The organism is Microcoleus sp. AT9b-C3, from assembly GCF_036705485.1.
Classification (GTDB): Bacteria; Cyanobacteriota; Cyanobacteriia; order Cyanobacteriales; family Microcoleaceae; genus Microcoleus.
Genome location: NZ_JAUBUR010000030.1, coordinates 1,344 through 89,711 on the forward strand (window position 1 = coordinate 1,344; position 88,368 = coordinate 89,711).

71 protein-coding genes and 3 pseudogenes are annotated in these 88,368 nt (G+C 44.4%); 39 read left to right on the forward strand and 35 right to left on the reverse strand.

Annotation, left to right across the window (positions count from 1 at the left end; all coding sequences use genetic code 11):
- Both QUB77_RS23295 and QUB77_RS23300 read right to left on the reverse strand, forming a co-directional pair.
- Positions 1-651: DUF4347 domain-containing protein (locus tag QUB77_RS23295; protein ID WP_333323548.1), on the reverse strand; the 651-nt coding region annotated here is incomplete at its 3' end.
- A gap of 909 nt (positions 652-1,560) precedes the next feature.
- Positions 1,561-2,358, reverse strand: coding sequence for a cation diffusion facilitator family transporter (locus tag QUB77_RS23300; RefSeq protein WP_333178486.1), 798 nt, complete (start codon positions 2,356-2,358; stop codon positions 1,561-1,563).
- 55 nt (positions 2,359-2,413) lie between these two features.
- Between QUB77_RS23300 and hpsU the strand changes: the two genes are divergently transcribed.
- Entirely contained in the window at positions 2,414-3,091 is a 678-nt protein-coding gene (gene hpsU, locus QUB77_RS23305; RefSeq protein ID WP_333178489.1) for a hormogonium polysaccharide biosynthesis acetyltransferase HpsU, read from the forward strand.
- A 19-nt stretch (positions 3,092-3,110) separates the two neighbouring features.
- On the opposite strand, the gene QUB77_RS23310 is transcribed toward hpsU, so the two are convergent.
- The 4 genes from QUB77_RS23310 to QUB77_RS23325 form a co-directional block, all read right to left on the reverse strand.
- Positions 3,111-4,439, reverse strand: coding sequence for a response regulator (locus QUB77_RS23310; RefSeq protein WP_333178492.1), 1,329 nt, complete (start codon positions 4,437-4,439; stop codon positions 3,111-3,113).
- A 5-nt stretch (positions 4,440-4,444) separates the two neighbouring features.
- A complete protein-coding gene (locus tag QUB77_RS23315) occupies positions 4,445-9,298 on the reverse strand; it encodes a PAS domain S-box protein (protein ID WP_333178497.1) in 4,854 nt (1,617 codons plus the stop codon).
- A gap of 368 nt (positions 9,299-9,666) precedes the next feature.
- A complete protein-coding gene (locus QUB77_RS23320) occupies positions 9,667-10,731 on the reverse strand; it encodes an RNA-guided endonuclease TnpB family protein (protein ID WP_333178500.1) in 1,065 nt (354 codons plus the stop codon).
- Positions 10,731-11,372, reverse strand: coding sequence for an IS607 family transposase (locus QUB77_RS23325; protein WP_445251771.1), 642 nt, complete (start codon positions 11,370-11,372; stop codon positions 10,731-10,733). Before QUB77_RS23325 ends, QUB77_RS23320 begins: the two co-directional genes overlap by 1 nt.
- 196 nt (positions 11,373-11,568) lie before the next feature.
- Between QUB77_RS23325 and QUB77_RS23330 the strand changes: the two genes are divergently transcribed.
- From QUB77_RS23330 to QUB77_RS23340, 3 genes are all read left to right on the forward strand, one after another.
- A complete protein-coding gene (locus QUB77_RS23330; protein WP_333178506.1) occupies positions 11,569-11,748 on the forward strand; it encodes a hypothetical protein in 180 nt (59 codons plus the stop codon).
- A 541-nt stretch (positions 11,749-12,289) separates the two neighbouring features.
- Positions 12,290-13,801 carry a cyclic nucleotide-binding domain-containing protein gene (locus tag QUB77_RS23335; protein WP_333178508.1) on the forward strand — a complete coding sequence of 504 codons (1,512 nt, stop codon included), beginning with the start codon at positions 12,290-12,292 and terminating at the stop codon, positions 13,799-13,801.
- Between the two features lie 179 nt (positions 13,802-13,980).
- Positions 13,981-14,784 carry a hypothetical protein gene (locus QUB77_RS23340; protein ID WP_333178510.1) on the forward strand — a complete coding sequence of 268 codons (804 nt, stop codon included), beginning with the start codon at positions 13,981-13,983 and terminating at the stop codon, positions 14,782-14,784.
- Between the two features lie 87 nt (positions 14,785-14,871).
- Here QUB77_RS23340 and QUB77_RS23345 read toward each other — a convergent pair whose 3' ends face one another.
- The gene (locus tag QUB77_RS23345; RefSeq protein WP_333178513.1) at positions 14,872-15,480 is read right to left on the reverse strand and encodes a TetR/AcrR family transcriptional regulator; all 609 of its coding nucleotides are present in this window, start codon (positions 15,478-15,480) and stop codon (positions 14,872-14,874) included.
- 117 nt (positions 15,481-15,597) lie between these two features.
- Here QUB77_RS23345 and QUB77_RS23350 point away from each other — a divergent pair, with 117 nt between their 5' ends.
- From QUB77_RS23350 to QUB77_RS23360, 3 genes are all read left to right on the forward strand, one after another.
- Positions 15,598-17,025, forward strand: a complete 1,428-nt coding sequence (locus tag QUB77_RS23350; protein WP_333178514.1) for an HlyD family efflux transporter periplasmic adaptor subunit — start codon at positions 15,598-15,600, stop codon at positions 17,023-17,025.
- Between the two features lie 64 nt (positions 17,026-17,089).
- Positions 17,090-18,274 (forward strand): ABC transporter permease DevC, encoded by a 1,185-nt coding sequence (gene devC, locus QUB77_RS23355; RefSeq protein WP_333178516.1) that lies wholly within the window; start codon positions 17,090-17,092, stop codon positions 18,272-18,274.
- A 246-nt stretch (positions 18,275-18,520) separates the two neighbouring features.
- Entirely contained in the window at positions 18,521-19,237 is a 717-nt protein-coding gene (locus tag QUB77_RS23360) for a DevA family ABC transporter ATP-binding protein (RefSeq protein WP_333178519.1), read from the forward strand.
- A gap of 116 nt (positions 19,238-19,353) precedes the next feature.
- On the opposite strand, the gene QUB77_RS23365 is transcribed toward QUB77_RS23360, so the two are convergent.
- From QUB77_RS23365 to QUB77_RS23375, 3 genes are all read right to left on the reverse strand, one after another.
- Positions 19,354-20,370: a glycoside hydrolase family 104 protein gene (locus tag QUB77_RS23365; protein ID WP_333178523.1), complete on the reverse strand. Its 1,017-nt coding sequence runs from the start codon at positions 20,368-20,370 to the stop codon at positions 19,354-19,356.
- A 141-nt stretch (positions 20,371-20,511) separates the two neighbouring features.
- The gene (locus QUB77_RS23370; protein ID WP_333178525.1) at positions 20,512-21,777 is read right to left on the reverse strand and encodes a glycosyltransferase family 1 protein; all 1,266 of its coding nucleotides are present in this window, start codon (positions 21,775-21,777) and stop codon (positions 20,512-20,514) included.
- Between the two features lie 565 nt (positions 21,778-22,342).
- The gene (locus tag QUB77_RS23375) at positions 22,343-23,260 is read right to left on the reverse strand and encodes a YihY/virulence factor BrkB family protein (RefSeq protein WP_333178527.1); all 918 of its coding nucleotides are present in this window, start codon (positions 23,258-23,260) and stop codon (positions 22,343-22,345) included.
- A 111-nt stretch (positions 23,261-23,371) separates the two neighbouring features.
- Between QUB77_RS23375 and QUB77_RS23380 the strand changes: the two genes are divergently transcribed.
- From QUB77_RS23380 to QUB77_RS23395, 4 genes are all read left to right on the forward strand, one after another.
- A complete protein-coding gene (locus tag QUB77_RS23380) occupies positions 23,372-24,457 on the forward strand; it encodes a hypothetical protein (protein WP_333178530.1) in 1,086 nt (361 codons plus the stop codon).
- A 277-nt stretch (positions 24,458-24,734) separates the two neighbouring features.
- Positions 24,735-25,628: a CNNM domain-containing protein gene (locus QUB77_RS23385; protein ID WP_333178533.1), complete on the forward strand. Its 894-nt coding sequence runs from the start codon at positions 24,735-24,737 to the stop codon at positions 25,626-25,628.
- Between the two features lie 118 nt (positions 25,629-25,746).
- The gene (locus tag QUB77_RS23390) at positions 25,747-25,944 is read left to right on the forward strand and encodes a hypothetical protein (protein WP_333178536.1); all 198 of its coding nucleotides are present in this window, start codon (positions 25,747-25,749) and stop codon (positions 25,942-25,944) included.
- Positions 25,928-26,257: a type II toxin-antitoxin system PemK/MazF family toxin gene (locus tag QUB77_RS23395; RefSeq protein ID WP_333178539.1), complete on the forward strand. Its 330-nt coding sequence runs from the start codon at positions 25,928-25,930 to the stop codon at positions 26,255-26,257. The genes QUB77_RS23390 and QUB77_RS23395 overlap by 17 nt, the downstream gene beginning before the upstream one ends.
- Before the next feature lie 50 nt (positions 26,258-26,307).
- Here the strand turns inward: QUB77_RS23395 and QUB77_RS23400 are convergent, their stop codons facing one another.
- Positions 26,308-33,288, reverse strand: coding sequence for an FkbM family methyltransferase (locus tag QUB77_RS23400; RefSeq protein ID WP_333178542.1), 6,981 nt, complete (start codon positions 33,286-33,288; stop codon positions 26,308-26,310).
- A gap of 376 nt (positions 33,289-33,664) precedes the next feature.
- Here QUB77_RS23400 and ftsH3 point away from each other — a divergent pair, with 376 nt between their 5' ends.
- The 3 genes from ftsH3 (at position 33,665) to QUB77_RS23415 (ending at position 37,338) form a co-directional block, all read left to right on the forward strand.
- Positions 33,665-35,503, forward strand: coding sequence for an ATP-dependent zinc metalloprotease FtsH3 (gene ftsH3, locus QUB77_RS23405; protein WP_333178545.1), 1,839 nt, complete (start codon positions 33,665-33,667; stop codon positions 35,501-35,503).
- A gap of 573 nt (positions 35,504-36,076) precedes the next feature.
- Positions 36,077-36,715 (forward strand): bifunctional 4-hydroxy-2-oxoglutarate aldolase/2-dehydro-3-deoxy-phosphogluconate aldolase, encoded by a 639-nt coding sequence (locus tag QUB77_RS23410; RefSeq protein WP_333178548.1) that lies wholly within the window; start codon positions 36,077-36,079, stop codon positions 36,713-36,715.
- Between the two features lie 101 nt (positions 36,716-36,816).
- A complete protein-coding gene (locus QUB77_RS23415; protein WP_333178550.1) occupies positions 36,817-37,338 on the forward strand; it encodes a L,D-transpeptidase in 522 nt (173 codons plus the stop codon).
- Positions 37,339-37,469: 131 nt separating this feature from the next.
- On the opposite strand, the gene QUB77_RS23420 is transcribed toward QUB77_RS23415, so the two are convergent.
- A complete protein-coding gene (locus tag QUB77_RS23420) occupies positions 37,470-38,297 on the reverse strand; it encodes a YwqG family protein (protein WP_333178553.1) in 828 nt (275 codons plus the stop codon).
- 73 nt (positions 38,298-38,370) lie between these two features.
- Entirely contained in the window at positions 38,371-39,960 is a 1,590-nt protein-coding gene (locus QUB77_RS23425) for an Hsp70 family protein (protein WP_333178556.1), read from the reverse strand.
- A 372-nt stretch (positions 39,961-40,332) separates the two neighbouring features.
- On the opposite strand from QUB77_RS23425, the gene QUB77_RS23430 reads away from it, so the two are divergent.
- The 6 genes from QUB77_RS23430 to QUB77_RS23455 all read left to right on the forward strand — a co-directional run bounded on the left by QUB77_RS23430 (position 40,333) and on the right by QUB77_RS23455 (position 48,722).
- A complete protein-coding gene (locus QUB77_RS23430; protein ID WP_333178558.1) occupies positions 40,333-41,013 on the forward strand; it encodes a CPBP family intramembrane glutamic endopeptidase in 681 nt (226 codons plus the stop codon).
- A gap of 1,521 nt (positions 41,014-42,534) precedes the next feature.
- Positions 42,535-43,686, forward strand: a complete 1,152-nt coding sequence (locus QUB77_RS23435; protein WP_333178561.1) for a glycosyltransferase family 4 protein — start codon at positions 42,535-42,537, stop codon at positions 43,684-43,686.
- A gap of 443 nt (positions 43,687-44,129) precedes the next feature.
- Entirely contained in the window at positions 44,130-45,254 is a 1,125-nt protein-coding gene (locus QUB77_RS23440) for a glycosyltransferase family 4 protein (protein WP_333178564.1), read from the forward strand.
- Positions 45,255-45,358: 104 nt separating this feature from the next.
- A complete protein-coding gene (locus QUB77_RS23445; RefSeq protein WP_333178567.1) occupies positions 45,359-46,729 on the forward strand; it encodes an O-antigen ligase domain-containing protein in 1,371 nt (456 codons plus the stop codon).
- A 441-nt stretch (positions 46,730-47,170) separates the two neighbouring features.
- On the forward strand, positions 47,171-47,965 hold the full coding sequence (locus QUB77_RS23450; protein ID WP_333178569.1) for a WecB/TagA/CpsF family glycosyltransferase: 795 nt from the start codon (positions 47,171-47,173) through the stop codon (positions 47,963-47,965).
- Between the two features lie 313 nt (positions 47,966-48,278).
- On the forward strand, positions 48,279-48,722 hold the full coding sequence (locus QUB77_RS23455) for a DUF4079 domain-containing protein (protein WP_333178571.1): 444 nt from the start codon (positions 48,279-48,281) through the stop codon (positions 48,720-48,722).
- Positions 48,723-48,811: 89 nt separating this feature from the next.
- On the opposite strand, the gene QUB77_RS23460 is transcribed toward QUB77_RS23455, so the two are convergent.
- Positions 48,812-49,720, reverse strand: coding sequence for an alpha/beta hydrolase (locus QUB77_RS23460; protein ID WP_333178574.1), 909 nt, complete (start codon positions 49,718-49,720; stop codon positions 48,812-48,814).
- A gap of 494 nt (positions 49,721-50,214) precedes the next feature.
- Here QUB77_RS23460 and QUB77_RS23465 point away from each other — a divergent pair, with 494 nt between their 5' ends.
- The 4 genes from QUB77_RS23465 (at position 50,215) to QUB77_RS23480 (ending at position 53,663) form a co-directional block, all read left to right on the forward strand.
- Complete coding sequence (locus QUB77_RS23465) at positions 50,215-50,592, forward strand: FeoA family protein (protein WP_333178577.1); 378 nt, start codon at positions 50,215-50,217, stop codon at positions 50,590-50,592.
- Between the two features lie 157 nt (positions 50,593-50,749).
- Positions 50,750-50,992, forward strand: a complete 243-nt coding sequence (locus QUB77_RS23470) for a FeoA family protein (RefSeq protein ID WP_333178580.1) — start codon at positions 50,750-50,752, stop codon at positions 50,990-50,992.
- A complete protein-coding gene (feoB, locus tag QUB77_RS23475) occupies positions 50,992-53,331 on the forward strand; it encodes a Fe(2+) transporter permease subunit FeoB (protein WP_333178583.1) in 2,340 nt (779 codons plus the stop codon). The genes QUB77_RS23470 and feoB overlap by 1 nt, the downstream gene beginning before the upstream one ends.
- Positions 53,332-53,396: 65 nt before the next feature.
- The gene (locus QUB77_RS23480; protein WP_333178585.1) at positions 53,397-53,663 is read left to right on the forward strand and encodes a FeoC-like transcriptional regulator; all 267 of its coding nucleotides are present in this window, start codon (positions 53,397-53,399) and stop codon (positions 53,661-53,663) included.
- Between the two features lie 221 nt (positions 53,664-53,884).
- On the opposite strand, the gene QUB77_RS23485 is transcribed toward QUB77_RS23480, so the two are convergent.
- The 5 genes from QUB77_RS23485 to ubiG all read right to left on the reverse strand — a co-directional run bounded on the left by QUB77_RS23485 (position 53,885) and on the right by ubiG (position 59,270).
- On the reverse strand, positions 53,885-55,858 hold the full coding sequence (locus QUB77_RS23485) for an ATP-binding protein (RefSeq protein ID WP_333178589.1): 1,974 nt from the start codon (positions 55,856-55,858) through the stop codon (positions 53,885-53,887).
- Positions 55,859-56,055: 197 nt separating this feature from the next.
- Positions 56,056-56,793: an alpha/beta hydrolase gene (locus QUB77_RS23490; RefSeq protein WP_333178592.1), complete on the reverse strand. Its 738-nt coding sequence runs from the start codon at positions 56,791-56,793 to the stop codon at positions 56,056-56,058.
- 150 nt (positions 56,794-56,943) lie between these two features.
- Positions 56,944-57,456 carry a flavodoxin FldA gene (gene fldA, locus QUB77_RS23495; protein WP_333178594.1) on the reverse strand — a complete coding sequence of 171 codons (513 nt, stop codon included), beginning with the start codon at positions 57,454-57,456 and terminating at the stop codon, positions 56,944-56,946.
- A 162-nt stretch (positions 57,457-57,618) separates the two neighbouring features.
- Complete coding sequence (locus tag QUB77_RS23500; protein ID WP_333178597.1) at positions 57,619-57,945, reverse strand: cupin domain-containing protein; 327 nt, start codon at positions 57,943-57,945, stop codon at positions 57,619-57,621.
- Between the two features lie 479 nt (positions 57,946-58,424).
- The gene (ubiG, locus tag QUB77_RS23505) at positions 58,425-59,270 is read right to left on the reverse strand and encodes a bifunctional 2-polyprenyl-6-hydroxyphenol methylase/3-demethylubiquinol 3-O-methyltransferase UbiG (RefSeq protein ID WP_333178599.1); all 846 of its coding nucleotides are present in this window, start codon (positions 59,268-59,270) and stop codon (positions 58,425-58,427) included.
- Positions 59,271-59,499: 229 nt separating this feature from the next.
- Here ubiG and QUB77_RS23510 point away from each other — a divergent pair, with 229 nt between their 5' ends.
- Positions 59,500-60,231, forward strand: a complete 732-nt coding sequence (locus tag QUB77_RS23510; protein WP_333178602.1) for a TIGR04283 family arsenosugar biosynthesis glycosyltransferase — start codon at positions 59,500-59,502, stop codon at positions 60,229-60,231.
- Positions 60,232-60,245: 14 nt separating this feature from the next.
- Here QUB77_RS23510 and QUB77_RS23515 read toward each other — a convergent pair whose 3' ends face one another.
- From QUB77_RS23515 to QUB77_RS23535, 5 genes and pseudogenes are all read right to left on the reverse strand, one after another.
- Positions 60,246-61,298, reverse strand: coding sequence for an acyltransferase (locus QUB77_RS23515; RefSeq protein WP_333178605.1), 1,053 nt, complete (start codon positions 61,296-61,298; stop codon positions 60,246-60,248).
- Between the two features lie 300 nt (positions 61,299-61,598).
- Positions 61,599-62,443 (reverse strand): annotated as a pseudogene (locus QUB77_RS23520) (IS630 transposase-related protein).
- Positions 62,444-62,602: 159 nt separating this feature from the next.
- The gene (locus QUB77_RS23525; RefSeq protein WP_333180621.1) at positions 62,603-63,289 is read right to left on the reverse strand and encodes a DivIVA domain-containing protein; all 687 of its coding nucleotides are present in this window, start codon (positions 63,287-63,289) and stop codon (positions 62,603-62,605) included.
- Positions 63,172-63,750, reverse strand: coding sequence for a pantetheine-phosphate adenylyltransferase (coaD, locus tag QUB77_RS23530; RefSeq protein WP_333180620.1), 579 nt, complete (start codon positions 63,748-63,750; stop codon positions 63,172-63,174). Before coaD ends, QUB77_RS23525 begins: the two co-directional genes overlap by 118 nt.
- A gap of 167 nt (positions 63,751-63,917) precedes the next feature.
- On the reverse strand, positions 63,918-64,745 hold the full coding sequence (locus QUB77_RS23535) for a M15 family metallopeptidase (protein WP_333180619.1): 828 nt from the start codon (positions 64,743-64,745) through the stop codon (positions 63,918-63,920).
- Between the two features lie 55 nt (positions 64,746-64,800).
- Between QUB77_RS23535 and QUB77_RS23540 the strand changes: the two genes are divergently transcribed.
- Positions 64,801-64,944: a hypothetical protein gene (locus QUB77_RS23540; RefSeq protein WP_333180618.1), complete on the forward strand. Its 144-nt coding sequence runs from the start codon at positions 64,801-64,803 to the stop codon at positions 64,942-64,944.
- A 26-nt stretch (positions 64,945-64,970) separates the two neighbouring features.
- Here the strand turns inward: QUB77_RS23540 and QUB77_RS23545 are convergent, their stop codons facing one another.
- The 4 genes from QUB77_RS23545 to QUB77_RS23560 form a co-directional block, all read right to left on the reverse strand.
- The gene (locus tag QUB77_RS23545; protein ID WP_333180617.1) at positions 64,971-65,192 is read right to left on the reverse strand and encodes a helix-turn-helix transcriptional regulator; all 222 of its coding nucleotides are present in this window, start codon (positions 65,190-65,192) and stop codon (positions 64,971-64,973) included.
- A gap of 173 nt (positions 65,193-65,365) precedes the next feature.
- Positions 65,366-67,486 carry a pentapeptide repeat-containing protein gene (locus tag QUB77_RS23550; RefSeq protein ID WP_333180616.1) on the reverse strand — a complete coding sequence of 707 codons (2,121 nt, stop codon included), beginning with the start codon at positions 67,484-67,486 and terminating at the stop codon, positions 65,366-65,368.
- A 58-nt stretch (positions 67,487-67,544) separates the two neighbouring features.
- A complete protein-coding gene (locus QUB77_RS23555; protein WP_333180615.1) occupies positions 67,545-67,904 on the reverse strand; it encodes a transcriptional regulator in 360 nt (119 codons plus the stop codon).
- Positions 67,897-68,235: a type II toxin-antitoxin system RelE/ParE family toxin gene (locus QUB77_RS23560; protein ID WP_333180614.1), complete on the reverse strand. Its 339-nt coding sequence runs from the start codon at positions 68,233-68,235 to the stop codon at positions 67,897-67,899. Before QUB77_RS23560 ends, QUB77_RS23555 begins: the two co-directional genes overlap by 8 nt.
- 121 nt (positions 68,236-68,356) lie before the next feature.
- Between QUB77_RS23560 and typA the strand changes: the two genes are divergently transcribed.
- From typA to QUB77_RS23575, 3 genes and pseudogenes are all read left to right on the forward strand, one after another.
- Positions 68,357-70,147, forward strand: coding sequence for a translational GTPase TypA (gene typA / locus QUB77_RS23565; RefSeq protein ID WP_333180613.1), 1,791 nt, complete (start codon positions 68,357-68,359; stop codon positions 70,145-70,147).
- Positions 70,148-70,254: 107 nt separating this feature from the next.
- Entirely contained in the window at positions 70,255-70,476 is a 222-nt protein-coding gene (locus QUB77_RS23570) for a hypothetical protein (RefSeq protein WP_333094472.1), read from the forward strand.
- A pseudogene (locus tag QUB77_RS23575) lies at positions 70,476-70,741 on the forward strand (Txe/YoeB family addiction module toxin). The gene QUB77_RS23570 and the pseudogene QUB77_RS23575 overlap by 1 nt, the downstream one beginning before the upstream one ends.
- Positions 70,742-70,797: 56 nt before the next feature.
- Here the strand turns inward: QUB77_RS23575 and QUB77_RS23580 are convergent.
- Positions 70,798-71,961, reverse strand: a complete 1,164-nt coding sequence (locus QUB77_RS23580; protein ID WP_333180612.1) for a tetratricopeptide repeat protein — start codon at positions 71,959-71,961, stop codon at positions 70,798-70,800.
- Positions 71,962-72,122: 161 nt separating this feature from the next.
- On the opposite strand from QUB77_RS23580, the gene QUB77_RS23585 reads away from it, so the two are divergent.
- From QUB77_RS23585 to QUB77_RS23600, 4 genes are all read left to right on the forward strand, one after another.
- Positions 72,123-72,668 carry a hypothetical protein gene (locus QUB77_RS23585; RefSeq protein WP_333180611.1) on the forward strand — a complete coding sequence of 182 codons (546 nt, stop codon included), beginning with the start codon at positions 72,123-72,125 and terminating at the stop codon, positions 72,666-72,668.
- Positions 72,669-72,805: 137 nt separating this feature from the next.
- Positions 72,806-73,678 carry a ParA family protein gene (locus tag QUB77_RS23590; protein WP_333180610.1) on the forward strand — a complete coding sequence of 291 codons (873 nt, stop codon included), beginning with the start codon at positions 72,806-72,808 and terminating at the stop codon, positions 73,676-73,678.
- Positions 73,675-74,121 (forward strand): hypothetical protein, encoded by a 447-nt coding sequence (locus QUB77_RS23595; RefSeq protein WP_333180609.1) that lies wholly within the window; start codon positions 73,675-73,677, stop codon positions 74,119-74,121. Before QUB77_RS23590 ends, QUB77_RS23595 begins: the two co-directional genes overlap by 4 nt.
- A gap of 166 nt (positions 74,122-74,287) precedes the next feature.
- Positions 74,288-75,556, forward strand: a complete 1,269-nt coding sequence (locus QUB77_RS23600; RefSeq protein WP_333180608.1) for a DPP IV N-terminal domain-containing protein — start codon at positions 74,288-74,290, stop codon at positions 75,554-75,556.
- A gap of 141 nt (positions 75,557-75,697) precedes the next feature.
- Here QUB77_RS23600 and hpsL read toward each other — a convergent pair whose 3' ends face one another.
- Positions 75,698-77,362, reverse strand: a complete 1,665-nt coding sequence (gene hpsL, locus QUB77_RS23605; protein ID WP_333180607.1) for a hormogonium polysaccharide biosynthesis protein HpsL — start codon at positions 77,360-77,362, stop codon at positions 75,698-75,700.
- A gap of 942 nt (positions 77,363-78,304) precedes the next feature.
- On the opposite strand from hpsL, the gene QUB77_RS23610 reads away from it, so the two are divergent.
- Both QUB77_RS23610 and QUB77_RS23615 read left to right on the forward strand, forming a co-directional pair.
- Positions 78,305-78,397, forward strand: coding sequence for an ISAzo13-like element transposase-related protein (locus QUB77_RS23610; protein ID WP_333180606.1), 93 nt, complete (start codon positions 78,305-78,307; stop codon positions 78,395-78,397).
- A 61-nt stretch (positions 78,398-78,458) separates the two neighbouring features.
- Positions 78,459-78,659, forward strand: a complete 201-nt coding sequence (locus QUB77_RS23615) for an ISAzo13-like element transposase-related protein (RefSeq protein WP_333180605.1) — start codon at positions 78,459-78,461, stop codon at positions 78,657-78,659.
- 199 nt (positions 78,660-78,858) lie between these two features.
- On the opposite strand, the pseudogene QUB77_RS23620 reads toward QUB77_RS23615, so the two are convergent.
- Positions 78,859-78,989, reverse strand: a pseudogene (locus QUB77_RS23620) (IS701-like element ISPlag1 family transposase); the annotation flags it as partial.
- A gap of 397 nt (positions 78,990-79,386) precedes the next feature.
- Here QUB77_RS23620 and scpB point away from each other — a divergent pair.
- Both scpB and QUB77_RS23630 read left to right on the forward strand, forming a co-directional pair.
- Positions 79,387-79,902, forward strand: coding sequence for an SMC-Scp complex subunit ScpB (gene scpB / locus QUB77_RS23625; RefSeq protein ID WP_333180604.1), 516 nt, complete (start codon positions 79,387-79,389; stop codon positions 79,900-79,902).
- Positions 79,903-79,944: 42 nt separating this feature from the next.
- Complete coding sequence (locus QUB77_RS23630) at positions 79,945-80,292, forward strand: DUF760 domain-containing protein (protein WP_333180603.1); 348 nt, start codon at positions 79,945-79,947, stop codon at positions 80,290-80,292.
- Between the two features lie 318 nt (positions 80,293-80,610).
- On the opposite strand, the gene QUB77_RS23635 is transcribed toward QUB77_RS23630, so the two are convergent.
- Positions 80,611-81,834, reverse strand: a complete 1,224-nt coding sequence (locus QUB77_RS23635) for an HhoA/HhoB/HtrA family serine endopeptidase (protein WP_333180602.1) — start codon at positions 81,832-81,834, stop codon at positions 80,611-80,613.
- 316 nt (positions 81,835-82,150) lie between these two features.
- On the opposite strand from QUB77_RS23635, the gene QUB77_RS23640 reads away from it, so the two are divergent.
- Positions 82,151-83,065 (forward strand): M23 family metallopeptidase, encoded by a 915-nt coding sequence (locus QUB77_RS23640; protein ID WP_333180601.1) that lies wholly within the window; start codon positions 82,151-82,153, stop codon positions 83,063-83,065.
- A gap of 445 nt (positions 83,066-83,510) precedes the next feature.
- Here QUB77_RS23640 and QUB77_RS23645 read toward each other — a convergent pair whose 3' ends face one another.
- Complete coding sequence (locus tag QUB77_RS23645; RefSeq protein WP_333180600.1) at positions 83,511-85,655, reverse strand: calcium-binding protein; 2,145 nt, start codon at positions 85,653-85,655, stop codon at positions 83,511-83,513.
- Positions 85,656-85,785: 130 nt separating this feature from the next.
- On the opposite strand from QUB77_RS23645, the gene QUB77_RS23650 reads away from it, so the two are divergent.
- Positions 85,786-86,352 carry a hypothetical protein gene (locus tag QUB77_RS23650; RefSeq protein WP_333180599.1) on the forward strand — a complete coding sequence of 189 codons (567 nt, stop codon included), beginning with the start codon at positions 85,786-85,788 and terminating at the stop codon, positions 86,350-86,352.
- Between the two features lie 101 nt (positions 86,353-86,453).
- On the opposite strand, the gene QUB77_RS23655 is transcribed toward QUB77_RS23650, so the two are convergent.
- Together QUB77_RS23655 and purQ are read right to left on the reverse strand one after the other, a co-directional pair.
- Positions 86,454-87,257, reverse strand: coding sequence for a DUF4058 family protein (locus QUB77_RS23655; protein WP_333180598.1), 804 nt, complete (start codon positions 87,255-87,257; stop codon positions 86,454-86,456).
- 327 nt (positions 87,258-87,584) lie between these two features.
- Complete coding sequence (gene purQ, locus QUB77_RS23660; protein ID WP_333067849.1) at positions 87,585-88,286, reverse strand: phosphoribosylformylglycinamidine synthase subunit PurQ; 702 nt, start codon at positions 88,284-88,286, stop codon at positions 87,585-87,587.
- Positions 88,287-88,368 lie beyond the last annotated feature (82 nt).

The window sequence follows — 88,368 nt, forward strand, 5'->3', positions numbered from 1 at the left end:
GTTAGTGTCCCCTGTCACCAGGTTGGAGGCCTCAGACCCAAACACCACATAACGCCCATCGGCTGAGATACTGGGCTCATAGGAGTCGCTATCTCCCTCAGCAGCAGCGGAGTCAACGGAGAGGCGGGTGGTAATACCAAGGGTGTGGGCATAGCAAGCCAGAACCTTTGCTGTCAAAGGGATTTGTGGTGCTTCTGGGGAGGGGGGAATTTGGTGAGAGAGTTCCCAGGTCCCCCCCTTGGTGGCGCTTCCGGTGGGGTTGGGGTTGGCCGCGATGTTTGCGCCTGTGAGTTGGTGTAATTTTTCGATAAATTCTGCCCCCGCGTCTCCCGCCGCAACGGAGCACCCATAGAGGAGAATCTGGCTTGCTGTCCTTCCCCACTGTTGTAATTGGTGGGCGTATAGGCTCAGAGTATCGAGACTCAGTTGGGTATTGCCTAGATAGAGGATTCCCGGAGCCCCGTGTGAAAGGATATGTATCGCTTCAATCTCTTTTTGATTGGCTAAGGCGTTAGTAATTTGTGTGATGCCGCTCGAATTTTCATTTAAAATCACAATTTGAGCGCTATCTATACCTTGGATTAAGCTTTGATAGTCTTGTATAGAAGAATCAACGAAAATTATTTGATTGTTCATGGTTGGTACGTTCATAATTGCTGAAATTCTTTATATTGATCGTTTAAATCCAAGTCCGGCAGCGGTTGAAACCGCCGCGATTAAGTCCTCGCTATGAGGACTGAAGAATTTATTAGTCCTATTGCTCAAATCAATCGGGCGGTACAATTGTTAGCCCGTTCCCCTAGAGCATTAAATAAATAATCTGGAAACATCAAAGGCGTGGCGCCGAATTAGTAGCTCGATGCTGTCCATAATCCAAGCGAGGTTTCTGACACAGCAGATAACTTTGGCTTCGGGAAATAGTTCCCGAATTAATGGCAATTTGCTGCTTCACAGGCGATTGGTGTCGGAGATCACTTCTCGATCAGTTGGCGGGTGGTAATAAGCTGTGCCTGTTTTTGTTCAGGGGAAATAAACACGGAAAGCTCATTGTCTTCGCTCACGGTTTCCAGCAGTCGATCGACTTGCACCCCCAACAGGGGAAGTCATAGCGCTGTAAAACCGGGGATTTTGTCGTAGTAGTGCAGCCAGTAAACTAGAGCCTGAGCGGGGTAGTCCTGATATGAAGTAGGCTTTCACTGGCCTCGCGTGGGAATGCCCATAGCTTAGATGCAACTTTAATGTATCATACTAAAGACATATCTTTTATAGCAGATCTTTATTTAACATTTCGCAACACAACATCCAGGTTTACGATATCTTTACAATCTAGACATCGTGGGTTGGCTTTCCCTATCTCTAATCATTGCTTCGGGCCCCTGCCTCTGTAAAGTCGGAAAAGTCGGATCGTAAAGTCGGAAAAGTCGGATCTTTGTCTTTGTGATGAGTAGATAATAAGGTTTACGATATCTTTACAATCTAGATATCGCCATTGTTAATTACTTAGGTATTTTAACCGCAGATGTCAGGGGATATACGCGGATATACGCAGATGAAGAGATGTTATTTAATAAGTTCTTCGAGGGATGGAAAAAGCAATTTTTCTGCGCTCACTTTTTCGCAATCACAAGGCTGTTGACTGGCAGATATTGCTGATACTTTTCCTCGCAGCAATTGGATGCTTTCTATTAGCAATGGTAGAGTTAATAAAATAATTGATGCTGATACTAGCAAGCTAATTAAGCCGTCCGCCCAATTCCAGTGTAGCCACGCTACGGCGATCGCCGCTAAAATTACTCCAAGCGATGAAAATATGTCGGCGACTGCGTGCAGAAAGGCACTTTTGAGATTCAAGTCGCCGTGACAGCAGGAATGCAAACAACAAGCATTAATCGAGTTGATGCTTAAACCGACTATGGCGGTAATTAACATCGGCAGCCCTTCTACTTCGGGAGTTGGGGACTGCAAACGGGCGATCGACTCTGCAGCAATCCACAGGGCGATCGCCACTAAACTGATACTATTAATTAAAGCAGCAATGATTTCTCCTCGTTCAGGGATTGACGATTGTGCGATCGTACAATCTACGGATTTACTTTTGCGTTTGACTGAGGAGTACCAAGTCGCTGTCAAAGTTATTGCTAAAGCTGCTACATCTGAAAAAACGTGGCCCGCATCTGCTAATAGGGACAAACTATGAGAATTAAGTGCGGCGATTAACTCTGCTACAAAAAAGCTGCTAAGCAGTACCAATGCTGTTTGTAAAAGTCGCACTTTGCCAATTCTGGGATTTATATTCTCGCATTGTGCGATATCCTTGGCGTTTTCCGAGTCAAAATTGTCCCTAACTAGAAAAGTCATGCAGCAGCCCTTAAGGTTAAACTCGATTTTAAATTAAACATTAAATTAACTATCAATGACCGATTATATACCAAATCCGAACCAATATCCGGAAAATCCGATTGCAAATTCCCCAAATTCTGGAATAAACGATCGTCCAATTAGCGACAATCAGGCAAATATTTTGACAGGCGAATCTTTAGTTGATTTGCGGAAGTACGATCAATCAAAGTTCGATCGAGGAAAGCCCGGTTGGCTAATTTTGCTGTGGTGGTTCGTGCAGGCGATCGCATTTCCCCTCACTCCACACCCTTTTAATCGCATCAGAAGGGGGTTGCTGCGGTTATTTGGAGCGAAAATAGGTCGGGGTGCGATCATTCGCCCCACGGCTCGTTTTACCTATCCTTGGAAAATTGCCATCGGAGACTACAGTTGGATCGGAGATGATGTTGTATTGTACAGTCTCGATCGAATTGCGATCGGCAAACACTGCGTCATTTCTCAAAAAAGCTACCTCTGCACCGGCACTCATGACCTTCAAGACCCAGCCTTTAGCTTAATCACAGCACCTGTAATCATTAATAACGGCGTTTGGATTGCCGCCGACTGCTTCATTGGCCCAGGTGTCGAAATCGGTGCAAATGCGTTAATTGGAGCTCGCAGCAGCGTCTTTAAAAATATGCCTGCAGGCTTTATTTGCACAGGAACACCTTGTCGTCCCCGCTGTCAGCGAGAAATTAACCAAAGTTCGTAAGAGACATTGCACCGGGAAACTAAGCAGCTTTACAAGCTTGCTGGCGAATAGGAATTTCAATAACGAATTCTATTCCCTTTCCTAATCCAGGCTGGCAGTATAATCTGCCCCCATGCTTTTCAACGATAATTTGGTAACTGATAGATAACCCCAACCCAGTTCCTTTACCGATGGGTTTGGTGGTAAAAAAAGGGTCAAATATTTTCGGTTGTAAACTTTCGCAAACTCCCCGACCGTTGTCACTAATATGAATCGCCACCCAATTGTCGTCAATTACTTTTGTAGAAATTTGAATGCGGTTCGGGTGTTGTTTGATTTCTGCAAAGGAACGCTGCTGATTCGATTCATCTAAAGCATCAATGGCATTGGAAAGAATATTCATGAACACTTGATTTAATTGTCCCGCATGGCATTCTACTGGTGGAAGATGACCGTACTTTTTTATTAGTTCAATCTCAGGATGCTCTGGTTTGGCTTTTAAACGATGATGCAGAATGGTGAGTGTACTATCAATTCCTTCATGAATATTTACAGCTTTCACCTCTGCCTCATCTAGGCGAGAAAAGATTCGCATAGACTTGACAATTTCCTGGATGCGCTGCGTTCCTAAGTTGATAGAGTTAAGAACTTTGATAAAATCTTCCTCCACAAATTCCAGTTCTATTTCATCCATTGCTGCTTGAATCCGAGGGGTGGGATTTACATAATCTTCTTGATAGAGGTGTATAATTTTTAGTAAGTTATGAGCATACTCTTGGGCATAACCCAGATTGCCAGAAATGAAATTTATAGGGTTATTTATTTCATGAGCAATCCCGGCGGCCATTTGCCCTAACCCGGACATTTTCTCGCTTTGGATTAACTTAAGTTGCATTTGTTTTAAATCATCATAGGCTTGGCTGACTTCTAAAACTTTTTGCTCCAATAAGGTATTTTTTTCTTCTAATTTATCAGCTAGAACATGAAGCTTTAAATGCAGCTTGACGCGAGCTAATACTTCCTCCTGTTGGAAGGGTTTGGTAATATAATCTACAGCGCCAAGCTTAAACCCCTCAACTTTATTAGCCGTATCCGAGAGAGCAGTCATAAATATAATGGGAATCTGTTTAGTTTCTGGATTAGCCTGTAATCGACGACAGGTTTCAAATCCATCAATTTCTGGCATCATGACATCTAGCAAGATTAGATCCGGTAGAGCATATTTGACTCGCTCTAGTGCCATCTTTCCAGATTTCGCAACCCGAACTTCAAATCCTGCTTGGCTTAAGGCATCAGATAAGACACCCAAGTTAGCTGAATTGTCATCAACTATAAGAATCGTACCATTTGCTTGAATTTCTGAATTCATAAACCTTACTTGTAGGACTGAATAAACGTTAACAGCTCTTCGTCTTGAAAGTCCTTTGCCATCTGATGCAATTTTTTAGCAAAGGGAATGTATTTTGGGTCTATTTCTTCAAGTAATACCGCCTGCTTAACTATTTCTAGGAAATTTCCTTTCATAGCCAGCTCGTATAGCATTTCCATTTCTGTAGCAGGCGGGGCAATTAGCTCATCGGTGTTTGAGGATATCGCCAGTGGATCTTCATTAGCTTCATAAACCCATTCTAAATCAAGATACTGTTGTAATTTTTGCAGGAGTTCAGTGGCCTGAATAGGTTTTGGAATAAAGGCGTTGCCTCCTGCCTCTAAACTTCTGTATTGATCGGTTTCAAATACGCTGGCAGAAGAGACAATAATAACGGTGTCTTTGAAATTTTCTGATTCTCGAACCCGCTTAATCACCTCGAAGCCATCTAGCTCTGGCATTAGTAAGTCGGTAACAATTAAATCTGGCTGCACCTCTATAATTTTTTCCCAGCCTTCAAGCCCATCGTTCGCTTCAAACACCTCAAAGCCGATCGGACTGAGCAAATTGTTAATTACCGAACGGTTAGCCCATTTGTCATCAATAACCACAATCTTAGGTTGGCGGTGTTTGATGCCGATTATCTGCCCGTGATGGTCGATTTGAGACGTTTTCACCCATTCATCGGCTTGAGGCAGACTAACATCAAACCAGAAAATACTGCCAACATTCATCTCACTTTGAACCTGAATGGTACTGCCCATTAGTTCTACAATCCTTTGGCTAATTGCCAATCCTAGCCCGGTGCCCTCCGTCTGCCGTTTGCGATCTCCAACCTGCTCGAAGGGCTGAAAGATAGCTTGGAGTTGCTCTTGGGCAATGCCGGTACCTGTATCGCGTACTTCAAAGCGAATTTTTCCTTCTGTTGCAAAACTGACTATAAAAGTAACACTGCCCTGATCTGTAAATTTAATAGCGTTGCTCAAAAGATTAAATAACACTTGTCGCAAGCGTTTTTCATCCGCACGAATACCGATCGGGAGTTCGGGGCTGGATGGAAAATGAAAGTGAATTCCCTTAATTTCAGCTCGGATGCGACACATTTCTGCTACACCTTGCAGGAACGCCGGGAAATGAAAATCCGTGGGCATGAGTTCCACTTTCTGTGCTTCAATCTTCGACAAATCGAGAATATCATTGATTAACGTTAGTAAATGGGAACCGCACTGATAAATGACATCAATGCGCGATCGCTCTTCTTCATTCAAGATTTTGGAACGCTGAAGAATCTGCGCGTAGCCCATGATGCCATTTAGGGGAGTCCGCAACTCGTGGCTCATGTTGGCAAGGAATTCACTTTTGGCCCGACTAGCTGCTTCTGCGGCTTCTCTAGCTTTGGCCTGTACCAGTTCTGTTTGTTTGCGATCGTGGATATCGATACAAGTGCCAACCCACTCCCGGAGGCTGCCATCTTCATTCAGAATTGGCACCCCTCTAGCTTGGAAATAACGATAGTTTCCATCCGTTCCGCGCATTCGATATTCCATCTCAAACATGCTTCTCGTTTGCACTGCTTCCATCCACACCTGAACTGTTCGTTCGCGATCGTCCCGGTGGATTGTATCTAACCAGCCAAAACCAACCCCCTCAGCTTCCGTTTGTCCGGTGTAAGCTCTCATACTCGGTGAATCCTGGCATCTTCCTTCAGCATCCGTTGTCCAGACAATTTGGGAGATGGCAAGGATTAGGGAACGATAGCGTTCTTCGCTTTGTTTGAGAGCATCTTCCGCTTGTTTGCGATCGTGGATATCGCTACAAGTGCCAATCCACTCCAGGAGGCTGCCATCTTCATCCAGAATTGGTACCCCTCTAAGTTGAAAATAACGATAGTTCCCATCCGCTCCCCGGATTCGATATTGTACGTCATACAGGGTTTTCGTTTGCACTGCTTCCATCCACACCTGAGTCGTTCGTTCGCGATCGTCTGGGTGAATTGCATCTAACCAGCCAAAACCATCAGCCATCTGGGCTTCGGTTTGTCCGGTGTAAGCTCTCCAACCCGGTTGATCCACGCATCTTCCTTCCGCATCCGCTGTCCAGACAAGTTGGGACGTAGCAGCGATTAGCGAACGATAGCGTCCTTCGCTTTGTTTGATAGCATCTTCGGCTTGTTTGCGATCGCTAATGTCATTATTAATTTCGAGTTGGGCACAAGGATTGCCTTCCGCGTCGCGCTGTAATGTCCAGCGACTTGCCACAATAATATGCCGACGATCTCGGGTGGTGTGCTGCAATTCTCCTTCCCAACTTCCCTGCTCGAAAAACTCTGCCATTACGGTTTCTAACGGTGTAGGGAAGACGGTTTCCAAGAATGTGTGAATGTACTGCCCGACTACTTCCGCTTTTGTCCAACCATAGAGCTTTTCTGCACCTTGGTTCCAGTAGATGATCCGGTCATCCATATCCCTAATAATGATACTATCGCTGGCTAAGTCCAGTATTTCTAGGGTTTGACGGAGTGTTTGCTCGACTTGTTTGCGATCGCTAATATCTCGTGTGGTCGCGATGATGCCCAGAATATTGCCATTACCATCCCGCCAAGGAGCTTTTGTCGTGAAAAAAGTCGCGGTTTTTTCACCGTCAGAGACATCTTCCTCGTAAGTCTCACTGATGCCTGCTGCCATGACTTGACGATCTTTCGCCATAATTGCACGGGCACTCTCAGGCGGCAGTAATTCCAAATCATCTTTGCCGATGATTTCCTCAATTGGCTTGCCCATGAAGTTTGCCCAATTGGAGTTAAGGGCAACATGACGCCCTTCCCGATCTTTAACGACAATGAAGTCTGGTGTACTTTCCAAAATTGAGTTTAGCAGTGCATTACGATCGCGCATCTGGGCTTCAGCTTGTTTGCGATCGTTAATGTTTCGTGCTATGGCGATAATACCGAGAATATTGCCTTGACCGTCCCGCCAAGCGGCTTTTGTGGTTAAAAAATAATTGCTGCTCTCACCATTAAAAATTTCTTCTTCGTAGGTTTCAGTAGTGCCTGCTTCCATAATCTCGCGGTCTTTTGCCATTATTGGAACGGCGGCCTCCGGGGGCATCAGTTCCGAATCATCTTTACCCAGGATTTCCTCCATGGGTTTACCGTCAAAGAAGAAGTTTGCCACAAAGGAATTAAGGGCAACATATCGGCCTTCCCGGTCTTTAACAACAATGATGTCTGGCGTACTTTCCAAAATAGAGCTCAGCAAGACGTTGCGATCGCGCAACACAGTTTGCTGTTCGCGCAGAGCTTCTTCAGCTTGTTTGCGATCGGTAATATCTGTATTAGCCCCAACCCATTCCCGAATTGAACCATCCGCGTTCAGAATTGGTACACCACGACAACTCATGTAGCGATATTCCCCGTCATAGCGACGCATACGGAATTCCACTTCATATAGCGATCGATTAGCAAGCGCAGTTGACCAAGCAGTGACCATAGACGAGCGATCGTCTGGATGGATAGCGTTGATCCCACCCCCTGCCTTGTAATCATCAAATGTCTGTCCTGTAAATGCACTCCAAGTAGGTTGCTCGATCGCCATTTCGCCGTCGGCATTGCATATCCAAATAATTTGAGCGCTGGCTTCGATCAAAGAACGAAATCGTTCTTCACTTTGTTTGAGGACATCTTCTGCGGTTTTGCGCTCGCGAATATCCCGCGTAATAGTGGCAATCCCTACGGGTTCATTAGTCTCTGGATGGTTGACCAGAAATAGGGTGTAATCTACCGCGATGGGTTCACCTGTCACGAAATTTCTGAAGCGGAAATCACTCCGCCAACTTCCCTCTTGCATAAGAGTAGGCAGAACACGCTGGTGTACAAAGTCCAAATCTTCTGCCATAAAGAAGTCGGTCATGTGTTTGGTTCTAGCCTCGTCCAAACTACTGAGTCCCACCAAATCCAGACCAGCTTGATTCACGAGTATAGGGCGACCATCCATTGATGCAACGCCAATAAAGTCACGGCTATTCTCGATCGTGGTAGCGAGCAATTGCCTTTCTTCCTCTGCTTTTTGGCGATCGCTAATGTCCCGTGCAATAGTGGAAACAAACTCGACTTCGCCGGTTTCCGTTTTGTGGACGATTAAAACTTGGGAAACTGGAATTTCTTGCCCATCGCGTGACAAAAACACGGTTTCACCAGCCCAGCTACCCTCTCTTAAGGCGGTTGGAAAGACTTCATTGTGGAATTTTGTCGTTGCCGAGGGAGTTAATACAAAATCTAGACTAAACGGAGATCGTGCCTCCTCTGGGGGTATCCCCATCATTTTCTGTCCGGCTTGGTTGAGGTAGACGTTATGCCCTGTTGCATCCGCAATCCCTACGAAGTCGGAAGTTGCTTCCAAAATTGCCGTCAGTCGTGCTTGTTCTTTTTCTGCCCGCTTGCGATCGGTAATTTCAATCACAATCCCACCAAGACCAAAAACGATGCCATTTTCATCCCGCAAAGGATAGTAAGATGCTTGCCAGTAGCGCAGGATGCCCGGTTCTTTCGGCGTTTCACCTACTAATTCATAGTCGAGAATGGGCTTGCCCGTATCCAGAATGCCTTGCAGCATTGGTTCCACAGTCGGAGCCAATTCTGGCAGCACTTCACGCACTGACCTACCAATATGGTCTGCCACACAAACGCCATTGGTCTGGGCTAAAACTTCGTTAACTTGGACGTACCGGAGTTGGCGGTCAAAAATCAGCATTCCGGCGTTAGCACCTGCAAAAAAAGCGTCGAAGTGAGCCTGTCGCAATGCCTGTGCTGTTGTGCTCTCTTGCTGTGGCGGTTGGGTTTTCTCTGGTGGGAATTTGCTCATGTTGGCTCGTGCATTTCAGCTATTATTCTAAAACTTCTTTCCAATGGGGCGATCGCAAGGTTTTCCTTGCCACCAATTTGGGTACTGAATAAAACGTTCAGTAGCGCGACCATTAGGTTTTCAATCGGCTATATATGTATCCCTTGCGACACTATTTCCGCTCTATAAAACTTACCCAAAGCTACCCATCACTTGAAAGATTTGGACTTTGGTGTTTATTTCCTGTTTCACAGTAGTCTCAGAATGACTTCTGAGAGGTTTGTCTACTCCACAGGCAATCTCGGTAGAGCTTACCGTTTGACTCACTCAGTCTGAACGAATCGGAATGTAAATTCCTTCAAACCATCGTTCAATGTTTTTAGCTGCGTTTAAGTCCTGTCTTCAGTGTGTCCGCACTCAGGACAGTGATATACGCGGTTTTTCAATGGCATTTTATGCCGATGGTTCTTGCAATTTGAGCATATTTGGGAACTAGGAAAGAAACAATCGACTAGCACTAACTTACTGGAAAACTTTTCGGTCTTGTATTCCAGTTGTCGTTTAAACTCATACATTCCACAATCTGCAATTGCACCAGCTAATTTGTGGTTTTTCAAAAATGCTTTGACATTTAAATCCTCAATTTTTATCATGCTGTGGTTTTTGGCTAGATAGTTAGTGAGTTTGTGAATAGCATCCTTGCGAATAAAAACAATTTTATAATGTAGTTTTGCCAGCTTTCTAACGGATTTGTTTCTGTTTTTTGACCCTTTGACTTTGCGACTGACAGAACGTTGCAATCGTTTAAGTTTTTTGCTCATCCTGCGATAGGCTTTAGGATTGGCGAATACTTTTCCGTCACTGGTGACAGCCAATTCTTTGATACCAATGTCAACACCAATTGAGGCACGTTCCAGAGGCACTGTAGGCTGTTCTATTTCGTACTTAATAGCAATAAACCACTTGTCCGCAGTGCGACTAATTACACAGTTATGTGTAGCCGTAACTGGTAAAGGTTCGTGCAGTCGCACCCAGCCAATTTTGGGGAGTTTAACTCGTTTTCCATCATTGCTGATACCAGGCTTTGCTTTTGTTCCTTGTTCAAGATAGAAACTATCCTTAGACTTACCTTTTTTCTTGAACCTAGGCTGCTTAGAAACTTTTTTAAAGCATCTATCCCATGCCGTTCTTACCTCTGCTAATGCCTGTTGCGGGCTTGCTTTTGAGCTGTGATAATACCAAGGATTAACGGGTTTAATCTCAGCTACTAGACGTTTGTGCAAGTCAATAGCAGAAGGTATTTTAACGGTTTTATCTGTTTCTTTAAGCTGTAGGGCTTCTTGAATAGCAGCATTACCAAAATTATAAGCGTGTCTAGCTACTCCACAATGTTGACGGAATAAAGTTACCTGTTTGTTGTTAGGCTTTAATTCCGTTTTAAAACAGAGTAACATTACTTGACATCCTCCACAGCTTTAGCTATACCATCAATCAACTTCTTGTTTTTGTGACTCCTTGCACCATACAGTCTTGCACTAAAAACTTGAATTAACTCAATCATATCTTGCACTAATTCTTGCTCTAAACTCAATTCGTCTGGTGACTTATTAACAATTACTACCTCACATTCAAATTCTTCACACATTGCAAAAACTAATTCAGAACCAAATCTAAGAAGTCTATCTTTGTGAGTAATGACAAGTCTACCAACTTCGCCAGACATAATCCTTTTAAGTAGTTTTTTTAGTCCTTTTTTCTGGTAATTTAATCCAGAACCCAAGTCTTGAATTGTCTCGAATTGCCAACCGTTAGATGCACTAAACGATTCCAGTACAGCAGCTTGACGTTTTAAATCTTCTTTTTGATCGTGACTTGACACTCTGGCATAGTTGATAGTAATTCGCTCATCTGTCTGATTTAACTCTCTGGGAGTGATTCGCTTAATGTCGGCAAGATAAAAACGTCTTTGACCTGTTGGAGAGCGCTCAAACTTAATCTTGCCCGCATCCGTCCAACGTCTTAGTGTTTTAGTTGAGATACCAAGTTCTTTGGCAGCTTCTCCGATTGAAAGTGTCACGTCTGATTGAATCTCCAAGGTTGCTTACCTCTCATAATACAGCTCAATAGTTACCCAATCCTGGAAGAATGTCAAGACCTGTCTAATAAATTTATTTCAGCGTCACACCCTTAATTCTTCGGATGGATCGCCAAGAAGTTCTATTGCTCATCAATTCTATTGCTAATCAATCCTATTGGTAGAACATTGCTCACAACTTAACCTAGGGAAGCCTTTGTCAATCAGCAATTATGCTCAGCATTTACTCAGGTTTTGGGTGGAGAACTTAGATTTGGGCGATCGAGCAATCATGTCTCGCGCCATATTTATTTCCACCCAACCCCAAACCGCCCATTTTCCACTCCTGAACAAGCAAGTATTTTCAGTAATTTTACTGATTGACAAATGTGATTAACTTATAGTTAGTCCTCCATCTCGGTAGAATGTCAAGTATTCTTGGAACGTTATCAATTTTAGCTAAATCCCTTACATTTTCACTTAGATATACACAAGACGGACGCAACTGGCAGAGTAATAGCAATATCTCTCCCACCAGTTCAAGTCATTGTAATACTTGGATATTTGACTTGTCCACTTAAAGAGTCATTGAATAATCCCTCCTTAAGTTGATAACGGGACTTCAAAAAAAATTAGTGTAGAGTATGATAAACTCGAATCGACTTAATGTTGACAAAAGTTAGTAGAGTGAACACTTTAACAATAGATGAGTCGGCTCTCGTATCGCGAAAAAGTGGCACACTAACCGCAGGTCTGCGAAGACCAGGTATCCTAAAAATTGGCAATAGGGAGAACTGCGTAGTATGAGTAAGCACATATCTATGTAACGAATTAACTTTTTTTACCCTAAAAATAGGTTAAAATTTATGATAACGAGTTCAGTATTTTCTTTTTACATTTGGTACTGAAGACTTTCTTTTTTACTACTCCCTTAAAAAATGACAACACAAAAAACCTTATCACCTGAATTTAAATTCAATACAATACCAGAAGAAGTATTGACACAGATATCGCAAATATTTACAGCTACCCTATTTAAAATAGGTGAAAATCCTGTATCCCTGCAGTCACTGGTGGAACTGATTGTATTGTTTATCGCTATCCTTGTGATAGCACGATTTTTTACAAACTTTCTTAAGGAAAGCTTGCTTGTCAGACTGGGAATTGACGAGGGAAATCGGGAAGCGATCGCAGTAATTATTGGGTATTTAATAGTAGCTTTGGGGGTGATAGTCGCCATCCAAAGCATCGGCTTCAACCTCGCTTCTTTTGCAGTAGTGGCGGGGGGATTGGGAGTCGGCATTGGCTTCGGAATCCAAGATTTAACAACTAATTTTGTCAGCGGCTTAACCCTGCTTTTAGACAGACCCGTGAAAGTCGGAGACTTTGTGGAATTAGAAGGATTAATGGGAATCGTCAAAAAAATCTCGATTCGATCGACCATCCTCCAAACCACTGAGGACTCTAGCGTCATAGTTCCCAACAGCAAAATGATTAGCAACAAAATTGTTAACTGGAGTTACGAAAACTCGCTACTCTGTCTGCGAGTTCCCGTAGAAGTAGCCGAGAATAGTAACCCGCTGTTAGTGACAGAAACTCTGTTAAATATTGCTTACGCGGAAGCGGGAGTTTTGTACGAACCGCATCCGAAAGTATTGTTTGTCGAGTTTGGTGATGATAGTTTTAAGTTTGAACTTTTAGTTTGGACAGACAGACCGACTGAAAGAGAAGTAATTAAAAGTTCTTTGAATTTTGCGATTGAATACAATTTCAGACAGCAAAAAATCGAATTTCCGTTCAATGACAGAGAAATTTATTTGCAAAACCCCGAAGTTCTGTTGTCAATCTTCAACAAAAAAGAAACTGCACTTGAAATCCCCAACAGTTACTCGGAAAATTCCCAAAAACAGCCAATTTGTGTAGATAAACAGAAAAAGCCATCGTCCCTTAGCTGTTTGCTACGAGAGGTAGAATACTTTGAAAACCTGACCGATCTTGAATTGCGGCAATTGATAGAAGTTGGATACCGCAAACGGCTGCGAGCGCAAGAATATTTGTTTCACGAAAACGACCCCGGAGATGCTTTTTACATGATCCTTTCAGGTTCAGTAGAAGTTTTTGTGGAAGCTATTAACAAACATCTGAATAACCTCGGCCCTGGTCAGTTTTTCGGGGAACTTTCTTTGATGTTGGGAATCCCCAGAACTGCTTCGGTGAGAGCTTTGGAAGAAACAATTTTGTTTGCGATTAATAAAGAAGGTTTCCAGAAAGTTTTAAGTGAACAACCTGATTTATATGAACAGATTATTAAAGAAATAGTCAAGCATAAAGAAGAACTCAGCGAGAGACAGCAATTATTGCGAGAAATGGAATTAGTAGATGCAGCAGAAGAGGATGAAAATCCTGTAGAATGGGTGAGAAAACGGTTAAAAAATCTATTTAGTGTTTGAAATAATTTCTAGGACGCGATTTATTCACGATCTCTTTGCCAAAGAATACCTGGAGGAATTGCTGTCGCCGCTCGGAACGGTTAATATCGGCCGCGATGTGACTTCCGAAGTCCGATAAATCGATGTTTACTTCACTTTATTCAATCTAAAATCTAAAATCTAAAATCTAAAATCGATTGATGCCCACAGCCTCGAAAGCATTGGTAGATAGCTTTAATGCGATACCAGACACAGAGAATTGGATGCAGGGAATTTATTTTTTGGGGGAATCTTTGCGATCGGCAATTGTGGCGATTCACCAGTTGCCAGAAACTCCAGAAACCCTGTGGTTGAGGATTTTGGGCAAAGGGGGAGTGCAGCAAAGGGCTATTTCCCAATTGAGCGCTTTAGCAACAGACGATCCGTTGCGGATTATCGCGCTAGAATTGCTGTATCGGTTACAATCAAATTTAGTAACCGATGCGCCACAAGGATTAGAGCCAGAAGAGCGGGAGTTAATTATGGCCATTGCACCACTTTTTCAACAACAAATACAAGCAGCACAGCAACAAGCTAGAGAAGAAGGACTAGAACGAGGGCTAGAACAAGGGCTAGAACAAGGACTAGAACAAGGACTAGAACGAGGCAGACAAGAACAACAGCGCTTAATTTTAGAAAACTTTTTGCAAGTTAGATTTGGAGAATTAAGTCCAAAAATGACAGTTTTTCTATCTCCAATATCCAAGTTGGCGGCGGCAGAATTTACAGTGCTGTTGCTGGCAATATCGATGCTGACAGTCGATGGAACAGGGCGCGAACAAGCGGTGAAGTTGTTAGCTGAAAGTGCGTTGCAAATGCGATCGCCTGAATTGGGCGATATTCTGCCTACAGCCGTTACTAATTTATTGGCATTGCCTGTGGCCGAGTTGACATTGTTTGTAGAACAACTGCCACAGTTATCGGCGGAGGAATTGAGAGACAGGTTAGGAAAAACACCTGACTAAAACCTGCGATCGCAGCCATAAAGGGATCTCGCTCTTTATGGCTGCGATCGTTCTAAAATAAAATTCCTAAATTCTGTCGATCGCACTTTAGGAATTGGACTGCGGGGATAAAATCAAGTGCAGCAGACCGTCGATCAATCGATCGCGCTCCATTGGGATAATATCGTTGCCGTGCATCATGTGCTGCGTTAACTGGAAATATACCAAAGATCCAATAAAAATCCGCGCCGTTGCCTCCGGATCGGGCAATTTTAACTCTGGATGCGATGCGAAATATTCCGTAAGCCGCTCAATACCCGGTTTAGCTAAGTTTTTCACAAAAGTCTGCGCTAGCTGGGGAAAACGCCCCGACTCCGCAATCACTAGCCTCACAAAATTGAGGAATTCAGGTTCCTGCGTCACCTGCTCTAATAGAGTTGTGGCAACGAATCGCAGCGCTACGGCGGGTTCTTCATCCAGAACTGTAAAATGGACTTTTTCTCGCGCCAGCCGCTGTACCAAAGCCACGAATAATCCTTCTTTATCTGCAAAATAGCTGTAAACCGTGGCTTTGGAAACTCCTCCCGTCTTCGCTACCTTGTCCATACTCGTGCCCGCGTAGCCGTGGGCTAAAAATTCTTGCATCGCACCTTGCAGGATTTGCTCGGTTTTGTCACCTCCTGCTGCGTCTGGTTCGATCGATTTTGTCCTTGCCATACCTTGCTTCTGTAATTTTTATTTAGGATCTTGACATTATTATACTGAACGGTTTAGTATTAAGACATATCAGAACTAAACGGTTTAGTTTTATTTTTCCCAAAAAAGAGGTATGTCATGGTACATCAACCAACAGCAGACGGCTTATCCTCAAATCCATCCCTAGTTAAACAACTCCTAGTTGTGGCAGCAGTAGCAACCCTGGCTGCAGGGGGAACCACAGGCTACACGATCTGGCGATCGCGCATACCCGATCCCAACGCAGTAGCCGCAGCAGCATCCGTGGCGGCATCCAAATTAACGACAGTTACAGCCTTGGGGCGACTCGAACCTAGAGGAGAAGTAATTAAAGTCTCCGCCTCCGGTGCCACGGAAGGAAACCGGATCGATCGACTGTTGGTAAAAGAGGGAGACAGGGTGAAAACAGGTCAGACGATCGCAATTTTGGACAGCCGCGATCGCCTGCAAGCGGCCCTCGAACAAGCTCAAGAACAAGTGCGCGTCGCTGAGGCAAACCTAGCAAAAGTCAAAGCCGGAGCCAAAAACGGCGAAATCCAAGCCCAGAAAGCCACCATTGCCCGCATCAGGGCCGATCGCAGCAACGAAATCGCAGCGCAACAGGCGATCGTTGCCCGTCTAGAAATCGATCGCAGCACCGAAATTGCAGCGCAACAAGCCACAATTGCCCGCATCAGGGCCGAACAACAAGGTGAAATTCAAACCCAACAAGCCACAATTGCCCGTCTACAAGCCGAACTCCGCAACGCCATAAGCGAGGATCAGCGCTACTCCCAACTGTATGAACAGGGAGCAATTTCCGCCTCAACTAGCGACAGCAAAAGCCTCGCCGCCGAAACCGCCCAACAGCAAATCAACGAAGCAAAGGCAAAACTGAATCAAATTCAGCAATCGCGCCAACAACAAATTAACGAAGCCCAAGCCAAACTAAATCAAATTCAACAATCGCGCCAACAACAGATTAACGAAGCGCAAGCCAAACTCAGCCAAGTTGAGCAATCTCGACAACAGCAAATCGACGAAGCCAAAGCAAATCTCGATCGCATCGCCGAAGTGCGTCCCGTTGACATAGCAGCAGCCGCCGCCGAAGTCAGTTCCGCCGCTTCAGCAGCCAAACAAGCCAAAGCCAATCTGGATCTAGCTTACATCCGTGCTCCCAGAGACGCCCAAGTCTTGAAAATTCACACGCATCCGGGGGAAAGGGTAGGAAACGACGGCATTGTCGAACTCGGACAAACTCGCGAGATGCTGGCTGTTGCGGAAATCTACGAAAGCGACGTGGACAAAGTACGCCTCGGACAAACCGCCAAAATTACTAGCGATGCTTTGACCGGCGAATTGCGGGGAACAGTCGAACATATTGGTTTGCAAGTGCAGCGGCAAAACATTGTTAACACCGATCCTTCTGCGAATATTGATAGTCGCATTGTGGAAGTAAAAGTGCGTTTGGATGCAGCTTCCAGCCAGAAAGTAGCGGGATTAACCAATTTGCAAGTCAAAGTGGCGATCGGGGAAATTAAAGATTAAGAAGACTTAAACCGCAGGGTCGCTTTCTTCAATCCAAAATCCAAAATCTAAAATCTAAAATCCTATGATTGGACTCATAAAACCCTTACAACAATTAAGACGCAGAACTTCCCTTGGATGGCTGCAACTGAGCCACGACAAAGGGCGAATGGCCGTTGCAGTAGCAGGAATTGCCTTTGCTGACGTTTTGATGTTCATGCAGCTAGGCTTTCAAAATGCGCTTTACACCAGCAATACGCGGCTGCACCAAGCCTTGGAAACAGACTTAGTTTTGATTCACCCCCAAGCGCGAAATTTGATTAATTTGTCTTCCTTTCCCAGGCGCCGATTGTATCAAGCAATGAACGTACCGGGTGTGAAATCAGCCGAGCCGCTTTACGTGAAAATTGCTAACTGGAAAAATCCCCAAACTCGGCGCGAAACGTCGCTGATGGTGGTCGGTTTCAATCCGAATCACCCCGCCTTTGCGCTTCCAGAAGTTAACCAAAATTTGAGCGCGATTAAATTGCCGGATACCGTGTTGTTCGATCGCGCTTCTAGGGGAGATTACCAAGAAACGATCGCACAAATCGATCGAGGAAAAGCCGTTAAAGCTGAGGTAGAGCGGCGCACGATTAACGTCAGCGGTTTATTCACAGTTGGAGCATCTTTTGCCGCCGACGGTATTTTGATGACTAGCGATCAAAATTACCTGCGCCTGTTTCCCAGACAAAACGCCGCGAGTGTTAATGCCGGATTAATTCAACTGCAACCGGGTGCTGACCCCGTGGAAGTTCAACAAGTTTTAAAAGCATATTTACCGCCGGATGTCAAGGTACTAACCAAACAAGAATTTATCGATTTTGAGAAAAACTATTGGGCTAAGAATACTGCGATCGGCTTTGTGTTTAATTTAGGCGTAGCGATGGGTTTTGTAGTTGGTGTGATTATTGTTTATCAAGTTCTCTCAACCGATGTCAGCGACCACATGGGAGAATACGCTACTTTCAAAGCGATGGGCTACCGCAATGTTTATTTACTCGGCATCGTTTTTGAAGAAGCTCTAATTCTTTCCGTTCTCGGTTTTTTGCCGGGAGTAGGAGTCTCTCTCGGACTCTACTCTTTAACTCGCAAAGCTACAAATTTGCCCCTGTACATGACGCTGCTTAGAGCATTTATAGTATTACTTTTGAACGTGATTATGTGCACCATTTCGGGAGCAATTGCCACTCGCAAACTGCAAGCAGCCGATCCAGCAGATATGTTTTAAGGGAAAATGAATCAGAGATTATGAAAGACTAAAGCCCTGACTAAAAACATATTTTTGTAATCCTTCTCTTCTTTTTCCTATGCCTTGTTGGCGACAAAAGCGGTTTATTAGACTTGAATTGCTAAAATTGCCAACAATCTTGAAATCCATCTGCGTTCATCTGCGTTCATCTGCGGTTTCCCTCTCAATCACAAATTTAGGCAACCTTGTCTCTTAATTAAATCTCCAACCTCAAACCAATAACTTATGAATTCTACTACTCTCTACCCAACAACCAACGCAATACAGATTCCTTCACCTGTAATTTCCGCGCACCACCTAGACCACTACTTCGGTCAAGGTCAACTGCGAAAACAGGTACTTTTTGACATTAATCTCGAAATTAAAGCAGGTGAAATCGTGCTGATGACGGGGCCTTCCGGTTCGGGAAAAACTACGCTTTTAACTTTGATTGGCGGATTGAGATCCGGTCAATCGGGAAGTCTCAAAATTCTCGGTCAAGAAATGTGCAAAGCGAGTGCAGACCAATTAGTAAAGGCGCGACGCAAAATTGGCTATATTTTTCAGGCGCACAACTTGCACCGTAGTTTGACGGCGCTGCAAAACGTGCAAATGGGTTTGGAAGTTCACGGGAATTTGTCGCGTTCCCAAATGCGCGATCGCTCTGCAAAAATGCTAGAGTTAGTAGGACTGGAACAGCGGATTAACTATTATCCAGATGATTTGTCGGGAGGACAGAAACAAAGAGTTGCGATCGCCCGCGCTTTGGTCAGTCAACCGCAAATTGTTTTAGCTGACGAACCAACAGCCGCCCTGGACAGCAAATCCGGTCGCGAAGTGGTGAATTTGATGCAGCAACTTGCCAAAGAACAGGGTTGTACTATTTTGTTAGTAACCCACGATAACCGAATTTTGGATATTGCCGATCGCATCCTTCACATGGAAGATGGAAAATTAGCCTAATTTTTAAATTTCTGAAGAATAGACATCACCCATAACTCCCTCATTTTCAATTTTGGATGTCAAAATTTAATCCAAAATTGCCCAACCCCAATCTAAACTCGTCCTGCGACTGTTGACTAATTTCTAACAACCAATCCTGGCCGGTAAATCCCCAAATTTTGCAGGTACATTGCTTCGAGTTTGGGCATCGACGATTCTACAGAACCGCCATAACGCCGAAAAGAAGGCCAGATGTAAGCGAGTTTTCTGACTGCTGACTCCAATCGCCCCGCTTCTATATCTTCTAAGGCACCTTTTTCTCGGATTAACTCTATAGCCATCAAATCTTGATTTTGGGGGCTGAAATCGCGGACGCCAAATTTTTTAGCAAATCTGTCCCAAGTTGTGCTGAGAAACTGATATCGCCCCGCTGCGTCGGAACAGAGTTTTTTGCCATAGCGGCGGCCGCATCTCATTTCCCTAGGATGATCTTGAAAGCTGACAAATTTCGTGCCGGTGTACTGGGTGCGGTAGCCGTCGGCGCTAGCGGTTCCTTCGGCGGCGGCTATGGTGTCGAGAAAGGCTTTTACTCGACGTTCCGGGCCGATGCTATCGAGTCTGTTATCCTGTAGGGGATCTGGTGAATTCAGGGTTGCAGTTTCGGGCGATCGATCGCGCTCGATGTTATCCTCTCCTTTGTCTGGTGAATCGAGGGCCGCAACTTCCGGCTGGCGTTTCGGGGTGGGCGAACTTTCTGCCGAGACCGATTGTCCCCACAGCAGCCTCGGCGTCATTCGACCTAAGAAAAAGCACAAACAGATTAAGAAACCCCAAGAGAGTTGAAAACGAAGGCGTTTGGAGCGATTCCGGCCCAGAACCGGCCACCGATGAAGGGGGAGTGTTGCGGGCAAAACTTTGGTTTGCTGGCCGAAGGCGAACAGCGATTTGAGCACTACCAAGGTTTGCTTGTAAAAACGCGGTGGAAGTTTCTGAGCTCTCATCGCTGCGGCGAAAGTCTCCACATCTGTCAGAGTAACTTGTGCCAGCGGTTTTGCGACAAACACTCGAAAATGGTTAGCCGCCTGCCAGCTAAAGCGCCGGTTGCGGGGGGATTTGCGGTTTACCCACAGGCGAATTAGCTCCCTGTCTGACATAGGGAGCAGGTGGCGTCCCAGATGTTTTGATGCGTACAAAAGTACCTCCTGATATCACTTCTAGTTGAAGGTTCCCAGTGAGAACGGATGAGTGAAACAGGGATCAATGGAAACTGGCTTCAACCATACTAAGTGATACTACTAAGCGCTCACCGGGTCAAGCTCAAGGGCCGATTGTTCGAGCAGTTGAGTGTAAAGTTGACCCAGTTGGGAGGCGATACCGTCCCAACTGAAATAGGTTTCGACGCGCTGGCGGCCTGTGTGTCCGAGTTGCTGGCACCATACTGAGTCCATTAACAAGCGATCGATCGCATCGGCAAAGGCTGCTTCCTTTTTCGGCGGCGCGAGCAAACCTGTTTCTTGCGGCACTACAGTATATTTGAGCCCTCCCACGTCGGAGGCGACTACGGGCGTGCCGCAGGCCATCGCTTCAATGGCGACTAAACCGAAGGGTTCGTAGTGGCTGGGAACGACGCACACATCGGCGGCGGCGTAGTAGCCGGGGAGAATGTCTCTGCTCAAGGCGCCGGGAAAACTGGTAATGTCGCTCAGCCCGAGTTCTTCAACGATGCTGCCGATACGATCGCGCTCTTTACCGTCGCTTTCCCCCTCACGCCACCCGCCGCCAATTATCAGTTTTAAATCGGCTTTGGGTACCGCCGACAGACTGACGGCGCGGACTAAGGTTTCTATGCCCTTGCGGCGGTCGAAACGGCCGACGTACAACACGACTTTGGTTTCGGGGGCTATGCCCAAGTGGCGGCGGGCGGTCGATCGGGCGATCGAGCCGAACCGTTCAGTGTCGGTACCGCAGGAAATGATGTCAATATTGCCTTTTGAGGAAACCAGAGACCTCATGTGTTCTTTTTCTTGGGGACTGGTAGCCACCACGCGATCGGCTGTTTCCAAAAGTGTTTTTTCGACTTGCAGCCTAGTTTTGGCAATCATCGGAATTGTCGAAACCGACTTGTATTTAATTGCTGCCAAAGAATGGTAAGTGTGAACTTGCAGCAGAGGTTGCGATTTTTTCAACTCCATTCCCACCCAAGAAGAAAGCCAGTAATTTGTGTGAACTAAGGAATATTGAAAGCCTGACTCTAACTGAAATTTCTGAAATTCTTGAACAAAGATTGGTAAATATCCATAAAGTTCGTCGCGCGGAATGAATTCTTGCGGCCCTGCTACTAGCCGAATTGTCCGGCAATTGGGACTGTGCTGTACAATTCTTGCTTGTTGGCGATCGGATGAGCGGGTGAACATATCAACTTGCCACCCTTGTTTCGCCAGAGATTCTCCTACTTGACGCACGTAAACATTTTGCCCGCCCGCTTCTTCTTTGCCAATTTCCACAGCGGGATCGCCGTGTACCGAGATGAGGGCGATGCGTTTTTTAGTTAATGAAATCATGATTGTTTACCAAAAATTAAAAATATTTCAGGAGAAGATTGAAGTGCTATTTGGGCTGCTGCGCCGGGACTGGAATCTTCTAGCTAATTTGTATTAAAGTCAAAATGCGGGATCGAGAAATCATCCTTCAGGGATAAGTTGGAGGGAAAAATTGACAGACGACTTCCTTCTGCTGACAGAGACGTGCAGCAGCTAAAACTCTAGATAATCTAAATGGAAATGAACGAGGGTGAAGGGACTTTTGCGTATTCTTGCCTGTGTCAAACTCGCACCTTCTAGCCCTCTCTAACTAGAGCCTGCTTTCAGCTTGCTGCTAGAGATGCGAGGTCAGCAGAAGGTAGAATTTTACCCCTATGAATAAATAAGTAGGGCTTTCGAGAAAGCAGAAGTCAATCGTCCTGAAGACCGAATGTTACAGGGGAAGCGAAAAAAAAAGCAAAGTTATTGCTTTCAAAATTTTTCTTTCTTTCCGCCTTCCACCTTCTGCCTTTTTCCCTCTTGCTTCTTGCTTATTGTGTCAAACCCGGAGTGCGAGTTTAACCTCAAATTTCCCGTTTGTATAATGTTAAGAGTTCTTCCGATGTTTGCGTGGGGAGGATTCACCGTTTTCGCTGTTGAGGATATTGTTTCGCGAACCAGGCATTCTGGAACCGTATCGGTTAGTCCAAACTTGGGTAAACTCGGCACCTAAGAAGAGAATTTGAGCTGAATAATTAATCCAAAGCAGGATAATCACGAACGATCCCGCAGCACCGTAGGTAGAGGCGATACCGCTACCTCCGAGGTAAACTCCAATTATGGATTTGCCGATCGTAAACAGCACTGAGGTGATGGCGGCGCCGATCCACACATCATTCCAGGCAAGATTGACATCGGGCAAAAGTTTGTAAATTAACGCAAAAAGCAGCGTAACTACGCCAAAGGAGATAGCAAAGTCCACAATCTGCCAAATGTTGATTGGTAATTGCAGCCAGCCGTTCAACCAATAGCTAACGGCGGCTAAAATGGCACTAATTACTAAAGATACTAGCAGTAGAAAGCCTATGCCTAAAATCATTGCAAAAGACAATACGCGGTCTTGCAGAAATCCCCAAATTCCTCGTCCGGGGGGCGGTGAAACATTCCAAATAGTATTAAGGGCTTCTTTGAGATTAGTAAACACGTTGGAAGCGCCCCACAAAAGTGTAGCGATACCGACTAAAGTAGCAATCATTCCCGACTTTGGTTCGGAGGCCTTGAGGATGAGTTCTTGGATGGTTTGGGCGCCATCTTTACCGATTAAACTTTGGAGTTGGGCGACGATTTGACCTTGGGCTGCTTCGGCACCAAAGACTAAACCGGCGATCGCAATTACGATAATTAGCAACGGGGCGAGGGAGAAGACTGTGTAATAGGCTAGGGCGGCGGCTAAGGTTGGCGCTTTATCTTCTTGCCATTCAGTAAAAGTTTGTTTGAGCAGCGATATGACTGTTTTTAAGTTCACGGTCTTTGGTTTCCTTATACTTATCGTCCAAGGGATTCTACTAGGTTAAGAGTTTTTTAGCCTCAGCCACAAGATAGATTTATCGATTAGCAAATTCGGAAGATTACTTTTATGTCAGATTCCTACACAACTGTTAACAGCACCGATGTAAAATCGCCCAAAAAAGCAGTTTCTTGGGCAAAAATGAGCGCATTAGTAGCGGTGGTAAATTTTTTGCTAGTGCTTTTTCATTTCAGTTACCTTCAGTTGCGTCCTGTTTATCAGAGCTATTTTCCGGGCTTAGTTAAAATTTACGACCCGATTAAAGGCATTGATTCGAGTTTAGCTAATCCCGAATATTTGAATAGCGCTGACCAGTTTTGGCGAATAGATACATTTTTTATATGTTTTTTTGGGGCGGAATTTTTGATTAAAAGTCTGTTCCACACCCGTCGTAAACCGGGGGTAACTTGGTTTGATTTTGTGCTGAGGCGCTGGTACGAGGTGTTTCTGGTGATCCCGATTTGGCAGGGGTGGCGGATTCTGCCGGTATTGGTGCGGCTGCACAAGTCGGGTTTGGTGAATCTCGATCGCGTAGTTGCTCAAGTTACCTACGAACCGGTGGCTTATTTAGCCAATACGATGTCGGAATACATGATGGTGCGGTTTATCAATCAAGCTAAAAGTTCGATCAAACAGGGCGACGCGGCGCAGATGTTGCTGGCGCAGCAGCCGTACCTTCATGTCAATCAGGAAAATACGATCGAACAAATTACCAAGCGGATTTTGGATCTGACAATTTACAAAGTTTTGCCGCAGGTGCAACCGGATTTGGAAGAATTGCTGCACCACAATTTGGAAACAACAATCAAACAGTCGGATTTTTATCAAATCCTGCAAACTTTCTCTCCGATTAACATTTTGCCGACGGAGATGACGGAACAGCTAGCGAATTATTTGGCTCAAACTGCTGTGGATGTGGTATCTACTACTTACGAAGACGATAAAGGTAGAAAAATTCTAGATAATTTCAGCCAAGAATTTAATCAAAGTTTGCGGCGGGAATTGCAAGATGAGAAAACTCTCGGAGAATTGCAGTCGCTGCTCTCGGATTTGTTGGAAGAAGTGAAGTTGAATTACATTCAAGGCGGGTTGAAGTCCGATCCGGTGCAGACTTTTACGGAAATTAACTCACTCCGGGGAGTAAGGGAGAGTTGATACAGTAATGAGTTCCGGTGTTGTGAATTGGATGGTTTTGAACGAACCGCGAAGACGCGTTAGGCGAAGCCGCGCGTAAGCGAAGCGGCGCGAAGGAAGAGAAAAGAAAGAGTTCACAAGTTGTACAGGTAAGGTGCGCATTGCGCACCCTACGAAGACTGTTGTCTGCAGCGAATGTATAGTGCGGATATCCGAAATGTCAGGCGATCGACCTACCTAAATCGCAAGCTAAAATAAAAGAATTAACCTAAAAGATCTATCATATTAGATATCTATTTTGAACAACCTTACTTGCCTGGAAATAGAAGTCGCTCAAACAATGCTGAGATTAGCAATGTTGCTGGGCTTAACACTTTTAATCGCCTTTTTTGTGGCGTCTGAACTAGCATTAGTGTCAGCCGATCGCCATCAAATCCGCCAACTTGCCCACTTGGACGATCGCCCAACCGCCAAAACCGCCGAACTCGTCCACCAAGCTCAGAACAACATACCGCATTACCTGTCTGTCACTCAAACTGGCACAACAGCAGGGAGTTTGCTGTTGGGTTGGTTGGGTGAGGGAGCGACTGTACACTGGATCGAACCGTGGATCGACAAATTGCCGATCGGTCATTTTCCCGCTATGCTGACTGCTCATTCGATCGCAGTTCCCGCAGCTTTTATCTTAGTAACTTACGTAGAAATAGTCTTAGGAGAACTAATCCCCAAAGTATTAGCAACCCACGCCCCAGAACGCACCGCTTTGCTGTTGATGCCTGCCCTCGAACTTTGCTCAAAATTACTGTGGCCGCTGCTAGCAATTCTCAACGGTACCGTGCGGCTGCTGACTGGTTGGATTACCAGTAAAGAGTCTCAACCGCTGCTATCACCTTCCCAGACCACTCTAGTTCAAAAAGATTCTCATTCGGCACTAATTTCTGGCCTATGGGAAGTGACAGCAGTTAACGAAAAACTCGGGTTAAACCTGCCGACTAACCAAGCTTACCAAACAATCGCCGGATTCGTGATCCACAATTTAGGTAAAATGCCCAATCAAGGCGATCGGCTATTGTGGGGCGAGTTGGAAATAGAAGCAGAAAATGTGGTAGAAGGCAGTTTAGAAACAGTGCTACTGCGTCAGGTAACTCGCCCCTTATTTGAGACTCAGCAGTCAGAACTTGTGTTAAATTGAGCCTAAATCAGGCTTAAATACTGCCTCGATCTATGTGTGTGAGGTTGTAATTAGTCGCTCAGTGCGACAACTTACCAAAAATCTGCAAATTGCATAAAGCACAGTTTATGAGGTGGATATGCTAAAAACGCTTTGGGCTACTGTTCGAGAAGGGAAAATTGAACTGCTGGAGTTATCAGAATTACCCGAAGGGGCAAAAGTATTAGTAACAGTTTTACCTGATGAAGAAGCTGAGTTTTGGCTTCAAGCCAGTCAAACCTCACTAGATACAGTTTGGGATAATACTGAGGATGATGTCTATGCCCAGCTACTCTAAAAATGACATAATTTTGGTTAGATATCCCTTTTCAGACTTGTCTAGTTCTAAGGTAAGACCAGCAATTGTTGTGAGGGCGCCGCACGTATCTCAAGACATTATGATTGTCCCATTGACAAGCAAAACTGCATCCTTACTTGAGGGTGAGTTCGTACTCGCTGAATGGTCAACAGCAGGGTTAAATGTGGCCACAGCAGTCAAGCGAGGTTTGTATACAGTGCATGAAAGTTTGGTTGCAATGAAGATTGGCAAATTAGCAGATTCTGATGCAGAGCGAATTGACCAATCTCTTCGAGGCTGGTTAGGGCTTTAGTGCAGCCATACACTATGATATCTTGTGTTTTCGATACAAATTACCTTCGTTTACTTCACAGCCACCTTAACCGCACCCCCAACGAACTGCTCGTAATCCTCCAACAACCACGGAGGTAAACAAGTATTCGCATCCTGAACCCGCAACTGTCCAGGGCGACAATACAGCATCGCCGCCAACAAATTATTCACAGCTTTAGGCGTTCCAAACCCTTTACTCAACTCAACAACCAACGAATTAAAAAACTCGCGATCGCTCTCATTTACTGGCTCGTTAAGAAACCCGCTGCCCAACATTGCTTTGTAACCCTTACCAAAATCGCTCCGGTACAAAAGTTCCAGTTGTTCGCCGGAAACGCTCAGCCACAAATCGGCAATTTGCTTGCGAATATGCCGCAAATCTGCTATCACTAATTCATCCGTTGGGTCGATTTCATAGAGATTAACCGCAGCAGTTAATTGATTGAGAAACTGCGGCAGATAATCTTCTTTGACAAGTGGTTGTTCTGTTGTCGTAAAGGCGCCTTCAAACACCTTTTCGTAATCTTCAACCAACCACTGCGGCAAGCGGGTGCGAGCATCGGGAACCCGCATTTTACCGGGTACAAAATACAGCATCGCACCAAGCAAAGCATTGATAGCTTGAGGCTGCACCAACCCTTTGCTAATTTCAGTCAATTTCTGCAAAAACTGCTGTTCGGCTTCAGTCATGGATTCTGCTTGCAAGCCGCAGCTAAGTATTGCTTGATATCCCTTGCGAACTTCTCCTCGGTAAAAACTTTCGAGTTTCTCTGAAGGAACACTCAGCCAAAAATCAGCCATTTGTTTTCTGATTTGGCGGAGTTCCAAAACTACCGATTCGTCTGACGGATCGATGCGGTAAAGATTGACGCATCCTAACAGTTGATTCGCAAATTGTGGCGATTGAATGTATTGAGCGAGCAAGTCAGAAGTTGACTCAGAATTTACGGCAGCTTCCGTCTCAAAAACTTGTTCGTAATCTCCAATTAACCAGTGCGGCAAACGGTTGCGAGCGTCGGGAATTCGCATGGTTTCCGGCGGGAAATACAGCATCGCAGCAAGCAAGGCGTTGACAGCTTTGGGATGCACTAATCCTTTGCTAATCTGGGTTAATTGCTGCAAAAATATTTGTTCGCTTTCGATCATCGGTTGACGTTGGAAACCGCTCTTGAGCAGCATTTTATAGCTGTTACCAGAAGCGCTTTTGTAAGCGGTTTCGAGGTTTTCGGTGGGAACGTTCAGCCAAAAATCAGCGATTTGTTTACGGATTTGACGCAGTTCGGATATTGCTGAGATGTTTGATGAGTTTCTTTGGTAAAGGTTGACGGTGTTCGAGAGGATCTCGCCCAAATCTGGCTGCTTGGGAATGCTATCCTGTAAGCTGCGCGATGCTTCCAGGTGGCTGGTTTGCCATTGGCCAAAGAGTTCTTGGAATAATTTGCCGATCGCCCCAGAATATGCAACACTGTCAAAACAAGCCGGATTAGCTTGCATTTTTTGCTGAATTTCCTGGCGTTTTTGCTGCCGCAATTGCGGGTTAGTGCCGAGAGCAACTGCTAGCTGAATGTAAGATGCTTCGCTATTGGCAATTAAATCTGGCATTGAGAGCGATCGTACCACCGCCGCCCCCATTCTCGATCGCAAAGTATCGCCATCCCTAACCACCGTTGGAAGTCCCACCTCTAACGGATCTACAAGAGAAGTAGTCCCCGCATAGGGATAGGAATCCAAATAAACATCTCCCAACTTCAAAACTTCTTTAACATCCGCCCGGTTAGGAAAACTCTTCAACACCCGCAAACGATTACTCTCAATGCCATACTTAGCAAAAACGGCTTTCATATTATTTACAAAAGCCCCCCCAGGATAATGATTAGTCCAGCTAGGGCCGAAGGGCATTAAAAACAGCACCGAATTAGGAACAGCCGCCATAATTTTTGCCCATGTTTCCCTTAACTCCGGCACTAGCTTATACAAATTAGCACTCGAAATAAAGACAACCGATTCTTCGGAAATGCCGATACTATTTCTGGTGAAATTAATGTTAGGACTGTAAGGTTCTAGGGTATAGCTAAAACAGCAGCCAGGCCCGTCAATAGTTGCTAATTGCTCGCGATAATGCTCCTGTCCTTCAGGTGCAGGTTCCATCAACTTACCAGCAATGTAATAGTCAATGTGTCGCATTCCTGTGGTAATCGGAGAATTAAAACAGGTAGTTTGTACCCGCGCCAATCGATGCAATGCTAGTAAACTAATTGGATGAGTAACCGCAGTAATATTTGTAGCTATCAGCAGAATATCTAAGTCATCAGCGCGGATTGTCTGAACTTGACTTGGCAAGTCATTAGACAGTTTAACCAGTCTGTCAGCGCGACTCTGACAATACTGTTCTAGTTTATTCCCGTCGAGATTGAGAGCGTACAAAATAATTTCAAATTGCTCTCGATTCAGATATTCAAAAGCTGGCAAAGTAGCGAAAGTTTCCGTCATCGCCCCGAAATGTTTAGTCAGGACACCAAGGCGAATTTTCTGCCTGTTCGCAGGTCTAGCCGGAAAAATGCAATCAATGGCAGCGCCACGATTTTTCATGGCATATTCAATAATCTCTGCCCGCTTCGTGTATATATCCTTGAGATTTTCACTATTGAAGTACAGAGGAATAAAGTTAGCACTTTGAGTGAAAAACCAAGCGATATCCTGCCACACTTGTGAGTTTTGGTTCTTGAAGATATTGCTATGCAAATAACTGACCCATCCCTGCACATACCGACAATAATTGTCAGCTTCTCCTATTTCTTGAAATAGAGTAGGCGCAGCAAACATAAATTTGAGATAGTCGTTGACAAACCAATTAGGTATAACTGCCTTTTCATAGTTCAGCAGTAACTGATCTGCACGACGATAGAGGGCGGCTGCTAGTAGGTAGTTAATATCTTTGGGATTTTTAACTCCCTGGGAGAGATGCGATGCTAGTCGATCGATAACAGTCTTTTCGGCATCTGTCAGCGCTTCATCTTTGATGTTACTGTTGAGCAGTAGCTGCTGCGCCTTACCTGCATCACCGCCATAGGCATTTGCCAGTTGTTCTGCAGGCAGATTCAGCCAATAATTGGCAAGTTGCTGCCGGGATTGGCGGATGTTAGCGAGGTTTACTTCATTAGCTTGGTCTTTTTGATACTCTCCCACATATTGGGACAGCAAAGTTAAAAATTGTTCGGGTTTGTTAAATTCAACTAATTCATTAGCTATTAAATTGCCGTGTTGCTGCAAAATCTGCTGTGACCAACGCACTTCTTCTGGTTTGTAAAGTTGAGAGTGGAGGTGAATAATTGTGGCTCTCATTAAGTCTAATTTTGGGCGATCGCCTGCCATTTTTTGGGTTCTGCTAGAGCCGTCGCCGTGCTGCCTGTAATAGAGGTAAGGCTTAGGTAATCGATCGCCTAACCAGCCTTTTTCATAGGCAGAAACCCAAAATTCCCAATCTTCGCATCCCAGCTTCATCACTTTTTTCAAGCCGCCTACTTGCTCGTAAATCTCCCTTCTAAATAGGGAAGTAGCAGGGGCTTGATTGTCTCTCAAAAACCGATTGGCATCAAAGTCACCGTGAACAACTAAATCGCAATTTGCTCCGAAGTGCTGCACATCTGTATAGACAAAACCAACCTTCGGTTTTGCTAATAAAATTTCCACGCACTCCTCGATAAATTTGGGATGAAGTTTATCATCCGCATCTAGGAATAAAATAAACTTTCCTGACGACTGCTGAACGCCAACATTTCTCGAATCAGCGGGCCCTGTGTTGGGTTTATCTATGAGGCGAAGCGATTTTTGAGGATACAGTTTAATTAAATAATTGGCGAAGTTGCTGGTATCATCAGTGCTGCCATCATTGACAATTATGCACTCCCAGTTTGGATAAGTTTGACTGACAACACTTTCAACAGCTTCTCTGAGTAAAGTTGCGTGGTTGTAGCAGGGAATGATTACGCTGACGAGTGTTTCTGCGGAGGTGCGGTAGGGCATGGCATTTAGCTGTGATGGAGAGAGTGAAACAGGTAATGTAGTGGCTGGTTTTACACCTCGGCGAGTGATCCCATATTCATCCCATATTTGCCTAGTTTCTTGGTACGATATTGGCGATGAATGTTGCAAACCTTGTTGATTTTCGTAGTACAAGCCGAGAATTTCTGGCAAGTACACAATATTTTCGGTTTTGCCAATCCGCAGCCAAAATTCGTAATCGCCAGCCGCCGTAAATTCGCTTCGGAAATAGCCGTGTTTTTCGTGCAGCGATTTTCTCCACATCGGCTGGGGGCCAATAATGCAGCGCCGTTCGAGTTCGCTGTAGTCAAAGGCTGGCCACTTCCAGCCCTTTTCGGCTTGGGTTGTGGCAAAAGTATCGTTAGCTGTGTTGGTAATTAATTGATCGGCATAAACCAGACTTACTTCTGCGTTTTCGTCCAAGTATTTCGCCATGATTTCTAGGGCATCGGGGCGGTGTCTGTCATCGGTATTAGCATTAGTCATGTAAGCTCCGCGCGACATCTTAATGCCTCGATTCCAGGCTGCATATAATGTCTCGCGGTCAGAAGTGCGATCGTACACAATATTCGGATATTTCGCTTGAAATTCCCGCACAACAGACTGTTCATTTTCTTGGGAACCGCTGTCAATTACTATGATTTCGAGTAGGCCTTGTTTGTACAGCGTTTGCTCTACCAAGTCCTGCAAGCAGCCGCGGATAAATTTTTCGGAATTGTAAGTAGAAACGATCGCAGATACTTTGAAAGCCGACGGAACAGGCTGGGAGTTCTCAAATACTGATTGCTCTAAATGGATTTTGTCGGTAGTTTCATATCTAATTATCTGCTGGTTTCGGTCAATCATTTGCCCAGCTTGTACAGCAACACTTGTTAGTTCTGCTTGTAACTGATTGGGATTATTGGACAGCATTTCCTGAAATTTTCGGGACAAATCCGGCTGGAAAAATCCCATGAAGTGAATTCCCATTTTTTGCCAACAATCGTTGATGTAATTCACCCCGTGTTTGATATGATATGCGATCGCAGTTTCTAAATATTTGACAGTCAGCCCTTTTTGCTTAGCGATCAGCGGTATCCACAAATCCCACCAAGGAAGACCTAAACAGAATTGGGAATCAGGAAACTGTTTTAATAATTCCTTGTCAAAGAAGAAGAAATCAAACCCCTTAGCATAAATTTCTCCCCCTGTTTTTTCGGGAGAATCAATATCAGTTCGCGAACCAAAAACTACGGCATTTTCAGCTTGTTGGCCGATAAATGAAATTAAATCGCCGTCCGCTTTCAGGCGGATATCTGAATTGACAATACCACAGATTTTTGCAGGGCGATCGCGCAAATATGCAAACATATCATCAAGATACACTAGCGGTCTTCCCGCCTCGACCCGTGCATCGCGCTTTACCGCATGAAAAGTAACATTTTCATAGATGGACTGTAGTTGGCTAATTTCTTCGGGGCTATTGAGCGAAACAGGGGAAAATCCCAGGGCTCGCCAGCTTTCGACCGCAGCCCGCTGATTGTCAATATTTCCCGGTGCTATGCTGGTTGCGATGACTGGATTGTCGATCGCATTTACAGACAAGCCACTTAAACTAAAATTGTCCGCATCTTGACTAGGAAGTGGTTTTTTGACATAAAAAGCATCTCCCCAAGATGGATGGGAAGGATTTGCCATCGCTACTCGCTGAAAGCCGTATGATGAGAGAAAATCATCCACTTGGTCAATTAACGCGCACCCTTCATAAAGTTCTTCGCGATTAACTTCTGTGATAATTGCATCTATATACTTTAAAGTCTCGACAGCGCCTTGAAAAGCCAAAAGTTCTGCCCCTTGAATATCAATATTAATGATATTAAAATCGTCTGAAGTGAAGGGACTTTGTTCCAGAAGTGCGTCTAGAGTTTTCGAGATTACGGTAACTTGATTGACCTCTACCATGCCGGGGTAAATATCTTTATGCAGCTTCAGGGGCAGAATGCTGCTGCTCATATCGTGGGAATTCACGCGCAGATTGACTGTACCATTTTCGTTGCTGACAGCGCAATTTGCTGCCCACACATTTGGGAGTCCAGCTATATTCTGTTTCAATCTTTCAAAGACAGAAGGGTTAGCCTCAATGAACAGCACTTTCGGCACGCCCATTTCTTGATATTCCTTCATTTCTTGCCCTTCGTGGGCTCCGATGTGGATGAGACCGCGCGGAGTAATCGAGTGTTCCTGGCAAAGTCTTTGTAAGTTGAGATATCCTTTGGTTGCTATCACTTCACTGCTGCGGTTGTGAGCTCTTCCGTCACCGGAAATATGATGCTGATTGGCCTCGAACTTTGCATAAATATCTCCCCACAGTAAGGAGTCATTGCTCGACTCTAGGTACTGGGCAAGGCGTTCGTCGGAAACCCATTCAGGAAATACTAAATTATTTTGTTCGCCATTCGCAAAGTTGAAAAGTTTGTATCCCAGACTTTTCAGGTGGTTGATGCACTTTTTGGTGTCGTCAATAAATTCTATGGCAAACTCAAATGATATATAAGGAATTGGTGTAGATAGTCCCTGTAATACTTGATACTCGAATCCTTCAACATCGATTTTGCAAAAATGCGGACGCCCCCACACTTCGATCATCTCATCTAAGGTGGTAACTTCTACTGTAACAGTTTGATTCCATTCATAGTTAGCAAAACGTCCTGTTTGCCATTTTTTAGAAAAAGTTGATATGTAATTGGCATCAGTACAAACTGAAAGCTGCATTGTTCCGGCTTGTTCTGCCAATCCCTTGTTAACGATGGCGATATTTTGATTGTGCTGGTATTTTTCGGTCAGGATGTTGACACAGTTTGGCTGGGGTTCAAAACATATTACTTTTGCTCCAGCGGCAGCATAGATATCAGCTTTTTGTCCGATATTTGCTCCGACATCAAAAACCAGTTGTCCTGGTTGCACAAAGTTACGAATAAAATCGATTGCCATTGATGATTTAATTGCCATTGTTTTAAATTATTTTTTTAGTGCTGCAAGACAAAAGTCAAAATTAGCTGTTAGTCCAAAGCTTCTTCAGAATAGGCTAACTCGGCTACCAAAATAGCACAGTCGGGCGATCGCCACTTTTACACAACCCTTGACAAATACAACCTAATAGTGTACTCACAAAAGCAACCGTTAGTAAAGCACTCCCATCTCCTGACGAAGCCCAGGGCCGTTCGGTTTCCACAACCTCACTTCAGACCGCCACAGCATGGCCGGGATTCCTCACCACACAAAAACAAGTTACAATTACGTTAAGATTGATGAACATAAATAAAAATTCCCAAATCACAGGGACTAAAAATTAGGAGGATCGACCTCGGTGAATAAACGCTGGAGAAACGCTGGCCTGTACGCACTGCTGGCTATTGTAGTCATTGCCTTAGCAACGGCATTTTTTGACAAACAGCCCCCAAGTAGGGAAGTTTGGAAGTACAGTCAATTCATTCAGGAAGTCGAAGGCAAGAGAGTAGACAAAATAAATATCAGTTCCGATCGCAGCAAAGCCCTGGTCACAGCCCAGGACGGCAACAAGGTACTCGTTAACCTGCCGAACGACCCCGAACTGATCAACATCCTGACCAAAAATAACGTAGATATTTCCGTTCTGCCCCAAAGCGACGAAGGCTTCTGGGTAAAAGCCCTCAGCAGCCTGTTCTTCCCGATTCTGCTTTTGGTCGGACTGTTTTTCCTGGTGCGGCGCGCCCAAAACGGGCCAGGCAACCAAGCCATGAACTTCGGCAAATCCAAAGCTAGAGTCCAAATGGAGCCACAAACTCAGGTGACTTTCGGCGACGTGGCCGGCATCGAACAAGCCAAGCTAGAGCTCGCAGAAGTCGTGGACTTCCTGAAAAATGCAGACCGCTTCACCGCAGTCGGAGCAAAAATCCCCAAAGGCGTGCTGCTGGTCGGCCCTCCCGGAACTGGCAAAACCCTGCTGGCAAAAGCAGTGGCTGGAGAAGCAGGCGTTCCCTTCTTCTCGATTTCCGGTTCAGAATTTGTGGAAATGTTCGTGGGTGTCGGTGCTTCCCGCGTCCGCGACTTGTTTGAACAAGCTAAATCTAACGCTCCTTGCATCGTATTTATCGATGAAATTGACGCGGTAGGCCGCCAGCGGGGAGCTGGTTTGGGCGGTGGTAACGACGAACGGGAACAAACCCTGAACCAGTTGCTGACCGAAATGGACGGCTTTGAGGGCAATACTGGCATCATTCTGATTGCTGCCACAAACCGCCCCGACGTGCTCGATGCGGCGCTGCTGCGTCCGGGTCGCTTCGATCGCCAAGTTGTAGTCGATCGCCCCGACTTCGGAGGCCGCCTAGAAATTCTCAACGTTCACGCCCGCGGCAAAACTTTGTCGAAAGACGTGGACTTGGAAAAAATCGCCCGCCGGACACCCGGTTTCACCGGTGCGGATTTGTCCAACCTACTCAACGAAGCAGCAATTTTAGCCGCCCGCCGCAACTTGACCGAAGTCTCGATGGATGAAGTCAACGATGCGATCGACCGCGTGCTCGCCGGCCCGGAAAAGAAAGACCGCGTGATGAGCGAAAAGCGCAAAACTTTGGTAGCTTACCACGAAGCCGGTCACGCTTTAGTCGGCGCGCTGATGCCCGATTATGACCCCGTGCAGAAAATTAGCATTATCCCCCGCGGCCGCGCTGGCGGTTTGACTTGGTTCACACCCAGCGAAGATCGGATGGATTCTGGCTTGTATTCTCGGTCTTACTTGCAAAATCAAATGGCCGTAGCTTTGGGCGGCCGCATTGCTGAAGAGATTGTCTTCGGCGAAGAAGAAGTAACAACCGGTGCGTCAAACGACTTGCAGCAAGTGGCAAGAGTAGCGCGCCAAATGGTGACTCGCTTCGGAATGAGCGATCGGCTAGGCCCTGTAGCTCTGGGTCGCCAACAAGGCAATATGTTCATGGGTCGCGATATCATGGCTGAACGCGATTTCTCTGAAGAAACCGCAGCGACGATCGACGATGAAGTGCGTTTGTTGGTAGAGCAAGCTTACCGCCGCGCTAAAGATGTACTCGTCGGCAACCGCCACGTCCTTAATGCTTTGGCAGATCTGCTAGTTGAAAAGGAAACTGTGGATGCTGATGAATTGCAAAATTTGTTAGCTAATAGCGATGTCAAGATGGCGACGATCGCCTAATCAATTTGGGATTTTAGATTTTAGATTTTAGATTTAATCTAAAGTTTGAAATCAATAATTGGGGTGATTCTGGGATTGTCAGGAATCGCCCCGATTTTTTTATGAGTGCGATCGATTTGAGATTTGAAATTTGGGATTTTAGATTAAATTTAAAAGACAAAATATAGCCTTTCTCAATTAAGTGAGGTATGTGGGCAAGTAATTATATCAAGTCCGGTTAATTACTTATAAATCCTGTACGGGCATCGGGCATCGGGTACGATCGGACAAAAGTATTATAACTATTCAACCGGACATGATATTACATGGCTTACACAGTCCTACTCAAGAAACCGGGTTTTTTACTGTTCCAACAGGTTTTTTGGCTAGTATTTTAGGAGCGCGAATTAAATAATTTACACATATTTGTGGGATGGGCGTCCCACAAGAACAATTAAAATTGTAAGTTATTTAATTCACGATGCTTAGTAACCTGTATTAAAATTATATGCAATTCAGAATGATACCACTTCCCAATCCGGGAGCGTTCCCAATTCTAGAATCTAAAATCTAAAATCTAAAATCTAAAATTGCATGAATCATCAATCTTGGTTGACACTATTAAAAAAACACCGCGCGATCGCAGTTATCCGTTCCTCCGAAAAGGAACTTGCTCGGCAGATGGCATCAGCGGTAGCAGCCGGAGGAATCCAGTTTATTGAAATTACTTGGAATACCCACAAAGCTCCTGAATTAATTGCCGAACTCCGGTCGGAATTTCCTACTTTTAGCATTGGCACAGGCACTTTATTAAACTTAGAAGAGTTGCAACAAGCAATAGACTGCGGCGCTCAATTTCTGTTTACTCCGCACACCGATTTAAGTATGATTAAAACAGCAGTTGACGCCGGAGTGCCGATCGTCCCCGGTGCTTTTTCTCCCACGGAAATTGTGACGGCGTGGCAAGCTGGTGCTACCTGCGTTAAAGTGTTTCCGATATCGGCTTTGGGAGGCGCGGCTTACCTGAAAAGCCTGCAAGGCCCTCTGGGGCACATTCCTTTAATTCCCACTGGCGGGGTGACGCTGGAAAATGCGAAAGTATTTATAGACGCTGGGGCGATCGCCGTTGGTTTGGCCGGAGACTTATTTCCTAAACACTTAGTGGAAAATCGCGATTGGCGCGCGATCGTCCAAATTGCCCAAACTCTCGCCCAAAACTTAACAACTTGTTAAGTCCAGTTTCCCAATCCAACATTTCAAATCTAAAATCTAAAATAGGACAAGCCACTCTAAAATCTAAAACCTAAAATCTAAAATAGTACGAGGTGTGAGAAATGAACAGTATTATCAACTCAACTTACTTCCGCCGCGCTGGAACTTTCTGTGCCGGGTGCGCCCTCACTTTGGCTGCATTCTGCGGGGGTTCAATGACCGCATTTGCCAGCGAACAGCACAACACAATTGCCAATAAAATTATGTTGTTGCAGCAATCCAGCGAACGCTGGATTGAAATAGATTTGTCAAGACAAAGGTTAATAGCTTGGGAAGGAAATACACCCGTTTACGCGGTGATTATTTCCAGCGGTAAATCATCGACTCCCACCCGCACCGGAACTTTTGCCGTTCAAACCAAACACCGCGTTACTAGAATGACTGGGGATGACTACGACGTGCCCGACGTTCCCTATACAATGTATTACGACGGAGGCATGGCAATTCACGGCGCTTACTGGCACAATTTGTTTGGCAATCCCGTTACTCACGGCTGCACAAATGTAGCTGTTAATCACGCTAAATGGCTATTTGAATGGGCCTCGGTGGGAACGCCGGTGGTGGTGCACAAATCTCAGGTTTAGGGCATTGGGAATTGGGCATTGGGCATTGGGCATAGTCAAACACTATTCCATCTGTTAGAACCCCGACTTCTTAAAGAAGTCGGGGTTCTGGGTATTATGTTTTTTTAGGTGTGCTTACTTAACTGCTGCTTTTAACAACAATCCCAATTGTATAAAACTTTACTAAAATCTAATTCTCTGAGTGCTGATTCATCAATAAAAAAGTTACCTACACCACTGTCTCCCCACATGATATCTACTGTCTCATTGCAATCGGTATCCATTTGGAATAGAAGAATATCCGGCTTTTGTTTTTGATCGGAGTTACTATTATATTTTCTTACGTCGTCTTGTGTAAAATATGGATAACCACCTATTTTATGACCAAAGGAATTCGATATTTCTCGGTACTCATCCTCAATTTCATGGTTCATAAATAACTCGTTAATTTCTTCTCCTAATAGTTCCATAAATTGGTAGTCATTGGTACTAATCGGCGCATATTTTTTAGTAAATTGCAAGCTGCAACAGCCATGAACAGGAAAATTTTCTAGTTCTGGCAAAAAATCATAATTGGTAATGATGTTTTCAACTTGGAAGTCTGGCTGAGGAAAATAGATTATTTTGAATCTGTCTTCGGCTGTGGGATTATCTACATCGGCGGAAGTGCCTAAATCTAAACCATATAGGTCATCGTCGGCTATATAAAACTGCCAAATTCCGCGATCGGGAAAACCATCTAAAGGCGGTATTTCATCAAAGTTGAGTTGCGCTAGCAAAAATAAATATTTACCGTCAGAAGTTTTGGGATATTCAAAGCCTTTAGGTAAATAAGGCAATCCCCCAAATTTACTCTGCCACCAATTAACGTCATCATTATTCTGGGTTTGAATTTCGATGTAAGGTTTAATGGTAGCTTCGATTCTGTCGCGATACTTTTCTAGTTCTGGAGAGAGTGGACATTCTAGTTTGTAGTTCATCTGCTTTTAACAATTTGTTTTGAAGGCAATCCGTAGGATGCGCCGAAGCGCACCTTACCTGCAAAGTCTATCCTTAACTTAGCTGCACGACGGGTTTATCCTCTAACAAAGTTTCATTTGTTAGCAAATCTTCCACGGTAATTCGCAAAAAGCGCTGTTCGTCAACGCGGAAGAAGATTTTAATGCGATCGCTCCCCGGATACCCAGGTGGCGTCAATTGAGCGATGCTGCGTGCTCCTTCTTTATCATTTAAGGGCTGTACCGATGGTTTGCCTGCGAGTTGGCGAGTAATTAGCCTGTCACCGTCAAAATATATCTCCGTGCCGCCAGTTTCCGCTCCCAATTCGCCGATAATTAATTCTATACTCGGCTGATTTTCTAAAGAAGCTCCCAAGACTAATTCTACCGGTTCGCTCATCGGATAAGACTGGCCGGATTTAATTAAACTGTGCCAACTGTGGCAATTGTCGCGGCGGTTCCAGTAGCGAATGCCGTAACTGTGATAGAGAAAATCTTTGATTTCTAGCCCTTGACTCAGTTGCAGAGCACCTTGGGCGATCGCCTCAAAGGGTTTGTCGCAGCTAATTTTGGCCGGATCGAAATATTGCTGAACCCAACGCCCGACAGCGGGAATTTGTACAGTACCGCCAACTAGCAAAACTGCGTCGATATCCCCAATTTCTAAGCCTTGACGCCGCGCTTGCTGCAATACTTGATTCATGCACTCGTCGAGTTTGTCAAAAAATTGATGTTCCGCAAGGATAGATTCAAAACGAGTGCGGTCTAATTCTAATTCATAACTCTCAAAATTTTCGTCATCAAAATAAACCTCAACCCCCTGATTTACTAAAGATAACTGAATCTTTAACCGTTCGGCCAATCTCGTTGTTATCGGAGATTTTGCCAGCCCTTTTGTTTTAACAAAATAGTCAACCAGCCAATTATCAATATCAGAACCGCCTAAATTTTGTCCGGCTTTAGCCAAAACCCGGGCAACTTTTGTTTTTTGCGATGAAGATTCAGCTAATAGTTTTTCGCCCCACTTCAGAATAAAACCAAGGGGCTTTTTGTCAGAGGAAGCGTCCAAACGCACCAAAGAAAGGTCTAGAGTTCCGCCCCCGAAATCAATTACTAACAGATTTTCGCGATCGGCCAAACCGTAACCTAAAGCAGCCGCCGTAGGTTCGTCCAACATCCGCACCTGTTCTACTTCCAGAGATTGTGACACTTTGCCCAACCAATGGCGGTAAGCTTCAAAACTATCTACCGGCACAGTAAAAATCAAAGAATCTACGGGCAAGGGCAGTTGGCGAATTGAATTCACAATTTGACTCAAATACCACTCACCTACTTGTTCAAAACTAATAAGTTGCCCGTCAAGTTCCGGCACAAAACCCTGAACTGAAGTGCCAATTCCTCGCTTAAAATTGCGAAAAAACCGAGAATCTCCACTCAAATCCATGCCTCTGTCGCGGACTTGCTGACCGAGTAAGACTTTACTTTGAGCAGCGTCCTCAACGTAGAGTAAACTCGGAATGAGGGGCGGATTTTGAGCCGAGATTGCCGACAATCCCGGTAATTTCAAAGTTTCGGGCTGCTGGAGGACTTGATTCCAGCGAGCGACGACGGTGTTGCTAGTTCCAAAATCAATTGCGATCGTCATTCAGCCAAAATACACAGCTACTAGGGATTTAATCATATTATGGTATTTCGAGTCACCAATGCCAACAGATTATCAAATTGTGCTTGAATAAAGACTTTGTGGCCACAAAAACTTTTTTAACGGCTGAGTTTTCAATTTTATGCAACTGTATATTTTTCGATGCCACAAAGGGACACCACTTTTATAAGCGGCACAAAACTCATACAGTTTTATATTTTAGATTAAATAATTGGGAATAACTGACTGGATACGGGTTTGGCTATTTCCTAAAGTTGCATTTTTTTGGGAAAGTGGTATCGCCTGTCGGCAGCGGCTAAGCTTTTACCTTTGATATCAATCCAATTTTACAATAAATCGTGAAAAATGCTGGACATGAGCGATCGCAAAAAAGCACTATTGGCTTTAACACTACTTGTACCTGCGGCTAGTATTGGTATCATAGCAGGCTTGTATATTGCCCCTGGAAGCTGGGGACAAATACTGTCAGTCTTTTGTCAAGTTTGGTTGCTAGTTTTTCCGATCGCGTGGTCTGTTTTTGTCGATCGCAAAAAGCTCAGTTTATCCCTGCCCAAGCGCCAACAATTGCTGGCTGGAACTATTTGGGGAATATTTATGTTTGCGGTAATTCTGGGTATCTATAGCCTTTTTGGCCAGCAGTGGATCGATCCTGTAGTTGCTAAGGAAAAATCGCACCAATTAGGTATTAGCAGCCCTAATATTTACTTGATTGTGGAAGCATATTTTGTGCTAGTTAACTCGCTGATTGAAGAATTTACTTGGCGGTGGTTTGTCTGCAATAAATGCCAGATTCTCATACCTGGAACAAAAGCAATATTTCTGAGTTCGCTATTTTTCACGCTCCACCACATTTTTGTAATAGCAGCTTACGGCGACTGGCAGGCTGTGATCTTAGGTTCCTTAGCTGTCTTCGCCGCCGGGATAATTTGGTCTCACTCTTATCTAACTTACGGTTCGCTTTGGTCTAGTTATATCAGCCACGCGATCGCAGATTTAGCCCTAGCAAGTATTGGTTGGCAAATCCTTTTTAACTAGCTGCTTTTTTAGCGACTATTCCTGGCAATTAATTATACAGTAAAAATTGACAAGCGAATTTCAAAGGTGGTACCCGCCACGTGATTTATCCGTGGAATCAATCCAAAATCTAAAATCTAAAATCTAAAATCCTCAAGCCCCCGGATTTATCCGTGGAATCAATCCAAAATCTAAAATCTAAAATCTAAAATTGAATGACTGATGCTGTGCAATAATCGAAGGTTCATATCTTCCCATCGGCAGATGCTTTCCGTTAAGGTATCTGGTTTTAATTATAGGTTTGGTTTTGCTGGCGATCGCATAATTTTAGCTGCATGAAAACTGGCCCACATATCGCTACAAGCATCGGCTGCCGGGCCCTCAAGAGCACACCGATTGTCATCGGGAATTGCCAACTCAGGAAAAATGATGATTTGATAACATGAAATTTTTTGTAGGCGAAATCGTTTGATACATACCACGAGGCCACTGCTACTGCTTAGGAGTTAAGGTGTACACAAGATAGGCCGATTAACCTTGAGTGTTCTTTTGATCTTTATAGGATCATGTGATAATTTGCTACTGATTTTTTTACGGTAATTACTTAGACAGGAATTGGGCAGTGATGCTACATAGACTCTGCCTCGCAGGGGCAGTCTCTTGTGGGAGTTTTTTCAGGCGATCGCCTTTTATTAAAAAATTTAAAACTCCGGCACCTAACTAAATTTATATCTGTGAAACTCTATCTTCTGTAGCATGATTTGGAAACCTATTTTTTCAAACAGTAGAGGTATCAACTGGGTTGTTTCACAAACATACGACAAGTGAGGGCCAGGGATATCGCTTGAAAAACAGGCTTTCTCTCCCCATTCGCGCCTCCACGAGGCTCACTCGCGCGATCGCGCCTGCTGGTATCTGAGAACACCACCATCTCTGAATCCTGACAAAATAGGATATTGTGTCAATCAATACCTAAAGGACTGTTACCAAAAAATCCAAGCTACCGATCGATCTTTATATCTATTGCAGCGATGGAGGACTCAACATTCTTAAGGTAAGAATATCCCTCTTTAATTTAGTATAAAATTTTGCAAAACTCGCTCAATCTACTAAATTTTGTTGCAAATGCTACCTTTGTCCCGCACCTTAAAAGTGGGCTACTATTCGGTTTACCGTACATCCTTGTCGGTTGTATAGTAAATGATGTTATCTTTAACAGATGCTGTTGTCCGAATTGATTGTTGTCACGAAAAAAGCTAGTATATGAGGAGGTATCTATCTTCAGGATGACATTTCGCTGATCTACAAATTATCCCTAGGGGAACTGTTTCCCAATCGCATCCATCGTTATTATCAGTGCAACGACAGTGAAGTTTTGGCAGATAGATATTGGGGTGTGGCGAACAGTCGATCGGTTGGATTCTATGTAAACACCAGGAAAGGGGTAATTAATATTCACCCGCCCCTCTTTCCTTTTACGCTATAACATCAGCGCTGGTACCAGCGCCGAAAGCGAGTTAAAGTCTTCAGCGGGACTTAAAAATGAAAATCACCTTTGTTCTTCCTACTCTGTCTCTAACTGGTGGAATACGAGTAATATCTATTTTCGCAGAACTTTTGAGAAAGCGAGGCCACTCCGTGTTCGTCATCTCTGTAGCCCCTCCCCAGCCGAGTATGCGCCAGCAAGTCAAGTCGCTGCTGCGGGGCGGAGGTTGGATTTCCCCACCTGAAAACGAACCCTCATTTTTCGATAACTTAGGTGTAGAACACAAAATTACCGATCGCTACCGCCCGGTAGAAGACAAAGATGTACCTGACGCTGACGTAGTAGTTGCCACCTGGTGGGAAACCGCCGAGTGGGTAGCAAAACTCTCTCCTAGCAAAGGAGCAAAAGCTTATTTTATCCAGCACCACGAAATTTTTGACTATCTACCTCAAGGAAGAGTAGAAGCAACTTGGATGCTGCCCATGCACAAAATTACGATTTCGGAGTGGTTAGTTGAGCTAGCTAGGACTAAATATGGCGATCGCCAAGTTTCCTTGGCTCCTCCTACCGTGGACACCAAGCAATTTTACGCCTGTCCTCGCAACAAACAATCGGTTCCTACAATTGGTCTAATGTACTCTACAGTCTACTGGAAAGGAACTGACATCGCCCTCAAAGCTTTTTCCCTAGCGGCTGAAAAGATCCCCAACCTGCGTCTGGTTGCCTTCGGTACACAGGCCCCATCCCCGGAATTGCCGCTACCAGCCAATGCCGAGTATGTAATTCAACCCGACCAAGACAAAATCAAAGACTATTACAGCAAATGCGATGCCTGGTTGCTGGCTAGCCGCTCAGAAGGCTTCGGCTTGCCTATTATCGAAGCGATGGCGTGCCGCACTCCCGTCATCAGTACCCCAGCAGGCGCTGCTCCTGAAATTTTGAGGGGGGGTACTGGCATACTTGTAAGACCTGAAGATCCCCAAGAAATGGCAAAAGCCATAGAGTCTATCTGTCAGTTGCGAAATTCCCAGTGGCAAGCCATGTCTGAAGCAGCCTATGCCAAGGTGAACAATTATACGTGGGAAGATGCCACGGATCATTTTGAAATGGCGTTGAAAGTTGCTATAGACAAATCTCAACAGCGCGCCGTGAAGATAGTTCCGTTTTCTCCCTATACAGCAAACTATGCAAAAATTCCGGTTTGCTAACTGCTGCAATTGGAAATTCGGCGCTACGGGTGTTTTCGGCGCCGGATTTCTGGGCAGAAACTCAATATCGTTTGGTGGGGTGCTTGTGCCACAAGTAAAATAAATCGCCCCTGTCCTGTTTTCTACGCAGCAGTCTCGACACGAATTCTGACCGGTGCGACGAAGGAATACTGGTTATAAATTGGCCAAAATCTGAACTAGAGTGCAACGGAGGTTTTAAAGCGGGCTCCGTTACAGGTTAAACTTGTCTAGTCGTCAAACATCTCCCGATTTGTAATTGGGAAAACTCCCTGACGACAAAGTAAGATCGGCTCGACTATCGAGTTACGATCGCCTCCAGCACAGCTCCGCACCCCGCAGAAAAGCCAAACAGAGGCTGGTAAGTGCCAACTTGCTTTAAGGAGGGAGGAGTTTTAACCAGTATCAATCTTCAGCATCTATTCATGAAAATTACTTTTGTCCTGCCTACCCTTAGTCTTACAGGTGGCATGAGGGTTTTATCTATCTACACAGAACTGCTGCAAAAGAGAGGACACAAAATATTTATTGTCTCTATGCCCCTGCCGCAACCGACTTTAATCCAACAATTGCGATCGCTGCTGAGCGGTAGGGGTTGGCAGCCCGCTCCCAAGACACAAAAGTCTCACTTTGACAAGGTGGATGTCGAAAGTCGAGTCATCGAAACCAACCGTCCAATTACTGACCGTGACGTACCTGATGCCGATATTATCATGGCTACTTGGTGGGAAACTGCCGAGTGGGTGGCCAAACTCTCTCCGAGCAAAGGAACGAAAGTATATTTTCTCCAACACTACGAGGCTTTTGAGTACCTACCAAAAGGTCGAGTAGAGGCAACTTGGCGGCTACCGATGCACAAAATCGCTGTGGCCCAGTGGCTGGCAGAGATAGCTCGGAATGAATACGGGGATTTGTCTGTATCTCTCGTCCCCCCTACGGTGGACAGCAAACAGTTTTACGACCCCCAGTCGCGCTCGAAGCAGCCGCGAGGCAAGCAATTAGTTCCTACAGTCGGGATGTATTATACTACAACTCCTTGGAAAGGCTGCGATATTGCCCTGAAAGCTTTCTCTATAGCTGCTAAAAAAATTCCTAACCTTCGTTTAGTGGCATTTAGTGCCGGCCACGATAGTCCTCTTCCTGATTTGCTGCCTGATGGTACTGAGTATAATAAGGAACCTACTCAAGACCAATTAAAAGAATATTACAGCAAATGCGATGCTTGGCTGTTTTCCAGCAGATCCGAAGGCTTCGGCTTGCCAATTTTAGAAGCTATGGCTTGTGGCACTCCGGTCATCGGGACTCCTGCTGGTGCGGCTCCCGAACTACTTGCGGGCGGGGGTGGCATACTTGTCAAGCCAGAAGACCCAGAGGATATGGCAAAAGCGATCGAGCAGATTTGTCAGTTGTCTGATGCCGAATGGCGCGCCATGTCCGAGACAGCTTTGCAGACGGTGATAAATTATACTTGGGATGATGCAACTAATCTCTTCGAGGCGGCACTGTACACTGCTTTGGAACGTCAGGCACAATTAACGAACCAGACGTAAAATTGAGGTTGATTTAAAAGATTGGGGTGGGGCGATCGTTTAAGCGAGAATTTTTATCGGGCAATGTGAGTTGTCTTTCTACAATTTTACTGCCAAAAAAACCTATGGTTGCATTAATCCCACTTGCTATGTTCGGCTTTATTCCAGTCGTTTGTTACATGTTTGTGAGGTTTCCGCCTCTACGGGCAGTAATTATAAGTTTTGTGGTAGCGTGGCTGTTTTTGCCGCAAGCTTCTTACCCCATCCCCTCATTGCCACCGTATACCAAAATCTCCGCAGCTTGCTACGGCATTTTGCTGGGGACTCTTATCTACGATACGGCGCGCCTCACATCTTTTAAGCCCGGTTGGCTGGACGTGCCAATAGTAATTTACTGTTTATGTCCAATTATTTCACAAGTTAGTAATGGCGGCAGCCCCATTTCTCCAACTGTCAACCAAATCGTTACTTGGGGTCTGCCTTATTTTTTAGGACGCTTGTATGTGGGAAGTTTAGAGGGGCTGCGACAATTGGCGATCGGGATTTTTGCAGGTGGGTTAGCCTACATTCCTTTTACTTTAGTTGAAGGGGTGAAGGGCCCAATTCTGCACCAAATGATTTACGGCGTCAATGCCTTTGAGGACTGGGGTCAAGCAAGGCGTTTGGGGGGGTGGAGACCAGTAGTGTTTATGCAGCACGGTTTGATGGTGGGCCTGTGGATGATGACAGCAGCCTTAATTGCCGTTTGGCTGTGGCAAACTGGGACGCTTAAAAAGTTTATGGGCCGTAACATCAAGATTTTAGCAATTATATTAACTATCGCTTTTTTCCTGTGCCGTTCTACGGGCGCCTACAGTTTATTTGGAATGGCGTTGATCGTATTATTCTCTGCCAAGTTGTTTCGCACCTCTTTGCCCTTGCTATTGATAATTGGATATATAGTGTTTTATCTGTACATAGCTGCATCGGGTCAATTTTCGAGCGAAGACGTGATTGGATTCATCAAGCCAGTATTTGGCGAAGAACGAGCCGACTCTTTGAAGTTTAGATTTGACAATGAAGAGATATTGGGGGAAAAGGCGCGGCAAAGATTCATGTTTGGCTGGGGAGATTCCGGCGGAAACCGCGTGTATAACGCCTACGGCCAAGATATCGCGGTCACCGACAGCTTATGGATTATTGCATTTGGCGTCAACGGTGCAGTCGGTTTAGTTAGTTTATTTTCTTCATTGTTACTTCCTGTTATCGTCTTTGCCGTATTCAAATATCCCGCCAGAACCTGGTCTAATCCCAAGGTAGCACCTGCTGCCACCCTGGGAATAGCCTTAACTATGTACGTGTTTGACTGTGTTTTGAATGCTATGACTAACCCGATTTTTGCCCTGATTGCTGGAGGAATATCAGGTCTGGTCTTAAAAGCTCCAGAAAGTCTTAAGGCCAAGAAAACCAGTTCGCCACCAAGCAGACAGTCTCTGGTTCACCAAAAATCAGGATGATTTTCAGGAATGCGATCGCTGCTTCACTTCAAGCTTGACACTATCTTGCCTTTCCGGGAGACAAAAACTAAAAAATCTACCACTTTGGGATGAAATCCAGTTGGGAACTTGCGAGATATTTCTCACTCTGTTAAAATTTTAATCTCATAAACTCTTTTTTACATTCATTTGCAATGCTTCAACAAGTATTAGCACGGGATGGTTTTTTCTTGAAACTGTGTTGCGAGTTATCAACTTAAAAATGGGCTTTATACACTTTTTCTAAAACGAGCGGATTCTTTACATAATCTTTAAAAATCCTCACTAGACAGGCAGGGTGTAGGAGGATATACTGAGAAAAGTATGTTCACTGAAGCACCCTGGTAGTTAAAACACGAAACTGTATTGTGGGTTATAATAGTTTGAGTTGTAGTTGAATATAAAGCGGGAAGGGCATCATAAATGAAAACAGTTAATTTATTGAATGTCTCGATAGATAACTTGTCAATCACAGAGTTGTTTGAAAAACTCGACTGCGAAGGTGGTGTCGTATTTACACCGAATGTAGACCACTTGATTAAGTTGCAGTATGACCGCGACTTCTATGAAGCTTACAATACATCTACTTATAGAGTCTGCGACAGTCAAATATTGATGTATGCCTCCAAGTTTTTGGGCACTCCTCTCAAAGAAAAAATTTCTGGTTCTGATTTGTTCCCTGCATTTTATATGTATCACAAAGATAACGAGAAAATTAAAATATTTTTGCTAGGAGCTGCTGAAGGTATTGCTAGGAAAGCCCAGGAAAAAATCAACCAAAAAATTGGTAGAGAAATAGTGGTTGAAGCACTTTCTCCTTCTTTTGGCTTTGAAAAAAATGAGGAAGAATGTGAAACAATAATTGACGCGATCAATAAATCAGGAGCGACAGTTCTGGCTATAGGAGTGGGAGCGCCCAAGCAAGAGAAATGGCTGGTTAAATACAGGAGCAAATTAACAAACGTCAAAATTTTCTTAGCCGTAGGTGCAACCATTGATTTTGAAGCTGGTTGCAAAGCTAGAGCTCCCAAATGGATGAGCGAAGTCGGCATAGAATGGGCGTACAGACTTTTAAGTGAACCAAGAAGGTTGTGGAAAAGATATTTGATTGAAGGTCTGCCTTTTTTCCGATTAATTTTAGAACAAAAATTAGGGTTTTATAAAATGCCTTTCATGGAGAGCAAAACCAGCCAGCTAGAATGGAAAGGTGGTTCCTAAAAAGGGGCACCACAAATCTCTAGCGTAAATTAAGCTGAGAATCGGAGAAAGTGGGTTTGACTTCAAGGTAAGACTGATGCAATCTGTGGATAGTCCGATCGCACTTGGGAGCATCTCAATGAAAAATGAAAGCAGCCAAGCCTAAAATTGAAGTTTTGAGGGAGGAGGCAGAAGGAAGGAGCCAGAATAAGTGTTTTTACAAATATCAGATGCTCCCTCGCACTTTCTCTCAAAAGTATTCATTTTTGCTTTCAAGTCCAGGTAAAATCGGAAAGAAACCTTTTGTGGAAAATCCTAATTAGGGATGCAACCGATGAATCTGCCTTCTTTCTTGTGGTTGTGGAAAATAGCGGCTTGGTCAATGGGTGTTTCCCTGTTGGCTTACCTCTTGCTGGCCGTTACTGGAACGTGGATGTTTGTGGCTCGCAGTACCAAACAACCGCGCCCAAAATGGCTGCGTCCCTTTCATTTAGCCACTGGTGTGGGGATGGCGACTTTGGTAATTTTACTGCTGGGAATTGGTGTAGTCGGTACGCTAGGAGAGTACGGCAATTTGGGTCACTCGGCTCATTTACCGGCCGGGTTAGCTGTTGTGGCTTTGGTGTTGGTTTCTGTGGGAAGCGGGCTACAAATTGGCCCTAAACATCCTTGGGCGCGCCCCCTCCATATCGGCACTAATTTGGCCTTGTGTGGGGGATTTGTGACTGTGTTGCTCACAGGATGGACGATAGTACAAAAGTATTTGCCGAAAGTTTGAAACCTGTCTATTTGACCTCAAACTATACCAAATGTGCCAGGGAAACCATATATGTAAGTATGTAAGGTGCGCCACAGCGCACCCTAGGTTTAATTTTTTTGCGTGAGTCCGCTTTTTGTGATGAATTCTAAAATATGCTGCGCGGTAGTCTGTGGCTTTTCTAAGTGGGGAACGTGCCCGCAGTCGGGTATCCAAATTAGTTGAGAATTTGCGATCGCCCTTGCAAACTTTTCCGCATCCGCCGTCCCCAAAATCCGGTCTTGTTTTCCCCACAAAATCAGCGTCTGCTGCTGAATTTGCGATAATTTTTCCCCAAAACCTCCGTAACCGCCGCTTTTGGTAAACGCAATTAAAGCTTGATTCCAGTTGGGCATTTCCAAGTGCAAAGCAGCACAAGTTTGAGCGTCTAGAGAAGCAAAATTTTTATCGAAATAAGCATTGACGCTAATTCGCTGGCGAATTTTGGGATTGCGTAAAAAGGAAGTTGCTAGATACCCTAAAGGAGGAATTAAAAACTTTCCCTTATGAGAAGTGATGGCAAAACCTGCGCTATCTATTAACACTAATTGTTTTACAGCTTCGGGATAATTGAGAGTGAAATCAATTGCTGCTGCACCTCCCATTGAAGCACCGACTAAGATTACAGGCTGCGAAATTAGCGTTTTCCAAAAATAGTAAAGATGACTTTCAATTGCCCTCGCGCTGAATGCCAAACCCGCCGCTCTTTCTGTAAAGCCAAAACCCAATAAATCAACCGCCCAAGTTTCATTTTCGGCAGCTAGCAGCGGCAACAGGCGGCGGAATTCAAACAAGGAACTGTCGAAGCCGTGAAGTAGCAAAATCGGTGTTTTTCCCCTGCCTTGGCGCACGTAGGTTGTGGTAATTGGCTCAGAAGATAGGGGAGTTGCAATTGCTTCCCGTTGAATGCTTTGGGCTAAGGCAATTGAGGTAGATTCTGTGAGTTGTGCGATCGACTTTGGCAGAAAACTTGCTGGCATAATTCTTGATAAATTGTGAATCGGTAGGGGCGATGCCACTCTGTCCGCCCTAACATTTAAGTATATATGCTTGCTCGATCGCTATTTTAGGAGTTGGGGCGAGTCATTAAAATTCGATCGATATTTAGTATCGCGGCGTCCCACCAATGGCTGATTCTGTTGACTTCTGGTAAATATATTTGAGAATTGTTGCTAATAAATAATTTTTCAGATAAGATGCTTAAGAGCAGTAAGTTTGACACTCGCGCAATTTAACCGCAAATTGGCATCTAACCTAAGAGAGATTTCCACTCTAGATCGCAAAAAAAGCATCAAATTTCCGATCGCGGGGAATAAGTGTATCCGAAATATTCCCAGAAAACAAGTAGCCTGACAACCCAAGTTTGGCGAGGCGTGCACTCCCGTGTTAAATTTATTGACAATCTATCTCAATAGTATCCTGGGAGTAACGCCAAACAACTTGCTGCTAAAACCGATCAACTCTGAGAAGAACCATGAAACAAAACCAAGAATACAGCGAACAGAAGCAAGAGTCAAACCCTAGACAGTTCGCGGGTTTCACCTTTTACGGCGAGACACCTGAAGTCTCTGGAAGCGAGTCTGGCAGCACCGAAACTCAGCCTGCGGTGGCGGGTGGTAAATCATTCCCCCTAGCAATGGCAAGCATCGGGGAGAAATTGCGGATTGTCAAACTCCAAGGTTCAGAAGGCAGGGTGCGCCGTCTGATTGGTATGGGATTAGTCCCCGGAATCGAAGTTCAAATCATCAGCAATTCTGGCGGTTCTGTAATTGTGGCGATTGGCGACAACCGCATCGGTTTGGGGGCAGGGATGGCACAGAAAATTATGTGTAGGAATTCAAAATTGCCATAGAAAAATTGCATCTACAGCAATCCTATTTCATTGGTGAAAAAAATTTTTTATTAACCGCAGAGGGCGCAGAGGGCGCAGAGTCAGAGAAAAGAGAGATGTTCACAGATTCTGAAATTTCATTAAATTTTTACCAATTTAGACTGCATTCAAACAACAGATGAACGAGAAAAAACAACTAGGGAATTTAGCTGTCGGCGCAATCGGCCGCGTCATTGGCTACGAGAAAACAGCCAGAGGTTACAAAGGCAAATTGTTGGCAATGGGGCTGACACCGGGAACAGAATTTACCGTCACCAGGCACGCACCCCTAGGAGATCCCGTAGAAATCCTAGTGCGCGGTTTCAAACTCAGTTTACGCAAAGATGAAGCCAAAACCCTATTTGTAGAAGAGGTTAAATAATGACTAAGCAAATTATTGGATTGGTGGGCAATCCTAACTGCGGCAAAACTACTTTGTTTAATGCCCTGACAGGTGCTAACCAAAGAGTAGGCAATTGGCCGGGAGTAACTGTAGAACGCAAAGAGGGAAAATATACTCACGATGGTTTAGCAATTACGATTGTTGACTTACCGGGAGTTTATTCTCTTGATGCCGAAGATGGAGACACCGGACTCGATGAATTGGTAGCGCGAGATTATTTGCTATCTGGGGAAGCTGACGTAATTATTAATATTGTTGATGCTTCTAATTTAGAGCGCAATTTGTATCTCACTACCCAAATTTGGGAGATGCGCGTACCGACAATTTTGGGCCTGAACATGATGGATGTTGCCAAAGAACGAGATTTCAAAATTAAGGTCAATAAACTTGCAGAACGCCTCGGCTGTACGGTAGTGCCGATGAGTGCTGCTTCTAATGACGGATTGCCTCTGTTGCGGGATGCTATTAACATGGCACTGGCTAAGCCGATCGTACCATCTGCCTATGTCGCTTATCCGGCTGCGATCGAAGATGCGATCGTCCAACTCATCCCGCACATCGAAAAACACAGCCCAAATCGCACCGTAGATGCCCGCTGGACAGCCCTGAAGCTGTTAGAATATCAGGATGCAGTCGCCCCGGAACTAGCCAGTACAGAACTCGAAAAAATCGTCGTTCCGCACCGCCGCCGAGTCCATGAAACCCTCGATGACGACCTCGATATTATCATCGCCGACAGCCGTTACACCTTCATCCGCAACCTAACCCAAGGCGTCACCGAATGTTCTAGGGAAGTCAAAACCAACGTTTCCGACAAAATTGACCAAATTGTTCTCAATCGTTTCTTAGGCATTCCCGTATTCTTAGCGGTAATGTACCTAATGTTCACCATTTCGATTAACGTTGGTGCAGTGTTTATCGACTTTTTTGACATAGCCTTGGGGACAATTTTTGTAGATGGTTTCGCTAAACTTTTAGAAAGTATCAGCACACCAGGATGGTTGATTGGACTTCTCGCAAAAGGTGCTGGTGGTGGCATTCAAACCACATCTACATTTATCCCCCAAATTGGCATGATGTTCTTGTGTTTGTCTGTTTTAGAAGACTCCGGCTACATGGCGCGGGCTGCCTTCGTGATGGACAGATTGATGAGATTTGTCGGACTTCCAGGTAAATCATTTGTGCCGATGATAGTCGGTTTCGGCTGCAATATCCCCGGAATTATGGCGACGCGGACATTGGAAAATAAGCGAGATCGCACAATGACGATTATGATGAATCCATTCATGTCTTGTAGTGCCCGATTAGCAGTTTACGCCCTATTTTGCGGCGCATTCTTCCAAGTCGGCGGTCAAAACATGGTATTGGGACTTTACCTAATCGGAATTCTAGCCGCTGTTCTCACCGGACTAATCCTCAAGAATACCATCCTCCAAGGAGAAGCTGCGCCTTTTGTTATGGAATTGCCGCCCTACCACATTCCCAAGCTCAAAGGAGTGCTGCTGCGTACTTGGGACAGGCTGAAAGCTTTTATCACAAAGGCCGGAATTGCGATCGTGATCATGGTGGTTATACTAGGATTCATGAGCTCAGTGGGTACCGACGGTTCCTTCGGCAAAGACAACAGCAAAGACTCAATTCTTAGTGCAGTCGGCCAGGCGGCAACACCTGTATTTACACCAATGGGAATCACCCAAGAAAACTGGCCCGCCACCGTCGGTTTGCTAACAGGAATATTTGCCAAAGAAGTAATGGTTGGAACCTTAGATTCCTTGTACACCCAACTAGCAGACGAACAAAAAGCAGCAAGTGGAGAACCGGAGAAAGAAGAAGAATTTAGTTTCTGGGGAAATATCGGCCAAGCATTTTTTAGCATACCAGAGAATCTTACAAAACTTCCCCGTCAACTTTTCGATCCCCTCGGCTTAAATTCTACTAATATTACCGACCAAAAACAAGCGGAAGAAGACCAAGGTATCTCTGGTAGCACCTACGGACAAATGTCCCAGCGGTTCGCTTCCAATCAAGCAGCTTTTGCTTATTTGCTTTTTGTATTGCTGTACTTTCCCTGCGTCTCCGCAACGGCTGCGCTTTACCGCGAAACTAACTTGGGATGGACTGTATTCGCAGGCTTATGGACTACTGGTTTAGGTTACTGGGTTGCAGTCCTCTATTATCAAGTCGCGACATATGCAGAGCATCCAGAATCTTCAGTTATTTGGGTAGTGAGACTGGTAATAGCTATGGCGCTGACACTTGGGGGATTAAAAATGATCGGTGCAATACGCCCCAAGCGACGCGCAGCAATCAGTAGTTAGTTGACTGTTGACTGTTGACTGTTAATTGTTAACTACGTTTAAAAATCAAACAAAGGAGAAAAGCCATGATTTTAAGCGAAATCCAGAAATTTATTGCTGACAACAAAAGAGCCTCTATCGCGGATCTAAAAATCCACTTTCGCATGGATAGTGATGCTTTGCGCGGAATGTTAAATCGCCTAATTCGCAAAGGCAGAATTAGCAAAATGGCAGAAGCCAAAAAATGTGGCGGCTGTGGCAGTTGCGCCGACGATGCAACGGAGATTTATGTATGGGTAAATCCTGGCGAGTCGGTGTCAGCAAAAGAGCCAGTTTCTGCAACTTGTGATTAACAAATCAGGAGACGGCAGTGCCGTGTCCCTAAAATTAATCACGGTATTACTCGTTACTAGGCAGAGCCTAGTAACGCATATCCGGAGGCTCTGCCTCCAATTTTCCTGCTAGGATAGTGAGGCAGAGCCTCTAGATATTGATTCCCAGGCCGAGCCTGGGAACCAGTTAAAAAATCATAAAACATAGATGCACTAACTGATATTAAATTGATCAAGCCCTATTAACTCTGGCACAGACAAGTTGCTTCTATGATCCGGGTTTTTATCGGCAAATAAATCACAAACTCGGCTCCCTGCCCTATTTCCGAATTCACTTCTATTTTCCCTTGATGCTTCTCGATTATCTGGTAGGAAATTGACAGCCCTAAACCAGTTCCTTTACCCACAGGTTTAGTGGTAAAAAATGGGTCAAATAGCCTATTAATTGCATCCGGGTCAATCCCATTACCGTTATCTCTAATCTTCACCACCACTTGATTTACTCCTGCTATTTCGGTGAGTATTTCAATCTCCTTGTTGCGAAGATTTGGATTGCTCAACAGTGCATCAGCAGCATTGGCTATGATATTCATGAATACCTGGTTTAACTGCGACGGATAGCACTCTACCAAGGGCAATTTCCCATAATCTTTAATTACTTTAATCGCTGTTTTTATTTTGCTATTTAAAATTAATAGAGTGCTGTCAATTCCTTCATGGATATCGACTGGTTTCATTTCAGCTTCATCTAACCTAGAGAAGTTTCGCAGGGACAAAACAATTTGCTGAATTCGCTCAGTACCCATTTTCATCGAAGATAGTAACTTCGACAAATCTTCTGATAAAAATTCGAGTTCAATTTCCTCGATGCAGTCTTGAATCGGCGTGCTTGCATTCGGAAATTCCTGCTGGTAAAGTCCTACAAGCCTGAGCAAATCTTGAGTATATTGGTTAGCATGAGAGAGGTTGCCATAAATAAAGTTAACTGGGTTGTTAATTTCGTGAGCAATACCAGCCATCATCAACCCCAAGCTGGACATTTTTTCGGCTTGAATTAGTTGAGATTGGGCATTTTTTAAATCGTGAAGCGTTTGTTGCAGTTGGTGCAATTGTAGGTTTAGTGTACGATCGCGATTTTCTACTTGTTCTATCATACAGTTGAAAGCTTCGGCAAGTTGACCTACCTCATCAGAGGAAGGAATGGGTACTCTACCAGAAAAGTATTCATTGCTTGCCATCCAATTCACGTTTTGAGTTAAATCTAGAATTGGTTTTCCGATGATTCGGCTAACTACAGCACCAACAATCGTGGCTAGAATTACCCCTGCCCAAAAGAAACTATCTAGCCGTTGAGATAAAGTTAATTGCGTTTGCTGCACTGTCGCCATTGGGCTAAACACACCTAGAGCTATGCTATCGCCTATTTCGGAGATTTCTACCGTTTTCATTATGTAAGACAGGCGCTCAATATCTATTTTAGTAGTCGATGTCTGTGGTGTAGGTTTTTTCCAATATTTAGAGCGAATTTGGGAAAAATTAGTAGCAATTAATTCTCCGGATTTAAAGATTGCGAAGTAGTTTTTACTCTTAGTATCAATGTTGATTTTATGCAATTGTTCGTCTGTCACTAAGTCACCGACGAGTACAGCACCAATTATCCTCTTCTTGCTTCTAATCGGTGCAAATCCTACTAGCAATGCTTGCGGTTTGCCATCAATGCTGACGAAATTTGATTTTTCTAAGCCTTTAAGTGCTGAATTTATCGCTGCGCTATTGATTAACTTCTTATCTATGAGCGAATCTTCTCGCAACTCTGCTACTATTTCGCCCCGCCCGTCTACTACTTTGACTAAATCTAGTTTAAAAATGGTTTGTAGAGATAATATATCTTGACGCAATATGTCTGTGTTTTTCTTTTCTACAGCGCCAATAACTTCTGGTTCTTCTGATAGTAGTTTGGCTTGCATTGTCAATTGAGTCGAGCGAGTTTTGAAGTCTCGCACGGCTAAAAATGCTTGGTTTTCAATTTGATCGCGCACTCCTTTTTCGAGAGTGTTGGCAAATCCGATTTTGACTGTGTGTATGACTAATAACAATAGAGTGACGGATACACTTAGAAACGGCACGATAATTTTGAGGCTCAGCGGTACTCGAAAGTACGGTGGGCTCTTGATTGAGCTGTTGTCGCCCTCGATCGCACTCCTTATATTTTTCATAATTAATTATTAAGAATAAGACTCATTAATATATCATAATACATTAACCGTAAATTTTCATTGCGGGAAGCTGCTAGTGCTGCCAAAGTCTTGATATATAAAGAGTTGAATCTGTAGTAGATTTTGGCAGGCTGGCGAGTAGACTGCTTTTAGCACCCCAAAACTTGTTAGTTATTTATCTCAATAGTGGCGCCAATCTAGAACCTCAAATCTAAAATCGGTTGGCGGCTGTGTAGAGACAGCCAAAAGTTTAGTATTTCTTCCCCAACTTGTTCTGGATAGAAGTGATGAAAAAAATGCCTACCCTCTTTAAATTCCCAAAGTCGATCGCCTTTTTTAAGGAACTTAAGCCAGGGGCGCATGACAATAGGAGATACTACAAAGTCCGTCTTGCTACTGCATAACAACAAAGGTACTTCTACACCCCCATCGGATAAATTTGTCGTACTAAATAACGAGTGAGGCGAAGGCGAAAGTGCTAAATTTTCTTCAAAATATGATACAAATCTTTGATTGATATACTGATTTTGTTCTCCCAACATATCGCCAACCATTTGAGTTAAAATTTGTTTACGACTCCAGGAAAAAGCTGAAAGATGTGTATAGTAATGAGCTTGCCAATTAATAGTAGATGGCAAGCCGACAGCTAAAAGTCCCAAAGAGCTGACTTTGTGAGGATAGCGGCGGGCATACATTAAACCAATTAGTCCGCTGGTACTGTGACCGATTAGATGAATTGGGCGATTCCGCGCTTTCAAATAGTGATCTAGTAGCTCAACGGCGACATCTAAAGAACAAGCTTCATCTTGCGTTTGTTCGTATTTCCATATTTGTATTGGTACTGACTGATTTAAGTAGTTAAGGAGAGAAAGATCGAATAATTGCAAACTCGGACTGGCACTTAGCCACAGCACATCATCTGAAGTATATCTCATCACTTTTAAGTTAGAAAATGCAGCTATTAATAATTTTAACTGGTTCCCAGGCTCTTCTTGGGAACCGATGTCCAAAGGCTTTGCATCGCGGAGTAAAATTGGAGGCCGATCCTGGTAACGAGTAATTGCAAAACCTGCCCACCATTAATCCTAGATCGCAAATTCTGTCTTGAGTTGAGATACCCAAGATTTTACCCGTGCTTCCGTCAGATCGGATTGGTTATCTTCATCAATAGCAAGACCCCAAAATTTGCCATTAACTACCGCTTTAGATTCATTAAAATCATAGCCGTCTACCGGCCAATAACCAACAGTTTCGCCGCCCTGTTCCGTGATTTTCTCAGCCAAAATCCCCATGGCATCCATAAAATTATCCGGGTAGCCTTCTTGGTCGCCAGTTCCCACATAAGCTACTTTTTTGCCGCTAAAATCAATATCATCAAGTTCTGGGAAAAAGCCTTCCCAGTCGCTTTGCAGTTCGCCGATATTCCAGGTTGGACAGGCGATAATCAGACATTCGTATTCAGCAAAATCATCATTTTCAATGCTGCCTATCTCGTGCAAAGTCACGATATCGCCACCAAATTCATCCCGAATCATTTCAGCGATAGACTCAGTTTTGCCAGTTGTAGTTCCGTAGAAAAGACCAATTGATTTCGACATTGTTACTCCGAAGGTGAAATTTGATAGTGCTTGAGAATTATTTTTTTTGAGTCAGGATTTGGCATTTCCTGCCTGCAATTCATGCAAAAACAGTAGACGCGATTGTGGCGCACCTGAGAAATTAGGGAGTCAAGGCAGCAAGGACACTGTTTTTTCATCTGCTTAAAGTTGAAAATTCATTAACCAAGCTGACTCACTCAAATCGGGGTCTGGTTCGCAGTCAATTAGTAACAAATTCAGTGTGGTTTGTACTTTTAGACTGCGCGGGATGCCGGCGGGTACAAACACAAATACTCCCGGTGTTAAAGTGACTTTTTGATCGCACACCGTGAGAGTTCCCCCTCCTTCTAAGACGGCGAGGGTTACATCTTTGGAGTTATCGAGGTCAGGTATTTCGGAATTTTTACCCAAACTCATCAGTTTTTGGCTGTCGGCGGGTTGTCCGTCGCTGATTCGATCGGCGGATGCGGAAACTATTGCTGCTGTCACGGTGATTGACCTCCAGGTACTGTTAACTTCCGGCACTTATTGCAATTAATATTCAATAAGCTACCATGCAATTTAGATAAATTGTCAAGAGTAAAACATTAAGATTTGTTACACAATGCTGTCAGACTAGGTTTACACTCAGCACAAGCAGCCCCAAATTCACACCGGGCGGTGTTTGTGGACGCTAAGACAGCGCGACGTAAGGGCTTAACAGAAAAAATAGTTAGTAATTATTTGCAATTAGTTCTTGAAATTACATTTGTAGCACGATCGCCAATATAGCAATTCTCAATTGCCCGCAATACAGTAAGGATACGGCGCAGTGCCTACGGAATATGTGTATTGCACTCAACAGGATAAGGTGTACCGCTGCGTGCGTACCCTAAAAAATGCAATAGAGGCGGGTTTTAACGGGATTTGTCGATCGCAAAAATCCGTCTCCAACCCGCCCCTAATGACAAGAGTCAACAATTAACTGACTAATTCTTCGCCCCAACGCCAACATACATAATCGACGTATCCTCATTGATTTGGATTTTAAACAACCCTGATTTTTTGTAATTTATATAGTTAGCGAAATTAGATGTTAGAGTTTGAGAGACTTGTTTAAAAATACCCGCCGAAGGAAACACCTGCTTGCCGCGTGTAAAATCTTCCCAAAACCCGTGCATTGCGGCTAACATAGCGCCCATTTCTCCAAACATATCAAAACCTTTAATTTCAATCTTGCCAAAACCAATATCCTGCATTACCAGCGATAGTTCATCGGGGGTAATAAACTTCTCCCAATCGTGAACGCCCCGCTTAATCTCCTGCAAAATATTTTCCATCAGCCCAATCATCACAACTTGCGAGGAAAAAGTTCGGTTGATTGTATCAAAAAAGAACAGTCCCCCAGGCTTAAGAATCCTGTGAACCTCAGACACAACTTTTTTGTAATCGGCCACGTGTTCCAAAACATCCACGCAGATTACAACATCAAAGGTATTGTCGTCGTAGGGCATATTTTCGGCAAAACCTTGCCTGTAGTCAATCTCGAAACCGTTGGTAACTGCGTGATTTTGAGCTGCTACAATACATTTGTCCGATCGATCTATTCCAGAAACAATAGCGCCTCTCTCGGCCATAAACTCGCAAGAAAAGCCGCCACCGCACCCGACATCTAAGGTTTTCAGCCCTTGCCAGTTAGTCGCGTGTCTGTCGAAAAACTCAAATCTCGGTTTGTTTAGATGGTATAAAGCATAAATTTTAGCATTTTCGTCCCACCAATTATCGGCATTTTCCTCATAAAATTCTAAATCATTTTTTACTTCAGTTTTCTGCACGATTTTATCAGTCCTGATTAGTGGAAAATATAGAGGGCGATCGCACTTATGCGTGATTTTATAGGACTGACGCCAAAAAATCCAATTTCTGTAAAAAATCGGAGGTTTCGTGACGAGTTCACAGGCAGACACCGGGTTTCTGAATCCGCGCGCGTAAGTTCTATTTTTTCGTTAGTTGTGAATCGCCACAGTTGTTTATTATAATAGCTCTGGCCCAAATTTCAACAAGATGGATCGCGTTTCTATTATCATCCCAGCCCTTAACGAAGCGACTTGTCTCGAACGCACCCTCCGCCAACTCAGCATTCTCAATCCTCCGGCTTGGGAGGTGTTAGTGGTAGACGGCGGTAGTCAAGACGACACAGGGGCGATCGCACTTTCCGCCGGCACCCGCGTTATTTCTAGCAGTATAGCCGGACGATCCCTGCAAATGAACTTAGGTGCCGGGGTCGCCACCGGTGAAATTCTGTGCTTTCTCCACGCCGATACTTTAGTTCCCGACGACATTGTAGCAGTTATGCAGAAAACATTGTCCGATGCCGAAATTGTGGGCGGCGGGTTTATCTCCCTGATGGCTGGTTCGCAGCAAACAAGATGGGGTTTTTCCCTCCACAATTACCTGAAAACTTATTACGCGCCGCTGTTATTTCGACCTCATTTATTTTTCAAAGGGTTGCGCCTGCTGTTTGGCGACCAAGTTATTTTTTGTCGCCGTACCGATTTTTGGGAATGCGAGGGTTTTGATGCTGCGCTGCCAATTATGGAGGAAGCGGATTTGTGTTTGAAGTTAGTGCGACGGGGGAGACTTAAGTTAGTCAATCGGGTAGTGGAAAGTAGCGATCGTCGAGTTGCGAGTTGGGGCGAATTTAAAGCTATTGCGATCTATCTTTTGATTGGTTTTTTCTGGGGTTTTGGCGTTTCCCCAAGGTATCTCAAGCAGTTTTATGAAGACATCCGCTGAAACACAAAATTTGATTAAATTCCCAAAATGTACTGCCTGTAATTTTTGGGCAAAACTTTTTCCAACAGGTAAATAATCGCCCCACAACCTAACAAAGTCCCCGTAACTAAAAAGCCGAGTTTCAGCAGCGGATTTACCGGGTCAATAAACTTATAAAACACCAACAACACATATTTCACTACTGTCGAATCCAGGAGATATATAGGGAATGAGTAAGCAGCCAATATTTTGACTAACCCAGATACTTTACTGGGAAGTGCGATACTCTTAGAAAATGCGAGGATCGATAATACGAACAAAATTGCGTATCCTTGAGCAGATATTTTAAAAAACGATCGGAGAAACCATGCCTCCGAATCAACTCCACTTTTTAGGTAAAATTCCCCAATGCTAGCTAGATAAAAAAGGATAGTTACCCCTAAGATTGGCATTTTCATCCGTTCGAGAACGGGTTGAATTCTGTCATACGAGCTGCCCAAAAATAGACCCGTTGAAAATGGCAAAATCCAACTGAAAATCCAGCGCTCCATCAAAGGTAGAGGTATTGATATGTATTGGAAAGCGGTTAAGTAGAAGAAGATTGTAAAAATTGTTTGAATTGTTAACCCCAAAGCCAAAACTTTTCTGGGTTCTAAAAATCTTAATTTCACGAGAAGCCACCACCAGCCGTAGCATTGAATAATCACAACGATGAAGTAATAGGGAGGCATCACTGAACCAGTCAAGATATCTCTGAGTAATGAAAGTAAATCGAATTTTTTTATTTCTCCCAAATTATTTAATATGTACACAGCTACTGACCAAAACAGATAAGGCGGTAAAATTTTCGACAGTCTTTTTTTGATTACCAGTGCGGGATTATTTTGATTTTCCAGTTTGTTGGTGAGAAAAAAGCCGCTCAACAGTAAAAATGCAGGTACGCAAAATAGTTGAAATGTATCGATCGCCACAAATAAAATTCTGCGATCGCGAAATGTAAAGAACCCCGCATGAGTAATCACAACACTGACGATGGCTAAAGCTCGGATCAAATCAAATTCAGCGAACCGATTAGAAACTTTTTGCATGGTAAAAATTAGATTGTCAAAATTTGAATCAAGTTAGGAATTTTTTGTCTGATACCAAATCCCGATTTGCTACCCCTTTTATCATTCGGCGGTTGAAACCGCTGCATAGAGTCAAACGAAGTCCGAGCAAAGGGGGACTAAGAGATAAAGGGGGTCTTTAATCCGGATTTCGTATGAGGAGTACCATAGCATAAAAGGTTATATTTGCTCCTATCTTCACAAAACTTATGTCGGCCCAAATAAGTCACCGAGTGCTGGGATTGAGGAATATAGTCATTTCAAATAAGTATGAGACACTCTTCATGCACAATAAGCACGAATAACTTCATCAAGAGATGTGCCAAGAGACGCATACATTTTAGCTCTCTTTAATGCACTAAAATCATGCTCAATATCATTTAAGTCTGGAGAGTATTTTTGTAAAAAAATCATCTGATGACCGGCCGACTCAACCAATAGTCTAAGGACCGTCTTACGATGAATGGGTGCATTATCCATAATCAATATAGATGGACTTGTTAAATCTGGTAACAAATATAAAGATAACCATCCTGAAAATCCTTCTGCATTCAAACTACCCATAAACAGCATTGGTGCAATTAAGTCCTTCTTTCCTTTTCTTCTTCCTGCTACTAAATTTTCTCTTTTTCCCCGTTTTCCTGGTCTTTCGCCATAGACTTTCTTTCCTCTTTTTGAAAGGGCATAGACAGAACCCACAAAAACATCAAATCCAGACTCATCAATGAATACAAGACTTTTGCTGCCATAAATCTTAATTAATTATCTCAGATTTCTGTAGTATTCCATTCTCTATCGCTCTACTTCTTTCTTGATAGCGAAGTTGTTTTTTTTGGTAATCTTCATTTTTTTTAAGGCATAGCAGATGGCACTCGGTCTGACGGAGAAAGTTTTTGCTCTTTCTACTAATCTTGCTGCCGGATTTTTTTCAACATCTTTTTTGAGGGCTTCCCAATCTAGCTTTCGTTGACGGTGAGTGACCTGAGTTGGTCGAAGGTCTTCCCTACCGGCGCGATCTATAAATTGTTGCTCTTCCTACCTTAAATATGGCGGCAGCTTTCGTTATACTCCCTCCATTTTCCACATCCATTGACTACTTTTTGTCGGTAGTCTAGACTGTAAGCCATTTTTTTTTAATTAACTATTTTTATCGATTTTATCATGATCTTGCCTCTGTCTCACATTTATTTGAAATGACTATAAAGACTATAGAGACTATTGCGAAAAAAAATCTACCTAAATTAGGTAGACTTTTAGAGATGTTCAAGCAATGAGTTCACTGTGGGCTAACCGTTGTTGTGATGGATGTGCGACGCTGAAACACTATCCAACTGATCGCGCCCGTTGCGGATCACGCGCAGCATATCGCTCAACTTTTGCTCGATATTATCGAGCACTTGGTCGGCATAATCATCGGCTCCGTTTTGAATTTCCTCGCATTCAGCCAGCGCCCTTACTCTCATCTCTTCCAATTCTTCTTGAGCCTGGTAGCGAATTTGTTCGACTTCCGCCAGCGTGGCCTGCTGAATTGCCTCGCAGTCGAGCAAAACTTGCTGCCGCAACTGATCTGCCTCTATCTTCGCCTGCTGAAGCAGGCCCATATCGTTTAAAATTTCTGCTGCTCTCTGTTCTGCTGCTTCTATCACTTCCTGAGCGTAAAGTTCCGCCTCTTGAAGCAAGTCGTCCTTGTGCCGGATGATTGTCTCGGCTTCCCCAAAGGCGATCGGCAAATTTAGCCTCACCAAGTCTAACTGATCGAGCAACTGTTCTTCATCCACCAGAGTGCGTCTGGTCATGGGAATTCGCGGGCTGTCGAGAACAATTTCCTCAAGCCTGTTCAATTCCCGCTGGATGTCTACTCCTGCGGTTCGGGTGGGGTCTCCGAAGGCGGCTGTGTTCTGAGGAGGTTCGTTCTCAGTGCCGAGGCCGGTACTGTCGGGTTCGATGCGAGTTGGTTCCTGCTGGCGTAACATTTGTAAATATCTAGGGCGACGTGTTTCGGAACAAGATGATCTACGGAGCCACCAAACTTGGCTATTTCTTTAACTACACTACTACTTAAAAAGCTGTACTCGTTAGAAGTTGCCAAAAAAACTGTTTCAATTTCACCCAGAAGGGTTTTATTGGTGTGGGCCATCTGGAGTTCCATTTCAAAATCTGTTAATACCCGGAGCCCCCGCAGCAGCACTTTGGCTTGTCGAATCTTAGCATAGTTTACTGTCAAACCCTCAAAACTGTCTACTTCTACATTTGGCAAGTGTTGGGTAGAGCGCAGGATCTGCTCGATCCGTTCCTCTACGGTGAAGAGAGGGGTTTTACTGGGGTTTCTGACTACGGTAACAATTACCCGATCGAACAGTTTAGATCCCCGCTCAATAATGTCTGCGTGACCGAAGGTAATGGGGTCAAAGCTGCCTGGATAGATTGCAATCACGAGTTTGGCTCAATGAAGTGGGGGAGAGTGGAGGAGTGGAGGAGTGGGGGAATGAGAGAGTGGGTAGAGTGGGGCCGTGGGAGAGTGGAAGAGTGGCAAAGCCGGAGATGTGGAAAATCTTCCTTCTTCCTTCTTCCTTCTTCCCTCTTCCTTCTTCCTTCTTGGCTCTACTTTTTCATCGAATGAGCTTTGTAGAAAGTTTCGAGGCTTTGCTTGTCGCCCACAAACCGCCAATGCCAAGGCTCATAACTGACGCCTTGGCGATTGTTTTTGGGGAAGGACATTTCAAAGCTGAAGGCGACGGCGTTGGCTTCTAACCACTTGAATGCTTGGGTATTTTCAAAACTGGGGCTGAGGTTGTGTTCCGGGGCGCTGCCGTCGCCGATGTCGATCGCGTAACCGGTGTGGTGTTCGCTGTAACCTGGAGGGGCGCTGACTTCGGCTCGCTTGCTGGCGTTTTGCCTGCGTTCGGCTTTCACGTCAAAAAATACGTGCTGTTGGTCTTGCAGGGAGCGAAAGCCGGATATGGGAGCGAAGTAGATGCCTGATGCCGCTGCGGCGTTGACCATTTCCTGATATTTTGCTGCTGCTGAGGAGCGGAGTTTGACGCTACCGTCGGAGGTGACGCTTACCAAGTCTTTGGCTGGTGCTTCTGGGTAGGGCAAGTGGCCCAGCAGGTTTTCTGGGATTGCGGGGACTTTTGGGGTGGTAGCTGGACTTGGGACAGACGGAGACGCGGAACTTGTCGCCGCTGAGTCTTGTTGAGTTTGCTCGGCCTGACTGGTGGCTGGGAACAAGTTAAAGTTGAGGTGCAGCCAGATGCTGACCCCAAAGGCTAGTGCGGCCAACCCTAGCAGTTTCCAAATCAGCCCTTTTTTCTTAGACTGACTCTGCCCTGCTTCTGGGTATGGGTGGTCTCGCACTGCTTCTGGAATTTCGTCGGCGACAAGCTCCGAGGCTTGCGGGGGTTTTCTTGACAGACTAGCGTTATCCAAGCCAGCTCCACTCCTGCACTTCAATAAGGCTCAACGTTACAAATTGTAGACCGATATGGGCGATCGAACAGCTACAATTGCCGCTGAGAATATATCATCTCTTTCTGACCTCGCCCTGTCCCATCCGCCAACTCTCGCATTTGTTACTTGGGCCCACAGTCGATCGTCCCTGCGAGGTCGCACTGGTTGGCGCTGGTAGCGCTGGTTTATTTTAAGTGTAATTTGTTACTGTTCCACAAAATCTAACAATTCTTCGATCGACACATCAAACGTCCGGGCCAATTTTAGCAGAGCACCGATGTCAGCCATTGCCATACCGGGCGATCGGGCATAACTTTTCAGCGTGCTGTAGTGAACGCCCGATCGAGTGGCAACCTCTGTCAGAGTCCAACCGTTCTCGGCAGCCCACTCTCGAATCCGCAACCTCACCAATCCGCTGCTTGACAAAGGGCAAGTATTGTGACTTTAAGTAATTAGATCTTAAAGGGCGATCGTCCCCCGGCCTCAGAAACGGAAGAGCAATCACTTTTTTAGACAACCTCTCATTATATTTATTTTCTGGGAAAGAGTGTATTCACGCTTTTTGAGTAGAGTTTGTTTAGCAAACCCCTTAACTAATTTTATTCGTGAGTAGAGCCATCTGGCATAATTGCACCAGTCAGTTTAGCATTTGCCAAGTCCGCTCCCCCTATTTTTGCACCCGTTAAGTTAGCGCCAGATAAGTCTGCAAAGCCTAATCTTGCTGCACGGATGTCTGCTGAAACTAGCTCAGCACCACGCAGCTTTGCAGAGTTTAATTCCGCTTGTCGCAAGTCAGATTCAGTTAAGTCGGCTGTCGTTAGATCTGCACTAACTAATCTTGCATCATTCAAGTTTACCTGCTTCAAATTAGCCCGACTAAAATTACAGCCGTCTAGCCTTGCTCCCTGAAGTTTTGCACCACTCAAATTGGCATCTCTCAAATTGGAACTCTGCAAGTTGGCCGAATTCAAATTAGCACCTTGTAAATGGGCTCCCGTCAAGTTAACACTGCTCAAGTCCCTACCAGTTAGATCGGCATTTGGCAGTGATACATAAGGAGCAATTAAGTAAGCGCCAGCTTTCACGGGATCGAAATCAGTAGGAAATAAAGTTGCTTGATTGCAAATCGCTCCTTGAAGCTGAACTCCTTTGAGATTTGCTCCATCAAGATTTGCTTCTACAAGGTTAGCATTACTCAGGTTTGCATTTGTTAAATCAGCATTTCTTAGGTCTGCTTTTCTCAAGTTTATCCCGCTTAAGTTAGCTTGAGCGAGGTTGGCTGTGGTGAATTTTGTTTGTTGACTAAGTTTGGCACCACTGAGATTTGCACCCTTAAAATTGGCTTCAACGAAATTTGCATATTCTAGGTTTGCTCCTTTTAAGCTTGCCTTGCTCAATTTGGCTTTTTCTAGTTTAGCTGATTGTAAATTAGCCTGAGAGAGGTTGGCATTGATTAAATTTGCCCGCTCCAGATTGGCACTGGATAAATTAGCCTGAGCAAGGTTGGCATTGATTAAATTTGCGTGATTCAGATTAGCACTGGATAAATTAGCCTGAGCAAGATTGGCATCTCCTAGTTTTGCTTCGTTAAATTTGGTGCTACAGAAATAAGCATCCCTCATATCTGCTCCCTTCAAAATTGCCCCGCTGAGGTTGAGGCTCTGCCAATTAACACCCCTTAAATTAGCTTTTGTAAAATTAGCATTACTCATGTTGACATCAGAAGCTAGGTTTTTACCGATCAGATTAGCACCAGCTAAATTAATCCCTGTAAAATCCCTTTCTCCCTGAGTGTAACGCTGCCAAAAATCCTCAACACTAACAACAGGTTCCAGACATTCCTCAGACTCATCCTCCACATCCTCACAGCTATCCTCTAAAGCAATATCTTCAGCATCCGCCGCCAAGCCTTCCAAATAATCAGCTCGATCGATGGAATCCGAACTCGCTAAAAACCGCCTTTCTATCTCCTCCTCATTTAATACTTCGCTGCTGTTAAAGCGCTCAATTAATTGCTTGACAATTTGGCAGTCATTCGTGCGAATTCCCACTTCTTTTTCTGCACTTTCATCGCTGTTAGTCAGAAAATTATGGCTACCCAACATGGCAAAACTAGAATCACAGACTAAAAAGTTTTCGTGAGTTCCCAATAAAGAGAGACAAAATTGATCGGGATATTCGCTGGCTAATTCTTGCAAATCTGCCAAAGCATTGTAGCGCCATCCCTTGCCGATATTTTGCCTGTCTCCCAGATAACCCCAGCCAATATTTATCAAACATCCTCGGTTCAAACACTCTCTAAATTTTTGCAGCAATTCATCATTAATGCTGTTACAATTGAGCCAAGGGCAAACAATAATCAGCCGCTCTTGTGCTAGTGAGAGGGCTTCCATCAACACAGCGCGACTGTTGGGACGATCGCATACTAACTGATACTGAAAGTCTGAGTTTGGCTTTTCTGTCTCGGTGTCAAGCTCGATCGGTCGATCGGCAATGACAGACATATCGCCATTACCCAAATCACACGGCTGTTGCAGGGACGCAATTTCAGCAGTCAAACTTTCTAGCATTTGCGGTTCCGGGCGATCGTTAAATCGCTGTTCCTGTGCCTCTAACTGGCGCTTAAGTTTGGCTAGATATTTTTTCAGAATAACTTGCTCTTCTTCAAGCTGCAATACTCTCGTGGCTATTGATCCTAAATCTAGTTCGGTTTCTGACATAGTGCTATCCTGAAATCAAAAATACTTCAAAAGCCAAGTCTGGGAAGTTTGCGCCTCATCAAACATTACCAACTTCTGCCAACTCAGCAATATTTGCAGAAATTTGCTCATCTCCTGCATCAACCGCAACCGTTAACTTCAATCCCAAAGCCTTCAGCCAACTAGCCAAACCATAAATTGTCGCAATTCCGTCTCCCGACAACAAAGTATCTAACTTTTCCAAATGCAACTTAGCATCATCAGCAGACATATTTGGTTCGCCCAGAGCCTCAAATACATCTCTCAGCGCTTTTCGCATGATTCTTAATTCCAAATCTCCCTCTTCTTCCTCAAAAATTTCTGTGATGTAAGCAGCAGAAAAATTGGGATCTTTGAGAGATTTGATTTTAAACGGATGGTAAGGGACACTTTTAGGCATTTTCTTGGCTCCTGTATTCTTCCCAATATTTCTTAGCAGTGCGAATATCTTGATCTTGAGTACTTTTATCTCCACCGCACAGCAAAAGCACAATTATTGCTCCAACTTGTCCAAAATAAACCCGGTAGCCCGGGCCAAAGTCAATTTTCAATTCCGAGACACCTTCGCCAACCGATCGACAATCTCCCAAATTTCCATTGCTAACACGCTCCAGCCTTTTCACAATCTTGGCTTTACCCTTAAAGTCGCGGAGAGATTCCCACCACTCATCAAAAGGAACTCTGCCGTCAGGCTGGCTATAACTCTGAATTTCCTTGGGTGGCGCTTCCATAATTTCAATTTTAGCGGGTCAGCACTCCAATCTTAAAGCCGCGCCCGATCGGCCCTTGACTTCATGCGCTACAATTATTAAGAAATCTTTAGTTAGATCCGTTTAACGCTCCAGACGCATTATGAGTCTTCCCATTCGCAACGTCGCCATCATTGCTCACGTCGATCACGGCAAAACCACCCTTGTGGACGCTCTCCTCAGACAGTCCGGGATCTTCCGCGAAGGGGAAGAAATCCCAGATTGCGTCATGGACTCCAACGACATCGAGCGCGAACGTGGCATTACCATCCTTTCCAAAAACACCGCCGTCAGGTACGGAGAAACCCTGATCAACATCGTCGATACCCCCGGACACGCGGACTTCGGCGGAGAAGTCGAACGAGTTCTCGGCATGGTTGACGGCTGTCTGCTGATCGTAGACGCCAACGAAGGCCCGATGCCGCAAACGCGGTTCGTGCTCAAAAAAGCCCTAGAAAAAGGACTGCGCCCGATCGTCTTTGTCAATAAGATCGATCGCGAGCGAGCCGACCCCCACAAAGCCGTCGATAAAGTTTTGGATCTGTTCCTCGAACTAGGTGCTGACGACGATCAGTGCGAATTTCCCTATCTCTTCGGTTCCGGCTTAAGCGGTTACGCCAAAAAACACCTCGAAGACGAAGGGGTAGATATGAAGCCCCTCTTTGAAGAAATCCTCGACCACGTACCACCCCCCGTCGGCGACCCCAACAAGCCACTACAACTGCAAGTAACCACCTTAGATTACTCAGAATACGTCGGTCGCATCGTCATCGGCCGCATCCACAACGGCACGATTAGAATCGGTCAACAAGCAGTCTTAATCACCGAAAGCGGCGCGATTGTCAAATCAAAAATTACCAAATTGATGGGCTTTGAAGGCCTGAAGCGGATTGATATCCCAGAATCTTCTGCTGGTAATCTTGTCGCCGTTGCTGGTTTTGCTGATGCGTATATTGGCGAGACAATTACCTGTCCCAACGACCCGCAAGCGCTGCCTTTAATCAAAGTAGACGAACCAACTTTGCAGATGACTTTCTCTGTGAACGATTCGCCGTTCTGCGGTCAAGAAGGTAGTTTGGTAACATCTCGGCAAATTCGCGATCGGCTAATGCGAGAACTCCAAACCAACGTCGCCTTGCGCGTCGAAGAAACCGAATCTCCCGACAAATTCCTCGTATCCGGCCGTGGCGAACTCCACCTCGGAATCCTGATCGAAAATATGCGTCGCGAAGGATACGAATTCCAAGTATCCCAGCCGCAAGTAATCTTCCGCGAAATCGGCGGTCGTCCCTGCGAACCCTTTGAATGTTTGGTATTAGACGTACCCGAAGAAGCAGTCGGCGGCTGCATCGAACGCCTCGGTCAGCGCAAAGCAGAAATGCAAGATATGCACGTCAGCAGCACCGGCCGCACCCAAATCGAATTTTCGGTCCCCGCTCGCGGTTTGATTGGATTCCGAGGCGAGTTCATGCGCTTGACTCGCGGCGCTGGAATTATGAACCACAGCTTCCTCGACTATCGCCCCCTCGGTGGAGAAATTATCGCCCGTCGCAACGGAGTATTGATTTCCTTTGAAGAAGGAATTGCAACTACTTATTCACTGAAAAATGCTGAAGACCGTGGCGTATTTTTCATTACCCCCGGAACCAAGGTTTACAGAGGGATGATTATCGGCGAAAACAACCGAGATGATGACATGGAGCTGAATATTTGCAAGTCGAAGCAGTTGACAAACCACCGCGCATCTGGCGGTGAAGAATTGGCGCAATTGCAAGCACCAGTCGATATGAGTTTGGAACGCGCTTTGGAGTACATCGGTCAGGATGAATTGGTGGAAGTAACTCCGAAATCAATTCGCTTGCGGAAGGTGTCTAAGAAGTTGGTGAAACGCTAAAAAAACTTGAGGGCTGGCAATTTTGCCAGCCCTTAGTGTCAACTTCAAACTACTGTATTTAAAGGCAATATTAATCATTTTAACTCAATCAAAAATAGGTAAAAACGATGTCAACAGTTTATCGTTTAAAAGCCAGCGAACTAGATCGTAACTTTTTAGAACAAATCAAAGCAATTTTTGGAGATAAAGAGATTGAAATAATTGTCTCAGAATGCGATGAAACCGAATATCTTTTGAAATCGGAAATCAATAAAAACAAACTGTTGAAAGCTATTGAAAATGTTAAAGACAGACAAAATTTAGTTGAAGTCGATTTACAGGATTTGTAATGAGTAGAAGAATTATTTTTGAATCTTCTGCTTTTGCAGATTTTAATGAATGGGCAAAATTAGACAAAAAGATTTATCGCAAAATTGTAGAATTGATTAAAGATATAGATCGATCGCCCTTTGAAGGATGGGTAAACCAGAACCTTTAAAATACGAGTTAAGTGGTTTTTGGTCGCGGCGCATTGATAACGAAAATCGTTTGGTTTACCAAGTTACGGAGGTCGAAATTGCGATCGCAGCTTGTAAGAATCATTACAGTGAATGAAGCTTTAAGCAATGTACCTATCGTTTTTTTTCTCCCTTTACTAAATGCGATCGCTCTCAATCTTCTTGCTGAAGTTCTTCTATTAGATTAAGTACCTTTTGGTAATTTTCTTCTTTTCCCTGGACACGATATAAATTTTTAGCATTGTGAAAATCGACATTTGCTTTTTGGGAATAGCCCAATTCATAGTGGACAATGCCTCGGTTTAGATAAGCTTGGGCAAAGTCTCGTTCAAGCTGAATTGCCTTGGTAAAATCCTCAAGCGCTTTCTCTTTGTTCCCCAAACGAGAGTGAATAACTCCCAGGTTGTAGAATGTTTTAGGATTCTTAGGATTCAGCCAAGCTGCCTGCGTGTAATCATCAAGCGCTTCTTGCAAATAGCCTAATTTCAAGAAGTAGACATCACCTCGATTATTCCAAGCAAGGGCATCATCAGCATTTAGTTCAATTGCTTGGGTAAAATCTTTAAGTGCCTCTTCTACATCATCTATGTCTAAATTATTAACACCTCGGTCATTGTAGGCTTGAGCATAGCGAGGATTTAGTTTAATTGCTCGGGTGTGAGCTGCCTGCGCTCCTCGGTAATCATCTGAGTTAGAAGAAATAATACCCAGGTTGTTGTGAAAATCTGGACAATTAGGCTTGAGCAATATCGCATTTGTGTAATCCTCAATTGCTCCGGTATCGTCTCCTAGTTCATGGCGAACATTAGCCCGGTTATTGTAGGCATCTGCATAATTAGGATTGATCTTAATTGCTCGATCGAAATTTTCAAGTGCTCCCTCAAAATCTCTTTCCTTAGCCTTGTTTATTCCCAGTTTATTGAAATCCTCAGCACAGAGAGGAGAGTGCGCTCGCACCCTCTCGACTACCACCTCAATATCACAAAACTTGTTCAGCACTTCCTCAACTTGCTCAGGTTCAGCATTTGCAGGTTGTGTGTTCCTTGATTCTTTATGTTCTAGCTTCGATTCAGGTGGAATGATAGGAGAATCGACTATTTTTTCCCAATCTAACTCTAACTTTTTGCAAAAATTAACAAAATTTTTGCGGTCAACAGTCTTGCCAGTAAAAAAATTTACAACAGGCTGACGAGTTAGGCTTACTTCCTCTGCCAAATTATCATAAATCCAACCCTTTTTTGTCAAAGCTCTTCTGGCTTGTTCGATGCCTGCTACAGATGCTATGAGCGATCTCTTTGCCCGCGGTCTGTTTGCCATAGTCCCACTACCCTATTTGTGACCATTTTAGCTGCTCCTATTAAAAATTATACCAAACTCATACCAAAGTCATCCCTTACTTAGGTTGAACTTTAAAAGTGTGACTGCGAAGCTAGGGATGTAGTGATTCACTACTCAAAACTTAGCTGACGGAATTAATCATGTACAACAACAATCAGCACAACGAAGCCGAATTCTCCCAGCCACTAACCCCGCTTTCCCAAAAACAGGAATACGACTTCCAAACTCAAAAGAAAGTAGGAAAGACAGGAGAGGCGATCGTAGATCAATGGTTGCAGATTCATAGCTATCGCATTGAGGATGTCTCAGATTTGCCGCAGTATCAGAAAGCAGGTATTGACCACGTAGTAATTCGCCCAAACGGTTCAACTGCAACTGCTGAGTATAAGACCGATTTAAAAGCCAAGCAAACTGGAAACTTGTTTTTTGAAACTTTTGACGATCGCAACCGTCCCTGTTGGGGATGGACTTCGCAAGCCGATCTCTGGATATTTTTCATTCCTCAACAGGAGATATTGGTCGTCGAACCGGGTAAATTCAGGTTGTTAGTTTCGCAGCAACAGCCCGAATTCTCGCAGAAAGTAGTACCAAATCGAGGCTACAGTGTAACTGGATTACCTGTTCCATTAGTAAAGGTGCGGAATATTGCTAGTCACGTTTTCAAGTTTCCTGACGTTCTTTTCTAAAAAGAGACTCGCTGTTAATCTGGCGATCGCCTACTCAAGGCGATCGCCATTATTGGAGTAATAATACTTAGCAAACGCTAATTTGGCGATCGTTATGTTTTAATAAAAAATTGAGCAAAATCCAAACAAAGCCAGCCATGAGTCCTAAATCAATAGCCGTAATCAACTTCAAAGGCGGTGTCGGAAAGACTACCGTCACTTGGAGTCTGGGAAATATTATATCCCAAGGAACCGACTTAGAAGTCTTGATGTTAGACTTAGATCCGCAAATGTCGCTCACAGAGGCGATCGGACTTAACGAAAATACAGGTCATTTAGATGACAAGTTTGGTAAGTGGTACGAAAAATCCCTCAAGCATAGACTTACAATTTACGACGCTCTAGAAGTCTTTAAAAAAGCCGGACAGAATTTTAAATTTCCCGTTGGTTTCGACACCATTTATCAGATTGACGAACAGTTGCATTTTGTCCCTTCAGTTGAAGAATTGTATTGGTTAGATATCGATGGATTTGAGGGAAAAAGTGTTAAAGACTTCATCCGCAGATTTATCGGCAAAATCGCCAACTCTGCCAATCTCCCAAAATACGACTTGATGCTTTTTGACTGTTCACCTTCCTTCAGTCTCCTCACCTACAGCGTACTCTCTTGCTGCGACTTAATATTAATTCCCGTCAATCCCGATTATTTTGGTTCTAGGGGATTGAGTTTAGTTTTAAACTCGCTCCAGAAACGGATTGAGCCTTATCCGTTTCCCAAGATTGCAGTGTTTATGAATAAAGCTAAAACATATGGAGGATTGCTGACCAATGAAGTTCAGTTTTACATGAGAGAAGTAAAGAGACTTTGCGATGAGATGTCAAAAGATAATAACATAGAAGTTAGATTTTTAGAATCGACGATTCGCGAAAGCGTTGGGCTAAAACGGGCCATTAATGAGGGAGAACTGCCGCGAGAATTAGTTAGAGAATTTGAAAAACTATGGCGCGAGTGTGAGGAGTATCTGAAATGAGTAAAAAAGAAATTTTGGCTGCTTCCGAACAAGAAAGCGGGGGGTTGGTTGAGGAAATTGGCGAACTTAAGGAAATCTTGCGCGACGTTGCTCGAAAATTAACCCGGCTTGAGACTCAAGTCAAGCGGGGAGTGATTTCTGCTGGCTCAAAAACTTCGGATATTCCCAGGGCTGCTGATGTTAATAAACCTGTTAATTTATCGGCGGGAAATGTTCTAGAAGTTTATGAAGAACTGCGTTTACAAGCTAAGAATGGTAATGAAGAAGAGGTGAGGCAAAAGTTATTGGCAATGAGTGCAACTGACTTGAACTTAATGTGTTGCGAGTTAGGGATGCCGCCCAGCAGTAAGAATCCGTCCCGCAAAAAAATGTTTGAGCTAATTATTGGCAGAATTAAACAGAGTTTGAGGCTGTCGAGACATATCGACAGACAAACACTTTGAATGGGGCATTGGGAATGGGGTATTGGGAATGGGGCATTGCTGCACATTCGGCATTGGTAATAGTTTGGAGTTAGAATTTGCCATATCCCCCCAGCACTTTAAGAAGTCGGGGATATGAGGAATGAAGACTGTGAAGATTTAAAAGTAAGGAGATGATATTGACAAAATGCGTTTGCATAAATTATTGCGAATTAAGCCGATCGCCATTATCTCCCTAACACTCTCAATCACCTTGTTTTTGAGCCTTCACACCCCTCCCCCAACCGCAGCCCAAAAACCAAGGATACTAGCGTTTACCGCTCTCCAGAGGCGCGGCAGCGAGGTTAGAAACAGTTTATTTGCAGTCAATGCTACCAGTTCCGCTCGCCGCGAACTTGCACCTAATATAGATGTTAGCGCTCCCCTAGTGTGGTCGCCCAACGGCGAGCGACTGGCTTTCGTTAGCGGAGACACCGACATCTATACAGTCAATGCTGACGGTTCTAGACTAACTAAACAGTTTGCTGGGGATGCTTGCAAAGCAGCTAATTTTGAAATAGCTTGGTTTTCCAACAGCCAGAAACTTGTTTTTGCCCGTTCTTGCGACGGTTTTACCTCTGATGCTCCCGGCAGCCAATCACTTTATACAAGCGACACTTCTGGCATTAAAGGAACTAAAGTAGTTCGGAATTTGGAAGTAGGAGGATATCCGCCTAAAACAGAAATTTCCTCAGAATTTTACCTTTCGCCGGACGGTCAGCAGGTAGCATTTGTCAAGGATAAAAATATCTACAAAATGAATGCCGACGGTTCGGGAATGACCAAACTAACTAAAAGCCCCGGCGAATATGTATCCGGCGGAAGTGAACTTGTTTGGTCGCCAGATCGCACAAAAATTGCTTTCCTGTTCGGCGCTTATCCGAAACAGCAAATTTACACAATTAATGCCGATGGAACTAACCTTAAAAATTTGACGAACAACCAGCAAAATGAGGTTTACAACGTCAATATGTTTTGGTCGCCCGACAGCAGCCACATTGCTTACTATTACAATAAACCGGGCGATTCATCAGGCGAACAGCAAGATATCTACCTGCTCGAAATTAACCGGCGGACAGCCAATAATCTCACCCAAAAACCCAGAAACTACAACGAAATTTCGTGGTCGCCGGATGGCAAAGTTATTGCTTTCGTCGCCGGAGAGTTCAACAATCAAAAACTCTACACAATCAATGCTGACGGGAACCAGCTAAATCAACTAGCTACCCGGCTAAAACCGTCGGAATTATCGGAATTAGCTTGGTCTTCTGACAGCCAGCAAATTGCTTTTATATTTAATGAAATCCCAGGAAACAAAAGCAATTTGTATGTAATTAATCGGGACGGTTCGGCATTAACTAAATTGACAAAAGACCAGGATTTGAATGTTAGCCATCCGGTTTGGCAACCGCAGTAAAGTTAAGATCCCAAATATGCTGTAGGGGTAGGCTTTAGCACAGATAAACCCAGAATGGCGGGCTATCTTTGCACCGCCTTGGAGAGAAAGCGGGTTACGGAACAAGAAAGAAGCCACCAAACTCAACACTTAAAACTCTTCTTAAATGGGGGAAGATGCAATAATTTTTTTCTCCTTTAATGGCGGGTGAACTTGCAATTCATTTGACTCAACTTCCTGGTATTTTTCATCCTGCACCTGTTTATCAATTTTGGGCAACTTTAAAATCGCCCCAGCTAAAACCCAATAATACACGGATACAGGATCTACATCCAGCGGATAGTATTGAGTATTGATCGTAATAAATGCAACAAACACCCAAAAACTAGCTCCGTAACTCCGCAAACTTTTGTCCTTGACAGATCTGTAAGCTCTAAAAGTTAGAAAAGCTAAGTGTAAAAGCATGATCTGAAAACTAATCATTCCCGGATAACCTAGTTCGTATATCAACTTAGGTTGGAAAGTTTCAATTAGCTGCGTGGTACCAAATATTCGCGTTGAATTAGTGGCTCGTCCCACACCTCTACCGAGAGGTTTGTCAATGATAAAATTGTTGCTCTGCTCGAACTGATTAAAGAGAAACTGCTGGGGCGGTGCAGCATTCCAGCGACTAATAAAACTCTCCCACCGCTGCTCGATAATTCCCGGGTTAATAGCTGCACCGACAAACAGCAGAATCGCCAGTCCGGCACCGATGGGAATAAATCGTTTTAAATTAACTAATTGACCCGTGAGAACTAGCAGGATTGCTGTAGCAACAGGAACCATAACTAAAGCCGCTCTTTGACCAGAAATAACTGCATTGGCAAATACTAATGCCATGCCAAATAAACCGATAACTCGCCACCAGAATGAAGGATCGCAAAAGGCAGAGGCAAAGGTTAAAAAAGCATTAGAAATTAAAAACCACGCCCACTGCCAAGGCGCGACAAAAGTTCCCGGCAAGCGGACAAACTTGACTTCTGGACTGAACACCAAAGAACCGCCCACAAAACATCTAGCTTCCAGCGTTGCTTTGTATAATTCTGCTCCGGTCATTCCTCTGGTTCCCGCACACTTTCCACTTTGCAGCAACAGGTACTGAATCAAACCGAGAAGGCAGCAAACGATCGCCAAAACGATGTGCATTCGACTAAAAAATACCAAATCCTTCTTAGTGCGGAGCAGATAATAGGTACAAGCAATCAGCGGTATGTAACCTATCAATACTTTTAAGCCGAGAATTCCTTGCAGAATTGGTTTGTCGCCCTTCATAGGGTTGAGCTGCATCTCCCCGTTGACAAAAATTAAAGTCAGCATTGCCATCATCAACAGGATGCTGAAGGTAGAAAGCATTTGTTTGGGAATGAACAGGCGCAACTGTTTCTTTTTGCAGCTTTGAATTAGGGCGATGAGAGCTGGTATGTAGAAAGCATCTTTGGCTACTTGAAATGCGGCATTCCCGCCACCAATTGCGTAAGTAATTGTACCACTCAAAGGCAGGTAAATTAGAAAAGTCCACAAAGCTTGACGGGGGTATTTGTAGGAAAGCAGCAAGATGGTCGCGGCAGCGCCTCCTGCAATAGCAATCTTAGGACCTGCTACGAACAACAGGGGAATGCTCAGAGCAACGGTGACTAAGCAGCTTATGGCGATCGCCTGCACCAATTCATTGCGCTTTTCTGAAATTTTGCGTTTTTGTGCAGCTACTTCTTTTTTGCTGAGCGCTGTTGTTTTTTCGCCGTGCTTGTGTTTGGATTTCTTGGATTTGCGCTTGGTTTTCAACATATAGCAGAAGCAAGAAGGAAGAGGGAAGAAGGAAGAAGGAAGTTCGGCAACGGAGTCGCTTTCTGAGGATGTAACGGATGTAACGGATGTAATGGATGTCAGTCCGATGCAAGAGGGAAGAGGGAAGGAAGAGGGATTTAGGACTGAAAAATAAATAAGTTGATGAGTTATCGGTTATAATGAAAAAAGTCCGCTTATTGCCATTGTCGCTCCTAGAGAGATCAACTCACAACGAATTTTTCTACTTAACTATTCTAATTTACTTTTAAATCCATGTTTTATTCTAGTTCAATTGAGTCAGAAATGAAAAAAAATTATAAATCCCGATCAGAAAAGGATAAAGGAAGGTATGCAGAAGAAAGAATCTCAAAAATTAGGAGGTGTGGAATTAGCTATGTAATGCAACTTTTGGGTTGAAGCCGAAATACCATAAGGGATTAGAAGATTTAGAAAAAAGGGACTCAGAGACACTAAATAGTTCCAGGATCAGAAAGAAAGGAGGGGGAAGAAAAAGTATTCGGTCTACTCAAATCTGCATTGATACAGCCTTTTTAGAAGTTTTAAAAAATCACACAGCCGGAGCCCCAATGAATGAGTTAATCAAGTAAACTAATTTGACGCATAAAGAAATAGCTTCTGGACTACAAGTGGCAGGTTTTACCATTAGTCTCTCCTTAGTGGCAAAACTGTTAAAAAAGCATAGATATGTGATCTGAAACGAAAAGCAACAAAAAACACACAATAGGAATTTATCAAAATCGGGACCCTCAATTTAAAAATATTTCGAGACTTGATACAGAGTATAAAGAAGCCAACAATCCTATTATTAGTTTTAATACGAAAAAAAGAATTTTTAGGTAATTTGTCTCGTCCGGGAAACCTCTACAAAAAAGAACTTGTCTCTACTTTTGATCGTGATTTTTGAGTTAAGGTCACGGAAAAATGCTCCCACATGGGATTTATGATTCTCAACAAAACCGAGGATATATAACATTAGGAAACAGTAAAGATACCCGTGAATTCGCCTGCCTGTGAGTCTTTAAAAAACTGGTGGAATAATTAGGGAAAGGCTAGCTACCCTAACGCTAATTCTAGCTTGGCTAAATGTGATGGTGGAGGTAATAATGCTAATCATTATATTTTCAAAGAACATCTGCCGAAATTAGTTAATGAAATAGGAATTGAGATCAAAATTGCTCATTACCATCCTTATAGATCTAAATATAATCCCAGAGATCATCGACTTTTTCCTTATATTACTAGGACCTGTCAAGGAGTAATTTTTACAATTTTATAATTAGTAAAAGCTCGTAGAAAAAACTCAAACTAAAACGGGACTATCTGTAGCTGTAAATATCCTTAATAAAGTTTACAAAACGGGTCGAAAGGTAGCTGGTAATTTCAAAAATGTTGTGAAATTGTTTTTGATGAATATTTGCCCAAATGGAATTATCGAGCCGTACCTCAAGCTGAGTAATTAATTAATTAAGTTATTTATTTTTCATTCCTAAGTAGTGGTTTATAGTGTCATGGCTGCATTTTTTTTAGGTTCAGCTAGATTGGTCAGCGTATAATTAACCTGACTGCTCAGTAAATATTGGCAATAGTCTAGTTGGGTAAATTCCATACAGTTCACCCGGTTTATTATGCCTCCAGTATATAATAACTCCTCTGAAAAATCTATTCATTCCTCCCCTGATGATATTAAAATTTATAATATCAAGAGGTCGGGAAGTTTATCAGGGTTTATAGCTCTATCCAATGGGTCTTTCTAAACCGTGTACGCTATATCTAGTGTTCGTGCGTAAGTCCTGAAAAAAAGAAAATGGAAAGTTTTGGTTTTGTTCCTCAACCTAACCTACACTATTAATAATTTGTGTAAGGGGAATGTTTATTACTAACTCTCATTATTCACGACACGGAAGTTACGGAAATACGGATAACTGTTGTTTTCCTGAGTCCTGATTCTTTCTTGCTTCTTCCTTCTTCTTTCAAAGTCCCAATTCCTCGTTACTAATTCCCAAATGACTCGCTTAGCCACAACAATAGAAGCCATACTTTACTTAAAAGGTCAGCCAGTGTCGATCGCAGAAATTGCCGAGATTGCCAAGTGCGATCGAGCCGAAGCCGAAGACGCCATCATCGAACTCATGTCTGACTCGTCCCACCGCGACAGTGCATTAGAAGTCGTCGAAACCCCCACAGGATACAGCCTGCAACTCAGAGAAGAGTTTGCCAGTTTAATGCAAACTTTAATACCTCCAGAATTAGGTGTGGGAGCTTTGCGGACGCTGGCTGCGATCGCCCTCAAAGGCGGCATCGCTCAGCCAGATTTAGTTAACTTGCGAGGTTCAGGAGCTTACCAACAAGTGCAGGAACTTGTAGAAATGGGTTTCGTCCGCAAACGGCGACCCACTGAGGGGCGGTCGTATTGGTTACAAGTTACCGAGAAATTTCACCGGTACTTTCAAGTAGACCAACTGCCAAAACAATTGCAAATTGACTTTCAGGCAAATTTGTACCCAACCAATGACGAGTAGTTTGAAGTAGAATGTAACCAGCCAGAAATTAAGAATCGCCAAATGGTTTTTCACCCTGACTTTGACACATCAAATGCCCAACAAACCGCAGTCAATCCACTGCTGAAGTACCTCCAACACCAATCCCCGGAGGTTCTAGCCCGCGTCGCCAAGTCCGTCAGCCCCGACATCAGAGAAATAATCTCTCATAACGTTCAAGGACTTGTCGGCGTTTTGCCTTCAGAAAATTTTAACGTCGAAATTACCACCGATCGCGAAAACTTAGCAGGTTTGCTAGCTTCAGCGATGATGACAGGCTATTTTTTGAGGCAAATGGAGCAGAGGATGTACCTAGAAGAAAATTTAGCAAGCACCAGCTCGATTAAACCAAACTCACCCAAAGACAAGTAAAAAGATCGACGGGTTGGGGAAGCCAGAAAGATGAAAGTTGTTCAGAAAAATCCATAATCCTGAATCATGGAGGCACAGGGAATTAAGAAACCGGGCTGTTAACCGGATATCCCTCGCGCTACACCGAGGCTTTTGGTGAAAAAACCCGGTTACTGCTTCCAGGACTATAAAGCATCAGATTCATCTTCCATCCTCCACCCCTGCAACTAATACCAATTTCAAAAAAGAATGCAACTGTAGATAAGCTCCAAATCCTTATGCAGTAAGTCATTCTTAATTCTTTAATCGAAAATCGAAAATCGAAAATCGAAAATGGTATTACCCACCGGCGGAGCTACCCGATAGGGGAAAAGCACCCGGACGTACTTTAATTTTCTGAACTTGACCCAAACGGTTAATTTCCACTTCGAGTTCTTTGCCCACAACAGTGTTTTCCACCCGTTCTTGCACGTCACCGGGAGTGTTAACCGCAATTCCGTCAACTTTTTGAATGACATCTCCGGGACGCAAGTCGGCTTTTTGAGCGGGGGAATTTTCCACCACTCGCGCCACGGCTACGCCTTGATCGAGGGTAATTTTATTATTATTATCGAGCTGTTTGTTGAGTTCTGCCTTGGTGGCTGCAGTCAAGCTGACCATTTGAATGCCGAGATAGGGATGTTCGGCTTTACCTTTGGCGAATAACTGATCGGAAACTCGTTTGGCGGTTTCTATCGGAATTGCAAATCCCAAACCCTGAGCGTCGGCGCGGATAGCGGTATTGATGCCAATTACTTCGCCTTGGTCATTCAGCAGGGGGCCACCAGAATTGCCGGGGTTGATGGCGGCGTCGGTTTGGATGAAGCGGACTCGCTTGTCGGGGATGCCGACTTGAGAACTCGATCGACCCGTAGCGCTGATAATGCCCACAGTCACGGTATTGTCCAGACCCAAAGGATTGCCGATCGCGATCGCCCACTGTCCCGGTACAATATTGTCCGAGCGACCCAAAGCCACCTGTGGCAGTTCCTTAGCATTAATCTTAACCACAGCGACATCCGTCAGCGGATCGACTCCCTGCACCTTACCCTCAAACTCGCGGCCGTCTTTGAGCGTCACCTTGACAGTATCCGTCCCGGAGACAACGTGAGCATTAGTAACAATGCGACCGTCAGAAGTGAGAATAAACCCGGAACCGGTACCTCTCTTGACTCGTTCTTCCGGCTGCGGCAAATTTTCCCCAAAAAACCGACGAAACAAAGGATTTTTGAAAGCTTCCGGTACTTGATTCGCCACCTTGGTTGATGCGTCAATCCGCACTACAGCAGGGCCGACTTTTTCGGCTGCTTCAGCAATAAAATTGGGATTGCTGCGATCGACTGCCCGATTTTCCAGAACAGGAGGAGACGCATAGGGGGGGATTTGCTGGCGCACTACTGGCAAAACCAATCCGGTTTCCAGATTGTTTGAGCCTTGCAGATAGCGATTTCCCAACCATCCCATACCTCCGCCGATTGACAGCAAAGTCACATAAAGGGTCGCTTGCTTAAAAGATAAACTCATTTAATAACTCCCGCTAAATACCTCATCCCCGCAGACACGTTCGGAATCAACAAGCGTTTTTGTCTTGGCGATGGGAAGGAAGCGGGGCGGGGCGTACCGCTTCCTCAAGAACATAGCTGTTAACAGGCAGGCGCCCATCGGCATCACAGGCAATTTTGCCGGATTTGCCAAGAGCGACTCTAACTAATAATTCTCATCCTAACTTGGCTTAGCCTGGGATTTACAGTCTGGGGGGTGGCTAGAGGTTGTAAATATGAAGCCTCACAGGATTTGAAAATTGTCAACTGTCCCAAATGAATACTTTTTTCGGTAGATAATGAGGTTTAAACGCTTATTTCCGGTGATTTCTGCACTAATTTGGTCGATCGCACCTGTTGGGCAAACGGCGGCAAATACCGAGATCCCACCTGCAAATCTTCCTTCTGGTATACCTGTAGAAAACCCTGACCCCGCCCGCGATTGCCCGAGTCCGGCTATGTCTCGGTTGCGCCGCCATACTGTGGCCCAGGGCGAAACAATAGAAAGCATAGCGCGGCAGTACAATGTGATTCCTGCAGCGCTGATCGGGATCAATCCGACGTTGGGGGGCGGTGAAGTATCTGCTGGAAGTGCGATCGTCATTCCTCCGTACAGTGGCACCGAGGTAGAAGTCCCTGCGGGCTGGAATTGGCAAAAACTGGCAGAAGCTTACAAAGTGCCTGCAGATTTGCTATTTGAGGCGAATGGGTGCAGGCCTTTGGGGCAAACGGTGTTTGTGCCAACGGTGAATAGGTCGATCGGGCCTTCTATCAATCCCGATGCAACGCCATCGGTGCAAGGATTTCCGCTGCCCGCCCCTGCAGTGGAAGCTTTGCGTTACGGGCGGCAATTGCATCCGGCGCGGCGCGAATTTTTTTTCCACAGTGGCGTAGATTTTTTGGCGTCGGAGGGTACGCAGGTTTTGGCGGCGGGCGAGGGGACTGTCGCCTTTGCCGGGCCGCAGGGGGATTACGGGAATTTAGTGGTGGTGAACCATGAAGCGGGGAAGCAAACGCGCTACGCTCATTTGAAAGATATTGCGGTAAAAGTCGGTCAAAAAGTGCTGTCGGGAGAAGTTTTGGGAACTGTGGGAATGACTGGAAAACGGGACATTCCGGCATCTCATTTGCATTTTGAAGTTCGCTACAATTCGGGTTTGGGTTGGGTCGCTGAAGACCCGCTGCTTTATTTGCAAGCGACTATTAAAAAATAGGATTGTTAGTGTGCTGGGGGGGTGACAACCCGCCCTAAATCCAGACGGGGTAAGGATTGAGCTGTGTGGTGGTAAAGAAAGATAGGCAGCAGAATTGTTACACGCTTGCCTATCCCAAAAAATATGTTACCAACATTTTACCATCCTCACTTACAAAAACAAATGATGCAAAACCCGTTTATTTAACTCACAATATTTTTGAACTTGATAGAATCCGAGAAACAAGTAACGATCGCACTAATCGAGTTCCGATTAATCACTTATTGGTTAACAACTTATTGCCCGATCGCACATTTCTCTCAAATTCAATCGCCCGATCCACAAAAAACCCGATCGCCCGATCAACAAAAAACCCGATCTCCTTAAACTAACTCTACATCACACTGAAATTCCAAATAATTCCTGTAGGGGCGGTGCCCCCGTGCCCGCCCGACTATACCCATTATCACCGCCGCGTCAAGCCCTCTACCGAAGTAAGGGTATAGACATTAGGCAAGAAATCTAGGGGATTAGGAGCTGCAAGAAGATCAAATGATAGTTGTTTGTAATCATCAGCAAATAGTAATCCTCCCCGTCCATTCCCAATCCCAACGTCTAAGAAATTATCCAAGCTTTCACTACCCGGGCCACCTAGCTCTCTGCCACGATTTGTCAAAGTGAAATTTAATTCTCCTTGACCCTTTTTATCTTCGGGAATTAGAAAACTGGTAGATCCAAGACCTTTTTGACCGGTACCCGTGATCTCTACAATTCTGCTGTCGTTGTCTGGATTCGAGTATTTGACATTCAGGTTAGCAGTCCCCAGATAAGGGATAGCAGATGGTTCTATCTCTATTTTTAAAGAGGCAGTGGATGGTGCTGGGGGACTTGGATTTGTACTTGGCGGTGGCGGAACTGTTGGAGATTGGGGATCGCAAGCATTGATTCCTAATTCTTTGCGAAGATTAGATGATAGTTCGCCCTTACCATCAAAGAAATATTTATTGATTCCACTAAATAAGTTTTGAACTGAATCGCCAATCTTAAGAAGTTTTGTCAGTGGTTCAGGAAGGGGAATTTTATCTTCTACCGCTCCTGTTACTGCTTCTTTGAGGGCTTCGTCATTGCCAAATAAAGCTGTACAAACAACACCAGAAACTTGACTGATTCCTTCAAATTCCTCAATGGCACTGCTACTTCCATTTACTGGCACTCGAAATTTTTCCAACACAGAGCCAACCTTTGCAGCACCATCTTTCCATTTACCTACCATCTCTGCTGTTTGCTCAAATGCTTGACAAAAACCTTTTCCAAAAATGCAACTAATCTCTAATGCTAAATTTCTGGCAAAGTCTGTTCCCAAGTCTCCAATTCTCCCAGCTTCTATTTCGCCTGTCGCACTTTTTTCTATTACACTGGCTGAGTTATTGTCAATTCGTTGCAGGATGACTGAGTTGGAGGAACCTGCTTGTTGAAGTTCGGCTCTTGTCCCATCTGGATTGTAGCGAACTGTAAATTGTTCAAGCCCACTGTTGTCCTGATTCGATGGTGTGTATCTCACAGATTCCTGATACACTTGAGTGTCAGTTTTTTTGATGGTAGAAACAAACTGACTTCCATCACTCCCTGCTAGAATTATTTCATAAGTATCTGCTGATGTTTGTCTAGCTGTCGGGGTGTCGTAAGTTACAATGTTTGCTTTTACTAAGCGTCCTTGCACGTCTGTTGGTGAGACTCCTGCAACTCGACCCAAGATCGCACCAGTAGCGCTATTTTTAATTACCGTATCTGAAGTTCCTGGTACGATAGAAGCTGCTTCTAAAGTCACTCCTGCTTCTGTTAAACCGTCAGTTAGTCCAATAAAGTCATCATCTTTATTGAAGTCGGTGATTATATCGGCAGCAGAGGTCGTGATCGCAGCACTACCACTGGGCAAAACAAAAATATCTTGACCCGTACTGCCAGTCAAAGTATCTATCCCAAAGTCACCGTACAGGACATCATCACCATTGCCACCGTCTATTAAGTCATCGCCCTTTCCCCCATAAATTGTGTCGTTCCCTTCGCCGCCGGAAAGATTATCGTTCCCTTGATTTCCACTCAGAAAATCGTTTCCCAAGCCGCCGGAGAGCAAATCAGCACCACCGAGGCCCTCAATTCGGTCATTTCCTTCGTCGCCATAGACGATATCCCCGGATTCTGAGCCTGTAATCGAATCCGCACCGCCTAAACCCCGTAAACCGCCTATGAGAGTATCGAGCAAGCCAGATGCGATCGTAAATGTGTCGCTTCCCTCAGTTAAAATGTAAGCACTACCATCGCTCGAAAGTGACCCACTGCCGACTTGAGAAGTCGATCGCCCGATATCCCCATCAACATTACCGGAGATAAAGTCCTTTCCCGTGTTACCATTCAAAAAGTCTTGCGTGATCGAACTTTCTAGCGTATCGTTGCTTCCCAAGCTAAAGATATTCTGGATATTCTGAGCATTCGATACCGTCTCTTGAGTCGTGGCTTTTTTCGAGCCACAGCCGCAATCCGCTTGATTCTTGGCGCTGCTACCGTTCAATATGTCATCGTTCTTGTCCAGCAAAGCTAAATTGTCAGGCATACACTGTTGCTTTGTATTGGTGATTTAAGAAATCTACCTCACCTGTCTCATCTGTGTCATGGCTGAAAAAGCCCGAAAAAGACTGAAAAAGCCCGAAGTTTCCTTAACTTTATATTTCTTCACTTAACCCATGCAGCCCAACGACGATCGCCCGTTGCAAGCCGTCCCTGACGATAACGAATTGCTAAAATTGGTCGATGGTCTAATATTTGAAAAAACAGGTAAACATCTCAACACGCTGCAACGGCTACTGTTTCAGGGAATGTATGATGGTAAAACCTACGAAGCGATCGCTCGTGACACGCGCTACACTACCAAATACGTCCGAGAAGTCGGCTACAAGTTACTCAAAACTCTCTCGGTAGTGATGGATGAAGAGATGCAAAAAGGCAATCTCAAAGCTGCTTGCGATCGCAGAAATACTAGCAATACTTCAAACTTCGGTAGAGATTATATTCATCAATACGTCGAATACGTCCACACCCTCAACCTCAACCCCTGTCTTTCTGAACATAGCAAATCTGACAACAAATACGCCACTGAATCCAGATTCAAAACTCAGATCGAACGGCTCGAAATTGATGTTGCTGATGTCGTTTGTAAGTTACACAGTCAAGGTATCGAACCATGCCAAATCGCTCAGTTGCTTGGTCTGCCAGAGGTGACGATAGAAACAATATTGCGTGAATTATCATAGCTAAGATGCGAGATATTTGTAGGGTGCGTCGCTGGGAGATTTTCTAGTTGATTTAGAGATTGTCGATCGCGACTAACCCTAGGATATAAAGTAAAATATAATTAATTATCTCGAAGTTCTTTTTCTTGCAAAATTTGAGTAGCCCAAACCCCATCTTCTTCCGATAGAGACGGTACGGGTTCTCGATTATAGTCGATCCGATAATCATAGCCAGCACGATCGTAAATACCTGCAAATATTTCTGGTAAGTTAACAATAGGTTCTACATCTTCCTCGCGCAAGGGAAGCGGAAATATAGGTAGAGAATCGCGGAGATTAAAAGCATAAAGTTCGGCAAACGGACGGCGATTACTGGGACTGACCAAAACCCGATAATCGCTTTGAATAGAATTATTAATAATGGGCATAGATTCCCATTTTCGTAGTAAATCAATTTCGACTAAATGAGTTAAACTACCTAAAATACTCTGGCGTTTTTTGAGATAAGTAATTCTTCCTTCTCCACTACGTTTGTTGACAGGAGAAAGAATTTCAATTGCGGTGACAACTTGTTTCGTTGCCATTTCTCGCACTTCCAGGTAAGTCTGTTTAATTTTTTCAGGAGCAGGCACTTTAACGGTAGTCGGAAGTGTTATACTTACAGTGGCAACTGAACCTGTAGGAATATTCGGGTTATTAGATTGACGCTTAATCGCGACATCGGGGATACCTACTAAAAGGGACTCGTCGTTACTTTCATTTAAATCGGTAATTTCATAGATGCGTTTGTCGATTGCAACCTCATATTTAGGGCGAATTTGAGGCATGATGGTATCAGCGATCGCGATAATCAATCGATTGTGAGTTTCCTGCCAGAAATCGGGGTGTTCTAAGTATGGGTCCATTCCAGGAAAAGGTGAAGGCATAGGACTGTTTTCCAATGTATTGACTTTCAAATCATTTTAGCATTTTTAATTGGGTAGGTGCGTCGCTTTAAAGCGAGGCAGAGCCTCTGGATATAGGTTCCCCGGCTCCAGCCTGGGAACCAGTTAAAGCTTTTTAAGAACAGGCATCCTGCCGGTTCCACAGTAATTATTGGAGATGTCTATTTGTAGATGAATTTAATCTGTTGTGGAACAGGCATCTTGCCTGTTGATTTTGGGCGGGCAAGATGCCCACCCCACAACATATTTAATCTGTTGTGGAACAGGCATCTTGCCTGTTCATAAAATTATAGACACCCCAAATATCAACTACAAAACAGCAGCCACACTTGCCATCAGCAACCCTTGAAACAATTTCACCCCATCAGTTTCGCCCAACATCGGATCGGATGCCCTCTCAGGATGCGGCATCATTCCTAATACATTGCCTTGGCGGTTGCAAATACCGGCAATATTATTTAACGAACCGTTGGGATTGCCAGCATCGCTAATTTTGCCCGCCGGAGTACAGTAGCGAAACAGCACTTGCTTGTGCTCTTCTAACTCGGCTAATGTATCCGCATCAGCATAATAGTTTCCTTCGCCGTGGGCGATCGGCAAATCGATGATTTCACCCGTAGTATAAGCCGCAGTCCAACGAGTATTACCGCGCTCGACTTTCAAAGAAGCGCGATCGCAAATAAAATTCAATCCCGCATTCCGCACCAGAGCACCGGGCAACAAACCAGCTTCAGTCAACACCTGAAAACCGTTGCAAATACCCAGTACAAGTTTGCCTTTTTTCGCGTGTTCCGCAGTAGCCCGCATCGCCGGAGAAAAACGGGCGATCGCGCCGCACCGCAAATAATCTCCGTAACTGAAACCACCGGGAATTACAATGATATCAATATCCGAAATATCGGTATCTTCGTGCCAAATCATCCGCGTCGGTTGGTGGAGTAACCCTTGAGTCACCCACACCACATCGCGATCGCAATTTGAACCCGGAAAAACAATAACTCCAAATTTCATAAGCTGAAGGAAGAAGGAAGAAGGAAGAAGGAAGAAGGAAGAAGGAAGAAGGAAGAAGGAAGAAGGAAGAAGGAAGAAGGAA

What these genes read in the sequence shown, in the direction of transcription:
- typA (WP_333180613.1), top strand. Translation starts at nt 68,357, where the DNA reads ATGAGTCTTCCCATTCGCAACGTCGCCATCATTGCTCACGTCGATCAC.
- QUB77_RS23435 (WP_333178561.1), top strand. Translation starts at nt 42,535, where the DNA reads ATGAAAATCACCTTTGTTCTTCCTACTCTGTCTCTAACTGGTGGAATA.
- feoB (WP_333178583.1), top strand. Translation starts at nt 50,992, where the DNA reads ATGACTAAGCAAATTATTGGATTGGTGGGCAATCCTAACTGCGGCAAA.
- QUB77_RS23395 (WP_333178539.1), top strand. Translation starts at nt 25,928, where the DNA reads ATGCCCAGCTACTCTAAAAATGACATAATTTTGGTTAGATATCCCTTT.
- QUB77_RS23300 (WP_333178486.1), bottom strand. Translation starts at nt 2,358, where the DNA reads ATGACTTTTCTAGTTAGGGACAATTTTGACTCGGAAAACGCCAAGGAT.
- QUB77_RS23515 (WP_333178605.1), bottom strand. Translation starts at nt 61,298, where the DNA reads ATGCAAAAAGTTTCTAATCGGTTCGCTGAATTTGATTTGATCCGAGCT.
- QUB77_RS23390 (WP_333178536.1), top strand. Translation starts at nt 25,747, where the DNA reads ATGCTAAAAACGCTTTGGGCTACTGTTCGAGAAGGGAAAATTGAACTG.
- QUB77_RS23465 (WP_333178577.1), top strand. Translation starts at nt 50,215, where the DNA reads ATGAAACAAAACCAAGAATACAGCGAACAGAAGCAAGAGTCAAACCCT.
- QUB77_RS23350 (WP_333178514.1), top strand. Translation starts at nt 15,598, where the DNA reads ATGGTACATCAACCAACAGCAGACGGCTTATCCTCAAATCCATCCCTA.
- QUB77_RS23560 (WP_333180614.1), bottom strand. Translation starts at nt 68,235, where the DNA reads ATGGAAGCGCCACCCAAGGAAATTCAGAGTTATAGCCAGCCTGACGGC.
- QUB77_RS23525 (WP_333180621.1), bottom strand. Translation starts at nt 63,289, where the DNA reads ATGTTACGCCAGCAGGAACCAACTCGCATCGAACCCGACAGTACCGGC.
- QUB77_RS23550 (WP_333180616.1), bottom strand. Translation starts at nt 67,486, where the DNA reads ATGTCAGAAACCGAACTAGATTTAGGATCAATAGCCACGAGAGTATTG.
- QUB77_RS23540 (WP_333180618.1), top strand. Translation starts at nt 64,801, where the DNA reads ATGGGCGATCGAACAGCTACAATTGCCGCTGAGAATATATCATCTCTT.
- QUB77_RS23450 (WP_333178569.1), top strand. Translation starts at nt 47,171, where the DNA reads ATGAAAACAGTTAATTTATTGAATGTCTCGATAGATAACTTGTCAATC.
- QUB77_RS23360 (WP_333178519.1), top strand. Translation starts at nt 18,521, where the DNA reads ATGAATTCTACTACTCTCTACCCAACAACCAACGCAATACAGATTCCT.
- QUB77_RS23455 (WP_333178571.1), top strand. Translation starts at nt 48,279, where the DNA reads ATGAATCTGCCTTCTTTCTTGTGGTTGTGGAAAATAGCGGCTTGGTCA.
- QUB77_RS23445 (WP_333178567.1), top strand. Translation starts at nt 45,359, where the DNA reads ATGGTTGCATTAATCCCACTTGCTATGTTCGGCTTTATTCCAGTCGTT.
- QUB77_RS23425 (WP_333178556.1), bottom strand. Translation starts at nt 39,960, where the DNA reads ATGACGATCGCAATTGATTTTGGAACTAGCAACACCGTCGTCGCTCGC.
- purQ (WP_333067849.1), bottom strand. Translation starts at nt 88,286, where the DNA reads ATGAAATTTGGAGTTATTGTTTTTCCGGGTTCAAATTGCGATCGCGAT.
- QUB77_RS23470 (WP_333178580.1), top strand. Translation starts at nt 50,750, where the DNA reads ATGAACGAGAAAAAACAACTAGGGAATTTAGCTGTCGGCGCAATCGGC.
- QUB77_RS23380 (WP_333178530.1), top strand. Translation starts at nt 23,372, where the DNA reads ATGTCAGATTCCTACACAACTGTTAACAGCACCGATGTAAAATCGCCC.
- QUB77_RS23580 (WP_333180612.1), bottom strand. Translation starts at nt 71,961, where the DNA reads ATGGCAAACAGACCGCGGGCAAAGAGATCGCTCATAGCATCTGTAGCA.
- QUB77_RS23400 (WP_333178542.1), bottom strand. Translation starts at nt 33,288, where the DNA reads ATGGCAATCGATTTTATTCGTAACTTTGTGCAACCAGGACAACTGGTT.
- QUB77_RS23415 (WP_333178550.1), top strand. Translation starts at nt 36,817, where the DNA reads ATGAACAGTATTATCAACTCAACTTACTTCCGCCGCGCTGGAACTTTC.
- QUB77_RS23320 (WP_333178500.1), bottom strand. Translation starts at nt 10,731, where the DNA reads ATGTTACTCTGTTTTAAAACGGAATTAAAGCCTAACAACAAACAGGTA.
- hpsU (WP_333178489.1), top strand. Translation starts at nt 2,414, where the DNA reads ATGACCGATTATATACCAAATCCGAACCAATATCCGGAAAATCCGATT.
- QUB77_RS23630 (WP_333180603.1), top strand. Translation starts at nt 79,945, where the DNA reads ATGGTTTTTCACCCTGACTTTGACACATCAAATGCCCAACAAACCGCA.
- QUB77_RS23315 (WP_333178497.1), bottom strand. Translation starts at nt 9,298, where the DNA reads ATGAGCAAATTCCCACCAGAGAAAACCCAACCGCCACAGCAAGAGAGC.
- QUB77_RS23595 (WP_333180609.1), top strand. Translation starts at nt 73,675, where the DNA reads ATGAGTAAAAAAGAAATTTTGGCTGCTTCCGAACAAGAAAGCGGGGGG.
- fldA (WP_333178594.1), bottom strand. Translation starts at nt 57,456, where the DNA reads ATGTCGAAATCAATTGGTCTTTTCTACGGAACTACAACTGGCAAAACT.
- QUB77_RS23645 (WP_333180600.1), bottom strand. Translation starts at nt 85,655, where the DNA reads ATGCCTGACAATTTAGCTTTGCTGGACAAGAACGATGACATATTGAAC.
- QUB77_RS23610 (WP_333180606.1), top strand. Translation starts at nt 78,305, where the DNA reads ATGCTCCCACATGGGATTTATGATTCTCAACAAAACCGAGGATATATA.
- QUB77_RS23345 (WP_333178513.1), bottom strand. Translation starts at nt 15,480, where the DNA reads ATGGCAAGGACAAAATCGATCGAACCAGACGCAGCAGGAGGTGACAAA.
- QUB77_RS23570 (WP_333094472.1), top strand. Translation starts at nt 70,255, where the DNA reads ATGTCAACAGTTTATCGTTTAAAAGCCAGCGAACTAGATCGTAACTTT.
- QUB77_RS23430 (WP_333178558.1), top strand. Translation starts at nt 40,333, where the DNA reads ATGAGCGATCGCAAAAAAGCACTATTGGCTTTAACACTACTTGTACCT.
- QUB77_RS23310 (WP_333178492.1), bottom strand. Translation starts at nt 4,439, where the DNA reads ATGAATTCAGAAATTCAAGCAAATGGTACGATTCTTATAGTTGATGAC.
- QUB77_RS23510 (WP_333178602.1), top strand. Translation starts at nt 59,500, where the DNA reads ATGGATCGCGTTTCTATTATCATCCCAGCCCTTAACGAAGCGACTTGT.
- QUB77_RS23555 (WP_333180615.1), bottom strand. Translation starts at nt 67,904, where the DNA reads ATGCCTAAAAGTGTCCCTTACCATCCGTTTAAAATCAAATCTCTCAAA.
- devC (WP_333178516.1), top strand. Translation starts at nt 17,090, where the DNA reads ATGATTGGACTCATAAAACCCTTACAACAATTAAGACGCAGAACTTCC.
- QUB77_RS23335 (WP_333178508.1), top strand. Translation starts at nt 12,290, where the DNA reads ATGACAACACAAAAAACCTTATCACCTGAATTTAAATTCAATACAATA.
- QUB77_RS23440 (WP_333178564.1), top strand. Translation starts at nt 44,130, where the DNA reads ATGAAAATTACTTTTGTCCTGCCTACCCTTAGTCTTACAGGTGGCATG.
- QUB77_RS23410 (WP_333178548.1), top strand. Translation starts at nt 36,077, where the DNA reads ATGAATCATCAATCTTGGTTGACACTATTAAAAAAACACCGCGCGATC.
- QUB77_RS23420 (WP_333178553.1), bottom strand. Translation starts at nt 38,297, where the DNA reads ATGAACTACAAACTAGAATGTCCACTCTCTCCAGAACTAGAAAAGTAT.
- scpB (WP_333180604.1), top strand. Translation starts at nt 79,387, where the DNA reads ATGACTCGCTTAGCCACAACAATAGAAGCCATACTTTACTTAAAAGGT.
- QUB77_RS23640 (WP_333180601.1), top strand. Translation starts at nt 82,151, where the DNA reads ATGAGGTTTAAACGCTTATTTCCGGTGATTTCTGCACTAATTTGGTCG.
- QUB77_RS23490 (WP_333178592.1), bottom strand. Translation starts at nt 56,793, where the DNA reads ATGAGATATACTTCAGATGATGTGCTGTGGCTAAGTGCCAGTCCGAGT.
- QUB77_RS23480 (WP_333178585.1), top strand. Translation starts at nt 53,397, where the DNA reads ATGATTTTAAGCGAAATCCAGAAATTTATTGCTGACAACAAAAGAGCC.
- QUB77_RS23650 (WP_333180599.1), top strand. Translation starts at nt 85,786, where the DNA reads ATGCAGCCCAACGACGATCGCCCGTTGCAAGCCGTCCCTGACGATAAC.
- QUB77_RS23370 (WP_333178525.1), bottom strand. Translation starts at nt 21,777, where the DNA reads ATGATTTCATTAACTAAAAAACGCATCGCCCTCATCTCGGTACACGGC.
- QUB77_RS23655 (WP_333180598.1), bottom strand. Translation starts at nt 87,257, where the DNA reads ATGCCTTCACCTTTTCCTGGAATGGACCCATACTTAGAACACCCCGAT.
- hpsL (WP_333180607.1), bottom strand. Translation starts at nt 77,362, where the DNA reads ATGTTGAAAACCAAGCGCAAATCCAAGAAATCCAAACACAAGCACGGC.
- QUB77_RS23590 (WP_333180610.1), top strand. Translation starts at nt 72,806, where the DNA reads ATGAGTCCTAAATCAATAGCCGTAATCAACTTCAAAGGCGGTGTCGGA.
- QUB77_RS23600 (WP_333180608.1), top strand. Translation starts at nt 74,288, where the DNA reads ATGCGTTTGCATAAATTATTGCGAATTAAGCCGATCGCCATTATCTCC.
- QUB77_RS23585 (WP_333180611.1), top strand. Translation starts at nt 72,123, where the DNA reads ATGTACAACAACAATCAGCACAACGAAGCCGAATTCTCCCAGCCACTA.
- QUB77_RS23340 (WP_333178510.1), top strand. Translation starts at nt 13,981, where the DNA reads ATGCCCACAGCCTCGAAAGCATTGGTAGATAGCTTTAATGCGATACCA.
- QUB77_RS23460 (WP_333178574.1), bottom strand. Translation starts at nt 49,720, where the DNA reads ATGCCAGCAAGTTTTCTGCCAAAGTCGATCGCACAACTCACAGAATCT.
- QUB77_RS23485 (WP_333178589.1), bottom strand. Translation starts at nt 55,858, where the DNA reads ATGAAAAATATAAGGAGTGCGATCGAGGGCGACAACAGCTCAATCAAG.
- QUB77_RS23365 (WP_333178523.1), bottom strand. Translation starts at nt 20,370, where the DNA reads ATGTCAGACAGGGAGCTAATTCGCCTGTGGGTAAACCGCAAATCCCCC.
- QUB77_RS23635 (WP_333180602.1), bottom strand. Translation starts at nt 81,834, where the DNA reads ATGAGTTTATCTTTTAAGCAAGCGACCCTTTATGTGACTTTGCTGTCA.